Origin of the sequence: Paraburkholderia aspalathi (genome assembly GCF_900116445.1) — a bacterium.
GTDB classification, from domain to species: Bacteria; Pseudomonadota; Gammaproteobacteria; order Burkholderiales; family Burkholderiaceae; genus Paraburkholderia; species Paraburkholderia aspalathi.
In genome coordinates, this window is the sequence record NZ_FPBH01000031.1 from 1 (window position 1) to 115,343 (window position 115,343).

General features: G+C 61.5%; 102 protein-coding genes and 2 riboswitches (1 of these 104 running past the window's edge). Of the genes, 43 read left to right on the plus strand and 59 right to left on the minus strand.

Annotated elements, in window-relative coordinates:
- Positions 1-330: 330 nt before the first annotated feature.
- Positions 331-1,608, plus strand: coding sequence for an acyl-CoA dehydrogenase family protein (locus BM438_RS34840; RefSeq protein WP_093644187.1), 1,278 nt, complete (start codon positions 331-333; stop codon positions 1,606-1,608).
- A gap of 70 nt (positions 1,609-1,678) precedes the next feature.
- Here BM438_RS34840 and BM438_RS34845 read toward each other — a convergent pair whose 3' ends face one another.
- Positions 1,679-2,653 carry an aliphatic sulfonate ABC transporter substrate-binding protein gene (locus BM438_RS34845; RefSeq protein WP_093644189.1) on the minus strand — a complete coding sequence of 325 codons (975 nt, stop codon included), beginning with the start codon at positions 2,651-2,653 and terminating at the stop codon, positions 1,679-1,681.
- Between the two features lie 185 nt (positions 2,654-2,838).
- Here BM438_RS34845 and BM438_RS34850 point away from each other — a divergent pair, with 185 nt between their 5' ends.
- From BM438_RS34850 to BM438_RS34870, 5 genes are all read left to right on the plus strand, one after another.
- A complete protein-coding gene (locus tag BM438_RS34850; RefSeq protein WP_093644191.1) occupies positions 2,839-3,897 on the plus strand; it encodes an LLM class flavin-dependent oxidoreductase in 1,059 nt (352 codons plus the stop codon).
- Between the two features lie 102 nt (positions 3,898-3,999).
- Positions 4,000-4,518, plus strand: coding sequence for an SLATT domain-containing protein (locus BM438_RS34855; protein ID WP_093644370.1), 519 nt, complete (start codon positions 4,000-4,002; stop codon positions 4,516-4,518).
- 280 nt (positions 4,519-4,798) lie between these two features.
- A complete protein-coding gene (locus BM438_RS34860; RefSeq protein WP_093644193.1) occupies positions 4,799-5,569 on the plus strand; it encodes a DUF4118 domain-containing protein in 771 nt (256 codons plus the stop codon).
- A gap of 3 nt (positions 5,570-5,572) precedes the next feature.
- Positions 5,573-6,457: an alpha/beta hydrolase gene (locus BM438_RS34865; RefSeq protein WP_093644195.1), complete on the plus strand. Its 885-nt coding sequence runs from the start codon at positions 5,573-5,575 to the stop codon at positions 6,455-6,457.
- A complete protein-coding gene (locus BM438_RS34870) occupies positions 6,454-7,293 on the plus strand; it encodes a MipA/OmpV family protein (RefSeq protein WP_093644197.1) in 840 nt (279 codons plus the stop codon). Before BM438_RS34865 ends, BM438_RS34870 begins: the two co-directional genes overlap by 4 nt.
- Positions 7,294-7,355: 62 nt before the next feature.
- On the opposite strand, the gene BM438_RS34875 is transcribed toward BM438_RS34870, so the two are convergent.
- Entirely contained in the window at positions 7,356-8,060 is a 705-nt protein-coding gene (locus BM438_RS34875) for a YceH family protein (protein WP_093644199.1), read from the minus strand.
- Between the two features lie 223 nt (positions 8,061-8,283).
- Between BM438_RS34875 and BM438_RS34880 the strand changes: the two genes are divergently transcribed.
- Positions 8,284-8,856, plus strand: coding sequence for a helix-turn-helix domain-containing protein (locus BM438_RS34880; RefSeq protein WP_093644201.1), 573 nt, complete (start codon positions 8,284-8,286; stop codon positions 8,854-8,856).
- Positions 8,857-8,868: 12 nt separating this feature from the next.
- Positions 8,869-9,396, plus strand: coding sequence for a GNAT family N-acetyltransferase (locus BM438_RS34885; protein ID WP_093644203.1), 528 nt, complete (start codon positions 8,869-8,871; stop codon positions 9,394-9,396).
- A 31-nt stretch (positions 9,397-9,427) separates the two neighbouring features.
- Here the strand turns inward: BM438_RS34885 and BM438_RS34890 are convergent, their stop codons facing one another.
- The gene (locus tag BM438_RS34890; protein WP_054035436.1) at positions 9,428-10,060 is read right to left on the minus strand and encodes a LysE family translocator; all 633 of its coding nucleotides are present in this window, start codon (positions 10,058-10,060) and stop codon (positions 9,428-9,430) included.
- Between the two features lie 137 nt (positions 10,061-10,197).
- Positions 10,198-10,291: riboswitch (glycine riboswitch) on the plus strand.
- A gap of 175 nt (positions 10,292-10,466) precedes the next feature.
- On the opposite strand from BM438_RS34890, the gene BM438_RS34895 reads away from it, so the two are divergent.
- Positions 10,467-11,675: a D-amino acid dehydrogenase gene (locus tag BM438_RS34895; RefSeq protein WP_093644205.1), complete on the plus strand. Its 1,209-nt coding sequence runs from the start codon at positions 10,467-10,469 to the stop codon at positions 11,673-11,675.
- Positions 11,676-11,744: 69 nt separating this feature from the next.
- On the opposite strand, the gene BM438_RS34900 is transcribed toward BM438_RS34895, so the two are convergent.
- From BM438_RS34900 to BM438_RS34915, 4 genes are read right to left on the minus strand one after another with little or no spacing between them, the layout of a single operon-like run.
- Entirely contained in the window at positions 11,745-12,575 is an 831-nt protein-coding gene (locus BM438_RS34900; RefSeq protein ID WP_143131814.1) for a hypothetical protein, read from the minus strand.
- Positions 12,553-17,010: a DUF6531 domain-containing protein gene (locus BM438_RS34905; RefSeq protein WP_093644209.1), complete on the minus strand. Its 4,458-nt coding sequence runs from the start codon at positions 17,008-17,010 to the stop codon at positions 12,553-12,555. The genes BM438_RS34900 and BM438_RS34905 overlap by 23 nt, the downstream gene beginning before the upstream one ends.
- Before the next feature lie 13 nt (positions 17,011-17,023).
- Entirely contained in the window at positions 17,024-17,446 is a 423-nt protein-coding gene (locus BM438_RS34910) for a DUF1795 domain-containing protein (RefSeq protein WP_093644211.1), read from the minus strand.
- 41 nt (positions 17,447-17,487) lie between these two features.
- Positions 17,488-19,620 (minus strand): type VI secretion system Vgr family protein, encoded by a 2,133-nt coding sequence (locus tag BM438_RS34915; protein WP_093644213.1) that lies wholly within the window; start codon positions 19,618-19,620, stop codon positions 17,488-17,490.
- Between the two features lie 317 nt (positions 19,621-19,937).
- On the opposite strand from BM438_RS34915, the gene BM438_RS34920 reads away from it, so the two are divergent.
- A complete protein-coding gene (locus BM438_RS34920; RefSeq protein WP_093644215.1) occupies positions 19,938-20,207 on the plus strand; it encodes a BON domain-containing protein in 270 nt (89 codons plus the stop codon).
- A gap of 2 nt (positions 20,208-20,209) precedes the next feature.
- Here the strand turns inward: BM438_RS34920 and BM438_RS34925 are convergent, their stop codons facing one another.
- The 4 genes from BM438_RS34925 to BM438_RS46770 all read right to left on the minus strand — a co-directional run bounded on the left by BM438_RS34925 (position 20,210) and on the right by BM438_RS46770 (position 24,523).
- On the minus strand, positions 20,210-21,382 hold the full coding sequence (locus BM438_RS34925) for an acetate/propionate family kinase (RefSeq protein ID WP_093644217.1): 1,173 nt from the start codon (positions 21,380-21,382) through the stop codon (positions 20,210-20,212).
- Positions 21,383-21,394: 12 nt separating this feature from the next.
- Positions 21,395-23,788 carry a phosphoketolase family protein gene (locus BM438_RS34930; RefSeq protein ID WP_093644219.1) on the minus strand — a complete coding sequence of 798 codons (2,394 nt, stop codon included), beginning with the start codon at positions 23,786-23,788 and terminating at the stop codon, positions 21,395-21,397.
- Between the two features lie 373 nt (positions 23,789-24,161).
- Positions 24,162-24,368: a hypothetical protein gene (locus tag BM438_RS34935; protein WP_093644221.1), complete on the minus strand. Its 207-nt coding sequence runs from the start codon at positions 24,366-24,368 to the stop codon at positions 24,162-24,164.
- A gap of 32 nt (positions 24,369-24,400) precedes the next feature.
- Entirely contained in the window at positions 24,401-24,523 is a 123-nt protein-coding gene (locus tag BM438_RS46770; protein ID WP_266226224.1) for a hypothetical protein, read from the minus strand.
- Between the two features lie 322 nt (positions 24,524-24,845).
- On the opposite strand from BM438_RS46770, the gene BM438_RS46775 reads away from it, so the two are divergent.
- Positions 24,846-24,971 carry a hypothetical protein gene (locus BM438_RS46775; protein WP_266226226.1) on the plus strand — a complete coding sequence of 42 codons (126 nt, stop codon included), beginning with the start codon at positions 24,846-24,848 and terminating at the stop codon, positions 24,969-24,971.
- A gap of 43 nt (positions 24,972-25,014) precedes the next feature.
- On the opposite strand, the gene BM438_RS34940 is transcribed toward BM438_RS46775, so the two are convergent.
- From BM438_RS34940 to BM438_RS34960, 5 genes are all read right to left on the minus strand, one after another.
- Positions 25,015-25,719 (minus strand): HAD family hydrolase, encoded by a 705-nt coding sequence (locus BM438_RS34940; RefSeq protein ID WP_093644223.1) that lies wholly within the window; start codon positions 25,717-25,719, stop codon positions 25,015-25,017.
- Between the two features lie 15 nt (positions 25,720-25,734).
- On the minus strand, positions 25,735-26,772 hold the full coding sequence (gene gnd, locus BM438_RS34945; RefSeq protein WP_093644225.1) for a phosphogluconate dehydrogenase (NAD(+)-dependent, decarboxylating): 1,038 nt from the start codon (positions 26,770-26,772) through the stop codon (positions 25,735-25,737).
- A 404-nt stretch (positions 26,773-27,176) separates the two neighbouring features.
- Complete coding sequence (locus tag BM438_RS34950; RefSeq protein WP_093644227.1) at positions 27,177-28,499, minus strand: sugar efflux transporter; 1,323 nt, start codon at positions 28,497-28,499, stop codon at positions 27,177-27,179.
- Between the two features lie 174 nt (positions 28,500-28,673).
- Positions 28,674-29,207, minus strand: coding sequence for a hypothetical protein (locus BM438_RS34955; protein WP_408313683.1), 534 nt, complete (start codon positions 29,205-29,207; stop codon positions 28,674-28,676).
- Between the two features lie 42 nt (positions 29,208-29,249).
- A complete protein-coding gene (locus tag BM438_RS34960; protein ID WP_093644229.1) occupies positions 29,250-29,630 on the minus strand; it encodes a DUF2628 domain-containing protein in 381 nt (126 codons plus the stop codon).
- Positions 29,631-29,814: 184 nt separating this feature from the next.
- Here BM438_RS34960 and BM438_RS34965 point away from each other — a divergent pair, with 184 nt between their 5' ends.
- From BM438_RS34965 to BM438_RS34980, 4 genes are all read left to right on the plus strand, one after another.
- Positions 29,815-30,231, plus strand: coding sequence for a MarR family winged helix-turn-helix transcriptional regulator (locus BM438_RS34965; RefSeq protein ID WP_054035429.1), 417 nt, complete (start codon positions 29,815-29,817; stop codon positions 30,229-30,231).
- A gap of 58 nt (positions 30,232-30,289) precedes the next feature.
- On the plus strand, positions 30,290-30,589 hold the full coding sequence (locus BM438_RS34970; RefSeq protein ID WP_093644231.1) for a hypothetical protein: 300 nt from the start codon (positions 30,290-30,292) through the stop codon (positions 30,587-30,589).
- A 168-nt stretch (positions 30,590-30,757) separates the two neighbouring features.
- Positions 30,758-31,078, plus strand: a complete 321-nt coding sequence (locus BM438_RS34975) for a thioredoxin family protein (protein WP_093644233.1) — start codon at positions 30,758-30,760, stop codon at positions 31,076-31,078.
- A gap of 41 nt (positions 31,079-31,119) precedes the next feature.
- Positions 31,120-32,139: a class I fructose-bisphosphate aldolase gene (locus BM438_RS34980; RefSeq protein WP_093644235.1), complete on the plus strand. Its 1,020-nt coding sequence runs from the start codon at positions 31,120-31,122 to the stop codon at positions 32,137-32,139.
- A 45-nt stretch (positions 32,140-32,184) separates the two neighbouring features.
- Here the strand turns inward: BM438_RS34980 and BM438_RS34985 are convergent, their stop codons facing one another.
- From BM438_RS34985 to BM438_RS35000, 4 genes are all read right to left on the minus strand, one after another.
- The gene (locus BM438_RS34985; RefSeq protein ID WP_208620740.1) at positions 32,185-34,338 is read right to left on the minus strand and encodes a hybrid sensor histidine kinase/response regulator; all 2,154 of its coding nucleotides are present in this window, start codon (positions 34,336-34,338) and stop codon (positions 32,185-32,187) included.
- A 391-nt stretch (positions 34,339-34,729) separates the two neighbouring features.
- The gene (locus BM438_RS34990) at positions 34,730-34,909 is read right to left on the minus strand and encodes a DUF2934 domain-containing protein (protein ID WP_093644239.1); all 180 of its coding nucleotides are present in this window, start codon (positions 34,907-34,909) and stop codon (positions 34,730-34,732) included.
- 172 nt (positions 34,910-35,081) lie between these two features.
- On the minus strand, positions 35,082-37,298 hold the full coding sequence (gene glgX, locus BM438_RS34995; protein ID WP_093644241.1) for a glycogen debranching protein GlgX: 2,217 nt from the start codon (positions 37,296-37,298) through the stop codon (positions 35,082-35,084).
- 290 nt (positions 37,299-37,588) lie between these two features.
- The gene (locus BM438_RS35000; RefSeq protein ID WP_175051437.1) at positions 37,589-38,047 is read right to left on the minus strand and encodes a response regulator; all 459 of its coding nucleotides are present in this window, start codon (positions 38,045-38,047) and stop codon (positions 37,589-37,591) included.
- Between the two features lie 566 nt (positions 38,048-38,613).
- On the opposite strand from BM438_RS35000, the gene BM438_RS35005 reads away from it, so the two are divergent.
- The 4 genes from BM438_RS35005 to zapE all read left to right on the plus strand — a co-directional run bounded on the left by BM438_RS35005 (position 38,614) and on the right by zapE (position 43,912).
- Positions 38,614-39,516, plus strand: coding sequence for a YihY/virulence factor BrkB family protein (locus tag BM438_RS35005; RefSeq protein WP_093644243.1), 903 nt, complete (start codon positions 38,614-38,616; stop codon positions 39,514-39,516).
- 125 nt (positions 39,517-39,641) lie between these two features.
- Positions 39,642-40,448 carry an alpha/beta fold hydrolase gene (locus tag BM438_RS35010; protein WP_093644245.1) on the plus strand — a complete coding sequence of 269 codons (807 nt, stop codon included), beginning with the start codon at positions 39,642-39,644 and terminating at the stop codon, positions 40,446-40,448.
- A gap of 4 nt (positions 40,449-40,452) precedes the next feature.
- Complete coding sequence (locus tag BM438_RS35015; protein ID WP_093644247.1) at positions 40,453-42,774, plus strand: hybrid sensor histidine kinase/response regulator; 2,322 nt, start codon at positions 40,453-40,455, stop codon at positions 42,772-42,774.
- Positions 42,775-42,793: 19 nt separating this feature from the next.
- Positions 42,794-43,912 carry a cell division protein ZapE gene (zapE, locus tag BM438_RS35020; protein ID WP_093644249.1) on the plus strand — a complete coding sequence of 373 codons (1,119 nt, stop codon included), beginning with the start codon at positions 42,794-42,796 and terminating at the stop codon, positions 43,910-43,912.
- A gap of 32 nt (positions 43,913-43,944) precedes the next feature.
- Here the strand turns inward: zapE and tkt are convergent, their stop codons facing one another.
- The 3 genes from tkt to BM438_RS35035 form a co-directional block, all read right to left on the minus strand.
- A complete protein-coding gene (gene tkt, locus BM438_RS35025) occupies positions 43,945-46,029 on the minus strand; it encodes a transketolase (RefSeq protein ID WP_093644251.1) in 2,085 nt (694 codons plus the stop codon).
- Positions 46,030-46,259: 230 nt separating this feature from the next.
- Entirely contained in the window at positions 46,260-46,505 is a 246-nt protein-coding gene (locus tag BM438_RS35030) for a DUF6723 family protein (protein ID WP_093644253.1), read from the minus strand.
- A 267-nt stretch (positions 46,506-46,772) separates the two neighbouring features.
- Positions 46,773-47,879, minus strand: coding sequence for a porin (locus BM438_RS35035; RefSeq protein ID WP_093644378.1), 1,107 nt, complete (start codon positions 47,877-47,879; stop codon positions 46,773-46,775).
- A gap of 285 nt (positions 47,880-48,164) precedes the next feature.
- On the opposite strand from BM438_RS35035, the gene BM438_RS35040 reads away from it, so the two are divergent.
- A complete protein-coding gene (locus tag BM438_RS35040) occupies positions 48,165-49,391 on the plus strand; it encodes an AAA family ATPase (protein ID WP_093644381.1) in 1,227 nt (408 codons plus the stop codon).
- A 37-nt stretch (positions 49,392-49,428) separates the two neighbouring features.
- Positions 49,429-51,177 (plus strand): cobaltochelatase CobT-related protein, encoded by a 1,749-nt coding sequence (locus BM438_RS35045; protein ID WP_093644255.1) that lies wholly within the window; start codon positions 49,429-49,431, stop codon positions 51,175-51,177.
- A 5-nt stretch (positions 51,178-51,182) separates the two neighbouring features.
- Here BM438_RS35045 and BM438_RS35050 read toward each other — a convergent pair whose 3' ends face one another.
- A complete protein-coding gene (locus BM438_RS35050; protein ID WP_093644257.1) occupies positions 51,183-52,016 on the minus strand; it encodes a class II glutamine amidotransferase in 834 nt (277 codons plus the stop codon).
- A gap of 96 nt (positions 52,017-52,112) precedes the next feature.
- Positions 52,113-52,790 (minus strand): MarC family protein, encoded by a 678-nt coding sequence (locus BM438_RS35055; protein ID WP_093644259.1) that lies wholly within the window; start codon positions 52,788-52,790, stop codon positions 52,113-52,115.
- A gap of 347 nt (positions 52,791-53,137) precedes the next feature.
- Between BM438_RS35055 and BM438_RS35065 the strand changes: the two genes are divergently transcribed.
- The 3 genes from BM438_RS35065 (at position 53,138) to BM438_RS35075 (ending at position 55,605) form a co-directional block, all read left to right on the plus strand.
- Positions 53,138-53,353 carry a DUF3311 domain-containing protein gene (locus BM438_RS35065; protein WP_093644263.1) on the plus strand — a complete coding sequence of 72 codons (216 nt, stop codon included), beginning with the start codon at positions 53,138-53,140 and terminating at the stop codon, positions 53,351-53,353.
- Positions 53,350-54,822: a sodium:solute symporter family protein gene (locus BM438_RS35070; RefSeq protein WP_093644265.1), complete on the plus strand. Its 1,473-nt coding sequence runs from the start codon at positions 53,350-53,352 to the stop codon at positions 54,820-54,822. The genes BM438_RS35065 and BM438_RS35070 overlap by 4 nt, the downstream gene beginning before the upstream one ends.
- A gap of 135 nt (positions 54,823-54,957) precedes the next feature.
- Positions 54,958-55,605, plus strand: coding sequence for a glutathione S-transferase family protein (locus BM438_RS35075; RefSeq protein WP_093644267.1), 648 nt, complete (start codon positions 54,958-54,960; stop codon positions 55,603-55,605).
- Between the two features lie 65 nt (positions 55,606-55,670).
- Here BM438_RS35075 and BM438_RS35080 read toward each other — a convergent pair whose 3' ends face one another.
- Positions 55,671-56,504: a phytochelatin synthase family protein gene (locus tag BM438_RS35080; protein ID WP_093644269.1), complete on the minus strand. Its 834-nt coding sequence runs from the start codon at positions 56,502-56,504 to the stop codon at positions 55,671-55,673.
- 194 nt (positions 56,505-56,698) lie between these two features.
- Between BM438_RS35080 and BM438_RS35085 the strand changes: the two genes are divergently transcribed.
- The 3 genes from BM438_RS35085 to BM438_RS35095 are packed head-to-tail and all read left to right on the plus strand — an operon-like array spanning position 56,699 to position 58,246.
- Positions 56,699-56,974 (plus strand): metal/formaldehyde-sensitive transcriptional repressor, encoded by a 276-nt coding sequence (locus BM438_RS35085; protein WP_054035422.1) that lies wholly within the window; start codon positions 56,699-56,701, stop codon positions 56,972-56,974.
- A gap of 13 nt (positions 56,975-56,987) precedes the next feature.
- Positions 56,988-58,028: a CDF family Co(II)/Ni(II) efflux transporter DmeF gene (dmeF, locus tag BM438_RS35090; RefSeq protein WP_093644271.1), complete on the plus strand. Its 1,041-nt coding sequence runs from the start codon at positions 56,988-56,990 to the stop codon at positions 58,026-58,028.
- 2 nt (positions 58,029-58,030) lie between these two features.
- Positions 58,031-58,246, plus strand: coding sequence for a DUF1289 domain-containing protein (locus tag BM438_RS35095; RefSeq protein WP_093644273.1), 216 nt, complete (start codon positions 58,031-58,033; stop codon positions 58,244-58,246).
- A 9-nt stretch (positions 58,247-58,255) separates the two neighbouring features.
- Here the strand turns inward: BM438_RS35095 and BM438_RS35100 are convergent, their stop codons facing one another.
- The 4 genes from BM438_RS35100 to BM438_RS35115 all read right to left on the minus strand — a co-directional run bounded on the left by BM438_RS35100 (position 58,256) and on the right by BM438_RS35115 (position 61,879).
- Complete coding sequence (locus BM438_RS35100) at positions 58,256-59,401, minus strand: GGDEF domain-containing protein (RefSeq protein ID WP_093644275.1); 1,146 nt, start codon at positions 59,399-59,401, stop codon at positions 58,256-58,258.
- On the minus strand, positions 59,361-60,152 hold the full coding sequence (locus BM438_RS35105) for a hypothetical protein (RefSeq protein ID WP_093644277.1): 792 nt from the start codon (positions 60,150-60,152) through the stop codon (positions 59,361-59,363). The genes BM438_RS35100 and BM438_RS35105 overlap by 41 nt, the downstream gene beginning before the upstream one ends.
- Before the next feature lie 392 nt (positions 60,153-60,544).
- Positions 60,545-60,889 carry a cupredoxin domain-containing protein gene (locus tag BM438_RS35110; RefSeq protein ID WP_093644279.1) on the minus strand — a complete coding sequence of 115 codons (345 nt, stop codon included), beginning with the start codon at positions 60,887-60,889 and terminating at the stop codon, positions 60,545-60,547.
- 33 nt (positions 60,890-60,922) lie between these two features.
- A complete protein-coding gene (locus BM438_RS35115; RefSeq protein ID WP_093644281.1) occupies positions 60,923-61,879 on the minus strand; it encodes a metallophosphoesterase family protein in 957 nt (318 codons plus the stop codon).
- A gap of 585 nt (positions 61,880-62,464) precedes the next feature.
- Between BM438_RS35115 and BM438_RS35125 the strand changes: the two genes are divergently transcribed.
- Positions 62,465-63,157 (plus strand): hypothetical protein, encoded by a 693-nt coding sequence (locus tag BM438_RS35125; protein ID WP_054035479.1) that lies wholly within the window; start codon positions 62,465-62,467, stop codon positions 63,155-63,157.
- A 168-nt stretch (positions 63,158-63,325) separates the two neighbouring features.
- Here the strand turns inward: BM438_RS35125 and BM438_RS35130 are convergent, their stop codons facing one another.
- The 4 genes from BM438_RS35130 to BM438_RS35145 form a co-directional block, all read right to left on the minus strand.
- Positions 63,326-65,500 carry a M1 family metallopeptidase gene (locus tag BM438_RS35130; RefSeq protein WP_093644285.1) on the minus strand — a complete coding sequence of 725 codons (2,175 nt, stop codon included), beginning with the start codon at positions 65,498-65,500 and terminating at the stop codon, positions 63,326-63,328.
- Positions 65,501-66,061: 561 nt separating this feature from the next.
- A complete protein-coding gene (locus BM438_RS35135; protein ID WP_143131816.1) occupies positions 66,062-66,271 on the minus strand; it encodes a hypothetical protein in 210 nt (69 codons plus the stop codon).
- Positions 66,272-66,308: 37 nt separating this feature from the next.
- Complete coding sequence (locus BM438_RS35140) at positions 66,309-66,749, minus strand: SRPBCC family protein (protein ID WP_093644289.1); 441 nt, start codon at positions 66,747-66,749, stop codon at positions 66,309-66,311.
- Positions 66,746-67,081: an ArsR/SmtB family transcription factor gene (locus tag BM438_RS35145; protein ID WP_093644291.1), complete on the minus strand. Its 336-nt coding sequence runs from the start codon at positions 67,079-67,081 to the stop codon at positions 66,746-66,748. Before BM438_RS35145 ends, BM438_RS35140 begins: the two co-directional genes overlap by 4 nt.
- A gap of 136 nt (positions 67,082-67,217) precedes the next feature.
- On the opposite strand from BM438_RS35145, the gene BM438_RS35150 reads away from it, so the two are divergent.
- Positions 67,218-68,123, plus strand: a complete 906-nt coding sequence (locus BM438_RS35150; RefSeq protein WP_093644293.1) for a LysR family transcriptional regulator — start codon at positions 67,218-67,220, stop codon at positions 68,121-68,123.
- Positions 68,124-68,171: 48 nt separating this feature from the next.
- Here BM438_RS35150 and BM438_RS35155 read toward each other — a convergent pair whose 3' ends face one another.
- Positions 68,172-68,795, minus strand: coding sequence for an HAD family hydrolase (locus BM438_RS35155; protein WP_093644295.1), 624 nt, complete (start codon positions 68,793-68,795; stop codon positions 68,172-68,174).
- A 274-nt stretch (positions 68,796-69,069) separates the two neighbouring features.
- On the opposite strand from BM438_RS35155, the gene BM438_RS35160 reads away from it, so the two are divergent.
- Positions 69,070-69,837: a YkgJ family cysteine cluster protein gene (locus BM438_RS35160; protein WP_093644297.1), complete on the plus strand. Its 768-nt coding sequence runs from the start codon at positions 69,070-69,072 to the stop codon at positions 69,835-69,837.
- A 32-nt stretch (positions 69,838-69,869) separates the two neighbouring features.
- On the opposite strand, the gene BM438_RS35165 is transcribed toward BM438_RS35160, so the two are convergent.
- The 3 genes from BM438_RS35165 to BM438_RS46780 form a co-directional block, all read right to left on the minus strand.
- Complete coding sequence (locus BM438_RS35165) at positions 69,870-71,021, minus strand: branched-chain amino acid ABC transporter substrate-binding protein (protein WP_093644299.1); 1,152 nt, start codon at positions 71,019-71,021, stop codon at positions 69,870-69,872.
- A 131-nt stretch (positions 71,022-71,152) separates the two neighbouring features.
- The gene (locus BM438_RS35170; RefSeq protein WP_093644301.1) at positions 71,153-72,382 is read right to left on the minus strand and encodes an NAD(P)/FAD-dependent oxidoreductase; all 1,230 of its coding nucleotides are present in this window, start codon (positions 72,380-72,382) and stop codon (positions 71,153-71,155) included.
- Positions 72,382-72,504 carry a hypothetical protein gene (locus tag BM438_RS46780; RefSeq protein ID WP_279630575.1) on the minus strand — a complete coding sequence of 41 codons (123 nt, stop codon included), beginning with the start codon at positions 72,502-72,504 and terminating at the stop codon, positions 72,382-72,384. Before BM438_RS46780 ends, BM438_RS35170 begins: the two co-directional genes overlap by 1 nt.
- A 306-nt stretch (positions 72,505-72,810) precedes the next feature.
- Here BM438_RS46780 and BM438_RS35175 point away from each other — a divergent pair, with 306 nt between their 5' ends.
- Positions 72,811-74,214, plus strand: coding sequence for an aminotransferase-like domain-containing protein (locus tag BM438_RS35175; protein ID WP_093644303.1), 1,404 nt, complete (start codon positions 72,811-72,813; stop codon positions 74,212-74,214).
- A gap of 98 nt (positions 74,215-74,312) precedes the next feature.
- Entirely contained in the window at positions 74,313-75,398 is a 1,086-nt protein-coding gene (locus BM438_RS35180; protein WP_093644306.1) for a TIGR03118 family protein, read from the plus strand.
- Positions 75,399-75,402: 4 nt separating this feature from the next.
- Here BM438_RS35180 and BM438_RS35185 read toward each other — a convergent pair whose 3' ends face one another.
- From BM438_RS35185 to BM438_RS35210, 6 genes are all read right to left on the minus strand, one after another.
- Positions 75,403-76,377: a hypothetical protein gene (locus BM438_RS35185; RefSeq protein ID WP_093644308.1), complete on the minus strand. Its 975-nt coding sequence runs from the start codon at positions 76,375-76,377 to the stop codon at positions 75,403-75,405.
- Positions 76,378-76,787: 410 nt separating this feature from the next.
- On the minus strand, positions 76,788-78,143 hold the full coding sequence (locus tag BM438_RS35190; protein WP_093644383.1) for a sigma-54 dependent transcriptional regulator: 1,356 nt from the start codon (positions 78,141-78,143) through the stop codon (positions 76,788-76,790).
- 318 nt (positions 78,144-78,461) lie between these two features.
- Complete coding sequence (locus BM438_RS35195) at positions 78,462-79,616, minus strand: epoxide hydrolase family protein (protein WP_093644310.1); 1,155 nt, start codon at positions 79,614-79,616, stop codon at positions 78,462-78,464.
- Positions 79,617-79,879: 263 nt separating this feature from the next.
- A complete protein-coding gene (locus BM438_RS35200; protein ID WP_093644312.1) occupies positions 79,880-81,025 on the minus strand; it encodes a porin in 1,146 nt (381 codons plus the stop codon).
- A 479-nt stretch (positions 81,026-81,504) separates the two neighbouring features.
- On the minus strand, positions 81,505-82,476 hold the full coding sequence (locus BM438_RS35205) for a DUF4148 domain-containing protein (RefSeq protein ID WP_093644314.1): 972 nt from the start codon (positions 82,474-82,476) through the stop codon (positions 81,505-81,507).
- Between the two features lie 327 nt (positions 82,477-82,803).
- Positions 82,804-83,703, minus strand: a complete 900-nt coding sequence (locus BM438_RS35210) for a DMT family transporter (protein ID WP_093644316.1) — start codon at positions 83,701-83,703, stop codon at positions 82,804-82,806.
- Between the two features lie 349 nt (positions 83,704-84,052).
- Here BM438_RS35210 and BM438_RS35215 point away from each other — a divergent pair, with 349 nt between their 5' ends.
- Both BM438_RS35215 and treA read left to right on the plus strand, forming a co-directional pair.
- On the plus strand, positions 84,053-86,368 hold the full coding sequence (locus BM438_RS35215; protein ID WP_244179534.1) for a PA14 domain-containing protein: 2,316 nt from the start codon (positions 84,053-84,055) through the stop codon (positions 86,366-86,368).
- Between the two features lie 214 nt (positions 86,369-86,582).
- The gene (gene treA / locus BM438_RS35220) at positions 86,583-88,250 is read left to right on the plus strand and encodes an alpha,alpha-trehalase TreA (protein WP_093644318.1); all 1,668 of its coding nucleotides are present in this window, start codon (positions 86,583-86,585) and stop codon (positions 88,248-88,250) included.
- 77 nt (positions 88,251-88,327) lie between these two features.
- On the opposite strand, the gene BM438_RS35225 is transcribed toward treA, so the two are convergent.
- The 5 genes from BM438_RS35225 to BM438_RS35245 form a co-directional block, all read right to left on the minus strand.
- Positions 88,328-89,443 carry an alkene reductase gene (locus tag BM438_RS35225; protein WP_093644320.1) on the minus strand — a complete coding sequence of 372 codons (1,116 nt, stop codon included), beginning with the start codon at positions 89,441-89,443 and terminating at the stop codon, positions 88,328-88,330.
- 42 nt (positions 89,444-89,485) lie between these two features.
- Positions 89,486-90,169 (minus strand): type 1 glutamine amidotransferase domain-containing protein, encoded by a 684-nt coding sequence (locus BM438_RS35230; protein WP_093644322.1) that lies wholly within the window; start codon positions 90,167-90,169, stop codon positions 89,486-89,488.
- A gap of 190 nt (positions 90,170-90,359) precedes the next feature.
- Positions 90,360-90,995: a carbonic anhydrase gene (locus tag BM438_RS35235; protein ID WP_093644324.1), complete on the minus strand. Its 636-nt coding sequence runs from the start codon at positions 90,993-90,995 to the stop codon at positions 90,360-90,362.
- A gap of 220 nt (positions 90,996-91,215) precedes the next feature.
- A complete protein-coding gene (locus BM438_RS35240; RefSeq protein WP_234486592.1) occupies positions 91,216-91,719 on the minus strand; it encodes a lipocalin-like domain-containing protein in 504 nt (167 codons plus the stop codon).
- Positions 91,720-91,911: 192 nt separating this feature from the next.
- Entirely contained in the window at positions 91,912-92,172 is a 261-nt protein-coding gene (locus tag BM438_RS35245) for a DUF1488 family protein (RefSeq protein ID WP_054035399.1), read from the minus strand.
- A 236-nt stretch (positions 92,173-92,408) separates the two neighbouring features.
- On the opposite strand from BM438_RS35245, the gene BM438_RS35250 reads away from it, so the two are divergent.
- Complete coding sequence (locus BM438_RS35250) at positions 92,409-93,902, plus strand: MDR family MFS transporter (protein WP_093644327.1); 1,494 nt, start codon at positions 92,409-92,411, stop codon at positions 93,900-93,902.
- Positions 93,903-93,908: 6 nt separating this feature from the next.
- Here BM438_RS35250 and BM438_RS35255 read toward each other — a convergent pair whose 3' ends face one another.
- From BM438_RS35255 to BM438_RS35265, 3 genes are all read right to left on the minus strand, one after another.
- The gene (locus BM438_RS35255) at positions 93,909-95,033 is read right to left on the minus strand and encodes an alpha/beta hydrolase family protein (RefSeq protein ID WP_093644329.1); all 1,125 of its coding nucleotides are present in this window, start codon (positions 95,031-95,033) and stop codon (positions 93,909-93,911) included.
- Between the two features lie 2 nt (positions 95,034-95,035).
- Entirely contained in the window at positions 95,036-95,932 is an 897-nt protein-coding gene (locus tag BM438_RS35260; RefSeq protein WP_425270757.1) for an AraC family transcriptional regulator, read from the minus strand.
- A gap of 82 nt (positions 95,933-96,014) precedes the next feature.
- The gene (locus BM438_RS35265) at positions 96,015-96,902 is read right to left on the minus strand and encodes a LysR substrate-binding domain-containing protein (RefSeq protein WP_093644331.1); all 888 of its coding nucleotides are present in this window, start codon (positions 96,900-96,902) and stop codon (positions 96,015-96,017) included.
- 184 nt (positions 96,903-97,086) lie between these two features.
- Here BM438_RS35265 and speB point away from each other — a divergent pair, with 184 nt between their 5' ends.
- Positions 97,087-98,073, plus strand: a complete 987-nt coding sequence (speB, locus tag BM438_RS35270; RefSeq protein WP_167378509.1) for an agmatinase — start codon at positions 97,087-97,089, stop codon at positions 98,071-98,073.
- Positions 98,074-98,115: 42 nt separating this feature from the next.
- Positions 98,116-99,231: a polyamine ABC transporter substrate-binding protein gene (locus tag BM438_RS35275; protein ID WP_406550511.1), complete on the plus strand. Its 1,116-nt coding sequence runs from the start codon at positions 98,116-98,118 to the stop codon at positions 99,229-99,231.
- 28 nt (positions 99,232-99,259) lie between these two features.
- On the opposite strand, the gene cobM is transcribed toward BM438_RS35275, so the two are convergent.
- Genes cobM through cbiE form a run of 4 tightly spaced genes read right to left on the minus strand, consistent with a single transcriptional unit; the run spans position 99,260 to position 103,112 of the window.
- The gene (gene cobM, locus BM438_RS35280) at positions 99,260-99,988 is read right to left on the minus strand and encodes a precorrin-4 C(11)-methyltransferase (protein WP_093644333.1); all 729 of its coding nucleotides are present in this window, start codon (positions 99,986-99,988) and stop codon (positions 99,260-99,262) included.
- 51 nt (positions 99,989-100,039) lie between these two features.
- Positions 100,040-100,762, minus strand: a complete 723-nt coding sequence (locus BM438_RS35285) for a cobalt-precorrin-6A reductase (protein ID WP_093644335.1) — start codon at positions 100,760-100,762, stop codon at positions 100,040-100,042.
- The gene (locus tag BM438_RS35290) at positions 100,759-101,847 is read right to left on the minus strand and encodes a cobalt-precorrin-5B (C(1))-methyltransferase (RefSeq protein ID WP_093644337.1); all 1,089 of its coding nucleotides are present in this window, start codon (positions 101,845-101,847) and stop codon (positions 100,759-100,761) included. The genes BM438_RS35285 and BM438_RS35290 overlap by 4 nt, the downstream gene beginning before the upstream one ends.
- Positions 101,847-103,112 carry a precorrin-6y C5,15-methyltransferase (decarboxylating) subunit CbiE gene (cbiE, locus tag BM438_RS35295; protein ID WP_093644396.1) on the minus strand — a complete coding sequence of 422 codons (1,266 nt, stop codon included), beginning with the start codon at positions 103,110-103,112 and terminating at the stop codon, positions 101,847-101,849. Before cbiE ends, BM438_RS35290 begins: the two co-directional genes overlap by 1 nt.
- Before the next feature lie 84 nt (positions 103,113-103,196).
- Positions 103,197-103,375, plus strand: a riboswitch (cobalamin riboswitch).
- An 84-nt stretch (positions 103,376-103,459) separates the two neighbouring features.
- Between cbiE and cobG the strand changes: the two genes are divergently transcribed.
- The 4 genes from cobG to cobJ are packed head-to-tail and all read left to right on the plus strand — an operon-like array spanning position 103,460 to position 108,067.
- Positions 103,460-104,938, plus strand: coding sequence for a precorrin-3B synthase (cobG, locus tag BM438_RS35300; protein WP_093644398.1), 1,479 nt, complete (start codon positions 103,460-103,462; stop codon positions 104,936-104,938).
- Positions 104,931-105,557 carry a precorrin-8X methylmutase gene (locus BM438_RS35305; RefSeq protein ID WP_093644339.1) on the plus strand — a complete coding sequence of 209 codons (627 nt, stop codon included), beginning with the start codon at positions 104,931-104,933 and terminating at the stop codon, positions 105,555-105,557. Before cobG ends, BM438_RS35305 begins: the two co-directional genes overlap by 8 nt.
- On the plus strand, positions 105,558-106,289 hold the full coding sequence (locus BM438_RS35310) for a precorrin-2 C(20)-methyltransferase (protein ID WP_093644341.1): 732 nt from the start codon (positions 105,558-105,560) through the stop codon (positions 106,287-106,289). It abuts the gene before it with no gap.
- A complete protein-coding gene (gene cobJ / locus BM438_RS35315) occupies positions 106,277-108,067 on the plus strand; it encodes a precorrin-3B C(17)-methyltransferase (protein WP_093644343.1) in 1,791 nt (596 codons plus the stop codon). The genes BM438_RS35310 and cobJ overlap by 13 nt, the downstream gene beginning before the upstream one ends.
- A 10-nt stretch (positions 108,068-108,077) precedes the next feature.
- Here cobJ and BM438_RS35320 read toward each other — a convergent pair whose 3' ends face one another.
- From BM438_RS35320 to BM438_RS35330, 3 genes are read right to left on the minus strand one after another with little or no spacing between them, the layout of a single operon-like run.
- On the minus strand, positions 108,078-108,905 hold the full coding sequence (locus BM438_RS35320) for an alpha/beta hydrolase (RefSeq protein ID WP_093644345.1): 828 nt from the start codon (positions 108,903-108,905) through the stop codon (positions 108,078-108,080).
- 57 nt (positions 108,906-108,962) lie between these two features.
- Positions 108,963-111,587, minus strand: a complete 2,625-nt coding sequence (locus tag BM438_RS35325; protein WP_093644347.1) for an AAA family ATPase — start codon at positions 111,585-111,587, stop codon at positions 108,963-108,965.
- A complete protein-coding gene (locus tag BM438_RS35330; protein WP_093644349.1) occupies positions 111,584-112,726 on the minus strand; it encodes a metallophosphoesterase family protein in 1,143 nt (380 codons plus the stop codon). The genes BM438_RS35325 and BM438_RS35330 overlap by 4 nt, the downstream gene beginning before the upstream one ends.
- Before the next feature lie 194 nt (positions 112,727-112,920).
- On the opposite strand from BM438_RS35330, the gene BM438_RS35335 reads away from it, so the two are divergent.
- Both BM438_RS35335 and BM438_RS35340 read left to right on the plus strand, forming a co-directional pair.
- Complete coding sequence (locus tag BM438_RS35335; RefSeq protein WP_093644351.1) at positions 112,921-114,201, plus strand: DUF445 domain-containing protein; 1,281 nt, start codon at positions 112,921-112,923, stop codon at positions 114,199-114,201.
- A gap of 136 nt (positions 114,202-114,337) precedes the next feature.
- Positions 114,338-115,343 carry the 5' portion of an AI-2E family transporter gene (locus tag BM438_RS35340; protein ID WP_093644353.1) on the plus strand. The gene runs 947 nt beyond the window's last position, so 1,006 of the gene's 1,953 nt are visible here — the first part of the coding sequence; it begins with the start codon at positions 114,338-114,340; its stop codon lies beyond the right edge, outside the window.

Below are 115,343 nucleotides of genomic sequence, written 5' to 3' on the forward strand. Positions count from 1 at the left end.
CCTTGAATTCTTCGGGTATGTTCCGTCTGCTCATTTCTCACCTCGTTTGGAGAATTATCCCCTTTAGAGGTGTCCATAGTCATTGGACCACTACAGTGCCGCCCCGCACAGGGGCAACGCTAATAGACCACTAACAATGCAAGGAAAGGCACCAAAGCCAGAACAAGGAAAGGCCAAAGCCCCAGGAACACTGACAACAAGCGCCCCGCAGGCACAAAAACCATTTCACTCCCCGTTCTAAGAATCAGCCAAATACTTGGTTGCCCGCCCCCTTCCCGTCCCGTACCGTTCTCAGATTGCGCTCGGCGCCCGGCCCGCTCTGGAGAACTCATGCCAACTTCTGAATTGCACGCATTTCCGAACCTCACAACCGCAGACGCAGCAGACCCGTTCGGCGAAAACGAACTAACCCAACGCTTCGCGCCCGTATTCGCCCGCATCGCCGAAGGCGCAGTAGAACGCGAACAGAATCGGGAACTGGCCTACGCGCCGGTGGAATGGCTGCGCGAAGCCGGCTACACCAAACTGCGCGTACCCAAGCGCTTCGGCGGCGAAGGCATCTCCCTGAAAGCGTTCTTTGCGCTGATCACGCGTCTCGGCGAAGCAGACTCGAACCTTCCGCAAATCCTGCGCGTGCACGGTGGATTTATCGAATCGCTGCTGGAAAACGGCGATGAATCGTTGCGTGACCGATGGTTCACGCGTATCGCACAAGGTGAAATTATCGGCGGCGCCGTTTCCGAACGCACCGGCGTGACCAACAACAGCGTGCGTCTTACCCAAACCAACGGGGCGTGGCATCTCGACGGCGAGAAGTACTACACCACGGGCACGCTCTACGCTGACTGGGTCGACGTTACCGCGCACGACGGCGAAAGCGACGTCCGCGTACTCGTCAAAACCGATACGCCGGGCCTCGCCCGTATCGACGATTGGGATGGGTTCGGGCAGCGTCTGACCGGTAGCGGTACGGCACGTTTCGATCACGTGCCGGTCTCGCTCGACAATCTGTACCGGCGGTATAACGCCTCCGAACCACGCCGTAACAGTCTGCTTACTGCCTACTATCAGGCACTGCATGTCGCGAACCTTGCCGGCATCAGTCGTGCGGCGTTGCGCGATGCGGTGGCGTTCACGCAGGGTAAAACGCGGACCTTCGGTATTCCGGGTGAATCGAGCCCGCGTGACAATCCCTTGGTGCATCGTGTTGTCGGCCGGCTCGCGAGCCTTGCTTACTCGACGCAGAGCATCAGCGCTTCGCTAGCCAACGCGATCGATGAAGTGTCAGTTGCGCGGCAGGAAGGTCGCACTGGTGAACAGACCTATGTGCGTCTCGACATCCAGACTTTCCAGGCGCAGCAGATCGTTATCGAACAAACCCTGCAGGCGGCGACGTTGTTGTTTGAAGTGGGCGGTGCTTCGGCGACCAGTGAAAAGCGTCGCTTCGATCGCTACTGGCGCAATGCTCGCGTGCTGGCGTCGCACAATCCGGCGATCATCCGTGAAGCTGCTATCGGTGATTTCTATCTGAATGGGAATGCGCACAAGGAGAGGTTTGGTGTGGCGCGGAATCAGGAAGTCCTCACCGCGACTGCTGCTCAACTGTAACGACTAAGGCCGCTCGCGCGGCCGTAGAACTTCTTGCCCGGCCGCTGCTAGATGCAGCGGCTCCCCTGAATCACTTCGCCGAGGGCGTCCAGATACGGATGTCCGTCGCTTTCAAAGTAGCGGGAATCAGCCCCGCCGCGCGATACGTGTCGGCGATACGCTGCTGTTCGGCCAATTGATCGCGTTTCACCGGCACGATGTCGTAGCTGCGGCGGCTATTGGCCAACTCAACAGTCGGCCCAGGAATATTGCCCCACACCGGGCCGAGAATCTGTGCGGCTTCCTGAGGATGCGCCTTGACCCACTTGCCGGTCGTGTTCAATTCGTCGAATACGACGCGCAGCACATCCGGATGCTTGTCGGCGAAGGCCGTTGTCGCTGTATAAAACCGGTTGTATTGAGCGACGCCGCCGCTGCCGTCCGCAATCACGCGAACATGCGCCTCACGCTGCTGAGCCGCGAGAAACGGGTCCCAGATTGCCCATGCATCGATATTGCCGCCACGGAATGCGGCGAGCGCGTCGGGCGCTTCCAGATAGCGCACCTGTATATCGTTGATCGTCAGACCCGCCTTCGCCAAAGCGCTCAACAACAGGAAGTTGCAGCCCGATCCTTTGGACACCGCCACGCGTTTGCCCTTCAAGTCCGCAACGGAATGAATCGGCGAATCCGGCGGCACGATGATCGCCTGGGCGGTCGGCGCCGAAGTCTCTTCGGCGTAGTAGGTCAACGGCGCGTTGGCGGCCTGCGTAAAGAGCGCAAAGGCATCCGCCACATCCGCATGCAGATCGACGCTGCCGGCGTTGAGCGACTGCAGCAGGCCCGTCGAGAACTCGTGCCAGCTCACGTCATAGCCGAGCGCGTTGAGCTTCTTCTCGAGCGCGCCAGTTCGTTTCAACAGAATAAATAGCGTCGATGAACGCTGGTAGCTGATCGACACCGTTTCGTTGGCGTATGCCACGTCAGTCGACAGCACGCCGCCGATCAACGTCAGGCATACGCAGAGGCGTCGCAGGCTTCGGGAGCCGGAGAAAGCGAGGGGCATCGATCGAGATCCATGTGGTGGGAGTATGCGGAATCGCTGAATATATAAAAGAACGACGCATGGCCAAAGACTGATTTCATCGATCGATATGGGTAGAAATTGGAACGCGTGGCGGCGGCATCGCTCATCATTCGAGGTTTGATGCGAGTTGAAGCACACGCTTTTACCGTGGAGATTTCTGCTTTATGTCGACACTCCCTCCCCGCTTCGGTATCTGGGCGCTGGTTCATGGCAGCCGCGCAGCGCTGCAGGACCCCGATGAACCGTACGACGCGTCGTGGGCGCGAAACAAAGCCCTCGTTCTCGAAGCCGAGCGGCTTGGCTACGACTCCGTGCTGGTCGCGCAACATACGATCAATCCGCACAATCCCGACTTCGATCAGCTCGAAGCGTGGACCGCCTCGGCTGCGCTCGCGGCACTGACCGAGCGCATCGAGATCATCGCCGCCATCAAGCCATATCTGTATCACCCGGTGGTGCTGGCGAAGATGGCGCAGCAGATCGAACACATCAGTGGCGGGCGTTTTGCGATCAATCTTGTCAACGCGTGGAATCGCCCGGAGCTGGAGCGCGCCGGTATCGGCTTCGCGGAGCACGACGCGCGTTATGCGTACGGACGTGAATGGATCACGGTGGTGGATTCCTTGCTGCGCGGCGAGCGTACGCGCTTTCGCGGCGAGCATTTTAATGTGGATGACTATCTATTGCGTCCCGCGGATCCGTTTCGCAGCCGTCCGCGCATCTATGTGGGCGGCGAATCGGAACCGGCGCGGGAGCTAGTCGCCGACAAGGGCGACGTGTGGTTCATCAACGGCCAACCATTGGATGCCGTCAAAGCGTTGATCGCGGATGTCTCCGGCCGCAAGCGCCCTGCTCCGCATGAGCCGTTACGTTTTGGTTTGTCGGCCTTCGTCATCGCTCGCGAATCCGGCGAAGCCGCCGATCAGCACCTTGCCCATCTGTTCGCACTGGCCGCAAAAGATGCTCCGCTCCGTGAACAACAGAAATCGAACATCGACCCCAAGGCGGTGATGTTCCAGACCTTCGCGCAAACGCCGCGTGTAGGTTCGAACGGCGGTACGGCGGCTGGACTGGTCGGCAGCTATGACACAGTCGCGCAGCGGATCGCCGATTTTCATCGTGCGGGGATCGAGTTGTTCATGTTGCAATTCCAGCCGTTCGAGACTGACATGCGTATTTTTGCCGAGGAAGTGATTCCACGGGTACGTCGCCTGCTCGGCTGATCCGGGCGAGGTGCGCGGCTTTCAGCGCGTCGCACTCATGTGGCACAGTATCGTCAAACGCATGCGCTACGCTTGCGATACTGGACAGCCCCGATGAGCGAGATGAAGAACCTGACTGCGTACGAGCCCCCGGTCGACGAAGACCAGCTTCTGCTGAAGTGGATCCGGCGCGCGCGTGAATCCCAGATGAGCCATTACGACATGGCCGACCTGCTATCAGCGCGAGACCGCAGCGTCGGCTGGCTGGTCACGGCATTGACCGCGTTCGTGGGGACGGCCGTGTTTGCGTCGCTGAATTCGACCGCTGTCTCGCCGGCGCTCAGGATCTTTGTGGGCTTCGTGAGCGTTGCGGCGGCGGTCTCAGCCGCGCTGCAAACCTTCCTCAGATATGCGGAGCGTGCGGAAAAGCATCGCGCGGCGGGGGCCCGCTATGGCGCTGTACGGCGCAGGCTGGAAGCGATCTTCGCCGGTGACGCCGACGCACGCGATGGCCACTATCTCACCGCGATCCGCGACGAACTCGACCGGCTTGCAGAAGATTCACCCAACGTGCCGCCGCGCATTTTCTATCGCACCCAGCGAACCCTGTCCGCCGAACCGCGACGCAGTCGCGATGCCTGAGCGGCCGCGCCACTCATTTGTAAATGGCATCAACTTCAATTTGCGGTCCTTAAGCGTCACTTAAGGACACTGCCTGCACAATCCACGCTGGTGAGAATACCCCTATTCACAGGTATGTTTTTCCGCCACCTATTCGAAACACGATAGCCCCGCCCGGCCTTCCGGTATTTACGTCTTTCCGGGCCTTTGCGTCCGCCCGATTATGGTATCGTCCGACCTGCGCTTAAAAGCGCAGTGCCACACTCAATCGGGAAGCGCAATCGCTCCCTAAAAAAAGATTATGGAAGTCCAAAACGCCCGTCGTTGGGCACCACGGGGAACCCGCGTCTGGCTCACCGCGGCCGCCGCATTGGCGATCGCGAGCGGAGTACGCCTGGTACTCCATCCGCTGCTGGGACCGATCATGCCGGGCACCGCGTTCTGTATCGCGGCGGCCCTGGTCGAGTATTTTTGCGGGCTGGCCCCGGCGCTCACCGTCATGTTTCTCGGCCTCGGTATCGCCGACTATCTGTTCGTCCCGCCCTACGCCACCATCGCCGTATTCGATCGCGCCGACGTGGTCCTGCTGGTCTCGTATCCGTTGGTGACGCTGATTGTCATCGTGCTGATTGAACGCCTGCGCCGCTCGCAGTTTCGTGCCGAACTGATCGCATCGGTTGCGCAATCGCGCTATGAAATGCTGCTGCGTCACGATAACGAACGCATGCTGGCGCGCCGCGGCGTCGACGAAACGCATCGGCTGCTGCGCCACCTATCCCATCACCACAGAACTTTCATTTTCATTCAGGCGCTCGAGCGCAACGCGCTACAGCCCGGCAACGACATCAAATCGCAAGGCATGCTGCCGCGTCTGCCCAACGAGATTGCGCCAGGCCCGCGCTTTACCGACGTCGATCCCGACGACATCCAGCGGCTCAGCAAAGCGCTGTGGCCTGGCAGCCATCGCGTGCACCTGAAAAGCGGCGACGGTCCGTCGAAGCTGACCGAGTGCATGTGCGAGCGGTTCACCACCCACGCCGGCGAGTTTCTCGTCCTACGGATCGGAGCCTGATCCATGAGTCAACCGACGAGTCTCTTCTTACCCGGCGACGATCATGCCGTGCTGATGTTGCACGGCCTGTCGAGTTCGCCGCTCGAATTGCGTTTTCTCGCCCGCTTTCTGAATGCTGAAGGCTTCACTACGTGCGCGCCGGTCCTGCCGGGCTACAGCGCCGGCTCTGAAGAAGAGGCAATGGAGGCATGGCTCGAAGCCGCCGTGCGCGAGTACGACGCTTTGGCCGGGCGCTTTGCCCGCGTCTCAATCTGCGGACTATCGATCGGCGCAGCCTTGGCGCTGGCTCTCGCGCATCGCCGTCCAGGGGCGCAGTCGCTCGTGTTGTTGTCGCTGACGCTCTCATACGACGGTTGGGCGATCCCCTGGTATCGTTTCCTGCTCAACTGGGCGTACTTCACGCCAATGCGCAAACGCTGGCGCTACCGTGAAGAGGCGCCGTTCGGCCTGCGCAATGAAGCGCTACGAGCAAAGATCGCTCGCGCGATGCAGCGCAGCGATTTCAGCGAAGTCGGTCCGTCGACGATTTCATTGCCGGCCTTGCACCAGGCGAGCCGCCTTGCCGCGAGCGTGCGCACGCAGGTACGCGACATCAAGACCGATTGTCTGATTGTCCACGCGATCGACGACGAGACGTCGAGCCCGCGCAATGCCCGCTTTGTCGCCGCGAATATCGGCGCTGCCTTTTTACGCACAATCTGGCTGGATGATTCGTATCACATGATTACGTCGGACAACGAGCGCGAAATCGTCGCGCGTGAAACCGCCCTATTCCTGCGCGAAAGCGAAGCCGTCCATAGCGGCGACGACGGCAAACAACAGGTCGTCTCGAAGGCTTTGGCGCGACGCCTCAGGCAACTTGCGGCGCTTGGCAAGGAGCGCGCATGACGGCGAATACCACGCTGAGGTTCGGCAAGCCCGCACGTATGTCGCTACTGCTCGCCGCGGCGCTCGGCCTTTGCGCTGCACGCGCGGCCTACGCGGACGATGCAAGTCCGAACGCGACAACTGACGCCAGCACCGGCGCGGCCACCAGCAGCAAATGGAAAATCGGCGTGGGTCCTGGCGTGGTGATTACGCCCAAGTACCCGGGGTCCCGCCAGTTGAGCGTATTCCCGTTCCCGGCGCTGGACATCTCATACGACGACCGGATTTTCTCGCAGGGCCCTGACGTGCTCGGCGTGAACGTGCTGCGCGGCCCTGCCTACCACGTGGGCGCTGCGTTGAGCTTCGATTTCCAGATGCGCAAGGAGTCCGACGATCCACGCCTGCATGGACTTGGCAATGTGAATGGCGGGCCGAAACTGAAGCTCTTCGCTGACTACACGTGGTGGGCGTTTACCGGGTCGGTGGCCTTGTACCAGGATATCGCCGGGCATCACCAGGGGACGACGGTCAGCACGGATTTCGTGGCGTCCGCCCCGGTTGGCGGCTGGTTGTTCTCGGTGGGACCAGGTTTCACCTGGGCGAATGGCACTTATACGCGGACGTTTTTCGGCGTGTCTGAGCAGCAGAGCGCGGCGTCAGGATTGCCCACGTACAGCACCAGTGCGGGCGTGCGGGACGTCCATATGAATGCCCAGGTGACTTACGACTTTTCGAAACATTGGAATGGCTCGGTTTCCGCGACCTTCGGGCGACTGGAGCATGACGCCGCGAATAGCCCGATTACCGAAAAGAGATTCGAGCTCAACACGCTCGCTTCGGTGAACTATAAGTTCTAGTTTCTGGTTTCTCGCACGTCCCCACGCTCGCAGCGTGCGAGAAACCAAATGCCAATCGCGGTTCAATCCTCCGTGCGCAGCTCTTCAACTTCAATCCCCAATTCAGCAGCCATCCGGCGCACCACCACCTGAAGCCGGCTCACCTCGTCGGCAAGCCGCTTCTGTTCAGCTTTGACTGCCTCGAAAGCCGACAGCGGCACGACCTCATCGTCTCCACCCGGCTGGGCAAGATCGCTTGCGCTGACTTCGCCGCATAGCAGATGCATCCAGCGATTTTCGCGCTCGCCCGGCGTGCGGGCCAGCTTCGCCACTCGCCGCGGATCGTTGGCAGCCAGTTCGTCGAGAAACGCCTCGACCGAGGAGATGTCGGCAAATCCATGCAGGCGCGCGCTGTTCAAACGCAATTCGGCTGCGGTCTGCGGACCGCGTAACAGCAACGTGGTCAGTAACGCAGCCGACTGGCTCGGCAAGCCCAACACCCGATTCATGTTGTGCTCGAAGCGCGGCACGCGGCTGCTGCTGCCTTCCATCACGAGGCTCAGCCGCTTCAATCCGTCGACGGCGGTCAGCACCTCGGCTTCGGTCGCATTCATCACGGGCGCGCGGCCGGTTTTCTGATTGCAGCCCAAAGTCAGTGCGTTCAGCGAAAGCGGATAACTATCCGGCACGGTGTGCTGCTTTTCGACGAGCACGCCGAGCACGCGACCTTCAAGCAAGGTCAAAGCGCGGATGGAGGGACGGGAAACAGCGTCGGGAGTCGAGTTCATAGAAGATGTCGCGGCATGCGCCGCCGGGTCTCGTGGATGGTGTCCCTCACCGTTGCACAGCCTGGCGGCAGGTTTTAGTTTGTGGCCACTATGATAAACGGCGCGACCGCTCGCAGTGTACGAATCTCCGCAATGGCGAAGCGTGCCCGGAACGCATCCGCACCCGCGTCGGCGCATTTTTGTTTCGTTGACGAATTCCCATATTCGAGATAATTTCCCGAATATGGAAAACGCACTCACCGACGACAACGCCATCGACCGTCGCATCGCCCAGCGTCTGCGCGGATTACGCGCCGAGCGCAACTGGTCGCTCGACGATCTCGCCAAGCTGAGCAACGTCAGCCGCGCCACCCTCTCGCGCCTCGAGAACGCTGCCGTGAGCCCCACGGCGAGCGTGCTGGGCAAGCTCTGCGTCGCTTACGGTTTGCCGATGTCGCGTCTCATGCACATGGTCGAAGAAGATTTCGCGCCGCTCGTGCCGCGCGACGCGCAGTCGGTCTGGGTCGACCCGAGCGTCGGTTTCCGGCGCCGCTCCGTGTCGCCACCCGCCCAGGCGCTGAGCGGCGAGGCGCTGGAGTGCGAGCTCGATGCAGGTGTGCGCATCACCTACGACGCGTCGCCGAGAGCCGGCCTCGAACATCATCTGATCCTGCTTGAAGGGCAATTGCAGATCACCGTCGACGGCCGAAGTCACGATCTGCAACCCGGCGACTGTCTGCGCTACCAGCTGTTCGGTCCCAGCGCGTTCGTCACGCCCTCGCATAGCGCGGCGCGCTACATCCTCTTCATCGTCTGAGTTCGAGCCACCATGAACGCGACCAGCATCACGACCTTTTCCGCCGACGACCTCGTTCGCCATCTGCCCGAACTCGGCGCGCTGCTGCGTGCCTGCGTCCGTGATGGTGCGAGCGTTGGCTTTGTATTGCCGTATAGCGTCGAGGAAAGTGAGGCGTTCTGGCGCGGCAAGGTGCTGCCGTCGCTGCGTGCGGGTGCGCTGGTGCTTTTTGTTGCTCGCCATGGCGAGGCGATTGCCGGCACCGTGCAACTTGATTACGACACGATGCCGAACCAGCGTCATCGCGCCGAGGTGCGCAAGCTGCTGGTCCATCCGTCGTTCCGCCGTCAGGGCATCGCCAAAGCGCTGATGGCGGAACTGGAACAGCGTGCGCACCAGTTGCAGCGCAGCCTGTTGACGCTCGATACGCGCACCGGCGACAAGGCCGAGCCGCTCTATGCCGCGCTCGGTTATCAGACGGCTGGTGTGATCCCGCAGTTTTGCCGCGACACGCTGGAGGAGCGGCTTGATTCGACCACCATCATGTACAAGATGCTGTGAGCGTGACGCAGGCGTGTCTGCGTCGCGTGACTTAACGGCGCGAATCGAGCGCGATCCGTACAGCCAGACCGGCGAGCACGGTGCCCATCAGCCAACGTTGCACCAGCAGCCATACCGGCCGCCCAGCGAGAAACCCGGCGATTGAACCTGCCATGATCGCAATCAACGCGTTGATCGTGACGGAGACGACAATTTGCACGCAACCCAGCGCGATCGACTGCGTGAGCACGCTGCCGTGCTCCGGTGAAATAAATTGCGGCAACAGCGACAGATACATCACCGCGATCTTCGGATTCGCGAGGTTTGTGACGAGCCCCATGGTGAACAGTTTGCGGCGGCTGTCGTGCGGAAGGTCGCGCACCTGGAACGGCGAGCGGCCGCCCGGCTTGACTGCCTGCCACGCCAGATATAGCAGGTAGAGCGCGCCGCCGAAACGCAGCGCGTCGTACGCGTAGGGCACCGTCAACAGCAGTGCGGTGATACCGAACGCCGCGCAAAACATGTAGAACACAAAGCCGAGCGCGACGCCGCCGAGCGACACGAGCCCTGCGCGCCGCCCCTGACAGAGCGATCTGGAGATCAGATAGATCATGTTCGGGCCGGGCGTGAGCACCATGCCGAGCGAGACCAGGGCAAAGGCGAGCAGCGTTGTGGCAGCGGGCACGGCGTTCTCCTGTGGGATTTGAAGTCGGGCAGTGCCGCTAAATATAGCCGATGCCACTGGTACTGTGCCGATGGCGCATTGCATCGAAAGAAACACTTGCGGCGAAATTTATTGCCCGGTATCGTCTAGCCGTTCTGCAATGCAGCGCGGGAGAGATCGTCAGAGGATTGTGACGACGCCGACGGAGCAACCGCCCCGGAAACTCTCAGGCAAAAGGACCGCGCAGCTGGAACATCTGGAGAGCGGCGCCATGCGCGCCCACCGAAGGGGATTCCCTGCATACCGCATGTATCGCGATGCGTATGCTCACAGGAAGAAACTCTCAGGTACATGGACAGATGGGGCATCGACGCCGGTTTCGACACGAAATCGACACCGGTGATGCTCAACTACTCTGGACCATGTCATGTCACGAATCGCCATTATCGGCGCCGGCATTACCGGCGTTACGACTGCGCACGCCCTGGCGCAACGCGGCCACCACGTCACTGTGTTCGAACGTCATCGCTATGCGGCGATGGAGACCTCGTTCGCCAACGGTGGCCAGTTGTCCGCCAGCAATGCCGAAGTCTGGAACAGCGCGGCCACGGTGCTCAAGGGCTTGCGCTGGATGCTCACGCGCGACGCCCCGCTGCTGCTCAATCCGATGCCCACGTGGCACAAGTATTCGTGGATGGGCGAGTTTCTAAGGCAGATTCCTCATTACCGGACGAACACCGTCGAAACGGTGCGGCTCGCGATTGCGGCGCGCGAGCATCTGTTTTCGATAGCCGAGCGCGAAGGGATCGACTTCGATCTGGAGCGGCGCGGCATCTTGCACATCTACAAGACGCGCAAGGAATTCGATGCGGCCAGCAAGGTGAATGAATTGCTGCGCGAAGGCGGGCTGGAGCGGAATCCGGTGACGTCGAGCGAGTTGCACGCGATCGAGCCCACGCTGCATGGTGATTTTTTTGGTGGATTTTTTACGCCATCCGATTCCACTGGCGATATTCACAAGTTCACGCGCGGGTTGGCTGAAGCTTGCGTGCGGCATGGTGTCGAGTTTCACTACGACGCGGAAATTACGGCGATCGAGCAGCCGGCTGAGGGACGCTTTTCGTTGATGGTCAATCTGGAGGGTGAGTCGCAACGGTTTGCTTTCGAGCGGATCGTGGTGTGCGCCGGTGTGAAGAGCCGCGACTTCGCGGCGATGCTTGGCGATCACGTGAACGTCTATCCGGTTAAGGGTTATTCGATCACCGTATGTCTCGATGATGAAGTGAGTCAGCAGAACGCGCCGTGGGTCAGTTTGCTCGACGACAGCGCGAAGATCGTGACGAGCCGGCTTGGCGTGGACCGGTTTCGGGTTGCGGGGACGGCGGAGATCAACGGGTTCAATCGGGATATCCGGTCGGATCGGATTGCGCCTCTGGTCGACTGGACTCGACGGTATTTTCCTGAGGTGTCGACCTCGAAGGTGATTCCGTGGGCGGGGTTGAGGCCGATGTTGCCGAGCATGTTGCCGAAGGTCGGGCGTGGGAAACGGCGAGGTGTTTTTTATAACACCGGGCACGGGCATTTGGGGTGGACGTTGTCGGCGGCTACGGCGCAGGTTTTGGCGGGGGTGATTTAGTAGGCGTTTTTGCGACAGGCCCGGTGCCCGCAAGGACACCGGCAGCACTCTCCACTGTTTCCAGTGCCTTCAAGGCAGTTTTCGACCTGGGCGCGGGACTGCTTGCGGCTTCCATGAAATCAGGATTCCCGCTTCCCCGCATAGCTGATTGATTGAATCCAGGGCGGCTTCTGGCACCAACCAGAGCCAAAGGTCATTCCCTATGGGCTGCAGGGATCCACGATTGTCTTCCGCGACAATCCATTCTTTAAGCTGAATGCCACCAACCACGATGTTAAGGTGACGATCACTTATAACATTGATCGGATACACCATCCTTAGCATGCTTTCTTGATAGCGAGCCGCTCCATAAGATCCGCCTGGCACTTCCTTGCCGAAGGCCGACGGATTCTCAAATGGCTTCAGTTTCGCGAGATTGCTCCCGGCTGCATAGTAAAACGCGGAGGTCATCTTCGGCGCTTCATATGCTATTCCATAAGAGACATTCAGACTCGTGGCTATTCGCTTGATGTAGTCGATAAACTTGTCGGCACTATCCGCAAGTTGAACATCGAGCTGTGCATCAATACCAAAAAAACCGCCAAAGGAAGGCGTGTTGTAGCCGAACGAAGCGCGCCAAGGTATCTGGCCACCTGCGTTGTTGTATATCCGGAAATCGGTTGCGACTCCAGATTCAATCAGGCTCTTGAGCTCGTCGAAAGGAACCTCAACAAGTTCGACGTCCCTCTCGCCAGCGACTTCAATGTAACGTGTATATCCCGCAGTCGTTATGTCGACCGACATTGCTGAAAAGAACTCATGGCCGGCCTTGTATGCTTCAAGCGGACTTATTCGATCTGTCCCATATAGCGCCATTCCTGTGCACATGATCCGCCCACTAAATTCCGGAAATAAGGTCATCCAAAACGCTCTTGATGTCGGACGCGTTGTACGGATGATCGAGAACGATAATTTCGCCGCGATTTGATGCCGGCAGATTGCCCATGGCGGCCCTATTTCGAGCAGTCAACGTTGGAAGCTTGGCCCCCATATCAGTCCTCGACGCGAGCTCTATTGCATGCGTCTGGCCGTTGACATCGACCGCCATGATATCGGGGCGTCTGAGCGACACATCCCCACTGTTCGCGTAATTGTACGAGCGATTCAAATAGATATCAGTGAATTTTCCGCTCATTGCAAGTTTGTTTGCTATGACCTCGGAAAATTGATCGTGACCTGGCGTTCCGTCTTTCTGTCCGGTGCCGTGTATTTTCGCTCCGTTGACTTCTCGAACCGGACAGCTTGCTAACCCGAACGGATCAATCAACATGTCCGGGACCGTCACATAAGCATGGGTACGCAGGCCACCAGCGAGTCCAAGCGGGTCAACTGTCAGGTACTGCCCTGTTTGAGGATCGTAGAATCGGTGCAGGTTGTAGAACAGATCGCTTTCCTCATCGTCCCATTGTCCGGGAAATCGGAGGTTTACTTCTGACGGCTCGTCGGTCCCAACGTGATTGTTGACTCGATCTAACTTGAGATGCCGCCCCCATATCGTGTAGGAAGCGTCCCAGATTTTCGCGCCACGTTCGTCGAACATGGCCTTGGGTAAGCCGGACTGATCCGACAGAATTGGAAAGACACCACTGTCTGTTTCATGAGCTAGCGGGTTGACGTTCTCAGAAAAGTGCCAGCCCCTAACAAACGCACACGTTCCGTCCTTGTCTTGCCACTGCTCCGCGATCTGTCCACAGTCCCAAAGAAAGCGAATCGCTGTTCGCGCACCAACCAGCCTCTTTTCTACGCGCCTGCCGAACGCATCGTACCGATAGATCCAAACCCCTTTCTCCGGTGTACACACCTTCACCAATCGGTCCAACCCGTCCCACGCGTATTGCCAACTCTTCGGCCTGAACCCCGGTTGCTCCACCGTCTTTTCGATCGTCCGCCCGCGCGCATCGTAACGATAGCGCGCGTAGCCGACGCGTTCCGGAAGCCCTCCTGGAAGGTAACAGTGAGCGTCAGTGGGCCCCTGCTGGCCGTGCGCTGCAATGTTGAGGTTCGCGTCATAGCGGTAGTGCTCCGGTGGCTGACGGAGGCTATGCACGGACGCTATCTGTCCACGTAAGTTGCGTTGATACGTCACGCTGTCGGAATCAGTGTCTACACGCTCCAACTGCCCGGCCGCATCGTACGAATACAGTTGACGCGTGAGGTTTTCCAACGCGTGAACCGGGTTCGACTGTATCTCGTCGAACGCCGATCGCGGCCCCGCGACCTGCCGGCGCACACGGCCCAACGCATCGTATTGCCGCTGCATGACGAACTCGCCAGCCTGCCGGCCTGTTTCCCGCCCCTGACTATCGCGCAGGATCGACATCGGGCCGACCTTGGTCAGTGCGCCGAGCTTGTCGTATTCATACAGCGTTTGCCGATGTGGCGTTATTCGCGCACTGCGTCGACCTTCGGCGTCGTACATGTGTTTCAGGAGATCACCGTGCTGGTCCTCTCCAATCAGACGCCCCTTTTCGTCATAGCTGAAGCGCGTTACGTGGGCGGACCCGCCTCGCACTTCGGCCGTAGCGAGCCGACCCGCATCGTCATAGGTGTAGGCCAACCCTACGTCGCCGGCATCGACCGTGGCCAGGCGGCCAGACGGATCGTACCCATAACGCCATTTACCCCCGTCCGGCAGCGTCTTTACAAGTAGACGGCCAATCGCGTCCCGTTCGTAGTGCGTCGTGCGGCCACCCCAGTCGATCTCAGTGATGAGGCGACCTGCGCCATCGTAACGATATTCCCACGTCTCGCGCAGTGCATTAACGACCTTCGTCAGCCTCGTAGCATGGTCGTACTCAAATCGGGTAATGTGGCCGGCAGGGTCAATCGACGCCGTAACAAGGTCAAACGGCCCGTACTCGTGTCGGGTAACGCGGCCGAGTTGATCGCTCTGCTCTACGAGCAGACCTTCGGTGTTGTACCGCGCACAGACAACGGCGCCGTCCGGCTGGATAAGCTTTGCGACCGCGCCACGGGGATTCTCAGCGCCCGCCGAATGGTCATACCGGGTGACGTTACCGTCAGGATCAACTTCTTCGACGAGACGCCCAAGGACATCAAATACCGTACGGAATTCCGCGCCGGTCGGAAGTCGAGTCGTGATCAGCCGCAGCCGCGCGTCGTAGTCGAGCCGCACTTCGCCAACGCCATCGATGGCACGCAAGAGTTCGCCGCGCTCTCCATATCGGTAACGCTTAATCGTCCCGTCGGGCTCCGTGCGAGCTATCAGGCGCTGCAGATGGTCGTATTCAAACTTGATGCGTACTCCAGCGGGCAGCACGACCGCGGTCATCAGCCGAGTGTCGTCATATTCAAACCGTGTCGTGCGGCCAGTTGGTTCCTCGGCAGACACGAGATTGCCCGTATCGTCGTAGAGAAATTGGGTGCGTCGGCCGAGCGCATCCACCTGAGTCAACAGCCGTCCGAGTCTCCACTCCCGTACGGTGGTGTGGCCGAGCGGATTGCTCTCAACAGTGACCAGGCCGTCGGCGTTGTAGTCGTAGACCCATTCGCCGTCGCCGTCGATGACGCGCGTGCGACCGTCCTCGTAGACGAATTGCCCGGTGTGATACCCCTGCCGCGTACCCGTTTCGACCACACGGCCAACCTCGTCGTACAGGTAGTGGACATCGGTCTGATCGGTGTCTCGCCAGGCCGTCATCCATCCATTTTGATCGTACGTGTAATTGAAATGACCGTGCTGGAAGCTCGCGACGCGCGCCAGCATCGCCCCGTCATATCCGTATTCGACGAGTGTGTGCGGCTTGCCCGATACATCGTAAAGGACAATCTGGTCGACCTCGCGCTTCGTACCACGATACAGAATATCAAGCCTGTAGCCGTCCGTATGCACAAGCCCGTCGAGACGGCCATCCGCATCGTACGTAAATGTGCAAGCATTGCCGCTCAGATCCTCGATCCGCTCGAGCCTCGAAGTATGAGCTTCGGCAAGCGGTGCAAATACCAATACCTGTCGTGTCTCGTGATCGAAAATCCGCGGTTCGTCCCGCGTGCCGATCAGGCGATAACGAGGCTCGCGCAGGTTGATGCCGTCGAGACCGACTTCCGGCGCTATAAAGGTGATCGTCTGTCCGCTCGCACTATGGAATCGCACGAGGTGACCATCATCGAACGACAGACACTGCGACCAGTTGTTCGACCACTTCGGCCCGAGAAGGCCTGTGTCTTCCGAACGCGTGCGGTAACGCCGCGTGAACTGCAAGGGCAACACACCTGGAATTGAAATGTCAGTGCGGACGTCGACCACCTCGCCAGTCGCTACATCGACCGGGTCCTCCTTGCACGTGGAGACTTTGTCCTTCTTTCCCGACACCTCAGCAGATTGGGTCGGCTCCCGTTTCGGAAGCGCATCTCCGAGCATGCCACCTAGTTTCGCGCCAAGCAGGCCGCCAAGCAAACCCGCGAAGAACTCTTCACCGGCGGTAAGCTCGGGATTCTTCGGTCCGTACTGCCCAGTCGTTCGGTCAACCCAAACGCTTTTACGACCCGAATTGACCTTAGCACTGCAATGAGTCGAATGGCCGATGCGCACCAGCGGCAGGCTATTGATCGTGATGGTCTTGCTGCCTTCGACCAGTGGCTCCGGGGAGCTCGAATGTTTGGAGCATGACGCAACATCGGTGACGCGAGCGGCGGCTTTTCCCTCAAATGTGACGTTTCCCGATCCGCTCGAGATCTTCCCGCAATTGCTACCCATACTCTGACTCGCCGAGGCAAGTGCGCTGCCCAGGCTCAGCCCACCGGCCATGCAGACGCCAACGATAAGTGCCCCTGCAAGTCCCCCGGTCACCACCGTCGCGGCGACCATTGCTCCAATGGCGATACCCACCGCAAGTCCAGCCATCATTCCGAGGAAGCCGGACGAGTGTGCAATATCGTCGCCAACGCACGCCGGGTGGGGATCACCCCGGCCGATGGTCAGGCCGAGTGCATCGCCAACTTTCGTCACACCCTCGGCGATCGCTCCAGTGACGCCCAACTTACCGAGCGCCCATGACCCTGCGAGAGCAACGACCGCGGGTACCGCAGCAAGCGCTGCGGCGCCCGCCGCCGCAGCCCCGGTCGCGCCGGCCCCAATGACTGCAGAACCTGCAGCGTATGCGCCGTAACCAACGTCGGCGCCGAGCATCCCATAGTTCGCGCCGTCGACCCATTCCATCTGCCGTTGCTTGACGGCCTCGCCATCTTCCAGTGTCTGCAGATGAGCCAGCCGTTCGCTAGCGGTACCAGTTGGTTCGCCGGTGCTAACGGGAATGTCGTTGTCCTGGTCAGCCATGGTCTTGCGGTGTTCAGTTAGGCTCGTTAAGCGAGAAGCTCTGGATCATCGCGTGTACCTGAGTTTTCTGCGTTTCGCTTATCGTGCCCGGAGCAGTAAACGTCAGCATGAGGACCCGCTTGCCATACTCGACCATCGTAAGCAGCTGTTGGATCGGCTTGCCGTTATTGAGCCATCTGAATTCGTGCGTGTACGCAGCGCGGCCTGACACCTCGGACTCCGCACCGGCAACTAGCTCGTAACCCGCGACCTGTTTCGAGAGTTTCTGAATTTCGTTGGCTGTGTACTCATGAAACTTCATCCCCCATGGCAAGCTCTCCCGGGTCACGACAAAGCTCACACCTTCCGTTCCCGTGGCCGCCGACACAAACACGTTTATCGTCTTGTCATGCCAGTCGGCCGGCAACGACAGTGAGCCTTCCTGTATCTGATACATGTTGTTCTTCCAGTGACACGGAGGTTGATATGAGTCGGGAATCAGCCGTTATCGGGATTGATGTGTGTGTTACCGGCCTGAACCTTGATCTGCCCGTCGTCGATATGGATGACCGACGAACCCTTGTAGATTTCAATCGCATCAGCTGTCATGTGAATCTTCGTCCCCCCCTCCCCACCCACCTTGATCCACAACTCCTTCGCCTCGATCGTGTGCACCCCTGCAGGTGTCTGCTGCGTCGTATTCCCCTTCGTGACAGCGTCCTGCAGATTGCCGACTGACACGGTCGTAAAGTGGTCGCCCTTAGCCACGGCAATCGACCGATCGCCCTTCAGCACCTGGGTACTCTGGGCGTTTTCCACCACGGTATTCATGTCCTTCTGCGCATGCATGAAGAACTCCTGCGCGCCGTTCACGTCCGAGAAGCGCAACTCGTTCGAGCCGTCCCCTTTGTGCGTCTGACTTTTAAGGCCCATCGTCTGCCCGCTGCTGCCGTGGTACGGATTGCCTGACTCGCCATTGAACAGACGCCCAACGATGACGGGGTTATCCGGATCGCCCTCGTTGAATGCCACGATCACTTCCTGCCCGATGCGAGGAATCGCCGAGCCGCCCCAACCTTCACCGGCCCACGGCTGCGACACACGGACCCACATCGAATCGGAACCATCCTGTTTACCGCGCCGGTCCCACATGAAGTGAAGCTTCACGCGGCTGCCGTCCGTGTAGATTTCTTCGCCCTTCGGGCCGACCACAATCGCAGCCTGTGTGCCATGCATGTAGGGCTTGGGCGTGCGTCGCTCGGGACGGAACGGCACATCGAGCGGCAAGCACGTGAAGGTGTTGCGGTAGGGCATCTCGGCGTCATGCCGCGAGTAGTCGTTCACCGCCTGGTGCCGCACGTGCAGGATCACGAAATCCTTGTTGTAGGTGGATACCGGGTGGTTCACCAACGTAAAGCGGCCAACCGTGGTCATGCGAGAGGCGTAGCCACTGCCAGTGAACTGGCGGGCCTGCGCCTCTTCGGCCTCCATCGCGTAGCGGGCGTAGCGCTCGCCGTCGTTGCCATGGTCATAGAGCGAGTGATACTCATACCGCTCCGTGCTGCCGATATTCGGATTCTTCAACGTGGCGGTTGGCACTTCGACGTGCATCAACGGCGACGACGGCGCGTTGTAGTTGAAGTCCCGGAAAGTGACTTTCCCTACGCGGAAACTGAATGCTTCGTCCCAGCGGTCGATACCGTTCAACTCGCTGGCCGAGCTATCCGCGTAATAGGGAATCGTCTTCAGATTTTCGATCGGCGCAAACGTCGAATTCGAGTCGCCGATCACGAGCACGTGCTTGTCTTTTTCATAGCGGAAGGTCCAGAACAAGCCCTCCTGCTCCATCAGACGTGCGCAGAAGTTGTAGTACGACTCCTGGTACATCACCACATACTCGAGTTGCGGGCGCTCGCTCTGGATATGGAATTCGAAATCCGAAAATCCCAGCTCCTTGAAGATCGACGTCAGAATGTCCTGCGCGGTCTCGTTCTGGAAAATCCGGCAGTCCGACGAACGGGTGAGAAACCAGAACCACGGCACTACCGTCATTTCGTAACGGGTGACCGTGCCGGAATTGCCAACACGGCTGAACGATGCCGCATATCCATGAAAATACCGGCGACTGCTGTCGGGAGACGCAACGGTCGTTGTCAGAATATTCGTATTGGCGCTCTGCGGATCCAGCGTAATCTTCACGCGCTGGCCGACGATTTTTTCAACCTCGATATTATTCTGGTGGGATAGCAGATCGAGATGAATTTCCGGAAGCTGGCTGACGAATTCATCGGCAACCAGCGCACTGACCAGCAACACGTTGCCGCCAAGCGGCGACTCGATTTTGATAAAGCGGTTTTCCTGCGTCAGCTGGGGCTTTAAACCGGACGCACCGTTGATCGAATCGGCAATCGAGGCCGGCGTTCGCCCGAGCAATGACATGCCCGTCTGGGCAAGCTGCACAGCGCGCGCTGCCCCGCCCATCAAGCCCGCGCCGGGCACGCCGGCGAGCGAACCCGCCTGACCGGCAAGGCCGGCGATCGAGCCGACATCACCCAGCACACCGCCCGCCGCAAGCGATCCGATGGGACTGCCACCGGCGCCGTTACCACTTCCAATTGATGCAAAACTCATGATTTACCCCGCCAGGTTATTGGGGAGCCTTATCGCCAATAAAAGCGATACACAGGAGGTTTCTTTTCAGGAGTTAATCTGACACCGCATGACGGCGGTCACTATATCAAGGCCTTGTGAATTAACGAACGTAATGTCGCAATTTTTAACAATTTCATAATCAATTCACATTGGAGTCACTATTGATTGTGCTATTGCCTGAATACTTGTGGGGATTTTAAGGGCGGTATCAGAAGGCGGTTTCCATAGCTGCGGCCAAAGGCAGAATCGTCTGCATCTGTTAGTGTTCGGTGACTTGGCACCTCGATGGAGTTCGTATGCGTAAATCCCGCCAGGCTGCGCACAGCGCAGGCATTATCGGCAGCTCGCGCCTGAGTGATGGACAGGTTGCGGCTGAAGCCAGAACGCGGCTAGCGTGGGACGCCGCGGTGCCTAAAGACGCGATAAAAGTAAAGGTCTCCCACGGCCGCATCACGCTGCAGGGCGAACTTCACCGTGAGCAGCAAAGAACCGCCGCACTCGAAGATGTCACCCGTCTGTTCGGTGTAACCGGCGTCTCGGACCGCACCACGATCAAAAACGAATAACCTCAGCCGGAACCGGCCTGCAACAGCCTCCGGCAATGCCTCGCAATCTGCTTCTCCTCCTCGGTATGAATGGCCCTCACCCTCCCCGCTGAATCCCCTTCGGATAGCCCCAAAAACGCAAGCCCCGCGCACACCCGCTTACGAATCTCCTCACTGTGCTCACCGATTCCACCCGTGAACACCAGCAAATCGATCCCGCCTAACAAAGCTGCATAGGCGCCAACCGTCTTGCGCACGGCCGTAGCAAACGCATCCAGCGCCAGCAATGCATTCACTTCGCCCGCCGCGGCGCGCTTTTCAAGCGCCTGCATATCGCTCTCGCCATCGGCGTAACCGGCGAGACCGCTCTGACGATTCAACAGCGTCTCCAGCGCATCGGCATCGAGCTTCTCTACGCGCATCAGATACAGCAGCACACCCGGATCGAGGTCGCCGCTGCGCGTGCCCATCGGCACGCCACCGGTCGGCGTGAGACCCATCGACGTATCGACGGATTTGCCGTCCTGCAAGGCACATAAACTCGACCCATTGCCCAAATGGGCGAACACCGCTCGCGGCGGCAAATCAGCGCCGAGCCGAGTCACCAACGATTCATACGACAGCCCGTGAAAGCCGTAGCGAATCACGCCCGCCTCCGCGTAACGGCGCGGCAACGCAAGCTGTGCCGCACGCGCCGGCAGTGTGGAATGAAACGCCGTATCGAAGCAGGCGAAATGCTCCGCGTCGCCGAAAATCTTCGTTGCCTCGTCGATCAATGCCAGCGCCGGTGGAATGTGCAAGGGCGCAAAGTGCACAGCGTCCTGCAAGCGCTGCCGGACTTCAGGTGTCAAGCGTTGATGCGTTCGCAGATGCGGCCCGCCATGCACCACGCGATGCCCCACCGCAGCGGGACGCCCGTGCTTCTGTTCAGCAAGAACGCGCGCGAGCTTCTGCAACGCGTCGGTCTGCGACTCCAGCACATCCTTCTCCTGCACCAGCACGCGACCGTCAGGCGACTTGATACGCAAGCTTCCGTCGCCGCGCCCAATACCTTCAGCACTCCCTTCCAGCAACAATGTTTCATCGCCGCCAGCGTGCGCGGAGCGCGTAAACAGCCCGAATTTCAGCGACGACGAACCGCTGTTCAACACCAGAATCGTCGGAGCCGGGTCGTCGGTCTTCTCATGAGTCGCCATGGCACGCTCCGCTCAGCCCTTCCACGTCCAGTTGCGGATCTCTTCCTTGTCGATGCCCTCGGCATGCGCATAAGCAAGATGCTCGATGATCTGCCCACGCAGCCACTCTTTCGCGTGGTCGCCAACGCCGCGCAGCGCCGGCACGCGATCGATCACGTCGATAGCCAACGAGAAACGGTCGACCTGATTGATGATCGCCAGCTCGAGCGGCGTATTGATGTTGCCTTTCTCGTGGTAGCCATGCACATGCAGATTGCCGTGATTGGTGCGGTTGTACGTGAGCTTATGCACCAGCGACGCATACGAATGGAAGTTAAAAATCACCGGCGTGCTGGTGGTGAACAACGAATCGAAATCGCGATCAGACAGACCGTGTGGATGCGCATGTTCGGGCATCAGGCGAAACAGATCGACCACGTTGACAAAGCGGATCTTCAACTCGGGAAAGCGCTCCTTCAGAATCTGCACGGCGGCAAGCGCTTCCATGGTCGCGATGTCGCCCGCGCAGGCCATCACCACGTCCGGCTCGACGCCCTGATCCGTCGACGCCCAATCCCAGATGCCGATGCCCTTGGTGCAATGCGTGACGGCCGAATCCATGTCGAGATACTGCAGATGCGGCTGCTTGTCGGCCACGATCACGTTGACGTAGTCACGCGAACGCAAACAATGATCGGCGACGCTCAGCAAACAGTTCGCGTCCGGCGGCAGATAAATACGCACCACGTCCGGGCTCTTGTTGGTCACGACATCGAGAAACCCCGGGTCCTGGTGCGTGAAGCCATTGTGATCCTGACGCCATACCAGCGACGTGATCAGCAGGTTGATCGACGGCACCGGTTGCCGCCAGCCGAGATCGCGCTTCGCTTTCTCCAGCCACTTGGCGTGCTGGTTGAACATCGAATCGATCACGTGGACGAACGCTTCATAGGTGGCGAACAGCCCATGGCGTCCGGTCAGCACGTAACCTTCGAACCAGCCTTCGAGCGTATGCTCGCTCAGCATCTCCATCACACGGCCGTCCACCGAGAGTTCACCGCCGTCAGCGTCGCTTGCCATGGTTTCGGCGAGCCAGGTTTTCTCGGATGCCTCGTAGATGGCCGTCAGCTTGTTGCTGGCGGTTTCGTCGGGGCCGAACACGCGGAAGTTCGTCATGTTGTTGCGCATCACGTCGCGCAGAAACGTGCCAAGCACCTCGGTAGGCGACGTGTACGAGCCGGCGGGCTTTTTCACCGCTACCGCGTAATCGCAAAACGCCGGCAGGTCGAGCGTTTTGCACAGCATGCCGCCATTCGCATGCGGATTGGCGCTGATGCGGCGCGTGCCTTCGGGCGCGAGTTCGCGCAGTTCTTCGACCAGACGCCCTGCTTTGTCGAACAAGGATTCCGGTTCATAACTGCGCAGCCAGCTCTCGACGAGCTTCAGGCTCTTGCTATTCGTGACCGGATCGAGCACCGGCACCTGGTGCGCGCGCCACGAGCCTTCTACCTGATGGCCGTCGACTTCCTTCGGCCCGGTCCAGCCTTTCGGCGAACGCAGCACGATCATCGGCCAGCGCGGGCGCGTCGCATCATTCGCTTCGCGTGCATGCTGCTGGATCGCGCGAATTTCGCCGACGCATTGTTCGAGCGTTGCGGCCATCTGTTGATGCATGGTGTCCGGATCGTCGCCTTCGACGAAATACGGCTTGTGGCCATAGCCGGTCAGCAAGGCTTCGAGTTCCTCGCGAGGAATGCGCGCGAGGATCGTCGGATTGGCGATCTTGTAGCCGTTCAGATGCAGAACCGGCAGCACCGCGCCATCGCGAATCGGGTTGAGGAATTTGTTCGAGTGCCATGAGGTGGCAAGCGGACCGGTTTCAGCCTCGCCGTCACCGATCATCACCGTGACAATCAGATCGGGGTTATCGAACGCAGCGCCGTAGCCGTGCGACAGGCTATAGCCGAGTTCACCGCCTTCGTGAATCGAACCCGGCGTTTCGGGCGTGCAATGCGAGCCGATGCCGCCGGGAAACGAAAACTGGCGAAAGAAGCGCCGCATGCCGGCTTCGTCCTCACTGCGGTCGGGATAGATTTCCGAGTAATGGCCTTCGAGGTAGCAATGGGCCAGCGTGGCAGGCGCGCCGTGGCCCGGGCCGGCGATATAGATCACGTTCAGATCGAGCTTTTTGATCAGCCGGTTCAGATGCACCAGCAGGAAGCTTTGCCCTGGGTCCGAGCCCCAATGGCCCAGCAGACGATTCTTGATGTGTTCGGGTTTGAGCGGTTCACGCAACAGCGGGTTGTCGCGCAGGTAGATCATGCCGGCCGAGAGGTAGTTGCAGGCGCGCCAGTAGCGATCCATCTTGCGTAACGTTTCGGGCTCCAATGTTTTCGGCGGGGTCGGACGGGAGGTTGCTTCGGCCATGGCGCCACTCCTTGAAAAGGACTGTCAGGCTGGTTAGCGGGTGCTGCTGCGATTGTTCGCGACGCGATCAGTGAAGGAAAACCGGCAATGACTGTCGCGTTGTCATGCGCATGACATAACGCAAGCGTAGGACAAAGGTCCGTTGTGCAAGGCTCTTGAGGGCGGGCCGGTGATCGTCAGGGGTGTGACAGGAAGCGCGCGTCATGGTTCGGCGCGATCGTCCAAAGCTTGATCTTGCGACACGTGTACGTCGCTTTCGTGTGGGCGCGGGAAGCGCCGATAGGGAGATGGCCGATCCGATTGCCGACCCGAACGTTGGCTAGCGCCCGTTCGATTGTGTGTTCGTTCTTTCGCGGGTGTTCAGTTGCAGTCCTTACACCGGCTCTTTCTCTTTCCGCTGTGGTGGCTGGTAGCGCCATTTGCTGGCATTGGGATCGTTGCGCGTGTCGTCGCGTTCGCGTTGCTCGGCACGCGCTTCGTCGGCGCGGCCGAGTTCTGCGCGCCGGTCGCGCACGGCGCCAGGCGAATCGGACTGACGTAACGGCGACGGCGAACGTCGCGGAGCAGGTACTGGTGACATGGTGCCTCCCTTTTTCGAGGATGTGGGACGAATCAACGTTTCTTGCCAGTCCAACGGGGGTCCGGGCGGTGCAGGAGACGGAGCTGACGCAGGTACATCGAAGCGCCGACCATCAGCGCCATGCCTGCTACGATGCCCCAGATTGCGGATGTCATGATTTTTCCTTGGCCCGCCGGCCGCACTGCGTTTGAGCGCCTGCGACGTGAAAGTGGGCATCCGATTGAGCGCGCGGCCGATTTTGAGGAAATCGGCTCACGACGCGCGCCAAGCAAGGATCATGCGCTCAATTGGCCGCCGTGTCTGTACGGTGTTGGACCGTTCGGCTGACAGGCCGTTGGCGCGGCAGAGGCTGCCGGTCTTGCGCCGGACTTTAAGTGAGCATTAAGTGAATGCGATTAAGCTCTTCATGCTAAATGCGCGACGGCGGGCCGCATCTGGCGCGCTCTCTGCTGCTCGCCCTCTATCTGAACAGCCATCATGTCGACTCCCAGCCGCCTCAAAGGGCCTCTGATTCTCCTTCTCACGCTTGTGCTGTTGTGCGCCGGCGTCGCCGTGCTGGTGGGCGTGTTCGGCTTGCTGGTCAAACTGCTGGGCCTTGGCTAGCAAGCCACTGAAGCCGCCGGGTGAGCGCTGAAAGGCAGAAAGTCTAGGCGCCCCCTACCGTCCCGCCGCTTAGAAGCATATCGACGTCGATATCAGCCAGCTCCCCAATCCGCTCGATGGTCACATCCGCGGGCGGATTGCTGGAAATCTCCTTGGGATCGAAGGCGTAGTGCCCCTGGCGAGGAAAAACCGTAGTCAGCGTCTCTCCCCAAGCCTTCTTCATGGCGGTCAAAATCCGTAATTTGTCGTCCACCATCACATAGTGCCGGGCCGGATAGCATTCCATCACCTGATCGAGCATCAGCTCCTTGTGGATGTAAATCAGAACCCGTCCCCCGACCTCTTCCCATAGGCCCGAGCGGGCGATCTTGCGCGGCTGGAACACTACATCGCCGTCGGACAGAATCACTGCAGGCCCCCACTGCGACACATGTTTGATCGCATCCAATGCGCCCGGATACAGCCGGTTCGCAAACGGATAATCGATCAGAAACGCCGACATCAACAACAGGCGCGTGTCCCGAGGGTTCTCCAGTCGATACCGCTGCAACGCACCGAGGTAATCGGCGTAGCCAAGCTCTGCACGCAGCTCCTCGAAAATTTCCCAGTACCGCGCACAGTTCTGCTCGCCGAATTCCCGTTTCATCTGCGCGCGTAAATCCGCCAGCACATGATCGTTGTCCAGCAACGTGTTATCGCAATCGAATAGAAAGACGACGTCGTGAGGGGTGGTATTGGAGGCTGGCATCGCGGCTCCCCTGAATTAGCTCTTGTGTCCATCGGCCGGCGTGGCCGCTTTCTCGACGTGACCGCCGAAGTCGTGCCGCATGGCCGACAACACCCGGTTCGCGAAATCTGCCTCGCCTCGCGAACTGAAACGCGCGAATAGCGCCGCGCTCAGAACCGGCGTGGGCACGCCTTCGTCGATCGCTGCCGCCACCGTCCAGCGCCCTTCGCCGGAATCCGATACGCGCCCGGCGTAGCTTTGCAGATCGGCGTCGCTGACAAGCGATCCTGCTATCAGGTCGAGCAGCCACGAGCCGATCACGCTGCCGCGCCGCCATACCTCGGTGACCTCGGCAAGATTCAGTTCGTATTGGTAAAGCTCAGGACGGCGCAGCGGCGACGTTTCGGCATCGGCTTCGCGCGCATGTTTGCCGGCATCGGCGTGACGCAGAATGTTCAGGCCTTCGGCATACGCGGCCATCATGCCGTATTCGATACCGTTGTGGACCATCTTCACGAAGTGCCCCGCGCCCTGCGGGCCGCAATGTAAGAAGCCCTGATCGGCCGTGCTGCTGCCGGCTGCGCGTCCCGGCGTGGCTGGCGCTGCGCCCACACCTGGCGCAAGCGTAGAGAAAATCGGTTCGAGCCGCTTCACCACTTCAGGCTCGCCGCCGATCATCAGACAGTAGCCGCGCTCACGTCCCGCAACGCCGCCGCTCGTGCCGACGTCCACATAGTGAAGCCCGCGCTTCGCCAACTCGGCGCTGCGGCGTATGTCGTCGTGGTAATAGGAGTTGCCGCCGTCGATCACAATGTCGCCAGGCTCCAGCAAAGGCACGAGGTTCTCGAGCGTTTTGTCGACCACCGCGGCGGGCACCATCAGCCACACCGCGCGCGGCTTTTGCAATTGCGCGACCAGGTCTTCCAGCGATGCGGCACCCGCGACGCCGTCCTGTTTCAGTTTTTCCACCGCTGCCGGTTGCACGTCGTAAGCGATGCATTGCTGACCGCCCTTCGTCAGGCGCCGCACCATGTCCGCGCCCATGCGTCCCAATCCAATCATGCCTAGCTGCATATCTCGCTCCGGAAAGTGTCTCGTTGCGCTGCTCGGTCTGGCTCGGTGTGCTGCGGCCATGCCGTGCGCTTTGCATGCGGCAAGTGGCTCTCCTAACTGTAGTTGCGTTTCGCGTGGTCCGACGGACACACGGTAGCAGGCTCGCACCGTTCATGCATTGAATCGCGCATCCCCGTCTGCATCGAACGACGATACGCTTCTTTGCAGAGGTTTTGCGCAGCCGGAAGTTCCGGACGTGCGTCGGTGCACGCTGTAGTTAGCGCGAAGGCTTCGATTTAGCTAACTGCCTTCTTACACTTCTTGCACAGGATAAAGCGCGACGCTTTCGCGGGCGCCGCCGCATGTGGGCATGGACCGGATCGGTTTGAACGCGCGAAGGGCGTGGCACGTGCGAACGGCAAGCCCTATCGCCGCCGCGCCTGGACCTTCTCGTATTGCGCGAGTGCAATACGTCGCACCGCGCGCCACATGATCGGATAACGATAACCCGGCACCGCAAACAGCACCAGCGCGCAAAGCGCCAGCAATCCGCAGAACAGGAACGTGCCACGATAGCTGAATGCCTGGACCAGCAAACCCGACAACACGCCTGAGAGAATCGAGCCGACCCGCGCAGCGTTGAAGAACAACGCCGTCGCGCGGCCCGGTGCGTGGGGCATCAGATCCTGCACGTAGACCATGCCGAGGCACGAAGTCACCGCAACGACGAACGCGTTGAGTATCTGCATCGGAATCAGCACGTGGACGCTCCCCGCCATCGACATCGCGACGAAATACAGCGCGTGAACCGCTGCGCAGGCGGCCAGCCAGTTCGGCTTGTGCAGCGTCGACGACTTCGCGCCGAGCGCGAGCATCATCGGAATTTCCGTCAAGGCGCCGAGCCCGAGCATCACCGACACGTCGAGATGCGTGCCGTTCAGGCCGTGCACGATATAGAGCGGCAGCACGATCATGGTGGCGTTCGCGGCGAGACCCAGCAAGGTCAGCGCGGCCACGGCACGACGGATGTCGTTCTGCGAGGCGACGCCCGGCAAGTCCTCGTGCGCCTCTTCGCCGGGTGCGGTCAGCGGCGGCACGGTGATCGAGGCCGATGGTTCCGAGGCCGTGTCTTCCACCGTGTGATCGCCCAGATGGCCTTGCGGCTCCCGCATGCGCCAGACGATGGTCGCGCAGGCCGCAAAACTTGCCGCCGCGAACAGGAAGAGCCCATAGAAGCCGGCACCGGCGAGCACCAGCGCGCCCACCGACGGCCCGAACACCCACGCCGCCGAGAGGATGGTCCGCAAGGTGGCGCTGGCAAAGGCGCGCTCCGCGGGGTCCGGCACCGGCAGCGCCGCGCGGCTGAAGGAGAACACCATCGAGATGGCCGAGCCGCCCGCGCCGATGAAGACAATGCCGACCGCCAGCAGCAGCCGGTAGTCACGCACTACGCATAGACAGAGATAACCGAGCGCGGCGGCCACCAGCGCCGCCAGCAGCAACGGCCGATGCCGTCCGCTCGCGTCGCTCCAGCGGCCGGCGAAGGTGCTGGCGAGCACCCCGCTCGCCGCGATCAGCGTCATGAAGATGCCGAGCTTGAGCGGCGTCATGCCGGCGCGCTCTACGCCGAACAGCGACAGATACGGAGCGGTGAAGGACATGGCCACACCGAGCATGAGCGTGGCGGCGGCCAGCGGCTTGAAGCCAGGGATGTGCAGCAGGTCGAAAAAACGGGAGGTTTTCAACACGGGTGGCGGTGGGTCAGGGAAAGCGAGTCTGCGACGCACGATGCGCGGCGCAGACTTCGTGGCCGGAACAACCGGGGCATTATCAGCCTAGCTTGTGGACGCGTAAACCTGCGCCCCCTGCATCCCAAATCCATGTTGCGCGCCGTTGCGGACACGCTGACGGCATGGACGACGCTACTTGCCGTCCGTTGAACGCATTTGCTGCGCTTGCGACTTGTAATCGTAGGTCGGATAAAACTCGGTGCGATAGCCGCCCCACGCCGTCGTCTCGATGGCCCGGTTGACTTCACGCAGACGGCTCGCCGGCACGCGCAGCGTGACGACCTGGCCGATGCCCATCATCACGTACCACGACACGACCTCGATGCCGGGCGGCGGAAAGGTTTTGAAAAATCCTTGCGCGCGCAACTGATCGTTGATTTTCGGCAGCGGTTTGGATTCGTCGTGACGCAGGAAGATGGTGAGCAGAAAGGTGTCGTCGGGCGACGTAGCCGACGCTGCGGCTGGCATGGCGGCTTGCGCGCCTGGCGCGGCCGGTGCGCCAGGGCCAGGCGTTGGCGCGACGGCCGGATCGGCGCTGTACGCAAGCGGCGCCGCACTGAGCGAGGAGATAAGCGCCGCGCATAACAGGCTGCGGCGGAACATGGCGCGAGGCGTGGCAAACGAGTCAAACGGGGCGGAGGTCCTTACGGTAATTCCAATCGGCATCGAATATCTCCATGACGGCGTGAGAAGACGTGGCGGCCTGCTTCAGGGGATCTGCTCAGGGGGACGTGCATGAGCGGCTCGAGCTTGAGCGCTATCCGCTCCCACCGAACTGCCCTCGCCCGCCGGACGCACCACAACGTATCCGCGCTGCTCGAGCGTCCAACGGTGCCACTGGTTGCCATAAACACCACAGGCAACGCCGAACAGCACCGACAGCACCAGCCCGATCGTGCCGATCGTTTCGCCCCACAAGCCCGAGAAAAACAGCAACGTGTTGACCGCCAGCATGATGAAAGTGGCAAACCACATTCTCTTCGACATGGCCCAGACGAAGCCCAATAGCAACGCGCCCCAGCTGAAACCGGTGGCGACCGCGACGGTTTCATCCTTGCCGGGGTGCCGAAGGTAGATCTTTTCTGCCATGTCCTTTCCTGAACGCGATGGTGCCTTGAGAGCGAATCATGACGTTTAACATGTCACGCTTGCAAGAATATGCGTTTGTGTGAAATTTGCGCGACGATGCACCCGCTGGTGGCTCCCAAACAGTGAGATGCATCCCGGCAAATTTTAGTTGCCTTGCTAACCATATTGAGTTTCAATAGCGCTCATGTTCGATCATTGCCTTTACTTCAATTCATCCGCATTGGCGCGGCTTGCCGAGCGCGAATGGGGTCTCGTGTACGCCGAATTCGGGCTGACGCCGCCCCAGGGTTTCGTGCTGCGCGTCGTGCTGGCCACGCCCGGTTGCCTGAGCAGCCAGGTGGCGGATCTGCTGGGCATCGCCCGCCCCACTGCCACGCGGCTGATCGATAACCTGAGCGACAAGGGCTTGATCGAGCGTCGTCAGGGCGAAACCGACGGCCGCGAATGGCGCGTGTATGCCACGCGGGCCGGCAAGGCGTTGGACCGGCCGATCAACGAGGCCAGCGCGCAAATTGCAAAAAATCTGCGAGCGAAGATTGGGCCCGAGTTGTTTGAAGCAGCCGTTACCTCAATGCACGGCGTGCGAAAAGCGCTTGGATAAGGTAAAGCGCTTTTTTTTAACCAAATGGTTGTCTTGCTAACTATAACGAGAGGCGTAAATGGATGATCTGGCGAGTCAGCACTGCACAGCGATCCGCAAGGGTGCAAGGTTTTCTGCCGGCCATGTGCGGTGGTCTGCGAACTGGATTTTTGGCGGCGTGATCGGGATTGCGCTTTGTGTCCTGCTTTGCGTCCTGCTTGGTATCGCGATTGCCTGCGCGCCCGCTGCCGTACGCAGCAACAACGAGCGTTGTTTGCAGGCGCTGGCCGAGGAACAGCACGTTAGCGTCGAGGACTTTTTCCAGAACCCCGCGGGTCAGGATGCTTTGGCTCAGGCGGTCACGCAATGCACGAGGTAGCAGGTTTTGCGCCTCAGGCGGCGTTGTGGGTTTGCCTGCGCACAGACAAAGCCACCCGCACTGACGATCCTGACCATAGCTGCTACTCTTACAAAAATCGACGGGCAGCGAGACTCCGCGACAGTGGAAAACCCTGCCGGCACAGGTAAAAAAAGCACCGGAGCACTCATGGCAACCCGAACCGCCTATTCCCCCAAAGCACCCGCACGAGCCGAAATCGACGCCTTCCCGGGCGTTACGGTCATAGAATTCGGCACCGACTGGTGCGGCTACTGCCAGGGCGCACAAGCATCGATTGCAAAAGCTTTCGAACCGCATGCCGGCATCAGACATCTGAAAATCGAGGACGGTCCTGGCCGCCCGCTGGGCCGGTCCTTCAAGGTGAAACTCTGGCCCACGCTGATCTTCATGCGCGACGGCGCCGAAATCGCACGCATTGTGCGCCCGGCTAACGCCACCGAGATAGCAGAGGCTTTCGCGTCGGTCTGACAAGACTTCATCCGCTAACCGGATTACTGGGAGCACACTTCATGGACACCCGTAGCGAGCTGCAAGCCACCATCGATGCGATGGCCCAACCCGGCAAAGGTCTTCTCGCGGCCGACGAAAGCGGCCCGACCATCGCCAAACGCTTCAAGACGATCGGCCTCGAATCCAGCGAGGAAAACCGCCGCGCCTATCGCAACCTGCTGCTGACCACGCCGGGTCTCGGCGAATTCGTGAGCGGCGTGATCCTTTACGAAGAAACGCTCGGCCAGAAAGCGGACGACGGCACGCCTTTCCCGCAACTCTCCGCGAGGAACGGCATCGTGCCCGGTATCAAGGTGGACCTCGGCAAGATTCCGCTCGCGCTCGCCCCGGGTGACGAAATCACCGAAGGCCTCGACGGCCTCGCTAGACGTTTCGTCGATTACAAGCGGCAAGGTGCACGCTTTGCGAAATGGCGCGCGGTCTACAACATCACGGCGAGCTTGCCGAGCCGCCTCGCCATCGAAGCAAATGCCGACTCCCTCGCGCGTTACGCGGCGATCTCGCAGGAAGCGGGCATCGTGCCGATCGTCGAACCGGAGGTATTGATGGACGGCGATCACGCCATCGGACGCAGCGCGGAAGTGACCGAGGCCGTGTTGCACGAAGTCTTCAACGCCTTGCACCGGCATCGCGTGGTGCTCGAACACATTCTGCTGAAGCCGAGCATGGTGCTGGCGGGCTCTGAACACGCGCAGCAATCATCGACCGCGGACATCGCGGCGCACACGGTGCGGATACTCAAGCGCACGGTGCCGTCGGCGGTGCCGGGAATCGTATTCCTGTCCGGCGGCCAATCCCCGGAAGAGGCAACGGCCAACCTCGATGCAATGAATCGCCTCGGGCCGCTGCCGTGGAATCTGAGCTTCTCGTATGGCCGCGCGTTGCAGGAACCGCCGCTGCAAGCATGGAAAGGACAAGCGAGTAACGTCAAGGAAGCCCAGGCGGCGTTGCTCAAGCGCGCCCGTTTGAACAGCGCGGCGGCGCTTGGCAAGTACGAAGCTTCTCAGGAAAAGAGTTAGTCCCACGACGGGCGGTTCGTGCGTGCCGCCCTTGCCAGGGCGGCCTTACGGTTCGCAAACAACCAGTGCGTGCAGCTCGTCGATATTGAAGGGTTTGGCGAGTATCGCTATGCCGAGCCGGCGCGCCCGATCGAGTTCGTCGGCGTAGCCGGTCATCAGCGCGATCTTCTGTGCCGGCCACGCACTGCGTACTTTCTCCGCGAGGTCGATGCCGTTGAGCTTGCCCGGCATCTGAATGTCGGACAGCACGAGTTCGAACTTTGCACCGCCGCTCAGCACGTCGAGCGCCTGGTCGGCGGTCGGTTCGTGCCGCACCTCGCAGCCGAAGGTTTCCAGCACGGCGGCTACGCCGGCCGCTACATCCTCGTTGTCTTCCACCAGCAACACGACGCCCATTGGCTCCGGTGCCGGCTGCTGCGCCGTTTCTACGTCAGGCACTGTCGCCTTCTGCCGCTCGCGATAGCGCGGCAAATATAGTCTGACCGTTGTGCCACTGCCCGGCACGCTGTCGATTTTGGCCGTGCCGCCGGCTTGCTCGCACATGGCGAGGACCTGGGCGAGGCCGAGGCCGGAGCCCGAGCCGCGCAGCTTGGTGGTGAACAGCGGCTCGAACGCGCGACGGGCGACAGCTTCGGGCATGCCTTCGCCGTCGTCGGAACAGGCAATCAGCACGTATTCGCCGTCAGGCAGCAAGGTGTCGCTGCCCACCAGACGGTTGTTCTGGCAACGGATCACAAAACGGCCACCGCGCGGCATCGCATCGCGTGCGTTGACCGCCAGATTCATGATCGCGAATTCGAGGTCGGTCGGGTCCGCCAGCACCTGCCAGACGTTTTCGACCATGTTCAAGGCCATTTCGATGTTGTCGCCGAGCGCGGCGTCGATGAGTGGCGCGGCGCTCGGCAACCATGTGGCGAGGTTGACCGGCTCCTGCTTGAGCGGCTGTTTTTTCGCCACGCTCAAGAGCCGCCGCGTTAACGATTCCGCCGTGGCGGTGGCGCGCTCGACAGCTTGCACTTCTTTTTCCAGGTTGTTATAGCGCTTCAAACGCGCGAGTTCGGTGTTGGCCGATACGACCATCAGCAGATTGTTGAAATCGTGCGCGACATTGGCGACGAGATTGCCGAGCGCACCCATGCGCTGTAATTGCCGGCTCGAAGCCTCGGCCGAAAGACGCATCGCCACTTCGCCTTGCCAGCGCTCCCACGCGCGGCGCTCGTCGGCAAGTTGGCGCAATGAGAAAAACACCAGCAACCAGATCGCGACGCAAGGCACAGCCGTGATCGCCGCGATCGCCATGAAGTGCTCGCGCCACGCCGCGCCGATCGAGCCGGCTTCATAGGCGCTCATCACATAGAGCGGATAGTCGCCGACGCGGCGAAACGCCAGCAGCCGTTCGACGCCATCGACCGTTGACGTCAGACGGATGTGGCCGAATAGCTGTTTGTCGCGCAATGCCGCGGTGAACGCGCTCTGCTGGGTAGGCTTGGCGCCGCTCGGCCACGCCGGATAACGCACCAGCAAGCTGCCGTCCTGGCGGTACAGACCTAGCGAGAGCGACGTATCGCCATTCGTCAGCTCACGGTAGAAGCGCGAAAAGTAATCCGTGCGCAACGCTACGGACACCACGCCCAGGAATTGCCCATTCTCGCCCGAGCGGCCGGTCGCGGTGTTGAACACATTGGTTTGCGACAGCGGCCCGAATAAGGGCAATGAGAAATAGGGTTGCGGCCGCATCGCCTTGGCGGCAGTAAAGTCTTCACGTTGACTATTCGACATGACCGGCGCCGGATAAGCGCGGCTCGACACAAGCAACTTTCCATCCGCACCGAGCAGGTAAATCGACCCGACCTGCGGAAAGTCGCCGCCGATTTGCCGCAGACGGTCGTGCAAGCCGGCTTCCTGCGCGCGAATCTGCGCGTCATTGTCGTTGCCGAGCAAGTCGACGATGCGCGAGGCCATCTGCTGGTTGAGGTCCAGGACCTTGACGGCCTGTTCCTCGGTGACGCGCGCGAGCCGGTCGATCATGTCATTCGAATCGGCAATCCGGCGCTGGTAATCGAAATACCCATAACCCGCGAGGCATGCCAAAGGAAACACAATCGAAACCACGAGCACGATCAGAAGCACACGCCGCGTCGCCGCGAAATTGCGCGACGGCATGGGGAAATCGACTGCGACACGTTCGGCACGTTGCACGGTCACGATCTCCATGAAAGATGGGTACGGGTCGGGGTAGTCATACACAACGACAACGCGCCCCGCGTTGTTCGTGCGCTATTTCCGCTCCCCGGAATTTACCGCACTTCCGCCGTTCTCCATAGCGTGGCTCGTGCCGAAAGTGACGCGCTTAGGGTTGCGGAGAGTCGGCACACGCATTGCTCTCGCGGGGCGTTCATTAATAGGTCGTTCACCGTGTTGCAGCGCGGCGAAGATGGGGTAGGTCCTATTTAGTCAGACGTAGTGGGCGTAACGGGTCAGTGAGCGGCACACGTCGACGGCCGCTGGCCGTCGACGATGCAACTCGCTTCTGCACCTCATCTGTGTGTTTCGATGGCGCCTGCGCGTCGACGTGTGGACCGGCGCATTGTCACTTCTTCGGCGCCCCAGCCACCGGGCCGCTCTCTGTCGGCGGCGCTTCCTTCTCGACCTCATCGCGTGCCTGCTCCCAATACTCGTCAGGCGTGCCCTTCGGATCGCTCGCCTGTTGCCAAAGGTAGTAAGCGCGTGTGCGAATCTGCTCTTCCTTAGACATTGCTTCCTGTTCCATTTGTGTTTCCTGTTCCATTTGATCACCCCTCGGTTGGAGCTGACGAAGACCGATATCGGCTGTACCGCGCGTCTGTCGATGAAAACTCAAGGCAAACGACGGGCGCGCAGCTATCCGGAATCGAGCAAGCGCTATACCTGGCTGCCAGCACTCGCGCGAGGCTCCAGCCTCGTCACGTTCCGGCCGGAGGTTCGTTTTCGTCAGTGGTAAGTTGTTCTTCCAGGCGATCAAACACGCGTTGGGTTGCGCGGCTCGGCGCTTCGAGTGCGAACAGCAGCAATGAACGGCCGGTCACCTGATACGCGTCGCCGGCGCTGAATTGCGGCAACTCGGCGCGCACCGGCATATTCGTATCCAGCAGACAGGTCCACTGATCGCCCTCGGGAACATCGGGCAGCGTGAAATTGACCACGTCGTGATGCGCGTTCAGCACCAGCAGCAAGGTCGCATCCGACGCGGGCCGTCGAATGCCGCTCGCCTGAGCACGTCCGTCGATCACGAGGCCGAAGCAGCGCATCGACGGATCGTCCCATTGTTCCTGCGAAAGATCAGTGCCGTCTGGTGAAAGCCAACGCGCGTCGGTCACGTCGAGCGCCTCGTTATATTCGCCGCTGAGAAAACGCCCACGACGCAGTACCGGCAGACGATGACGCAGGGTGGTCAGGTTCTTGACGAATTCGATTAGCGCACGGCCGTCGTCGTCGACGCCTTCCCAATCGACCCAGCTGATTTCATTGTCCTGGCAATACGCGTTGTTATTGCCCTTCTGCGTGCGGCCGAATTCGTCGCCCGCGAGGATCATCGGCGTGCCTTGCGAGAGCAGCAGCGTGGCCAGCAGATTGCGTTTCTGGCGCTCACGTTGCTGCCGGAACTCAGGATCGTCCGTTGGTCCTTCAACGCCCATGTTCCATGACTTGTTGTCGGAGTGGCCGTCCTTGTTGTCTTCGCCGTTGGCCTCGTTGTGCTTGTCGTTGTACGAGACCATATCGTTGAGCGTGAAGCCATCGTGCGCGGCGACGAAGTTGACGCTGGCCCACGGGCGGCGCCCGCGATGGTTGAACTTGTCGCCCGAACCGGTCAGGCGTTTGGCGAGATCGGGGACCTCGCCTTCGTCGCCCTTCCAATAGCCGCGCACCGTATCGCGAAAGCGATCGTTCCATTCGGCCCAGCCGGGCGGAAAGCCGCCTACCTGATAGCCGCCGGGGCCACAGTCCCACGGCTCGGCGACCAACCGCACAGCGGAGAGCACCGGGTCCTGCCTGCAACTGTCGAGGAAGCCGCCGCCTTCGTCGAACCCATGCGTTTCACGGCCGAGAATCGTGGCGAGGTCGAAACGGAAACCATCGATCTTCATTTCCGTCACCCAGTAGCGCAGGCTGTCAGTGACCATCTGCAGCACACGCGGATGCGACAGATTGAGCGTGTTACCGGTGCCGGTATCGTTGATGTAATAGCGCGGCTCGTCAGGCATCAGGCGATAGTAAGACGCGTTGTCGATGCCTTTGAAGGAGATCGTCGGACCGCGCTCGTTGCCTTCCGCGGTGTGGTTGTAGACCACGTCGAGAATGACTTCGAGGTTGGCGTTGTGAAAGCGATCCACCATCTCTTTGAATTCTCCAACCGAGTCGATCGACGACGCGAAGAAGCGCGGGTCGGCCGCGAAGAAGCCGATCGTGTTGTAGCCCCAGTAATTGGTGAGGCCTTTATCGAGCAGATGGCTGTCGTTGACGAAGGTCTGGATCGGCATCAATTCGACCGACGTGACACCGAGACTCCTGATGTAATCGAGCACCACCTGCTGGCCGAGCCCTGCGAAGGTGCCGCGCAAATTCTCCGGGACTTCGGGATGACGTTTGGTAAAACCGCGCACGTGAGTTTCATAGAAAATCACGCGCTCCCAAGGCAGCGCGTTGCGTTCCGGATGACTCCACGAAAAGTTGGCGTCGACCACCTTGCACTTCGGTACAAAGGGCGCGCTGTCGCGCTCGTCGAATGACAAATCGCCCTCTTCCGAATCGAGCGTATAGCCGAAAATTTCCGGCGCCCATTTGAGCTCGCCGATATGCGCTTTGGCGTAGGGGTCGAGCAGGAGTTTGTTCGGATTGAAGCGATGTCCGTTTTCCGGTTCATAGGGGCCATGGACCCGATAGCCGTACACCGCGCCTGGCTTCAGATTCGGCACGAACACGTGCCAGACCTCGTCGGTGTACTCCGGAAGTTCGATGCGTTCGATTTCCGTCTCGCCGGTTTCGTCGAACAGACAGAGTTCGACGCCGGTTGCATGCGCTGAGAACAGCGCGAAGTTCACGCCGCTTCCGTTCCACGTCGCACCAAGCGGGAAAGGCGTGCCTTCCGCGATGCGCGTCGAATAGCTGGCTTGGAATGACATAGGGATTCCTGTAAAAGCTGAGGGCGCTCGCAGACGTGTTTTGAATGTGCAAGCTTGCTGCGTCAGCAAATTATGGACCTGAGCGTTGCGCAACTGGAACGCAACGGAACAAGGCGTCCTTCAGGCAACTACGGAAAAACGCATCGTATGCAGTGCAAGCACTGCATACGATGCGTTCGCCGCGCATGAATGGAGACAGGAATGACGCGGACTAAAGAGCGTCCGCAGAACCGGCTAACCGGTGGGAACTTCGAAGAGAAATTAACGCAACGGGCATGATTACGCCGTCTTTACTGCGGTCCCACAGTATGCAACGCGGCGGCAGACTCGAGCACGCGCAAGAGCCGCTCCGGTGTCAGGGGTTTGGCACAATGCGCGTCGAAACCGGCGGCCTTGGCCCGCACCTTGTCTTCGCGCGAAGCAAACGCCGTACAGGCCACCAGCAACATGTCCGAAGTCAACGGATTGGCCCGCAGGCGACGAGCCAGCTCAAGGCCATCGAGGCCGGGCATCTTGATGTCAAGCAAAACCGCGAACGGCTGCCACTCGCAGGCCATACCGCAGACTGCAAGCGGATCGCATAGCGCACGGCACTCAAAGCCGTCGGCGTTCAGCAGCATTTGCAACGCTTCGGCCGCTTCGCGGTAATCGTCGACCACCAGTACGCGACGGTTTGATGCCATCGCATACTGAATAGTCCGCCAAACCACGACGTCATCGCTCTCGTCCATTCTGTCGTCGAACGTCACCCTGGTCTCCTGGCTTCTTTCTGGTGCCGCTTCTGGGCATCGAGGAACATGCGAGCAAGATTCGCTCCCACCGCGCGGCAAGCGCTTATCGCTCGCCAGGCATTTGCTTCGGTTTTCGCCACGCCGCGCTCGATCCACCGCTGCACATGCGCCACATCCTCACCATAGCGCAACGGGCGAACTGCCGCTTCCTGATTTATGCTGTCTTGACGCCTCGCGACACATCGTGCGCAAGCACGGGATATTGCGCTGAAATACAGATGAAACGCACTTCCGCCGTGCATGCCGCCCTTGCTGCGTGCATTGCGCATAGCTTCGTATTCACCATGGCATCATCGGCCCGTTGTATACGAACGAATATAGTCGCGACGAGTTGGGGAAAACACCCAAACGTCGGTTGGAGAAATGCGCGAAATTTTGTCGGAAAACGGCGTCGCATCGATAACGCTGCCTGCGGGTTATCCCGCACGGTCGCCGGGTTGGCTGCGTTCTTGCTACGAATTTACGGTAGGTGCTGAAACGGATTGCCTTTCTATCAGGCCCGAAGACGCACACCGTGAGGAGCCATGCCAACCATCATCGATGAGCACGCGCTGTATGTGGCGAAACATCCCGGCACGTTTGTGCTGCAGACGTTGAAAGCCTTCCGCGCGAACCAGGGTTTGCTGCTCGCGGGGGCGGTCGCTTATTACGCGCTATTGTCGATTGTGCCGCTCATGATTCTTATCGTGATCGTGTTGTCACGCCTCGTGCCGCAGCACGTTCTGCTGGCAGCGCTGGGACATCTGTTGCAGTGGCTGGTGCCTGGTCAGTCCACTGCGCTGGTACGAGAGCTGGCCAACTTTCTGGCGCATCGCGCGGTGATTGGCTGGGTTCTATTGCTGACCATGATTTTTTTCAGCTCGCTCGCATTCACGGTGCTCGAGAACGCGATGTCGTTAATTTTCGTACACCGGGTGGTGGTGCGGCGCCGACACTTTTTGCTCTCTGCGCTGCTGCCCTATTGCTACATCCTCTTTCTCGGCATTGGATTATTGATCGTGACGTTTGTGTCGAGCGGCCTGGAGGCCGTCGGGGCCGAGGGTGTCGAACTATTCGGCCTGCATGTTTCATTGCAGGGATTGTCGCGCGCGGTGTTATATCTGCTCGGCCTCGCGGGCGAGGTTTTTGTGTTGACGTCGATTTATATGGTCATGCCCGTTGGGCGACCTTCCCTCAAACACGCGCTCTTCGGCGGAATCGTTGCCGCCGTGCTGTGGGAGATCACGCGGCATGTGCTGGTCTGGTATTTTGCAACGCTGTCGCAGGTCAGTGTGGTGTATGGGTCGCTGACCATGGCCATCGTGATCCTGTTCAGTCTGGAGTGGCTAGCTACCTTGCTTCTGTTCGGCGCGCAGGTGATTTCGCAATACGAACGATTCGGGCTCGAGCCGGCTGAAGCTCCGCCGCAGGAAATAAAAACAGCGTGAGGGATATCGCACCCTTGCGGCTGCACATCGGGCACGGCCTCACGGCAAGACTGCGGTAACATTGCCTCATAACATGCCGGGCCTGGCGTTCCGCCACTTAGGCCCGCAGGCCTCAGGAATCGGTAATGAGCATCAGCAAGCGCAATAACGTGAAAGTTTCCGGTTCCGGCCAACGAACCATGGTGATGGCGCACGGCTTCGGCTGCGATCAGAGCATGTGGCGTTACCTCGCGCCGTCGTTCCATGGCGAATACAGAACCGTGATGTTCGACCTCGTCGGCAGCGGCTCTTCTGATCTGTCGGCCTATGACTTCGACAAGTACGGCTCGCTGAACGGCTATGCGGCCGACCTGATCGAGATCGTCAATGATGTTGGCGCCGAGGGGCCGGTGGTGTTCGTCGGCCACTCGGTCAGCGCAATGATCGGCTTGATCGCCGGTCTCGAAGTGCCAGATCTCTTTGCCGCGCACATCATGGTAGGTCCGTCGCCATGCTATGTGAATGACGGCGACTATGTCGGCGGCTTTTCGCGCGAGGATATCGAGGACCTGTTACGCACGCTCGAAAGCAATTACCTCGGCTGGTCGAGCACCATGGCGCCGGCCATCATGGGCGCGCCCGAGCAGCCCGAACTCGGCATCGAACTGACCAACAGCTTCTGTCGCACCGACCCCGAGATCGCGCGGCACTTCGCCCGCGTCACGTTTCTCTCCGATCACCGCGCGCTGCTCCCGCGCATCGTCACGCCTGCGCTGATCCTGCAATGTAGCGACGACATCATCGCGCCGCGCTCGGTTGGCGAATATATGAAGAGAATGATGCCCGCCAGCACGCTGCACGTCATCGAGAACGTCGGCCATTGTCCGCATCTGAGTTCTCCCAGCGCGAGCGCCGCGGCCATGCGCGCCTTCCTCGAGCCGATGAGTCTGTAAGACAATGCAAAGCACGGACCGTCCGCTGCCGTCTGCCGATGTGTTGTTCGAGCACGCCGCCTGCGGCCTGCTCGTGACCGACACCGACGGCGGCATCCTGCGCGTGAACGCGACCTTCTGCGGTTGGCTCGGCTATCAAGCGCTTGAGCTCGCCACCACGAAGCGCATTCAGGACCTGCTGACCACCGGCGGCAAAGTGTTCTACCAGACACATTGGGCGCCGCTTCTGCAGATGCAAGGCTCGGTGGCCGAGGTCAAACTGAACATGATGCATCGCGAAGGCCACGTGGTGCCGATGCTGCTCAACGCCGTACGCCGTCGTCATGGCGAAGTCACCTATGTCGAAGTGGCGGTACTGATCGTCGCGGATCGCCATAAGTACGAGCAGGAATTGCTGCTCGCGCGCCGTAATGCGGAGGCGTCGGTCGCCGCGCATCAACTCGCACAGAAAGAGTTACAGGAAAGCCGCGATGTGCTGAGCCTCGCCATGCGCGGTGCGCGTATGGGTGCGTGGTCGCACGAACCGAAGTCGGGCAAGTTCTGGTGGAGCCGCGAACTCGAAGCGCTCGCGGGCTACGCCGAGGGACGGTTTGCGAAAATACCCGGTGGCTTTTTCGAACTGATTCATCCCGGCGACCTGATTGCGCTCAACGAGGCAGTCGATCATGCGGTGAAAAGCGGTGACGACTACGTCGCCGAATTCCGCTTCCTGCATGCAAGCGGCGACTGGTGCTGGATGGAAGGCCGCGGCCGCGCCACTTATAACAGCCACGGCGAGCCGCTGACGATCTACGGCCTCGGTATCGACGTTACCGAGCGCAAGGAAGCACAGACCGTGCTGCTGCGCCAGGCGGCGATTTTCGAGCATCTGAGCGACGCGATCGTGATCACCGATCTCCGTGGGAACATCACCGATTTCAACGTCGGCGGAGAACGCATGCTGGGTTATCGCATGCGTGAGATTCTCGGCAAACCGATTTCGATGTTCCATCCGCCGGAAGATGCGCTACGCATCCGCCGCGAAGCGTTCGCCGGCCTCGCTGCAGATGGCACGTGGCGCAGCGAACTGACCTTCATGCGCCGCGACGGCTCACGTGGCGTGTGCGAAACGGTGGTCAAGCCGCTGGCGAATGCGCGCGGCGACATCTATGGCGCGGTCAGCGTGAGCCGCGACATCACCGGGCGCAGGCGTGCCGAACAGCAATTGCAGCGTCTGAATCTGGAGCTCTCAAAAGCCGATCGCCGCAAGGACGAATTTCTCGCCACGCTCGCGCATGAGCTGCGCAATCCTCTCGCGCCGATGCGCAATGTGCTCGAAATCCTGCGTCTGAAGGAATTCGCCGATCCGCAATTGAGCTGGTCTCGCGACGTGTTCGACCGGCAATTGCAACACATGACGCATCTGGTCGACGACCTGCTGGAAGTGTCGCGCATCACGCAGGGCAAACTCGAATTGCGCAAGCAGCGGCTCGAACTCGCGCGTGCGATGCAATCCGCCATGGAAGCGGCGCAGCCCACCGTGCAGGCGTCGGCGCATCATCTGAGCATGACGTTACCGCGCGAGCCGCTCTATCTCGATGCCGATCCCACACGCCTGTCGCAGATGATCCTGAACCTGCTGAACAACGCGGCCAAGTACACGCCGCCGGGCGGCAGCATCTCGCTCGCCGCGGAGCGCGAAGGCGATGAAGCGGTGATCGTCGTACGTGACTCCGGCATCGGCATTCCGCGCGAGCATCTGGACAGCGTGTTCGAAATGTTCTCGCAACTCGCCCCGGCGCTGGAGCGCTCGCAAGGCGGCCTCGGTATCGGTCTCGCGCTGGTGCGCGGCCTCGCCGAACTGCACGGCGGCACGGTCGCCGCATTCAGCAGCGGTCCTGGCAGCGGCAGCGAGTTCGTGATCCGCCTGCCCTTATCGAAAGCGACCCCGCAGCAGTCGGAGAATGCGCCGGCCGAAATGCCGCGCACGGCGGGCTTGCGCGTCGTGATCGTCGACGACAATGCAGACGCCGCCGATAGCCTCGCCATGGTGCTCGAACTCGAGGGCCACGAGGTGCGCACTGCCGGCGACGGCATCGCCGGCTTGGAACTGATCGGCGAATTCGCACCGCAGGCGGTGATTCTCGATATCGGTTTGCCGCGCCTGAACGGCTATGAATTGGCGCGGCGCATTCGCCATGATCATCATGACGCAGGCATTCTGCTGATCGCCGTTACCGGCTGGGGCCAGCAGCAGGACAAGCAGACCGCTGAAGAAGCGGGCTTCGACCACCATTTCACCAAGCCTGTCGATCCGCGAGAATTACAGCGCGTATTGAACCGCTAACAGACGGAACCTCCAGCCTATGCTTGATGAAGCTCAAGTAGTCAGCGCCCTCGCCGCGCGCGACATCGTTCCCGATGCAACCCAACGCGATGCCATCGCGGCGCTCGTCACGTTACTGGGCGTAAGCGGAACAAGCGGGTCAAACGGGCGCCGCGCAAAGTCCGGCTCCACGTCCACGCATCAGGGCGTCTACTGCCACGGCTTACCCGGTCGTGGCAAAAGCCTGGTAGTCGACACGGTGTTCGAGTTGGCAAGCTGCCGGAAGCGGCGCCTGCATTTCCACGAATTCCTGCGCGAGATGAACCGGCGCCTGGTGAATGAGCCGAGCGGCGACGACCGGCTGGGGTCAGTCTCGCGACAATGGCTCGACGGCGTGGAGTTGCTGTGCTTCGACGAATTTCACGTGCACGATATCGCCGACGCGTTCCTGATGGGCCGGTTTCTCGATACCGCGATCGGTTTGGGCACACGCATCGTGCTGACCTCGAACTACGCACCAGACGCCTTGCTGTCCGACCCGGAGTTTCACGAGCGCTTCCTGCCCACGATCGAACAGATCAAACGTTGCTTCACGCTGATTCATTTCGACGGCGCACGTGATTACCGTTTCGGCGGCGAAGAAGCCGCGCTGTCGCACTTTTTTGCGCCGCTCGACGCGGCCACCGGCGACGCACTCCTGCAAATTTTCGAGCGCTATGAAGGCAACGAGACACTGGAGCCTGCCACCGTCAGCGCGGCAGGCCGGCCGCTCGCCGCGCACGCCGCGGGAGCCGCTTTGCTATGGGCGGACTTCGAAAACCTGTGCGTGGCAAGCCGTTCGCACCTTGACTACCTGGACCTCGCCGAGCATTGGCACGGCCTGATTCTCGATCAGGTGCGCACTGAGTGGCTTGCCCAGGCGCATACGCTGCAGCGGCTCATATGGCTTGTCGATATCTTCTACGACCGCAAATGCGCGCTGTTCATCGCGTCCGATCAGCCGATCGAGGCAGCGCTGAGCGGACTCGAAGGCGCGCACGATCTGTCGAGAACGCTCAGCAGGCTCGCCGAAATGCAATCGCGCGGCTATCGCAGCACGCTCGACAACGCTGCCGGCAGGATCGAGAGCGCCGCAGCGCAAACGGTCGCCCAGCCGTGACAACGGCGTGAACGACCCTCTGCAGACACACCCTACGCCTTGCCGCTCTTCCCCTTCACTCGCGCAATCTGCTGCTTCGCCGCGTCATACACATGGTCTGGCGTGAAGCCGAACTTCTTCTTCAGATCGGCGAGCGGCGCCGACGCGCCGAACGTATGCATCACCACCTGCGCGCCGAGCCGGCCGACATAGCGGTCCCAACCCAACGTTCCCGCCTGCTCGACGGCCACGCGCGCATCCACATCGGGCGGCAGCACGGAATCCTGATAGGCCTCGTCCTGTAGCTCGAAGAGGTCCCACGACGGCATCGACACCACCCGCGCCGCGATCCCTTCACTCTTGAGCTTCTCGTAGACGTCGGCACATAGCGACAATTCGCTGCCCGTGGCGAGCAGAATCACTTCAGGCTTCTGCCCGTCAGGCGCATCGGCGAGCACATAAGCGCCCTTCTGCACGCCTTTCGCCGACGCATAGCGCGTGCGGTCCAGCGTCGGCAAGGCCTGACGCGACACGATGATGCACGACGGCCGCTGTGAATGCGACATCGCCACGCGCCACGCTTCGGCGACCTCATTCGCGTCGCCCGGACGCAGCACGGTCAGTCCCGGCACGCCACGCAGCGAAGCCAGTTGTTCGATCGGCTGATGGGTCGGACCATCCTCGCCGACGCCGATCGAATCGTGCGTGAACACGTAGATCGCCGGCACTTCCATGATTGCGGAAAGACGAATCGGCGGCTTCATGTAGTCGCTGAAAATCAGGAAGGTCGAACCGAACGGCCGCATATTCGACAACGCGAGCCCGTTCACCGCCGCGCCCATGCCGTGCTCGCGAATCCCGAAGTGCAGGTTGCACCCGCCATAGTCGTCGGCTTCGAAACTGCCGGCGCCTTCGAATTTCAGATTCGTCTTGGTGGACGGCGCGAGATCGGCTGCACCGCCGATCATCCAGGGCACGCGCGCGGCAATCGCGTTGAGCACCTTGCCTGAAGAATCACGTGAGGCGATGCCCTTCGGATCGGCATCGAAGGTGGGGATGCCACTGTCCCAGCCCTCCGGCAATTCGTGCGCTTCCATCTGCGCGAATTCGCGTGACAGTTCCGGGTATTGCTTGTTGTACGCATCGTACTTCGCCTGCCATGTCTCGCGCGCCGCCTTGCCGCGCGCGCCGATACCCTGCGCGAAACGTTCATGCACGCCGTCCGGCACGTAGAAGAACTTGTCTTCGGGCCAGCCATAGAATTTCTTGGTCAGCGCCACTTCTTCGACACCCAGCGCCTCGCCATGCGCGGCGGACGTGTCCTGCTTGTGCGGCGCACCCCAGCCGATGATGCTATGGACCACGATCAGCGTCGGCCTGTCCGTGATGCTTTTCGCTTCAACAAACGCGGCTTCGAGCGCCGCGGCGTCGTTGGCATCGTTCACATGCAGCGTGTGCCAGTTGTAGCCACGGAAACGGCTCTCCACGTCGTCGCTATAAGCGAGGTCGGTGTGGCCCTCAATGGTGATGCGGTTGCTGTCGTAGATCCAGATCAGATTCGACAACTTCAGATGCCCTGCCAGCGACGCCGCTTCGTGCGAGATGCCTTCCATCATGTCGCCGTCTCCGCATAGCGCGTAGACGCGGTAATCGAACAGCGGCGCATCGGGCTTGTTGAAGTGGCTTTCGTGCCAGCGTGCCGCCATCGCCATGCCGACGCTATTGCCCAGCCCCTGGCCGAGCGGACCGGTGGTCGTCTCCACACCGGTGGTCATTCGGTATTCAGGGTGGCCAGGCGTGTTGCTGTCGAGTTGGCGGAAATGTTCGATGTCGTCGAGCGAGACGGCGGGCGACCCGGTCGGCTTGCCGTCGTGGTCCACCGCCTTGACGTTCGCCAGATGCAACAGCGAGTACAACAGCATCGACGCGTGCCCAACTGAGAGCACGAAACGGTCGCGATTCGGCCACAGCGGCTCGTCCGGATCATAAACAAGGTGGTTTTGCCACAGATGGTAGGCGACCGGCGCCAGGGCCATCGGTGTGCCGGGGTGACCGGAATTGGCCTTTTGCACAGCGTCCATCGACAGCGTGCGAATCGTGTTGATGCACAACTGATCGAGGGCGGGATCGTTTTGCATGGGGACACTCCTTGTTCGGCGGTTGGAGACATCGCCGGGACGCGCATTGAATCGGCGTGGTCGGCGACCGGTGTTCATTTGGAAGAACGTGGAAGAACGCTTGAGGACCACAAGGCTCATCGATGATGCGCCGATGCGCGTAAATCTGCACGGCGCGTTACATCCTGTGCCGCGTTGTGCTGATGATTGGAGGTAGTTCTTTCAAACGGCTTGCGGCTTTACCAGGCGCGTTACTTCTCGGGGGCCGCACGGTCGGCGGCCACAATCTCGCGGCCGTAGTCGATCGCCGCGCGGCGCGCCTCGTCGGCGGTCGCGTACGGGCCGATCTCGGGTGCGCCATCGAATGGAAACAGAATCCGCCGGTCGGCTTTTCTGACGACCTTCAATCCACCTATGTAACGGCCGTCGCCTGTTCCGTGATAGCTGGCGTAAATCTCGAAGTCGTCGTCAACCACGTCGGCCTTATGTCGCGCCATGTTTATATCCCTTATCCCTGCACCTCTGGTCCGGTGCGCCAATTCCAATGGCAGCAAGCTGCGTACCGGCGTCCGGCAATACCCGTTCCACCCGAAGCGGAATGGGCTCAGCGCGAAATTGGGAGGGAAGTAAAACAGCGCGCACTGGAAATCCGTTGAACCCGGTTCGAGTGCGCCTGGGCAAATCGACATGAGGTTGTTGCAGCCGCAACGGGTTGCGGCTGCCGTCGTATGGACGGCCGTTACGAACGTGCCGCGAAAGCTACCTTAAAACTGATGCAGCATCCCGACATACGCGCCGGTTTGCGATTCGCCCGCAAGCGGACTCGTGTTATTGGTGGCATCGCGCGGCGACGCTTCAAGCGAAAAATTCGAGTTGCTGCCGTTGCGTACGTAGCCCACCGTGCCGTACACGAAGGTCCGCTTCGAGAGGTTATAGGTGGTGCCGAGCACGTACATCATCGCGTGGCCGGACGGGTCGTGCGCGGCATCGCTGCCGCCGTCGCCGACCTTGATGTAATAGCCGCCCGCCGTCACCGCCCAGCGCGACTGGATGTTGTACGTCGCGCCGAGCCAGTAGTGATCGGCAGTGTCGGCCACGCCCACCGGGGAATCCGGCGCCGAGTAATGCGTATAGGCGCCCTGGATTTTCCACGCATCGAAATGCACGTTCGCACCGGCGAAGTATTCGCGCGAGGCCTGGAAGATGTTGGTGAAGCGGCCGTTGCTGTCACGCAGTTCGTCGTAGATGCCACGCACGTCGAAGAGCGGCGAATGATACGTCAGCATAATGCCGTCGGAGCGGCCAAACTCGCCTGATGCACCGCTGTTGAATGCGCCCGCCTGATTGCCGAAAGCGTATTGCGCCTGTACGTCGAAGCCCCAGAACACCGGGCTGTGATACTCGACGTTGTTGCTGGTCTGCTGCCAGTTGCGTCCGCGCACGAGCGATGCCGACGAAAACGCCTCCTGCACGAACGGGTCGAATTCCCACACGCCATCGCTATCGATAAACAGATTGCGCCCGGCCTGCAGCGTGCCCCACTGGTCGCTCTTCAGGCCGACGAAGGCACGCCGTGACCACAGCCGTCCGCCGCCGGTGGTGCCGTTCATGATTTGCAGACCGGTTTCGAGGTTGAAGATCGCATTCAACCCGCCGCCCAGATCTTCATTGCCTTTGAGGCCCAGCATACTGGTGCCCCAATCGCCGCCTTCAGCGCTCCAACGGGTCGAACTGCCGCCCGAGCCATTATTGATGTGATTCAGGTATTCCAGGCCGCCGTCGAGACGGCCATATAACGACACGCTGGTTTGACCATATGCCAGCGGACTGATCACCGCCAGAGCGGCCACTAATTTTGTATGTAGTCTCATCATTGTTTTGCCGTGAGTTTCTTCTGTCGAGAATAGAATGTTGTAAAACTACACGTTTCGCGCACGAACTATAGGTGATCGGTGCTTGCTGGCCTATCCGTTTGACGCAATAAGCTTTTGCGGACTGCGCGCTCGGCATTGAAAATCCGCAGTGGAGTCGGCGTGCCTCAAAAGAAATCCCCATCGGTGAGATCGAAAGGTACTCACGATAAGATAGTCGCTCATTCGGCATCAGCCAAATAGAAACGCGCTAATCGTTTGTCCATTCATCCATTTCCACTCGCCATGAACGTGCCTGAACTGACCGAAGACGAAAACCTTGGCCTTTACCAACGTGCGACAGAGAACGGCGCGGAATGGTGGCGCGTCAGCGTGGCGGACCGGCCGGAAAACTACCGGCTCGAACATGGGGTCGATGACGGCAACGGCGCCGGATCGGTCGATATCGATCTGGTGGTCGACGCGGAAAACCTGCGCGCGAAACTGAAGAAATGGCGCCGCGAGGGCTTTGCAATCGATACGCCCGATGCCGCGGACGAAGCAGGCGCCGCAGAACGCGTGGCCTTCATGCCGGAGCTGCAGCGCGTTGCGGCGCTGGCCTCGGCGGCGAAGCGCCATCTGCAAGTAGAGGGTGCGGGTGAAACGGTGCGCATCGGTCGTGTCGACGTGCCCTGCGGCGTGGACAACCCGCTCGTGCCGCGCGTCAATCCGGCCTATCTGTTTTCCGAACGCTTTAACGACATCGTCGAAGATATCGTGGAGAACCGGCGCGTCATGCTGATCGGCCACACCGGCGCCGGCAAGACCAGCCTGATCGAGCAGGTCGCCGCGCGCTCGCATCACGGCGTGTTGCGCTCGAACATGAACGGGCAAACCACTGTCGGCGATTTTGTCGGCTTCTGGACGGTCAAGGGTGGCGAGACGATCTGGGTGGACGGCGTATTGCCCACGGCGATGCGCGAGGGCCTTTGGCTTATCGTCGATGAAATCGATTTCGCCGAACCGTCGATTCTCGCCGCTCTCACCGCCGTGCTCGAACCGCACGGGCGTCTCGTGCTGAAAGAAAAAGGCAACGAGATCGTCGCACCGCATCCCGCGTTCCGGCTGTTCGCGACGGCCAATGCAGTTGGCGCGATGAGCCAGTTCCGTCATCTGTATCAGGGCGCGAATCTGATGAACGAGGCGTTTCTCGATCGCTGGCGCGTCTATATGCTGGATTATCTGACGCCCGCCGAAGAAGCCGACGTGCTGATGCGCACCCTCGCCCCGCATATGACACGCGCGCTCGCCACCACCCTCGCCGCCATTGCCGCCGACTGCCGCGCGGCGTTCGCTCGCGAAGACTTGTCGAGCGCATTCTCCACGCGGCGCCTGCTCGACTGGGCCGAGTTGATGCTGCGCACCGGCGACCCCGAACGCGCCGCCGGTCCCGCGATCTATGCGAAGGTCAGTCCCGAGGACGCGGCCCTGATTCGCGGCATCGTTCGCCATCACATTGCGCCGGCCGCCTGACGCTAAGTGACCACAGCACACTGACCACGACACGCAAATGAACGCCATGCACGCAATGCGCGACACGCGAGGCTTCGCGTTTGAATCGACGCTGAGCAAAGTGGCGCGCGTGCTGACCGGGCAATACGGCGTGACGGTCGCCTTCAGCCCGGATGGGCCGCGTGTGGAACCCGGCCGCATCGTGATTCCCGACTACGAGCTGAGCGGCGGCGTCGAGCGCGACGTGCTGATCGGCTATCTGGATCTGCTGGTGGCACGCGCCAAACATTCGTCGCTCGCGCAGATGGACGCGCTGCCGCCGGGCGTGGCGGCGAATCTCGCGCAGGTGATCGAGGATCGCCGCGTCTGCGTACAACTACTCGACGAGTATCCGGGCGCGCGCTGGTTCATCGGCAAACTGCGTGTGCATGCCGCCGAGCAGGCGCGGCTGCGCTGGCCGAAGCTGCATTGGCGCGACCGGCTGGTCTGGCTAGTGGAGCGCGCGCTGTGGGACGAACAGCCGACCCGGACCGAAGCGAGCCATTCCCTGCTGGCCGCGCTGCACGCCGCGCAGGATCTGCTGGACGAGTCGCGCAGAAGCCGTTCGACCGCGCAAAGCATCGCGGCCGCGCAGGCGTTGGTGGCGCGCGTGCGGGCTTTATCGGCGGGCGATGTCAACAGCATGGTGTTCACCGCGGATCCGGTTGAAGACATCGACACGGAAACCGCCACGTCGTCCTCGGCGCCACTCAACGACGACACCACCCTGCCCGACCAGGACAACGCAGCCTCACCGCCGTCCGATAAAAGCGGTGGCGCACAAGCGGAAAACGCGGTGGGCATGGGGCAATCGCTAGCCGATGCGCAGCAAGCGTCGGCACGTTCCGAAGACGAAGCCGGCGTGGTGCCAGACACCACCCGCGCGCGACTATCGATTCCTCTCGCCACCGAATTCGACGAGATCACCGACGTCACCGGTCAAGGCGACAGCGCGACATGGCGCGAGCTTCGCGCGCAGGCCCGAGCGGACACCGCGCCGCTCAAGGAGAAACTCGAGCGTGCGCTGAGCGCCGACGAACGCACCCGTTGGCGCCGCGAACAGGAACGCGGCGAGATCGACCGCACCGCGCTCGCCAAACTGGCGACCTCGCCCGGTTACCGCACGCCGTTTCGCACGCAGCGGGCAGCCAAAGGGCGCGACGTCGCCGTGAGCTTGCTGATCGATCGCAGCGGTTCAATGGCCGGGCGCAAGATCGAGCTAGCGCGTCTGTGCGCGACCGCGCTGTGCGATGCGCTGACGCAGTTATCGTTCGACTGCGAAGTGCTTGGTTATTGCTCGCTCGAGTCCGCGCCGATGAAGCAACTGTATGAGCGGCAACTCGCGGCGGGCGCGGATTTGCAGCGCTATAACCGCTTTGTCGAGCGGCTCGATCTGAAAGTCTACAAACGTTTTGGCTCGATCGATCCAAGCGGGATCGCCACGATCGATTGCGGTCACGAGAATCCGGACGGCGAGGCGCTCGCCTGGGCGGCAACGCGGCTTGCGGATCATCAAGCCGAGCGGCGCATCCTGATTGTGTTCTCCGACGGCTATCCGTCGACCGGCGATGGCGACCCGCAGGTATTGCGCCACGATCTGCGCGAACGCGTCGCGGCGATCCAGAAACGCGGCATCGAACTGCTGGGGATCGGCGTATTGACCGACGCGGTCGAGGACTTCTATCCGCACAACGTGGTGGTGAGCCGCCTGGCCGAATTGCCGTCGACGGTCTTCTCGGTGTTGAGTTCGATGCTGCTGACGCGCTAGCGCGCTTACGCCAGTTGCGGCCTGAACGGATACTGATCGATCTCCCCGCCCCGCGCGACCACGGCCGTGCTCTCCGGAATCTCTTCCCACCAGCCAGGCAAATCCGACAGCGGCTCCGACAAGACCAGGAAGGCGTCTTCACCCGCTGTCGCGATGCGCGGGTCGTCCGGATACAGATCGTGCAGATGCCGGAACGAGGTGCTGTGGAAGAGCGAGCGCGACTGCCCTTCGCTCGAATAGCGAACCGCGACGATCTGCTCGCCGTCGGTGGCGCATACGGTCATGTTCAGCGGCTCATCGACACCGTGTTTGCGCCCGATGTCCTCGACAAAACCCACCATCCGCTCGAGCGCGGTAACCGGCGCGAGTTCGAGACCGAAAGTCAGCGCGAGAAAAAACAGCACCTCGGAATCCGTCGAACCTTCGATTGACGGGAAAAACTCGGGATCGATCGCCAGCATCAGATCGCGGCGTACCAGCGGAAAGTTACGCACCAGCCCGTTATGCATGAAGAGCCACCGCCCGTACCGAAACGGATGACAATTGGTTTCCTGCGAGGGCGTACCGGTGGCCGCACGAATGTGCGCGACGAACAGCGGCGCGCGGATCGCCCGCGCGGCCTCGCGCAGATTGCGGTCGCTCCACGCGGGGTGGATGCAGCGATAGCGAAACGGGATGTCGGTGGGATGACCGTACCAGCCGATGCCGAAGCCATCGCCGTTGGTGGTGGTCTGGCCGAGCCGCGAATGCAGACTCTGGTCGATCAGGGAGTGTTTGGCGTTGAACAGCACCGTTTCGAGTTGCAGCGCGTTACCGGTATAAGCGAGCCAGCGGCACATGAGTTCCCCTCCGGTTGCGACGTAATGCGATGAATTGCGACGAGATGTCTGACGAAACTCGCGCGAGCCTCGATCAGGCTCACGTGCCGCCGACCGCTATTTGACCACGGGTTGCAGTTGAGCGATCGGTGTCAGGAACTCCGAAAAACCGGTCAGGATAATCTGCACGCCAATGCACAGCAGCAGAAACGACGAGACGCGCATGGCGACCTTGGTGCCGTCCACGCCGAGATACTTGGCGAACACCACCGCGCGGCTGTAGATCAGATACACGGTGGCCGCCACCAGAATCGAGATCACCACCGAAGCGATGCTCGACAGCACGAACGCCGAGAGCTTATGCGTGCGGTTCGCGGTCAGCGCGACCGCGGTAGCGATCGAACCCGGCCCGGTGGTGAGTGGAATGGTGAGTGGGAAGAACGCCTTCGACATGGCGTTATCCGCGTCCACGCGCTTGACCGCGGGTTGCTCGGCCGGTTGCGTGTCGGGCGCGTTGAGCATCTGCCAACCGCCGACCGCGACCGCGAGGCCCCCGCCGATGCGCAATGCCTCCATGGAAATGCCGAAGAAATGAAGAATCGGGGTGCCGACAAAGAAGGCGACAAGCAGCACGCACATGACGTTGAAGGCGATCTTCTTCGCGAGCGCCGTGCGGTCTTCCGTGGTGAGCGATGCGGTCCGGTCGAGAAAGACGAATGCCATGCCGATTGGGTTGATGATGCTGATCAGCCCGGTAAAGCCAAAGAGAATGTCCGAGATCAGACTTTCGACCATATGCGATCCGTTTCGGGCAGCGGCGCGGGCGGGCCGATCGACTGACCGCCCACCAGCGCGCCACGCCAGGTTGAAGTGCCGGACGCCTTCGGGCGGTCCAGATTGCTGCTCGCGTTGCGTGGCTCAGATGATATCGCGGCGCGGCACGCAAATTGGCGAAAAACGGGGCGATGCACACAGCGCGCGGCGCTGCACCGCAGCAGACGGGCGTAGAAAGATGCGCGCACAACTTTCGAAAAGCCTACACTTTTTTGACTTACTTTACGTAACTGAAGCATCAGGCATACAGTCCCCAGCGAAGCCGCACTTTCAACGAGACGTACTTACCGGTTCGAGGAGTCGCCCCTATGTTGCTTCGTGTACTCGCTGCGCTGCCGTTCATCGGCATTCTGCTCGGCGTCCCGTTTGTGAATCGTGTCGAGCCGCTGGTGCTCGGTATGCCGTTCGTGCTGGCCTGGATCGTCATGTGGGTGGTGCTGAGTTCGATCATCATGGCGATCATCTACCGTCTGGACCCGAGCAACCGGCAGCTTGCCACGGATGCCGAGGAGGTCCGACCATGAGCGCACTCGTCATCATTGCGGCCATTACGCTGTTTGCGCTGTACCTGGGCGTGCGCGCGCGGCGCGGCCACGACATGAGTCTCGAACAGTGGACCGTGGGCGGCCGCAGCTTCGGCACCGCGTTCGTGTTCCTGCTGATGGCGGGCGAGATCTACACCACCTTCACCTTCCTCGGCGGCAGTGGTTTTGCTTATGGCAAGGGCGCGCCGGTCTACTACATTCTTGCCTACGGCACGCTCGCGTACATCCTCTCGTACTGGATGCTGCCGCCCATCTGGCGCTATGCGAAGAATCACCATCTCGTCTCGCAGCCGCACTTCTTCACGCGCAAGTACGACAGCCCGGCGCTCGGCACCCTCGTTGCCCTGGTTGGTGTGGCCGCGCTGATTCCGTACCTCGTGCTGCAACTCAAGGGACTCGGCATCATCGTGGCAACGGCCTCGTATGGCGCGATTTCGTCGACGGCGGCCATCTGGATCGGCGCCGCGGTGGTGACGGCTTACGTGATCGTCTCCGGCGTGCGCGGTTCCGCGTGGAATTCGGTGGTGAAGGATCTGCTGATTCTGGCGATCGTGCTCTTCCTCGGGATTTATCTGCCGCTGCACTACTACGGTGGCTTCGGCGAGATGTTCCACGCCATCGACGCGGCGCGCCCGGGCTTCCTGACCTTCCCGGCCAAGGGCTCGAGCGTGACCTGGTTCCAGTCGACCGTGCTCCTGACCGCGCTGGGCTTCTTCATGTGGCCGCACACGTTCGGCTCGATTTTCACGGCGAAGGACGAGCGTATTTTCCGCCGCAACGCGATGGTGCTGCCGCTGTATCAGTTGATTCTGCTGTTCGTATTCTTCGTGGGCTTTGCAGCGACGCTGAAGGTACCGGGCCTGAAGGGCGGCGACATCGACCTCTCATTGTTCCGTTTGTCCTTGCAGACTTTCGATCCATGGTTCGTCGGCGTGATCGGTGCGGCCGGGATTCTGACGGCGCTGGTGCCGGGTTCGATGATCCTGACGTCGGCGTCCACGCTGCTTGCCAACGACGTGTATCGCGGCATGGTGAGCCGCAATGCCTCGGACGCGACGGTGGCCAACCTCGCACGCATCCTGGTGCCGGTGGTGGCGCTGGTGGCGGTGGGCTTTACGCTGCATGGCGGTGAGACGATCGTGGCGTTGCTGCTGATGGGCTACAGCTTCGTGACCCAGCTGTTTCCGGCGGTGATCTGCAGTTTGCTGCCGCACAACCGGGCGACCAAGTACGGCGCGTTTTGCGGGATTCTTGCGGGCGTTGCGGTCGTCACGGTGACGACGACCATGCATCTGAGTATCGGGCAGCTGATGCCGTTTTTGCCTGACGCCCTGAAGGACATCAATATCGGCTTCCTGGCATTGGCTGTGAACGTGATTGTTTTTGCCTTGGTGAGCGCTGTGACGCAGCCGCGCTCGGTCGAGCAGACTCACGCGCCGGTGCATTGAGGTTTTCTTCGTATCTTTTGTATGGCAGTTGAAGGGGCTGGTCGCTTTGCGCGCCAGCCCCTTTTTTTCACGAATCGCGCTAGACTTCGCCCGAATTGAAGTCGACCGAATCGAATGAGTATGCGGAGCGAATGAATGGACTATCGTCTTTACTACTCGCCGGGCGCGGCAAGCATGGCCGTTCACTGGATGTTGATTGAAATGGGCATCCCGTTCGATGCCCAGCTTGTCGATATCGACGCCGGCAATCAGCGAAATCCGGACTATCTGCGGCTGAATCCCGCAGGCCGCGTTCCCACGCTGGTAGTCGACGGAACGCCGCGCCACGAGTCAGCCGCGTTGCTGATGCTGCTGGCCGAGCGGCATCCGGAAGCCGCCCTCGCGCCGGCGCCGGGTTCCGCCGACCGTGCCGCGTGGCTGGAACGGATGATCTATCTGGCTAACACGCTGCTGCCCGCCATGCGCGACTGGTTTTACGCGGACGTCGACGGCGAGCCTGCCGGCGCCGCAGCAGTTCAAGCACTCGCGCGGCGCCGCATCGAAGAAGCCTGTGACCAGCTCAACGCCGATCTCGCCGATGGACGTGACTATCTGGTCGGCGGCAAGCTCAGCGCGGTCGATTTCCTCGCGGTCGTCGTGATGCGCTGGACACGCAACATGCCGCGCCCCGCTCTCGGCTGGCCGCATCTCGCCCGCTATATCCGCGGGCTGCGGGCGCTGCCCTCGTTCATCGAATTGAATGCGCGAGAAGGGCTTACCGAATGGCGCAATCAGGATGATTGATGCGCGTGCAACTAATTTTCGCTCGTCGTCGGTTAGCGTGACCGCGTAACTATGAAAAACGTCAGTTAGTTCGAGTTCGCTCGCGTGCCGACGATCACGATGCCGCGTGAAAGCCCGCTCACGTTGTCGACCGCTTGCGCCCCTGCGTACAGTTGCGTAACCGGTACCCAGACTGCTGGATACTTGTAGCGCGCTACGTCCAGAAGCAGCGCGCTGTCGCTCGCCGCGTCGTAGGCGGCGAGGGGTGACCAGTGACCGCCCCCTGCTTCGCCTATCTCCACCCGCCTGAAGTTCAATAAGGCAAAGCGGTCGCTGTGACCCGTCGTGTCACGAATCAGATCGCGAAACTGACCGAGCGTCAGGTCGCCGGCATGGAATTTCCTCACCTCGACAGGAAACGCGCTTAGGGCCGTGCTGAGCTGGTCGAGCGTCATGCCCTCCCTCGATACTCGCGCGGCGTTGGCCACCTGCGGATCGACGCTGCGAAAAAAATCCTCTTGCGAGAAGTATGGGAAATCCGGGTACAGCGTCGACTCGGGACGGCGAATGCCCAATGCATTGAGCGCCATCACCGAAGTCGCGACCGAACAGTAGGCTTCGTTGCGCTGCGTTTCGAAGTACTGCGACAGCGGCCAGTACGACTGGTTGTGGGCAGCGTCCATCAAGCGCTTCTGGCCAGCCGGCTGTGTCAGCGCGATCAGGTTCGGCGGGACGGGCAGCGGCCCGTCGGCTGCGCGCGCCGTGCCCGCTGCGGGGGCTTGATGCGCGGTTTGATCCGAGGCTTGATTTGCAGCCGGCGGCAGCGGCGCGCAGGCCGTCAGTGTTGCCGTCAGCACAACAACAATCAACTCAGGCCGGCTTACGCGCTCAATGGCGCGCATCAACGAATGTCTGGACATTAACCCTTCCGCTGCGGATGACTTCGGAACGACTTCGGCCGTGCCGATGCGTTTTTCATCCCGCATCGGCAAGCCCCGATTTTTTAACACGAAACGGATCGGCGCGTGAGTTCGCGGCCCAGAAGCAGTCGAACTGAATCGCCTCTGTTCGATCTGATAATATATACCCCCCTAGGGTATTTTCGAGAGCATTCATGGGCCACACGATTCGGGAAAAACAGAAGCTTCTCAACCGCGTTCGCCGCATCAAGGGGCAGATCGAGGCCATTGAACGCGCGCTCGAAGACGAACGCGGCTGCGCCGATGTCCTTCAGCAGATCACCAGTTGCCGCGGCGCGATGAATGGTCTGTTGGCGGTCGTGCTCGAGGACCACATCAGAAACCACCTGGTGGATGCGCATACTGACGAAGACCCTGCTGGCAGCGCCACCGAACAACTCATCGAAGTCGTTCACAGCTATTTCAAGTAAACCGGAGCAGGACATGAGTGACTTTAGAAACGCTGCCTTCGGCGCGGGACACGATCATATTTTTCTGGGCGCCGCCCATGAAAAGAACGAACGCAGAACATGGGCGGTGATCGCTTTGTGTGCCGTGATGATGGTTGCCGAAATCGTCGGCGGCAGCCTGTTCGGTTCGCTGGCGCTCGTGGCGGATGGCCTGCACATGTCGACGCACGCGGGGGCGATGCTGATCGCGGCGCTCGCTTATACGTATGCGCGCAAGCACGCGAGCGACTCACGCTTTGTATTCGGCACCGGCAAGCTAGGCGACCTCGCGGGATTCACGAGCGCCATTGCGCTGGCCATGATTGCGCTGCTGATCGGTTATGAAGCTGTGTCGCGCTTTCTCTCGCCGGTACCCATTCATTTCGGTGAAGCGATTCCGATTGCCGTGGCCGGGCTGCTGGTGAATCTGGCGAGCGTGTGGCTGCTGCGTGGCGATCATCACGGGCACAGCCATGGACATGGACATGGGCACGGACATCACGCCCATGGGCATGAGGATCACGATCACGCGGAGGGTCACGCTCATGACAATCGCGGCAACCACGCTCACACAGCCCATCACGATGCCGAAAGCGCGGCCCAGCGGGACCACAACATCCGCTCGGCCTACATTCACGTGATCGCGGATGCCGCAGTGTCGGTACTGGCCATCATCGGCCTCGTTCTCGCACGTGAATTCGGCTGGCTCTGGATGGACCCGCTCGCCGGCATCATCGGCGCGCTGGTGATCGCAAACTGGTCATACGGGTTGATGCGCGACACGGGTGCGATCCTGCTCGATATCAACCCCGACCAGCGCATGACGGAGAACGTGCGCCACGCCATCGAAGACAACGGCGACAAGGTGCTCGACTTACACGTGTGGCGCGTGGGGCCTGGTCATATGAGTGCGGTAATATCCGTCGCGACCCAGGAAACGCGCCATGACTCGCGTTTCTATCATGCGTTGCTGAAACGCTTTAACGGACTCTCGCACGTCACCGTCGAAGTCAACCCAACGGAACAAATCGCCTGAAGATGGCAATTCAATCACCCTGCATCGACATTTGCAAAATCGACGGAAAAACGGGCTTCTGCATCGGATGCCTGCGTACCCGTGACGAGATTCGCGAGTGGAAAAACATGACCGACTACCGGCGCCATCAGGTTATCAATGACGCTTTGCGCCGCAAGGCCAAGGTGAAACCGGCGGTGCCTGAGATACCGGAAACGCCGGAGACGCAAACGCCGTAAAGACGCCAGTCAGTTCGCCTGATCCGCGAACGCATAACTGTTCTTGCCATTGCGTTTGACCCGGTACATAGCCTCGTCGGCCGCGGCCACGAGGCGATGGTAATCGCCGACGGAATCCGGAAAACTGGCGATACCGATGCTGGCGCGGACCATCCCGACCCCCATCGCCAGGTCCGTCTGAACCACGCAGGCAATCAGCCGCCGGGCGATTTCGCCGAGCTCTGCATTCGTCGAAAATTCGCGAACCAGGACGGCGAATTCATCGCCGCCGATCCGGGCGACGACATCGACTTTACGCACCGACTCACGAAAGCGTTTCGAAACCGCGATCAGAAATTCATCGCCGACACGGTGACCGAGCGAGTCGTTGACCTGCTTGAATCCATCCAGATCGATATACAGCACGGCAATTTTGGAAGGCGCGGCGCGCGCGGACAATTTCGTCGCCGCCGCTTCGAGCGTGGCAAACAGCTTGCGCCGGTTCGGCAAGCCGGTCATCGCATCGTGCAGCGCCGCCCATTCAAATTCGTGCGACTGCCCTGCCAGCAGACGATTCCGTTTGGCGTACATCCCCAGCGCGGTGATCAGCATACAGAACAGCAATGCCGCCGACGCGATCAGCGTGCGCGCAACGTGGGCAATCCTCACGCGCACGTCGGCGCTATCGGCGTCGCGCTGCGCCCGCCACCAGGCCGACACGTTACCCAGCATGGCGTCCGTGTCGCGCAGATCGGCGGCGGGTGTGAGTGAAGCTGGCGGCAGACGCGGCGCCGCTGACGGACTCTCGTTTACCAGCGCCGCGAGCGACGCGAGACGATGGGCGAGTTCGGTTCGTGCCTGCCGATACCCGGCGGCCTTGGCTTCCGTGGCGTCGGGCAACTGTTGCCAGACGCCGACCAGATTCCGGGCGCCTTCCGCCCGATCGACCGCTTCGAGAACGAGCCCCGCATATTCCTGCTTCAACTGATCGGAAAAGATCGTCCGGATTTGCAGCGCCAGATACAGAAGGCCGATCAGCAGACAAACCAACGCGGCGGCGGCGATCGCAGCCGGGCCCGGCCTGAAGCGGATCGCGAGCGCGCCTCTGCGAGCGGCGCGGGGGGGACGCGTCCGCTCAGGGATGGGAATAGATGTCTTGCCGGTTTCCGGTGTCATGCTGGCGGTAACTTACGCGACGAAAGAACGAACCCATCCGGGCAAAAAGACTGCCTTTGTGCCTGGCATTTGCCGCCGAAGTAGCGCGACGATCCTGCTGCGCGAGACGCGCATCCCTGCCGGGCCGGCCGGACGCCAACTGCTGAGGCGCAGGATTGGACGGCGCCGCAGCAGGGGCGGACGACGCGGTCGGGGCGGGTTTTGCATCGGCCACGACGGTTTCGCTAACCGTCGGCGCCGGGAGTCGCGTGACTGGACCGGACCAGGAGGCCAGTTTTCCGCCCTCTTCGCCGTCCGACGCTGCCGTTGCTGCCTGCGTTTGTGCTGTTGCCGGCGGATCTGCCGTTGCCTGCGTGCCCGTGGTCGCCGACGCAACTGCCGTTGCCTGCGTGCCCGTTGTCACCGGTTTAACTGCGGGCGCCGGCATACCACCCGCTGCCGCGAAAGTTGCCGGTCGTGGCGTCACAATCGATTTCACCAACGCCGGTGCTGCAGCCGCTGACGCAGCCGTGCCGAGCGCCTGCCGCGCATGCGCCATCGCCTCGGCATACGCTTGTTGATCGTGGTTGAACCAGACACCGTAAGCGACCGTACCCACTACGCCCAAAGCCAGCGCGCTTGCCGTCGCGACACACAGCGCAAGACGTCCGAATCGCACAGGCGGCGCCGCAGCCGGCGGTTCAGCGCCAGAATCGAAGCCAGTATCCGGGCTTTCTACGGCAGATTTTGAAAATTCGGTATCGTTGAGCATCGCAATACTCTCCGGAATCCTCACATGTCTGACCCGTTGGCAGACATTGTTCACACGATTCGGCGGGGTCGATCTGGCGTTGTTGGAAGAATTTTTCCCGCTCGCCGGGTAGCGACAACACAGCAATGCTGCGCTTTAAACGCGAGCTTTGCGAGTCCGCTTTGCGTCGATGAGACAGGTAAAAGATTCAACACCGCGTATATCCACAGGCTGGCCCGCGAGCGTTTGCAGGCCACTTCCAGGTGGGGGCTGGAGCCGGCGATGGAGGCATGCACGGCAGCTCTGCATCATGCAATAAACACGCCTGTCTGGAACGTGCTCATCGGCAGCGACTGCTTAAAACGCCATGCATGCTCAGTGGGGCGCAGGACGCCCCACACCCGATCCGTCACCTATTGCACGGTGATCGTCTCTTTCATATTCGGGTGGATACCGCAAAACACCTTGTAGACGCCAGGCTTGTCGAACTTGAACTGGAACGTGTCGTTCTGATCGAGCGCGGCGGAACGGAACATGCCCGCGTCGTTCACGACCGTATGCGGCTCGCCGTCAAGATTTTTCCACGTCACCGTCGAGCCGGCTTTGACCGTGATTGCCATCGGCGAGAACATGAAATTCTTGATGACCACGGCGTTCGGCGTTTCTGCCCGCGCAACGGAAAGTCCGGCCGACGCGGCGATCAGCGTCGAACTCCCGAGCAACACGAAAAACGTGCGACAAATAGTTTTAGTTTGCATAACTGATCTCCTGCGAAAGAAAAAATTCTGAAATCAAACAAGTGTCGTATCGGCAAGCGTCGCCTTGAGCGGATGACGCACGATCTTGATGCTGGTCACGCCGAGCATCTTCGGGAGCTCATCGCTCGCTACCGTGAGCGGACCGGGGCCGGGACCGTTGCCGGCGGTCGGCTGCGGATAGGCTGTCGAGCGGGCCGTGTGGAAAGTGATATTGCCTTCCACCTTCGACACGATCTGGTGAATATGGCCGTTGAGCACGGTCACCGAGCCGAAGCGCTTCAGATAGCTCATGGCCTGACCGGCATCGCCTGTGCCCCAACCCCACGGTTCGTAGATCGTCCACATCGGCATGTGGGCAAAAACGACGATCGGCGTGCTGGACGAGCGGCCCTTCAGGTCGTTTTCGAGCCAGGCGAGTTGCTCGTCGCCGAGACCACCGAGGCCGTTAGGCTTGAAATGCATCACGTTGACGAGTGCCACGAAGTGCACGCCGTTGTGATCGAAGCTGTAATAGCCTTTGTTGTCCGAAGCCTTGCCGAAGCGGCTGAAGTATTCGGTTCCGGGGCCGTCCGTCACGTCATGCTCGCCGGGCACGGTGTGGAGTTCGGTGATATTCAGACCGGACATCAACTGCGCCGCGAGATCGAACTCGGCCGGCTTGGAAAGATGGGTGATGTCGCCCGTGTGGATGGTCAGCGCGGGCTTGACCGGCATGGCATTGACGTAGTCGATCGTCTGTTTGAGCGTGCCCGCGACGTCCGGGTTGGCTTCTTTATTGAAGCCGATATGCGAATCGCTGATCTGGAGGAAAAGCGGCACGCCCATGGACGTCGCGGACGATTTCGCGTCGGCCGCGAGAGCCAGCTCCACCGGCGTAAGAATGCCGCCGGCAAGAACGAACACTGTACCTACGCCGCCGAAAGCGAGACATTTCAGGGCGCCACGGCGTGAAGGGTTAAAGGCAGGATCGGATGAATGATGTGACGACATGTTGACCTCACGATAAGGACTCGCAGGCAAACCGCGGGATCATCCGGCGGGCCACACGACTCGGTTCATCTGGAAGACTGGCGTGCCGCCGGTTTTATTCCCGGGACAGAAAATTAGTGCTGGACGGCCAATCCAACCGCGCAGGCTGATATGGCGCATGCCAGGGTAAGTATGGGAATAGCCGCGCCGCGGCGGCGGTCATGCAGGTGAGAGAACCTGAAAGGAGTAGCTATCATGGACATCATCGACATGGCCCGTGCCTCGGGCATGGCAGTCACCCTCGAGGGCAGGATTGGCCGCGAGGAATACCAGAGCGTGTGCGGTTCGCTATCCGCATTGCAGCGATTTGCCGAAGCGGTGCGTCAGGGCGTTGTTCAACAGAGCGGACATCAGACACGCGCCGTCGCTCCTCACTCGCAGAGCGTGAGGAGCGTAAGGAGCTTGAGAAGGCCGGCTCGCCCACATGCCCGACGCGATTCGAGTGCGGCCTCCCCTGCCGCTTCCGAGCATACAAACTGAAAGGAGAATAATGTGCGACCGGAATTGTGGCCCGTTCTGCGCCGCCTGCAACTCGGATCGGGCGTGATGCTGCTTATTTATCTGTTTTTGCACCTGGTCAATCACGCGCTCGGAATCTGGTCGCTCGACCTTGCCGGGCGCGGACTGACGTTCGCCCTGTGGATCTGGCATAGCGTGCCCGGCACGATCCTGCTGTACGGCGCGGCTCTCGTCCATTTCGCGTTAGCCGTGCGCACGATTTACGGACGTCGTCACTGGGTGCTTCCACCCGCTGAATGGATCCGGTTGTGGGCAGGACTCAGCCTGCCATTGCTGCTCATCCGGCATGCGGTAGCAACGCGCCTCGCGACGTCGCTGTATGGCTTCGAGCCTAACTACGAGCGGATCGTGATATCGCTGATCACGAGCGGCACGCAGGGTCTGCAACTTGCGCTGCTCGCGCCAGGCTGGATCCATGGCTGCCTGGGCGTGTGGTTCCGGTTGCGTCACTACCCGGCGATGCAACGCGCGAGGCCCGCCCTGCTGGCCCTGCTCGTTGGTTTGCCATTGCTATCCGCCGTCGGCTTTCTGCGGATGAAGCAAGCCGTCGTGGCAATGCATGTGGTTCTCCCCGCGCCTGATTCGAAACTGGTGATGCACCAGCTTGCACTCGATACGTGGCGCCACAGTCTCGTCTCGCTTTACCTCGCCGTGATCGTCAGCGCGCTTTTAGCGGGTCTGTTGCGGAATTGGCTGGAGCGCCGCCCGAGTTCGGCCTGAGCGAAACCGGCATTCGCCCGCTTATCTACGCGGATGCGGATGTCAAAGCACGGTTGAAAAAGCGGCGCTCGCCCGATGCTGCAGACGTGCCGTGGCCCGCATCGCATGAGGATGCGGGCCACGGCCCTGCCCTTTACTACGGCCCGTAAAGCTACGGGCTTTCCAGGCTTATTGCCCTTGCTGCGCTTGCGGCTTCAGCTTGAACTTGCCCTGATAGCGGATCGTCGGACGCAGCGACTGGGTCGTCGGCGCGGTCATCAGCAACTGACGCGCAAGCGGCGTAGCCGTCGGGCTAAGCGAGCCGATACTGGTTGCCCGCGACGGATCCGCCAGACCGTTCTTCACCAGCAGCTTGGCTTCGAGTTGCAGGCTGGTCAGCAAAACCGGATCCTTCAGCGCGTTCCCCTGCGCCAGCAACTGACTCCACGCGTTGTTGCTGTAGTTCGTCACGTAGTAGTCGAGACCGCTCGGATCCGCGAGCACCGCGGAACAGCCGTTCAGGCGCACCTGCATTTGCGTGTCCTTCATCGCAACCGTCTTGCGCGATGTCAGTCCGTCACCGTAGGCGAGCGTCAACGGAATGGTCCATTGCGTGCCGGGATACTGATTCTGGTTCGGGAATGGCTGCTGCTTGAGCGTGACCACGGTCTGATTGGTCGTCAGATCGCACTGGGTGTCGAGCGACAGCAAAGGCACGCCGGTTTGCCGCACGAAACTGTCGCCGATCGCGACCATCGGCTCGCCGCTCGCCTTGGCCAGTTCGTCCCACAAACGCTTCGGCGTGCCGTTGCCGAGCGCATAGTCGGCCAGATACGACTGCAGCCCCTTGCGCAACACGTCCTCACCGAGATAGTTCTCCAGCATCTTCAGCACATGGCCGCCCTTGTCGTACGTAAAGGCGCTTGCGCTCAGCACGAAGTCGTTCGAGGCCCAACCGTTGAAGTTCGGCTGCACCGGGAACGCAGTGGATTTCAGATCGGCGTTGATCACCGCATACTTGTTCTTCACGTCGTCGACCCAGCTGAAGCGGTCCGGGAAGAAACGCACCTTGGTCTTGTTCTCGAAGAACGTCGCGAACGATTCGTTCAGCCACACGTCGTCCCACCAGTCGAGCGTGACCAGATCGCCGAACCATTGGTGCGCGGCTTCGTGCGTCAAAACCGTTACCCCGTAATCGGACATCGTGGTGCCGGGCGCCGGCAGAATGTCGTCGGCGAATTCGAGAATCGCGCCCCAGTTCTCCATCCCGCCGAAGTTCAGATCCTTCTGCTCCTTGAACGCGTCGTTAGCGGCGATCGTGTCGAACTTGGTGAGCGGCAACGGAATGCCGGTGTAGCGATAGTAGTAATCGAGTGCCTGCTTGGTCTGCTGCATGGCCGGTTTCGCCCAATCGCGCATGCCGGGTGGCGTGAAGATGCGCAAATGCAGACCCTTGTGATCAGGCAGCGGGCTCGAGAAGTCGTCTTCGAGAATGTCGAACTGGCCGCCACCGAAGAAAAGCAGATACGAAGGCATCGGCGGCGTCTTTTCGAACGACACCAGCTTGTAGCCGCTGTCCACATTCACAGCCGGCTTTTCCGCCGCGTTCGAGACGACGTTCCAGTTCTGCGGGACTTCCGCACTCACCTCGTAGGTGGGCCGGAAAGCCGGTTCGTCCCAACCCGGGAACCATTGGCGCGCGAGGTTCGACTCGCCTTGCGTGAGAATCGCGCCGCTCGTCGTGCCATCGGTCGACTTCAGGTCGACGCGGAACACGCCCTCCGCCGCGGAGCAACCCGGATAGGGATCGTCGCCGCAACTGCCGCCGGTCTTGGCGACCGGGTCGTCATAGGTCTTGAAGTTGATGATGCCGCTCCACTCCATGTGCAGCGAGTAGTTGCCGGCGGCGATCTGCCCGCTCACTGGCCGAAGCTGATAGAAATCGCCGTCATCCTGCGGCGTAGCGATCAGCTGGATGTTGCCTGGCTGCAGCGTGATCGTGCCGTTCGTGAACTTGATGCGATGCCCGGCAATCGTGATCGCGTTGACAGCCTTCAGCACCTTGATCTGGACATCCGCGCGGCCATCGAATGAAGAGAGCGCCGGGTTCGGCCGGAACCACAGCTTGTAGTTGATCGGGGTGACCGTATCGGGCAATTCGACCGGCGGTACGCTCTTGTTGATCGATGCGTCCGCAACGATCGGCGCAGTGGGCGGCGCAAGTGCCACCTCGGAGGCGGCGGCAGGCGTCTGGGCGGACTTGCTCGAGAGCGTCGACGAGCTGTCTGAACCGCCGCAGCCCGCCAGGACCATTATTCCGGCTAAGGCCAGGCACTGTATCTGCAATCGGAAATTTATACGCATAGTTAATCCTCGACTGACAAAATCGGCATAAAGAAAGTGCGATGAGTGCTTAAGCTGTGTTTCTCTGTTTTTTCAGCACAAAAGGTCTCCCGCACTAGCGCCGGATTGCTAGCGAGAATATATGGACGTGTTACTGCCTCAGCACTTGTGGCTGATTTTCGAATTACGCTTCCTGATTATTACAATACTTTCAAAAAGACGACGTGAGCCGTCTTTCTGCAGTTTCATGCGATCGCCTGACTGACGGACAAAACGGTGGCTTACCTGCGTCTCCGAGCAGGTGGACAGGAACCGGGTCAGTTTTTAGCGACAGTGCGTAGCCTAGATTGGCAAACGTTCTCGTGTCAACTTCCTTTCACAATCTTTCCGAAATGAGTGCGCGGCGTATGCAGATCGAATGGATGTGGTAATAGGCAGAGTTAATCCTCTAAAGGCGGGATACGCGCACATTTCTACGAGAAACTTTATTTTATTGCAGTGCGGAGTGTGCTATTAGACGTGGCGACAGCCAATGTTTTTAAAATTAACTAGCTGTTGAGTTCACGAGAGAAAATAAACCCATTAGCGAATAAAGCGACCGCAAATCGGCATCGCACTCAGGCGCGCATAGAACGACGACTGGCTGCCGCGGACGTCGGCGAATTGATCGGCCGCCAACGCGGAGCCGGCGGCGGCGCCGATCGCAATCAACACGATCGCGATTCGGCGCAGACGGCCGGCACGACCGATCAACGTACCCGACACGCTACGCCAACTAGCGAGCAAGGTCATGGCGAGTGCAACGATTGCGCAGCACATGGTCGTGTCTTCAGTCCAGTTGAGCCACGAATGCGTCGAGCTTGTCCAGTGCGGGGCTCCAGCCGTTCTGATGAGCGTCGCGTTCGAACTCGTCGAAGAACTGCGCATGCGTGAGAGTGAGCTCGGTGCCGTCTTCAATGGGGCGCAGCCTGATGGTGACGAGCGATCGTTGCTCGGGCGCGGTGACCCACTCCCACGTGAAGACGAGCTTGCGATCCGTTTCGACTTCCAGGTATCCGCCGCGGCAGTCGTGCGTTTTGCCGTCCAGTGTCTGGAACACCACGCGAAAGTGGCCGCCCACGCGCGGATCGGCTTCGGCGCTGAGCACCGGCCCCGCGTCAGGCCCCCACCAGCGCGCCATCAGTTCGGGTCTTGTCCACGCGGCATAAACTCGGGCTGGCGGGGCTTTGATGCGCCGCACGATAGTCAGGCTCGGCTTTTCCTGGGTCATTCCTCGTGTCCCTCCACAAAATCGGCAAGCCGGTCGAGGCTCGCGGACCAGAAGCGCTCATAGCGCCTCAACCATGCCATCGCCTCCTCCATCGGGCCTGGAACCAGATCGACCGAAACAGTCCGCCCGTTCTTGCTACGCGCCACCAGACCCGCGTCGCTCAGCACGTCGAGGTGCTTCATGACCGCCGGAAGCTTGAGCGGCAGCGGCCGCGCGATCTCCGTAATCGACAGGCCGGGCTCCCGCTCGAGGCGAGCGAGGATGGCCCGGCGTGTGGGGTCCACAAGGGCGGAAAACGTACGATCGAGTTGACTGACTGGAGACTTTGCCATATGGTGAACTATAGGCAGTGAACGAACAGTGTCAAGATTTTTTGTGAGCGAGCCACGGCGCACGCACTCCCGTTTGCGGGCCATCACCAGTCCGTTCTAGACTGCGGGTCGGCCACATTCGAGGGGGCAAGCCGGTATGGACATTCTTCAAGGCATGGCAGTGTTCAAGCGCGTCGTCGATGCATCGAGCTTCTCGAAGGCGGCTGATTCGCTGGAGATACCGCGCGCGTCGGTGTCGACCCTCGTGCAGAATCTGGAGAGCCATCTGGGGGTGCGCCTGCTGAATCGCACCACGCGCAGCGTGCAGGTTACGGAGGACGGCGCGCTCTACTACGAGTACTGCTCGCGCATTCTGGCCGAGGTCTCCGACGCGGAGTCCGCGTTATCGAACAAGCGGCTCAACCCACGCGGCACGATTCGCGTCGACACGTCGGCCACGTTCGCGGCCAACGTGCTGCTGCCCGTCATGCCTGATTTCAATGCGCGCTACCCCGACATCACCGTGAAGCTGGGGCTGGCCGATCGCAACGTCGACCTCATTCAGGAAGGTGTCGATTGCGTGATACGGATCGGTGTTCTCGACGACTCGAACCTCGTCGCGCGACCGATCGGCAGCGTCCGCACGACCATCTGCGCGGCGCCGGCGTATCTCGATCAAATGGGCGAACCCACCACCCCCGACGACCTCGACCGTCATCGTGCCGTTAATTATTTTTCCGCGCGCACCGGACGCATCTATCCATTCGAGTTTGAAGTGGATGGAACGCGAATCAGAAAAACGGTGAACGGCATCATCGCGGTCAACGAGGGGCTGGTGTATGTCATGTCCGCGACCGCAGGTTTGGGGATCATTCAGGTTCCGCGTTTCATGGTCGCCAAGGCGATTGAAGCCGGCGCATTGCGCGAACTCTTTAGCGCCTACCAATGTCCGTCCTTGCCGCTTTCCTTGCTGTATCCGCACCGTCGGCTGAGCATGTGCGTGCGGGTATTCAGCGAGTGGATTCACGAACTCGCGCAGAATAATCCGGACCTCAACGGTTAGCCGCGCGCTTAATCGCGTATCTCGCATCGCGCCCGCGCCACGGTCACATCACGTCGACTCGATCAATCCGCAACGCTCCAGCTCCGCCGACAACGCTTCTGCACTGACAAACCGATATCCCTGCAGACCGGCGTGGCGTGCGCCGGCTACGTTGGCATCCGTATCGTCGATGAAGAGCGTTTCGGCCGCAGGAACACCCAGTTGCTCCACACAACGAAGATAGGTTTGAGCGGCTGGCTTCGCTGCGCCGAACGCAGCGGACGCATACACGTGAACACCGAACAGTTGCGCGACGGGTGGATTGAGAAAGCCGATATGGTCGGTGAGCAGACGGCAGTTGTTGGTGAGCACGGCGATCCGGTGATATTCGGCGACGCGTTCGGCGAGCGCGAGCACTTCTTTATTCGGCGTGATCGATGCGTGGCGCGCGCTCAGCCAGTCTTCCCGGCTGACGGGATAGCTCAGCAGTTCGCCGAGCGCGGCCAGATAGTCGTCCTCGCTGATCTGCCCAGCGTCGGCACGAGCTTCGAGCCCGGATCCCCAGATCGCGTCCCGCACAGCCTCCGGCGTCTGCCCGGAAATTGCCGCGAGACGATCGACCCGCGCCGAACGATCGTAGTGGGACAGAACACCCTCCATGTCGAACAGGACCAGCGTGATGGATGCAGTCATGCTGTCGGCCTCGCATCGAAAGCTTCTAGAAATGAACATGCCATCCGACTGTAGGCCATCGGACGACGATCTTTTTCTATTGTGCCTCGGCTAGCCGGCGACGCCATGCGCCGCATGAACGAAAAGAGATCAAGCATACAGACGCAATCCGCCGCCAGGCGGAGACCTTGGGCAGCGCGCCGAGTTCACAGCAAAAATTTATCGAATTCGCAGTCAGAATTTTTACTCTGCCTCGACTAAAGCACGCGTAGACTTTTGCGGCGAGGGATTTAGCGTGAACGATATCAATTTCGAATGCACTGCGTGCGGCAAATGCTGCCACGATTTGCGCCTGGCGCTGACAATTGCCGAGGCTATCGCCTGGCTGGAGCGCGGCGGGCACATGGAACTCATCTGCGAGGCCATACCGTGGCCCGTCGAGCCCGAGCCGGGCAATGCACAAGCCGAGTACAAACGGGCGCGTTCTTCGCCTGCAATGAGCGGAAGCCTGCCGGTCCGTATCTCGATCGTTCTCGCCGCGGCGTTCGATGGAGCCTGCCCCAACCTGGGCGCCGACATGCGTTGCGGCATCTACGAAGAAAGACCGCTGGTATGCCGGATCTATCCCGCTGAAATCAATCCTTTCGTCGTGCTGACACCGGAAAACAAGGCGTGTCCTTCAGATGCGTGGCAGAAGACGCCGCTGCAAAGGCAGGGAATCCTTGTCGATGCTGCGACCGTCGAACGGGTCGAGCAGTCGCGTCGCGCGAATCAGCTCGAGGCGCCGCTGCGCATGCAGGTATGCCTCGAATTGGGACTGAACCATGCCGCGCTCGCGAACGAAGGCTTTGTCATGATTTCGCCGGATAGCGAAGCGCTGTTGACTTCCCTGCGCCATGTTCGCGCGGCGCCGGAATCGCAAGACGCAGCCGCGCAATGGACGTTTGTGTCGAATCGGGCGGGGACCCTGGAAACGCTTCTGTCGGTGGGCGCCATCGGTCACTTCGCTGAGCCCACCGCTGCCGGCAATTCCCGGTATCACGGATTTTTCCCGCCCTCATAAACGCAGAATCATCCGCAACTTCCCGCGAAGAACTAGGCGCCGCTCCCGCCCACCGTCTTGATGCTCTTCCATTGTCCCTGCTGGACCTGAAACAGCGTGTACGGCGGCTTGATCAGATCGCCATACGGGTCGAAGGTGATGTTGCCGGTCACACCGGTAACTTTCACTTTCGACAGGCTGTCGACGATCTTCGCGCGATCGAGCGAGTCGGCGCCGTGAATCGCCTTGATCATGGCGAGCGCGGCGTCGTAGGCAAATGGTGCGTACAGTTCGACATCCTGATTGAAGCGCGCCTTGTAGCGCTTGCCGAACTCCTGCGCGGCAGGCAGCTTGTCGAGCGCGGGACCAGGCTCGAGATCCTGCGTGCCGTCACCCGCCGTGCCGGCAATCTGCAGGAATGCATTGCTCTTCAGCGCGCCCGCGCCGAACAGTTGCGCCTGCATGCCGAGCGAACGCATCTGCTTGACCAGCATCGCGCCCTGTTCATCCAGACCACCGAAGAAAATCAGATCGACGTTCTTGCTCTTGAGCGTCGTCAGAATGGCGCGAAAATCCACTGCCTTGTCATTCGTGAACTCACGATCGACGATATTGCCGTTCGCTTCCTTTGCACCTTTTTCGAACGCATCGGCGAGCCCTTGCCCGAATGCCGTACGGTCATCGATGATGCCGATACGCTTCGCCTTCATCTGCTCCACCACGAAATGCCCCGCCACGACACCGCCAATGCCGTCGTGACCCATGGTGCGGAACACGTTCTTGTAGCCTTGCTTGGTGAGTTGCGGATTGGTCGAGCCCGGGGTGATCATCGCAACGTTCGCCTGGTGATAGACCGTCGAAGCAGGAATGCTGCACCCCGAGTTGTAGTGACCGATCACGCCAACTACGCCGTCGTCGACCAGTTTCTGCGCGACCTGAATCGCCACGCGCGGGTCCGCCTGATCGTCCTGCACGTCGAGCTCGAACTTGACCGGCTTTCCGCCAATCATTGGATGCTTCGCGTTCTCTTCATCGAGCGCGAGTTGCGCGCCGTACTGCAAGTCTTTACCGACTCGCGCGACCGGCCCGGTCAACGGTCCGACGAAACCGATCTTGACGACTTCAGGATCGGCCGCCCACGCAGACGGTAGATATGTGACGAGTGCGCAAACTGTGGCACTCAACAGCCAATTGCGGCGATTCATGATGCGCTCCTTGCGAGATGTAACGTCGCGCGATGTGTAGGTTGGCCGATCCGATGCGCGACGCGTCGAATCTGTCCTGCGGTGCTAGTGGTGAAACAAAAAAATCGGTGCGCTCAAAAACTCAATGAAAATCAGAAACGCGTTGCCGAGTAAGGCGCGAGATCGAGCGGCGGCGCACGCTGCGCAATCAGATCGGCGACGATGCGTCCGCTCACCCCGGCTAACGTCAGTCCGAGATGCTGGTGGCCGAATGCGTAGATCACCCGTTTGCTCGCGCGCGAGCGTCCAAGCACCGGCACGCCATCCGGCAACGTCGGACGGAACCCGAGCCAGCTGCTATCCGGTGTATCGAGCGCGGGTAACGCGCGCTTCGAAGAAAACGTGAGCAGATCGATCAGTGAGCGGTTGCGCGTGTCGCCAAAACCCGCCAGTTCGACCGTGCCGGCGACGCGCAGGCCGTCGCTCATCGGCGTCATGTAAAAGCCGCGCTCGGCCCAGCCGACCGGTCGCGAGACCAGTTGTTGGGCGCCTGGAAAGCGGACGTGATAGCCGCGCTCCGTGTCGAGCGGAACCGGATCGCCGCATTGTTTGGCGAATTGGGCGGAGCGCGCACCGGTGGCGATCACGACGTGATTGAAGCGGCGCGTGGCGCCTCCAATCGTCACACTCGCGCCGTCAGCCGCAGGCTGCACCGCGTCGACGGTCGAGCGCTGCAGTGTCAGGCCCTGGTCGGCAAGCTGTAGATAAAGTGTCTGCAGAAAGCCTTGCGGATTAGAGAAATGCCAACTGTTACTGAACAACACACCGCGCTCGAAGATCGGGGCGAGCGACGGTTCGAGCGCACGGATGTCGCTGCCGCCCAGCACGTCGAAGGCAACGCCTAACTGCCGGCGCAGATCGAGTGCAGGACGCGCGGCATCGAATGAAGCCGAATTCGAATACAGATAGAGGCATTCGCGGGGCCGGACGAAACGCGCCAGTTCCGCGTCTGCCAGCAGCGGCGCATAGCCGTCGTGCGCGCGATCGAGCAACGCCGCGAGTGCCGTGGCGCTCGCCTCATAACGCCGCGGCAGCGAGCTCATCATGAACCGCGCAAGCCACGGGGCGAGGTGCGGCAGGTAGCCCCAACGCAGTCTGAACGGGCTCTCGTTCGATAGCAGAAAGCGCGGCAAATCGCGAAACACGGACGGGTTGTTGACCGGGATGCACGCATAGTGCGCGAAGGTTCCCGCATTGCCGAAGGACGCGCCCTGCCCCACGCCGGCCGGATCGAACAGCGTGACTCGATGGCCGTCGCGCATCAGCGCCGCAGCGCTCGCGAGGCCGATGAATCCCGCTCCGATGATGGCAATCTCCGGCATCACTTGCGTCCTTGCATGTCGCAGCCGTCGCCGAAGAGCGCGTGCATCGTGGCATGCCGCTCGCCCGCCAGCGCGCCGGGTTTCGGCGCGCATGGGGCTTGAGGAGACTGCGGAAAACTCATCGGGAAACTCCTGGGGACAGAATCCGGACACTGTCCGGTGACACCTTGGCGCACTCGCCACCAGACAAACTCTGGCAATCAGAATCACACAATATTTTTTTGTGTGCAATTAAAACTCACATTGTGTGGCCCTAGCATTTTCCCTGGATGGTCTATGGCGCAGTCCTTGCAAACACGGGCGCACCGGACGCGAACCGTTCTGGCACGCCGTTTTTAGGCGTTGCGGCGGTGCTTGTCTGGTATAGAATCGGCAAAATTCCGCACAATCGCGGACAAAGTCGATTTTGTATGGAGACACCAGTTCTTATGGCTTCTGGCAAAGACACAGCGCGTGGGACCAACGGCGCGCCGGCGCAGGCGAAGCGTTCCACGTATGTCGAGGTGTCCAGTTCGATCGAGAACGAGATTCGCAGCGGCGTCTATCCGCCGGGCAGCCGCCTGCCGCCGCAGCGGCAACTGGCCACCGAACTGGGCATCAATGTGTCGACGGTGTCTCGCGCGTACAAGGAATTGCAGTTACGCGGATTGGTGATCGGCAGCAAACGGCGCGGCTCGCTCGTGACCGGCGGCGCCATGCCGAGCGTCGAACCGGCCCAGCCGGCCAGCAACGCGGCGATCGACCTGACCGTCAACCGGCCGGCCACCGGCGAATTCCTGAACTGCCTCGCGCGCACGCTGGCGGAATTGCCGCGCGATCCGCGGTACCCGCAATTGCAGGAGTACCAGCCGCCGCAAGGCCCCGTCTGGGCGCGCGCCGCCGGCGCACGCTGGATGGCCGCGCCAGGCTTCACACCGGCGCCCGACCACGTGGTGGTCACGAGCGGTGCGCAGCACGGCTTGTATGCGGTGCTGAACAGCCTGATCGGCACCGACGGTGTGATCCTTGCCGATCAACTCACCTACTACGGGTTGAAAGCACTGGCTCCCGTGTTTCAGTTCGAGATCGTCGGTATTCCGAGCGACCGCGACGGCTTGCTGACCGACGAGGTGGAGCGTGCCTGCCGCCGTATGCCGGTGAAGGCGATCTTCACCGTACCGAATCTGCAGAACCCGACCGTTACGACGATGAGTCTCGAACGCCGCATGGCGCTCGTCGACATTGCACGGCGGCATGGCGTGGCAATCATCGAAGACGACGTTTATGGGCCGCTGGTTTCGCAGCGACTGCCGACCATTGCTAGCCTGTGCCCGGAACTGACGTTCCACCTGGCGGCAACCTCGAAGATTCTCGCGCCCGGTTTGCGGCTCGGCTACCTGTTGAGTCCGCCGGACAGTTCCGCGCTGTGTGCGGAGGCGGTGCGCACCACCGCGTGGATGCCCGCGCCGATGTCGATGCTGATTGCTTCGATCTGGATCGAGGACGGCACCGCGCGCCACATCATGGACGCGCAGCTTGCTGAAATTCGCGCGCGGCAGGATCTGGCGCGCGAGCTGTTGCCACAGGAATTGCTGCAGACCGACCCGGCGTGCATGTTCGTGTGGCTCAAGCTGCCGCCGCCGTGGCGTGCCGACGACTTTGCGGCGAATGCGAAGGCGCGCGGCGTCGTGGTGATGCCGTCGTCTGCATTTGCGGTGGACAGGTCGGAGATCGAGCACGGCGTGCGGATCAATCTCGCTTGCGCGACGAGCCGCGATCAACTCGTGAGCGCGTTGCGGCTGTTGACGGGCACGCTGAAGGATCGCCCCCGGGCACTGTTCGGCACGATCTGATAAATCAAATCAAAATTGTTCAACCACCAAAGGAATAAACCCACCACCTGCCTCGTTCAATAACCGCAACGAACATCGGTCTTGAGAGAGGTGCGGTCATGAAGTCTGTGCTTACAGTGTTCAGCGCCGTGGTGAGCGCCGCGGCTTTGACGAGTCTTGTCGCGTGCGGCGGCAGTTCCGGATCTATCAATTCGCAGTCGTTTACCTCGTCAGTGCTGGTCTCCGACGGCGCGGTCTCCGCGCCGCACACCGACCCCAATCTGAAAAATGGATGGGGTGTCGCGTTCAATCCAAAGGGTTTCGTCTGGGTCGCGGACAACGGGACCTCAGTCGCCACACTCTACGATGGCAACGGCGTGCCGCAGTCCCTGGTCGTCAGCATTCCGAACGGAACCAGCGGCACGGCGAATCCGACCGGCATCGTATTCAACGGCACGACCGATTTTACGGTCACACAGGGCGGCAAGTCCGGCGTAGGCGCCTTTATCTTCTCCGGCGAAGGCGGCACGATCACCGCATGGGCGCCGGCGGTCGCGCCCACGAACGCGATCGTCATGTTCGATGGCGGCAGTGCCGGCGCGGTCTACAAGGGGCTCGCGCTCGCCAGCAATGGCACGGCGAACTTCCTCTATGCCACCGATTTCCACAACAACAGGATCGACGTATTCGACACGAACTTCGCGAAAGTCGCGATGCCAGGCAAGTTTCAGGACGCAACGCTGCCGGCAGGCTTTGCGCCGTTCGGTATTCAGGCGATTGGCTCAAAACTCTTCGTGACCTACGCCAAACAGGACGCAGCCGCACATGACAATGTCGACGGTTCCGGCCTGGGTTTCGTCGACGTATTCGATACGTCCGGCAACCTGTTGCAGCACTTTGCGTCAGCAGGTCCGCTCAACGCGCCGTGGGGCGTCGCACAGGCGCCTGGCAACTTCGGCCGCTTCAGTGGCGACATACTGATCGGCAATTTCGGCGATGGCACGATCAACGCGTTCGATCCGGCAAGCGGGCAATCCCTCGGCACCATCAACCTGTCGAACGGAACTACATTCGTGCAGCCTGGGCTCTGGGGTATCGCGTTCGGTAACGGACTCGATAATCAGCCGACCAACACGCTGTTTTTTGCTGCGGGGCCTAACGACGAAGCCAATGGCGTTTATGGCCGCATCGACGTGAAGATGTGAGCGCCTAGCTCTTTACGCTGCGCAAGGCGTAAGCAGACAGCGTCGCGAGGCGTTCGACACTGAGCAACCGGGCGAGCCGTTTCAACGCGTGACGTACACGGCCGCGCAGATGCGCCATGCGCATCTGGCGCCAGAAACGGTCCGGTGCGAACTCAGAAAAACGCGCCTCGCGTTCCAGCAACGCCTTACCGCCTGGCAAGTGAACGAACGAACAGCAGCGAAACCAGCGCAGATCGCGATAATTATTGCCGGGCCAATGACGGCCAACGGCCTGATAAGCACCCACCTCGATCAGGCCCTGCCCTTCGTCGACCAGTACGTTGAGTGCCGCGGAAATAAACGCTTCGTCGCCGTGATGTCTCACGCGACCGATTTCGGTGACGTAGCGAGCGTAACTGGCACGCGCGCACGGAACCAGCCGGCGTAATGCGGCGGGCGTCGCCAGAAGAAACTCGCCGCCGTACCAGCGCGGATTTCTGAGCCGCCTGTCCGCCACGATCTCGAGATCCGCAACAACACAGTCGCTGCCGTACGGCGGAAATACCTGATCCGAAATATCGAATGCGCCGAGTCCTGCTTCAGCGCAGCGCTCGATCAGATTACGTTCGAGCGCACGCAACGCGACCATGTCGGCGTCGAGCAGCAACAGCATCGTGTCGGCCGGCAGCGAATCGGCCATCTGATCCATCAGGTCCAGTTTGAAATGCGCGGCATAGAACGGCGTGTTCTTCGGCAACTCGATTGTCGCCTTCAACGTCATCAGTGCCGGCCGGTGCTCCTTTGCCATGCCTTCGAGCCGTTGCGCGACCACCGCCGGCGCGTTGGTCATGATGGTCAGCTTCGGCATGCCGGCTCGCCGCAAGCTGTTGTTCAGGCAGATCGCCTGACTCACATACGCCAGCGGATCGCGATTCGTCGAGTTGGGACCCGGACTCACGTCCACATCCACATAAACCAGCGTGCAAGGAAAAAGATTCACGTTGCTCCTCACCAGGCGTGAGAGACGGTTCGCTTTTTTCCAGCGTGGCCGCTATCGTTCGCGGATTGATCCGCCTCTCCTTTCATGGGCTAAGTCAGAAGTCCGCGCAAGGTGCACAGCCATGCGCAGCCATCGTGCCGCGGCTCGCGCCTTTATGGCGTCACGCTCGAGCCGGGTGATCTGATCTGCGGCGATGGAGTCGGATGAACCGGGGCGCAGGCATCAGGTATGAACTATCGTTTCACGTCCCTGCGTTGCCTTTCCGCCAAAAGTCAGCAAGAGTCAGCAAGACGCAACGCGGGTGCCGTCAATCGGCTTTCAGCCGGTCGAAAGTACGCCAAAATATCTGGCGCCTTAACATTCGAGTGAACAAGTTACCTGCCTGCCATACGCAATCTTTGCGTCGGGTGTCACATTTCGGCGGCGCTGTCTCCCCCGTATCGCATGCCATGCGCGCCGAGCAAACGGTACAGCGTCGCGCGTGAAATGCTGAGCTCGCGCGCGGCGTCGCCGGGGCGTCCACGGTGGCGCAGCAATGCGAGTTCGATGGCCTGCCGCTCCGCTGTCTCGCGTGCCTGTGCAAGCGTCAGGGGCGCGGTCGCGACGTAACTCGCCAGTTCGAGATCGTCAGCGGTAATCGTCCGCCCCTCCGACATCACAATGGCGCGACGAACCCGGTTGATCAGTTCCCGCACGTTGCCGGGCCAGTCGTATTGATGCATCGCCGTGATCGCGTCGGGAGAAAAACCGTATAGCCGACGGCTCGCATCTTTCCTGTAGCGATCCAGCGTGTACAGCGCGAGCAGTTCGATGTCCTTGCCGCGCGCGCGAAGCGGCGGCTCGTCGATTCTCAGTACGCACAAACGGTGATACAGGTCAGTACGGAAGCGCCCGTCTTCGATCGCGGCCTCCATATTGACGTGCGTGGCGGAGATGATGCGCACGTCGACATCGATCGAACCGTTACCGCCCAGGCGGTCGATGGTGCTTTCCTGCAGGAAGCGCAGCAGGCTCGCCTGACTCTCGAACGGCAGATCGCCGATCTCATCGAGAAACACGGTACCGCCGTGAGCGGCTTCGACGCGCCCTATTCTGCGCTGATTCGCCCCTGTGAAGGCGCCACGCTCGTAGCCGAACAACTCCGACTGCAGCAGGTGCGGCGGAATCGCGCCACAGTTGATGGCGACAAACGGCGCGTTGCGACGCGCCGAATGCGCGTGAATCGCCGCCGCCGTCAGCTCCTTGCCCGTACCCGATTCACCGGAGACAAAAACGGGTGCATCGTTTGCGGCCACTTTGCGGATCGAGCGGAACAACGCGAGCATGGCATCGCAGGTGCCGATCATCTCGTCTTCTGCCGTGGACGTATCCACAAACACTGGCTCACCGAGCGAGATCATGCCGCAGGCATGGCCTACCGTATCGATCACTCTGGCGTCCGCGGTGGGCAGCGTCACGTAATCGAAGCAGTAGTCGCGCACCAGCCTGCGTATGGCGGCGTCATCGAGTTCCGGCGCCGCGGTCATCGCGACCCAGCCGATGTTCGGCATCGCGAGGCAAGCTTCCAGCGCGGCAATATCACCGGGATCGAACACGCTCGACAGATCGGCCAGCCCGGCCGCCAGCGAGCCGTCATCCACGGCCTCGCGCACGTCACGAACCGAGCCGATGACGTCAACCTGCCAATCGCGCTCCTCGAAGCTCGCCAATAGCGCCGGCGAAGGATCGCGCGTGAAGTAGATGACACGCCGCTTGATGGCCTTCATTTTCTGCATTGTTTTTTGTTTTCTCGCCGGGCCTGCTCTGAAACCTGGTGTGGCCAGGCCCCTCGCACGACATTGCTCTTGTTGCTCCATGGCCGCGGATGCCTGTCCTCGTGAATCAGGCGCGTACCGGGAGCTGCCATTTCATGGTGCATCGGGTTTCGGCGAGCCGGCGGCGCTGCGAACGTCGGCTAACGAAAAACCGGATGCGACAACGACCGTCGATCATACGCGGCTGTGCGGTCGCCGTGGTGGGTCCTGACCTTATTTGAAGATTAAGTCCGCAAGCGCACCGCGCCGTGCACCAGAGTTGCTATCGGACTAGCGCCTCAACTTCCTGAAAAACTTGCGAATCTCGGCAGCGAGCAGATCGGGCTTTTCCATCGCAGCGAAATGGCCACCGCTCGGCATGTCGGTCCATTGCACGACGTCGAAGGTCCGTTCGAGCCATGTGCGCGGCGGATGGTTGATCTCCTTCGGGAAACAGGCGAAGCCCACCGGCGGCACGACGCGTTGCCCCTCAGCGAAGCGCATCGGCTGCAGCCGGTTCTCCCAATACATCTGCATCGCCGTGCCAATACTCTGCGTGTACCAGTAGAGCGAAATGTTGGTAAGCAACTCGTCTTTCGAAAACACCCGCTCGATGTCGCCGTCGCAATCGCTCCACGCGCGAAACTTTTCGCCGATCCACGCCGCGAGGCCCACCGGCGAGTCGTTCAGCGACGCCGCCGCGGTTTGCGGTTTCGTCGCATGCATATGGGCGTAGCCGCCCTCCAGGGCGACCCATTCGTTCTTCTCCCGCAGATAGGCTTCCTCCTCGGGCGTAAGCGGTGTTTGCGCAGCACCGCTCGCGGGCTCGTATGAACTCGGCAGGAAGTTGAGATGAATGCCGTCGACATGCTCATGATGCCGTGCCGCGAGCGCGATCGAGACGCCGGCGCCCAGATCGCCGCCCTGGGCCCCAAAGTGCACATAACCGAGGCCACGCATCAGCGAAGCCCACAAATCCGCCACCTGAAACGCGGAAGTACCGGGTTCTACCGGTGCCTGCGAGAAACCAAAACCGGGCAGTGATGGAACGACGACGTCGAACGCATCGGCGGGATCGCAGCCGAATGCGGCCGGGTCGCATAAGCGGTCGAGCAACGCGTGGAACTCGAAAAACGATCCCGGCCAGCCATGCGTGATCACGAGCGGATAAGTCGTCGGGCCGACGCCACGCCGATGCACGAAGTGCACGCGCTGACCGTCGATCTCGGCGAGGAATTGCGGCTGCAGATTCAACCTGCGCTCGGCCTCGCGCCAATCGAAACGCTCGGCCCAGTACTGCGCGAGCTCGCGCAGCCAGGCGGAGTCGGCGCCCTGTTGCCAGCCAGGCGACGGCGTCGCCGGTGCCCAACGGGTCGCGTGAATCCGCCGGTGAAGATCGGCTATGTCGGCATCAGGCACGGCAATCTGAAACGGCTCTATCTGCATGTCAGTTCATCCGGCACAGGGTGTGGGAATAACAGGCGCTTCGGATTCGATAGCGCTGTTCACGGCAATCCAGCAGGGGCCAAAGTGCGAAGCGAGCTTGATGCGCACTGAGCGCGCGGAGCAATCTGCATGGTACACAATGAACGCGATTCTCGTTTGGCGCGGCGGAGGCCTTCATGGTTGCAGCGCTTACGGCTCTATTGGAAACAAGAAAGCCCGCGAAATGCGGGCTTTTTTTACAGCTTACTGCCTACACCATCAGCTTAGAAGCGATGGCGGATACCCACCGTGCCAACCACCTGCGAATCGGTTGACGAACGGCTCACACCGACGATATCCGCCGTGACGCCCGAATCACCCACGCTGCCGACGTGCTGGTATGCCGCTTCAACATACACGTCGGTACGCTTGGACAAGGCGTAGTCGGTCTGCAACGTCAGCTGTTGATACTTCGGGCTCGCGCCGTTCAGACGTGCGTCGGTGAACGTGTACGCGCCCGATACCGTCCATGCCGGCGTGAATGCGTAACGTGCGTTCACTTCATAGTTCGTGAAGCGCGCGCTGCCGCCGGTCAGCGCGAATCCGCTCGTCGTGCCCGACGCCGACGATCCGATCGACGTTGCGTTGTGCAGTTGCGTCTGCGTGAACACGAGGCCGACGTTGGCCGCGCCGAACGCATAGTTCACACCGGCACCATAGGTGCGCTGAAGGCCTGCGTTGAACGTGGAGTCGCCGCTCGCCACAGCGCCGCTCGTGTTGGTCGTCGAGCCGGCGCCGTTCAGTTGCAGGTAGCCCGCAGCGAACTTCAGGCCGCCGAATGCATACGATGCGCCGACGCTGTAGGCGCGGCTGTCCGCGAAGCTGCCCGCTGCGTTCGAGAAGCCGTACAACGCGCCGAACTTGAAGCCGCCGTAGTTGACACTCTGGAACTTGACCGAGTTGTTGATACGCACCGAGTTGTTCAGGTTGTCGTTGTCGTACGGGTGTGCCGAGAGCGTGCCGCCGTATTGCGTGCCGTTCAGCGCGAGCGGAGCGAGATAGTCGACCAGGCTGTCGTACTGGCGACCCAGCGTGACCGAGCCGAACTGGTCGCTCGACAGACCGACGAAGGCCTGACGCCCGAACTCACGGCTGTTCTGCCCCAGCTTGCCGTTCGACAGATTGAAGCCGTTTTCCAGCACGAAGATCGCCTTCAGGCCGTTGCCCAGATCTTCCGAACCGCGCAGGCCCCAGCGGTTGCCGTTCAGCATGCCGCTGGCTTGCTGAAAGTTGCTGCTGCCGCCCGAATTGCTGGTGTAGGTCAGGCCCGTATCGATCAAACCGTACAGCGTGACCGAGCTTTGTGCGTGGGCGGCACCCGCGGCGCCGATGAGTGCGAGCGAGAGGCCCGACAATACGAATTTATTCATGGATTTCTCTCCTGATTCGGATAGCGGATGCTATCGAGCGGCCGAGAATATCCCACTAATCGAAATACTGTTTTTCAGTTAATTACGACGTTGTGTATATACGACGCCACTGATTTTTTAGATTGCCGATCATTTCACGTAACAGCCAGTCTGCTGCCGAAAATGAAATGGGGCGCACCCCTCTCGCGAGTGCGCCCCAAGTACCTGATTTAATGCTGCTCTCGGAGAATCAAGCCAACGCAGAATAGCATGGCAAATATCTGTCAACAACGAATTAAGGCCGATTTATAATTCCAATTAATTCCAATTGAAATTAATTGGAATATCTTGGCAGATAAATAAACCAATTCAATCCATTATTGCGGAAATTGAAAATAGTTATTGTTAGTTTTAAAAGCCGCGCAGAAATCACATTGCAAGGAGAAACCCAGTTCTGCACGGATCGCTGCGTCGCTGCACTAACTGCGGACTGAGCAGCTTCACGGACGCGGCGCACCCGTCATGCTCGGTGCGCCGCCGGGGCCCGCGGGGTCCGGATTGCCGAACGTGGGCAGGCTGCCGTCGGCGCGGGCGCGGGCGATCTCCGCGCGTACCTGTGCGCGGGTTTTTGGCCCGCTCCCGGATTTCAACAACGCGCTGGCGGCGGGCGCGAGTTGAGGTGTCGATGGCGCCGGTATGGCTTGCGGGCTTAGCTGGGCTTGCGAGCCTGGCGGCGCTGATATCGGTTCTGTTGGCTCTGTTGGCTGTATCAGTCGTATCGGCGTTGACACGGCAGGCGCGCTGGTTACGCCGGAGAGTGCCTTCGCCTCGGCCGGAACAGAGGATGACGAACTCGCACCAGCAGGTGTGCCAACGCCACTCGCTCTCCCGTTCGAGAGGCTACCCGCACTAACATCGGCTACCGCGGTTTCGAGAGCATGCCGGGTCTTCGAGTAACTGGAGGACGCACGGTTCGAGCGTTCGCGCGTCGCTACGTAGCTTTCGTGCGTGCGGCCTGTTTTCCCGGAAGACGTCGCCGAAGATCGCGCCGATTTCGCCCCTCGCTGCGTCGGCTTGTCCCCATGCACAACGGCCAGCGCGTGCTGCGTCTGCTTCGCACGCGCCTCGACTTCTCTTTGCAACGCAAGAACCTGATCGTCGTTCCGATGTACTGAACGCACCGCGTCCAGTTGCGCCTGCGCGGAAACAAGATCGTTGCGCTGCAGACTGTTGCGCGCCGCCTGCAGATCCCCGGCAATAGCCGCCGCTGAATCGCTGCGTGCAACGACCGGCCCGGAACTCACTGAGCCCGTTATCGTATCGCCGCGTGTGGCGTGAGATCCATTGTCGCGCTCCAGGCCGAGTTCGTCCGTCGGCAGCCAGCCTTTGCCCGACTGCGAAATATAAGCCGCGATCGCAAGCGCGCCGACAAAGAGGCTCGTGAGAACTATCTTCCTGGGTTCGACAACCATGACGTCTCCCTCTCAAATCGTGGACATGCGCGTTTGCCGTATCGCAAACGGGCCCGAATTCATCAGAGGGTTCGCAGCGAATCAATCGATGCCGCCGCAACGACCGCGAATTCGGGCCGGCGCAGTCACGTACGAATAAGAGTGCAAACTGGATGCGTGCTATCCATCATTTATAGTCGCCAAACGTCGATTCGTCCGCGCACGCAGGGAGTGTTGTCCGAAAACGCCAGCTTACTGACCACGCTTTCCTAGGACGATTGTTTGAACTGCGAAGCAATGAAGGCAGGTTTTAATCCGCCGTTTGAATTCGACGAGGGCAGCGCACGCCTACACAAGCGGACCTTCAGTCTGTTTGCCGCGCACGGCAACCGCGATCGAGCTGCCGACAATCAACGCAATGCCGAACAACGACATGCTGCCGATCGTCTCGCCCCACACGATGTAACCGAACAGTGCAGCCCACACGATGCTCGTGTAGTTATACGGCGCGAGCGCGCCGGCATCGGCCTGTCGAAATGCCATCGTCATCAGCAACTGCCCTGCCGTGGCGAACCCGCCGAGCAGGGCCATCACCGCGAGCGCTTCGATCGACGGTGTGCGCCACGCGAAATAGAGCGATGCCCCGGTGACGATCGTACCGATCACCGTGAAGTACAGCACCGTGGTGCCCGAATCGTCGGTGGCGCGAATCCGCTTGATCTGAATGATCGACAAAGCACCGAAAAACGCGCTCGAAATCAGCAGGACCGGACCGAGCCAATTCGAATGCGAACCATCCGGACGCACCACGAACAGCACGCCGATAAAACCGACCGCGGCGGCAAGCGCATCGCGCGGCTTGAGCGTTTCCTTCAGAAGCAGCGGTGCAAGCACGATCACCAGCAAGGTCTCCGAGTAGACGATCGCCACCGCTTCGCTGAGCGGCACATAGGGCAGCCCGGCAAAGAACAGCCCCGACGCACCGAGCAACGTCAGCGCGCGCAAAGTCTGTCCACGCACATCCAACTGCCTGAAACGCTCGATGAGCGGCTTGCCGCGCAGGCAAACCGCCACCGCAGGCACCAAGCCGAACAGCATCCGGAAGAACGTCACTTCATTGGCCGGATAGGCGAGCGCGACGGATTTCGCCAAAGCGTCGACCACGGCGAAGCAGAACATCGAAACGAGAATCAGCGCGACGCTACGCAGCGGCACGCCTGCACTCCGGACGGCGGTGATGGGCGGCATGAGTTTTCCTGGGAACGCGCGAAGCTGCGCGTCGCTTAGGTTTCGCCTCCGGTGAAAGGAAGGCGTAATCGGAAAACGGATTATGCCTGCGGTGCCGCGCGCGATCGACTGGAAAAACTGCCCTCACCCATTCCGCATCCGCGCCACCAGACAAGCCCGCGTGCCCCCACCTGACAAGCTGCCTCTTGTTTGCACCATTCCGGGTAAGTACCGATACAGCTCTCGCTAACTAATAATATTATTCATAGCGATTTCCGCATCCATGAGGATTGGACACACTGTCTACGGCCCCATGCAAATTTAATAATAATTATGACCATCAATTAAGCGGGGACATCAGGAGATACAGGTGCGCAATTACTTTGTGCTGGCGGCGCTCGCCATGTTGGGCGCTTGCGGCGGCAATGACGGTTCACCGGGCGGGACTGCGTCAGCAAACAAGCAGATCGCGGCAGTCGATTCCGCAGCGGCATCGGCAGCGTCGGCGGCCTCCGCAGCGGCTCTCGCGGACACCGCCAACGTCGAAGCCGAATTCAGGGCCGCGAAGACCATTCCATTGGGGATGAAAACGACGACACCCCCGCTTGTGATCGCTGACCCCACCCTCAACCTTCCGCCGTACACCCCGCCACCGCCGCCCACTCCGGTTTCCACCACGACCCTCAACTTCGGCGACTTCACGAGCTACCTCGCGCCCGGATCGACACAAGGCTGGCAACCCGGCACGAGCAGTTCGACCATCACGATTGCCCCACCGGCCACCAACGGCACAGGCGCCGGCGACAAAACCGTTGCGCTCGCAAGCACCTATGCCACGGCGTCCTACGAAGCGGATGTGACGGTGAGCGCGCCCGTGGGTAACGGCGCCGCTAACGCGGGCTTTATCGTGCGCACGACCAACCCCACAGCCGGCGGCCCCGATAGCCTGACCGGCTACTACATCGGCCTCGATACCGGTTCGCACGTATTGCAGGTCGGCCGCGAAAACAACAACTGGACGAACTTCATCGCGTATCCGATGAGCTCGATCGTGGGCGGCAGCACGCATCACCTGAAGGTCACGACGAGCGGCACGGCCATCACCGTCGATTTCGACCAGCAGCGCGTGATCAGCGTCAACGACGCCACCAACGCCCTCCCCGCGGCCTTCCAGTCGGGCAGCTTCGGGCTGCGGCGCTTCGGCGTCGGCGCGACCTTCAGCAACATCACAATCCACACGTATCCGACCGTTACGTCACCCAGCTTCGATTTCTCCGAGGTTGTCGGTGCGGTCTACACGCCGTCCAACGCGGTGAATGCGATCGACTTCTGGGAGAACTACGACCCCGAGATCGTCAACCGCGAGCTGACGTACGCGCAAACGTACGGCATGAACACGATTGCCGTGTATCTGCACTACCTCGTGTGGGCGAACGACCGCGTCGCATTCCTGAGCAAGTTCGAGAACCTGCTGAAGATCGCCGCGCGGCATGGCATCAAGGTCTCGCCGATCTTCTACGACGACTGCTGGAACCCGACGCCCGCGTATGGTCCGCAGCCCGCGCCGGTCTGGGGCGTGCATAACAGCCAGTGGGTGCAGTCGCCGGGCACACCGGTCGAGCAGGCGTATTTCCAGCCGACAGCGGCCAATGCCAGCATCACGTACAAAGCCAGTCTCGCGAGCTACATCACCGACTTCGTCGCGCCGCACCGCAACGACCCGCGCATTATTTTCTGGGAGCCGATGAACGAACCGGGTTGTAGCGGCAATGGCTCGTTGCAGCAAACGCGCGCCGTGATGATGAACGATGCGCGCATCGCGATTCTGAATGCGGGTGCGACGCAGCCGATCAATTCGCCGCAAGTGCAGGAGGATGAAGGCACGTATTTCTCGGACTTCTATGCGTTCCATCCGTACAACAACCCGTACACGGGTCCGGTGAACGGCAGCAATGTCAGCGCGCTGAATTCCGAAACGCTGCAGCGTGGCTTCCCTGGCACGACGGGCCAGACGATGCCGGGCATTGTGTCGAACTACGGCGGCACGACGGGCTTCATCGTATGGGAACTGATGATCGGCCGCACCAATACGCGCTTCCACTGGGGCCAGGTGCCGAGCGCGCCTGCCACCGTCGAACCTGCCACGCCGTTCCAGGGAACGATCTATCCGGACGGTCACCCGTGGCAAACGTCGGAGACTCAGGCCTTGACGGGTGGATTCGATGTGAAGCTGCCGGTGCTGCAGGTCGGCTACTACAACGATCCGACCTTCAACAGCGCGCCGGTCAAGACATCGATCGCGCCGCTGATCGACTTCGACCTGAACACCGAGCGCGGCACCGATTCGCCGGATGCCTCAGCGGGCGTCAACGCGACGGGTTATGGCGTGCGGTGGACCGGTGCGATAGAGGCCGCCAGAACCGGGCTCTACACGTTCTCGATCAATAGCGACAACGTAGCGCACCTGTGGATCAACGGGGTGCGGGTTATCAACAAGAAGACCTCGACGCAAGGCACCGTGAGCGGTACGACCTGGCTGAACGCGAAGCAGCGCGCGTCGATCAAGGTGGAGTATGTGCACGGTACGGGCCCGGCCAGCATGCACCTGTCATGGTCGAGCCCCGAGGCGCAGAGCCCCGGGGCACTGAGGATCGTGCCGTCGGATTCGCTCGTGACATCGAACTGAAGGAAGGCTTAATTAACAGCCCGGCAGCGCGCAAGCTGCCGGGCTGTTGGTAGCCGCCGTTAGCCATCGGCTTGCTCAGCGCACCTCTGCGCATTCCTCCCGCATAGTTTGAACCGCCCTCCGTTTTGTGCGATGCTAGCCGCGCCCCGGCAATCACGAGAAGAACACGGGCGTGAGGCAGACCAATCCTGTTGTCCATTCCTCAGGAGGAGACATGATTGTGTCATCGCAGTTGCGCCGCATCGGCCTCGCCCGTCGCCTGACATTCGCCCCGCCGCTGGGCGCTGCCAGATTAAGAAAAGCCACCACCGTTTCCAGCTTCGTTTTCCTCACCGGTCTCAGCGGCGTCTGTCACGCCGACACCCAGGTCGGCGGCACGCTTCCTCCCGCTCCCGACAAGCTATACGGCGATCTTTTCGTGGCCGTGCAAACCGCGCAGATCTATCCGGATCAGAAGACTTTCGTCGACGCAACGCCGAACGCCGATCCTGCCGCGATCGTGCAACTGTACGAACAGCAGAAGAACAATCCCGGCTTTTCGCTGGCGAACTTCGTCAACCAGTACTTCACGCCGCCGAGCGAACCCGTCATCACGCCGCCCGCGAATCAGACGCTGCGTGAGCACATCAACTGGCTGTGGCCTGCCCTCACCCGCACCACCACGAGCGCACCGGCAAACAGTTCGCTGATCCCATTGCCGAAGCCGTACGTGGTGCCAGGCGGCCGCTTCCGCGAGGGCTACTACTGGGACACGTACTTCACGATGCTAGGCTTGCAGGAGTCGGGGCATGAAGATCTCGTCGACAACATGCTCGACAACTTCGCCTATGAGATCGATACGTTCGGCCACATCCCGAACGGCAATCGCACCTACTACCTCGACCGGTCCCAGCCGCCGTTCTTCTCGTACATGGTCGCACTGGCGGAGAAGGTCGAAGGCCGCGGCGTCTATCAGAAGTATTTGCCTGCCCTGCGCAAGGAGTACGCCTACTGGATGCAGGGAGAAAGCTCGACGCAGCCGGGCCAGGCCACCCGCAACGTCGTCGTGATGCCGGATCGCACGGTGCTCAACCGTTACTGGGATGAACTCGACACGCCGCGTGACGAGTCTTATCTGGAGGACATTCAGACCGCCCAGCAGGCAACGGGCCGCAATCCGAACGACGTCTACCGCGAGTTGCGGGCGACTGCCGAGAGCGGCTGGGATTTCAGCTCCCGCTGGTTCGGTGACAACATGACACTCGCGACGGTGCGCACCACGTCGATCATCCCGGTCGATTTGAACAGCCTCATGTTCCACCTTGAAATCACCATCGCGAAAGGCTGCGGCGAGACGCGCGATTTCCGTTGTGTCGGCGAGTTCGCCGAGCGCGCCGCCAAACGGGCGCTCGGTATCAACCGGTACTTGTGGAACGCCAAGGGCTACTACGGCGATTACGACTGGACGCTTGCGAAGCCGCGCGACAACAAGACTGCGGCGATGGTGTTTCCGCTGTGGGTCGGTGCGGCGTGGCCGGATCGCGCGCAAAAGACGGCTCAGCAGGTGCAGTCCGTCCTTCTGCAACCGGGCGGGCTTGCGACCACCACCTACAACACCACGCAGCAATGGGATGCGCCGAACGGCTGGGCGCCCTTGCACTGGGTCGCGATCGAAGGCCTGAAGCGCTATGGCCAGGATGCGCTTGCGCAGCAGATCGGCACGCGCTTTCTGACTGACGTGAAAGGGGTTTACGCGTCGGAGAACAAGCTGGTTGAAAAGTACGTGGTGGAAGGCGCCGGCACCGGAGGCGGCGGCGGTGGCGAATATCCGCTGCAGGACGGCTTTGGATGGACCAACGGGGTGACGCTCAAGCTACTCGATCTGTATAGCCCGGGCGACTAATCCAACCGCACGGTGAAGCAATGCAAGGAGGCGCACACGTCGCTCATAGCGGCGTGTGCACGGAAGCGCAGGTCCACTCAGCGCTTCGCGTCCTCGTCCAGCGTCGGGTAATCGGTGTAGCCTTCCGCACCGCCGCCATACATCGTGCTCTGATCCGGCTCGTTCAGCGCTGCGCCAACCCGAAGCCGCTCGACCAGATCCGGGTTCGAAATAAAAGGTCGGCCAAACGCAATCAGGTCTGCCCGTTTTGCCTTGAGCGTCTTCTGCGCGAGCTCCCGGTCATAGCCATTGTTCGCCATGAACAATCCATCGAATGCCTGGCGCAACACCTGCAGATCGAAGCCGCCTTCGACGTCACGCGTGCCGCCGGTGTCGCCTTCTATAACGTGCAAGTAGACAAGCTTGCGGGCATTGAGCTGCTTCACCACATAGGTGAAAAGCGGTTCGGGATCGCTGTCGGCGATATCGCCGAAGCTGCTGAGCGGAGAAATACGCACGCCGACGCGCTCGCCACCCCACACGGCCGTCACGGCATCGGCCACTTCCAGCAACAGGCGCGCGCGATTTTCAATCGAGCCGCCATATTGATCGGTTCGTTGATTGGTCCTGTCGCGCAGAAACTGATCGAGCAGATAGCCGTTTGCCGCGTGGATTTCCACGCCATCGAAACCAGCGGCCTTCGCGTTTTGCGCGGCCAGACGATATTGCTCGACGATACCCGGCATTTCCGACGTTTCAAGTGCGCGCGGCGTGACGAGCGGCACGAAGCCCTCGTCGGTATAGGCCTGACCTTCGGGTTTGATCGCCGAAGGCGCTACGGGCAACGCATTACCCGGCTGCAGCGACGGATGAGAGATACGGCCCACGTGCCACAACTGCAGGTACATATGGCCGCCTTTCGCATGCACAGCATCGGTAATATGTTTCCACGCCTGCACCTGGGCGTCGTCATATATGCCAGGCGTGAACACATAGCCCTTTCCTTGCTGCGAAATCTGCGTCGCCTCGGCGATGATGAGACCGGCCGTTGCACGTTGCGCGTAATACTCGATGGCCAGTTCGCTCGGCACGTCGGCCTCCTTCGCGCGACTGCGCGTCAGCGGCGCCATCACGATGCGATTGGGCAACTGCAGCGGCCCGAGCGCGACCGGTTCGAACAGGTAACTATCAACGTGCGCGGATTCCGTAGACATGGCGGCTCCTTGAAAAAGATTCAATCGAGTTTCACCGGTTTTTCAGGTCACGCCGAGTTTCGCGAGCAACGCTTTGGCCGCGGCTTCGGACGACGCCGGGTTCTGCCCCGTAATCAGATTGCCCGCGACCACGACATGCGACTGCCAATCCGGCCCCTTCGAATACCGGCCGCCGTTCTTCTTCAACATGTCTTCGACGAGGAAAGGCACGACGTCGGTGAGACCCACGGCTGCTTCTTCGGAATTGGTAAAGCCGGTGACCGGCTTGTCGCGCACGAGTGGTGTCTCGTCAGGCCCCTTTGCATGGCGTAGCACACCCGGCGCATGGCATACCGCGGCAACGGGCTTTCCGGCGGCATAGAGCGCTTCGATCAGGGCAATGGAATGCGTGTCTTCGGCGAGGTCCCATAGTGGGCCGTGGCCCCCCGGATAGAACACCGCGTCATAGTCTGCGGCCGACACGGTTGAAAGCTTCACGGTACTCGCCAGCACGGCTTGCGCGTCCGGATCCTTTTTGAATCGGCGGGTCGCGTCGGTCTGCGCATCGGGGTCATCGCTTTTCGGGTCGAGCGGCGGCTGGCCGCCTTTGGGCGAAGCGAGCGTCATCTCGACGCCTGCATCCTTGAACACGTAATAAGGCGCGGCAAACTCTTCGAGCCAGAAGCCGGTTTTCCGGCCCGTATTGCCGAGCTGGTCATGTGAAGTCAGTACCACCAGAATCTTCATGGCAACCTCGCGAATGGATTCGATTCGCGTTGCACCAGGCCATCGAGCGGCGTCATCGGCGCGTGTTGCAACACACGCTGGAGCGATGCCGCCGGCTCCAGGCGCTCTGGCAGTATAGGCGGCTATCCGGAACGCCGAAGAGGTTTTCCGGTTTTACCGCATGTGCTTTTCGTGGGGCTGCGGTCCGAAGCTAGACTGCATAAATTTCAGGGTTGTCCACCAACGGCAAAAACTCTCCTGTGCGCCCATCGAGTGCGAGCATGGCGCCGCTTTCGATATTGAAGATCCAGCCGTGCAGTCGCAACGATTTGTTTGTGAGGCCCACAGCCACTGACGGATGCGTGCGAATGTTCGCGAGTTGCGCCATCACGTTATCTTTGACGAGAGCGTCGAGCCGCTCCGCATCTGACGCATAAGTTCGCGATGCGTTAATCGCTTTCGCCGCATCGGCGTGACGGAGCCAACCCGCCACGGCCGGCAGATGGTCGAGGTTCGTGCACGTGCAGATCGCCGTCATCGCCCCGCAATTGGAGTGACCGCAAATCACGATATCCCGCACGCCCAATACCGCCACCGCGTATTCAACAGTGGCCGATACGCCGCCCGGTTCCGGGCCGTAAGACGGCACGATGTTGCCCGCGTTGCGGATCACGAACAGCGCGCCGGGCTCCACCTGGGTCAATAGCTCAGGAACGACACGGCTGTCCGAGCAGGTCACGAACAGTGTGCGTGGATTTTGCGCAATCGATAAGCGCTTGAACAACGCGCTTTGCTGCGGGAAGACTTCGCGTTGAAAGCGGATGAATCCTTCTATGATTTCCTGCACGACGTTCTCCGGATAGTCAATACCTCGGCCTGCCAGGCACGCGGCAAAGGTCCAAGGCGTATTTGCGATCGGTTGGCGCGACTATACCGCAGCACATAAAAAAGCCGAAACTCACGTTCATGTACTTGACGGCGTTGCAATTGATCGTGTCGGGACTCGTTGGCATCGCTCATGCGCATCGGGCAGTTCAGATTATCCCTGTGATTGCAGGCGAAGCGCGCTATTTGATTCGTTGCCACACGACTTTCGACGATCCATAGCCGAAGGCGCCAGGCGTGATGTACGTCAGCCGGTCACCGTCGAGCGTAAATGGGCGGCGCTGAACATCCGCGTCCCAATTCGGAAACGAACTCTTTTGAATGTGAAAGACGATAATCCGCGCCGCGGGGTCCACGGTATACGTGCCGAAATGCGCGACACTGCCGCGAGCGATCTTCGCGTTTTCTTCCGCCGTGCCTTGCTGCCTTTCCCCTGAAGTGAACTTCGGCAGATCGGAACTCAGCACGAGCAGCACGTAGCGCCCGTCATTGCCGAAGATGAGTTGCCCCTGCGGATGCGGACCGAGCAATTCCACTTCGTTGCCGCTCTTCGCCACCGTCAGCGAAACGAGCGACCACGACCCCACGAGGCTGTCCGCGGTTTGAGCAAAAGCGCTTCGCACGGGCGCGCACCATACCGCGAACGCGACCACGATGGCGGCGAAGACCTTGGGCATTGGTTTCATGACGCTCTCCACGCGCGCGAGGACGTGAGACGTGAGGTCAGACGAATCCATCGCGCTTCGCTAGTGCGGATTGGGCTCGAGGGTTCGAGTGCTTTGAAGCGTAGGTGGTTTGCGAGTGAAAAGCTATCGGAGCAGGCCCGGCGGATAGATGCCGGACCGCCCTCCCAGGTCAAGGCCCGGAACGTTGAGACCTCAGTTGAAATCCCCGGTTTCGAGCTCCACGGATCGTCCCCCGTTTTTCTCGAGGACTCGCCGCGTAGCATTTTCAATCCGCGCGCGATTGGCCTCGAAGGTACCGACCAGATTGTGGGCCGACGGACCCTCGTTGCCGAAATGGTCGTTCAGCGCATCCAGCGACACGCTGCACCAGACGTCAGCCCCATCGACATTAGCTTCGAAGGCTACGCGCGCCGCTGCCACCACTTCACGGCGTCCGGTGAATTCGATCCTCATAATGACCCTCCATTTAGCGAAAGTAGCGATGAGCGCGCAAAGGCTGTGCCAGGCTGATGCTTTGAAGCCGAATCAAAGCCGCTTGAGCCTGGCCATTGCTGGGCGCTCAGCACACATTCTCCGCAAGGTGCATACTCGACATCGGCCGCCTTCGTGCGGCCGCGCTTTTGCGTCGCGGCGTGCGTGCCACCTTTCACGCCGTCAGACGCTTCCAACATCCTAATACTACCCGCCCCATGTCCCGCAGCCCGCAATCGTCGCGTCCCTTAGTCATTGCCGCAGTCATGGCATCAATGGCGATGGTCGCCATCGAAGCCACCATCGTTTCCACCGCCATGCCGCAGATCGTCGCCCAACTCGGCGATCTGCATCTGTATAGCTGGGTCTTTTCGTCGTTCCTGCTGACGCAAACGGCGATGACCGTGGTGTTCGGCAAGCTTGCCGATCTCTATGGGCGCAAGCCGGTCATACTCGCCGGCATCGCCATCTTTCTGCTTGGCTCGGTACTGGCCGGCTTCGCCTGGTCTATGCCCGCCATGATCGTGTTCCGCCTGATTCAGGGTGTCGGCGCGGGCGCGATCCAGCCGGTCACGCTGACCGTCGTCGCCGATCTCTATCCGGCGCGCGAACGCGGCAAGGTGCAAGGCTATCTCGCCAGCGTGTGGGCCATTTCAGCAGTGGTCGGCCCGATGGTGGGCGGCTTCATCATTCACAACATGTCGTGGGCGTGGATCTTCTGGATGAACGTGCCGATCGGTCTTGCCTCAGCGGCGGGCTTCATCGCGTTCCTGCGCGAATCGGAACGGCATGCGCGTCCGTCGATCGACTTCGCGGGCGCGGCGCTATTCATGGCGGCGATCGCGGCACTGATGATGGCGCTGACCTATGCTGGCGACGACGACATCGCCAAGGCATCGCTCGCGGGTGGCGCGTTCATGCTGTGCCTGCTGTTCTTCGTGTTCCAGGAACGCCGCGCAACCGAGCCGATGATCTCGTTCGCGCTCTGGAGCCGTCGGCCGATTGCCGCGTGCAATGCAGCAACCGTGCTGTCCGGCATGATCCTGATGGGCTCCACCACCTTCCTACCGATGTATGTTCAGGGCGTGCTGCACCGCTCGCCGGTGGTTGCCGGTCTTGCGCTCACGATGATGATGGTGGGCTGGCCCGCGGGCGCGACACTCGCGGCGAAGACGTTTCACCGTATCGGCTTGCGGCGCATTCTGATCGGCGGCAGCGCGTTCATCCCGATTGGCGCGGTGCTGTTGCTGTTCCTGCAGCCTGGCGGCTCGCCGCTTATCGCGGCGTTCGGTTCGCTCATCATGGGCTTCGGCATGGGCACCTCGAGCGTCAGTTCGCTGGTGCTGATTCAGGAGATCGTCAAGATGGACGAGCGCGGCAGCGCCACCGCATCGAATCTCTTTTCGCGCAATCTCGGCAGCACGCTCGGCGCGACGCTGTTCGGTGCGGTGCTCAACTTCGGACTCAGTCACTCGAAGGACGTCGCCGTGGTGACGTCCGATCAGTTGAAGGCGCTGCTGCAGAATCAGGTAGCGAGTCTTGTCGATAGCGACATGATCCGCATGGTGTTGCATCAGTCGCTGCACCTGACCTTCATCTCGATCTTCGCGATTGCGATTTTTGTGGTCGTGCTGCTGGGCTTCGTGCCGGCGATCAACATCGGGCCGGCGAAGCAGGTGCCGCTTGAAGCGCTCTCGCCGCTTGAGGACTGAGCTTTGCTACTCGCCGCCCGCAGGCAACGTGGCGGCGAAAAAATCGATTGCCCGTTGGGCCGTCTGCGCATGGATCGCATCGCGATCGACGCCCGGATTGTCCATGCACATGCTCGCAAGGTGTTCGACGCCTGCGGGCAAGCAGGTATCGAGAAAGGTATAGTGCGACGCGCCCGGCACCGTCGTGACGGTTGCCTTCGGCATAAAGCCCGCGATGCGGTGAATGTTGGTGTCCACCGGTGCGGTCACGTCGGCTTCGCCCGCAAGCAGCGACACGGGAATCACGACATCCGCGAACGAGGTGCTGTCGAATGCCTCGCCCAGTGCCGGCGCGATTGCAAAGACCGCCTTGATGCGCGGGTCGCGATACGAGTCGCCGGCGCGCGCTCGCGACTCCTTCGTCTCAGGCGAAAGCGTGGCGAACGTCAAGGCAGGCGCGGCGGGGTCCTCGTGAATTCTGGACGCTTCCGGCGGATGACAGATCGCATCGGCCTGCGGTGACGAGCAGAAATGCTCGAACGCCGCCAAATCGGTGCGCGCGCCCGCCAGTTCAAGAACCGTATACCCACCAAGTGAGAAGCCCACCGCGCCGATCCGCTCCCTGTCGACATGCGGCCCCAGCATCGGATCGGCAAGCACGCCGTCGAGCACCTCGCTTGCGTCCGTGGCGCGTTCCCACCAGAGCATGAAGCCGTCGCGGGTCATCGGCTCGACTGCGTTGTTACCCGGATGGTTGGTACCGGCGACGATATAGCCTGCGGCGGCCAGCGCCGATGCCAGCCAGTCGAGACTGTCCGCGGTGCCGCCAGTGCCGTGCGAGAGCACGAGCAGCGGATATTTTGCGCGAGCGATGGACACAGGCGCATCCACGACAGCGGGATGCCCGTGGAAAAACGGACGACCGTGCGCGCCAATGTCATGCGCGACTTCCGAGAGTGTCAGATCAGCGGGATACCAAATGCTCGTCACCAGCGCCTGCGTCTGCGCCCCACGCCAATGACGAGCCGCAGCAGGATGAAAGACACGCGTCGCCTCGCCCACATGCCAGGCGGCCTGATCTCCCGGCGCGGCGGCCGCCGCCGACCACAACGCCGCCGCGCATGCGAAGGCGGCACAGTAACGACGAAACATGTTCAGTCCTTGCGAATGGGGATCATCAGGTCCGTGACGCAGGCGTGCTGCAAACCGGCAACCATCAGGTTCCGGTACACCTCAAGGCCCGGACGGTCGTCGTGCGCATAGCCGCTTTGCGGCAGCCAGCCGCCGTAGAGCGCCCGGAAGGTCGGCGCGATCAACGCATATGGACCGATCAGCCGATGGACCGCATACAGGCCGCCCTCCACGCGCACCGCCTCGAGTGCCTCGCCCTCCACCGCTCGCGGCACGCGAGGAGGCGTGGCGACGATGCCGGCGTAGTACTGGAAGCGACCGCTCAGCGCGGGATCGTGCATACAGATGCCGACGCGTTGACCCTTCGTCGAATTCCCTTCGCTGCGCAGTATGTCCATCAGCGAGCGGTAGGTCTGCCCGATCGTCGCGATGGGTCCATCGTGGCGAAGGCACATGAGATCGATCGGTGCGATCTCGGCGAGTTCGACCGACGGCAAAACCGACATCTGGCTTTCAGTCGCGGCGGCCTCGCATGGCTCGCTTGTGCGGCGCGCTTTCGACGGTGCGGCGAGGCGTTTCTGCCGCGCCTTGAATTCGCTCGGCGTGACCCCGGTGAAACCACGAAACGCGCGCGCAAAAGCTTGCGGACTGTTGTAGCCAGCATCGTGCGCGACCGTTGTGACCAAAGCAGAGGCATCGGTCAGCCGTTGCGCGGCCTGGGCGAGCCGCAGCCGTTGCACGGTCTCGACCACACTCTCGCCGATCAATGCGCGATAGATGCGATGGAAGTGATAGGGCGAGAGATGCGCCACTGCGGCAAGGCTTTCGAGCGTGTGTGGCGCGCCTGGCTCCACCAGGATTGCCTCGATTACGCGGGCAATCCGTCGACGGTAATCGCGTTCGGTGCTGGGCTTCATCATCGCGCTAGGATAGCCGCGTCATGGCCGGAAAATGGTGCAGAGCTTGCGAAATTTTCCGGGCGCGGCGCGCATGGGTCACGCCTCAACCACCGTCCCGGCAGAGCCTCACCATCCACGCATAAACCGCGTCCACGGCAGCGGAACGCGCCGGTTGGGCGGAGCGCATCAGCCAGAGCGGCGCGAGTGGGAAGCCCGGGACCTGCGGCAAGACCTCGACGCGCCCGCTCGTCAATGCATCCCCGGCGGTGAGCCGCGACACCATCGCTATGCCCGCTTCCTGCTCGGCTGCCGCCACAAGGATGCGGGGGTCGTCGACCGTCATCGCACGCCGCGTGCGCAAACCACCGCGCCTCAACTCAGGCAACCACGGGGCCCACTCCGGACGCTGCTCGAGCACCAGCAAAGGCGCCTGCGTCAACACCTCGGGAAAGGACGTCGAATGCAGACGGCGCGCGGTCACGGGTCCGCAGATAGCGACCGCCTCCTCGTCGAGCAAAGGCTCGCAGATCACTTCGGACGTGCGGATCTCCTTCGCGGAAACGATCAGGTCGACATCGACACGATCGATCTCGTTGACCTCGTCCCCGGTAACGAGCCATATCTCGATGTTCGGCATGGCCGCCGTAAATGCCGGCATGCGCGGCATGATCCAGCCCGTCGCGAACTGCGGCGCGCAATAGATGATCACGGAATCGGGGTTGCCATAGGGCTCGATGCGATCGCGCCCATCCGCGAGGGTCGTCATGGCAGACGTTACGGTCTGCGCAAATAGCAGACCGGCCGCCGTCAGCGCGACGCCGCGTCCAATCCGCCGGAACAGCGGCACCCCGGCCCACTCCTCGAGTTGCTGTATCTGATGGCTGATCGCCGACTGGGTCAGCGCGAGTTCTTGCGCCGCGCGCGTGAAGCTGCCGAGGCGCGCGGCGGCGTCGAAAGCGAGCAAGGCCTGCAGAGGGGGAAGTCTACGCATCGGATCGCCACGGTCAGGGAAGGTATTAGAAATATCGATACTTCCAGCAAGATTCTTCGCTTTTCGCCGGAATATTGCCTCGCAATCATAGCGCCAGTTGCCCTTCACACGCCTCGTGCCGTTTCTGCAGACATGAGAAATATTTGTGTGACGGCGCTCATTGAAACTGACCGGATTGACGTGTATGACCCTGAACCTGAACGCTTTGCACCCCGCCTCGACCGCTCCTGCCGCAGGCGCCGACGCGGCCGGCCAACCTCATCCGCCCACCTACGCCGGCGTGCTGTCTTTCATGCGCCGGCCCTACACGCGCGATCTCACCGGCGTCGACGTCGCCGTATCGGGCATTCCGCTCGATCTCGCCACGACCTTCCGCCCCGGCACACGCTTCGGCCCGGCGGGCATGCGCGCCGCCTCCGTGCAACTGGCCGAACTGGGCGCGTTTCCGTGGGGCGTCGACCCGTTCGATCATTTAAACGTGGTCGACTACGGCGACTGCTGGTTCGACGCCCACAACCCGCTCGGCATTCGCGACGCGATCATCGCCCACGCCCGCGAGATCCTCGCCACGGGCACCCACATGCTGACGCTCGGCGGCGACCACTACATCACCTACCCGCTGCTGATCGCTCACGCTGAAAAGTACGGCAAGCCGTTGAGCCTGATCCACTTCGACGCGCATTGCGACACGTGGCCGGACGACAACCCCGATTCGCTCAATCACGGCACGATGTTCTACAAGGCGATCCGTGAAGGGCTGATCGATCCGGCGCGCTCGGTGCAGATCGGCATTCGCACCTGGAACGAAGACTTCATGGGCGTGCGCATTCTCGACGCGCCGTGGGTCCATCGCAACGGCACGCAGGCAACCATCGACGAAGTGCTGTCGATTGTCGGCGATGCGCCCACGTACCTCACGTTCGACATCGACTGTCTCGATCCTGCCTTCGCGCCCGGTACGGGCACGCCGGTGGCAGGTGGCCTGAGCTCGGCACAGGCGCTGGAAATCGTTCGCGCGCTGGGCGCCGTGAATCTGGTCGGTGCGGACGTGGTGGAGGTGTCGCCGCCCTACGACCACAGCGACGTTACCGCGCTCGCCGCGGCCCACCTTGCCGCCGACATGTTGTGCCTGATGCGCAATCAGAAACTGCAACGACATCAGCGTATGTAAGGCCGCGACCGCTCTCTGTTGAACCCTCTCTGGACGACAACCATGCCCCACACCTTCATGAAGCCGAGGCCGAGCGCATCGCTGCTGGCAGCGCTGTTGTTCTGCGCATTCGGCACTGCCGCGCACGCCGACGAAAAGCAGCTCAATCTGTACAACTGGGCCGACTACATCGCGAAAGACACGGTGCCGAACTTCGAGAAAGAGTCCGGCATTCATGTGCAATACGATGTCTACGACGGCGACGAAACCTTGCAGGCGAAACTGCTGACGGGTTCTACGGGGTACGACGTCGTGGTGCCGACCTCGAACTTTCTCGCCAAGCAGATCGAAGCCGGCATCTACCAGAAACTCGACAAATCGAAGCTGCCGAACCTGGTGAACCTCGACCACAATCTGCTCAAGCTGGTCGCCGATGCGGACCCCGGCAATCAGTACGCGGTGCCGTGGGCATGGGGCACCACGGGGCTCGGCTATAACGTTACACGGGTCAAGAAAATTCTCGGCAACGATGCGCCGCTTGATAGCTGGGACATCCTTTTCAAGCCTGAATATCTGAGCAAGCTGAAGACTTGCGGCGTGTCCATACTCGACGCGCCGACCGATGTATTCGCGGTAACGTTGCACTATCTCGGGCGCGATCCGAGCAGCGTGAATCCGGCCGACTACCAGGCCGCGTACGACGCACTGAAGAAAATCCGTCCGTACATCACGCAGTTCAACGCGACGAGCTATATCAACGATCTCGCGGGCGACGACATCTGTTTTGCTTTGAGCTGGTCGGGTGACGTGTCGATGGCGAGCCATCGCGCGCGCGAAGCCGGCAAGAGTTACGAGGTCAAATACTTCATTCCTCAAGGCGGTGCGCCGATCTGGTTCGATATGATGGCGATCCCCAAAGATGCGCCGCATCCGGAGGCAGCGCTCAACTGGATCAACTACATCGAGCGCCCGGAGGTTCATGCCGGGATCACCAATGAGGTGTTCTATCCGAATGCGGACGCCGCCGCGCGCAAATTCGTGCGGCCGGAAATTCTCAACGATCCGACCGTGTACCCGCCTGAATCCGTGCTGAAAACACTGTTTCTGCTCAAGCCCTTGCCCGCCCAGATCAAACGTCTGGAAAGCAGGCTCTGGGCACAGTTGAAGTCAGGGGGATAAGGAATCGGCTGAGCCGGTGGTGTAGGGGTCAGCCGCCTTTCGCGTACAACGTCGACTCCGCGAATCCTTCGGCCGCCAGCACCTGTCCCACCAGGATCAGCGCAGTCCGCTCGATGTTGGTGGACTGCACTTTGCCGACGATATCGTCGAGCGTGCCGGTGATCTTTTCTTCATCCGGCCAGCTGGCGCGATAGATCACCGCGATCGGACACGCGCCGCCGTAATGCGGCCGTAGTTCATCGACGATGCGTGCAAGATGGCGCACGCCAAGGTGAATCGCCATCGTCGCGCGATGTCTCGCGAGATCGGCGAGTTGCTCGCCTTCCGGCATGGTCGTTTTGCTTGCGAAGCGCGTGAGGATCAGCGTCTGCGAAATATTGGGCAAGGTGAGTTCGCAACCGAGTGTTGCTGCGCATGCCGCGGTTGCTGTGACGCCGGGCACGATCTCGTAGGGAATGTCGAGCTCACGAAGTCTGCGAATCTGCTCGCCGATCGCGCCGTACAAGGACGGGTCGCCGGAATGCACGCGCGCCACGTCCTGGCCTTTGTCGTGTGCGGCCTTGAGTAAGGCGACGATCTGATCGAGGTCGAGCTCGGCGGTGTTCACGACCTGCTCCGCGCTATGCCCCTCGAGCACAGCGGCCGGCACCAGCGAGCCGGCATACAGGATCACCGGGCAGGTGCGCACAAGGCGTTGCCCTTTCACCGTGATCAGTTCCGGGTCGCCGGGACCCGCGCCGATAAAAAACACCGTCATTCACTACTCCATGATTCGTTTGGCCGGCATGTCATGCATGACATGCGCCACTTAACCTGAGACTTGCAATGCTTCCAGCAAGTCGGCCACGTTTGCAAACTCGCGATCGACTGCAGGCAATGCAGGACGCCGCAGCATGACCACCGGCAGGCTACGTTCGCGCGCGACTTCGAGTTTCGCTTCAGTGGCGCTGCCGCCGCTGTTTTTGCTGACGACGACATCGAATGCTTCGGCGCTGAACAGTGCGCGCTCGCCTTCGAGCGTAAACGGGCCACGTGTCGCCAGAATTCGCGCACGCGGATTGGTTTCGTTTGCGTCGAGGCAGCGTACCGTCCAGAACTGGTGCTGCGGGATTTCGTCGAGATGCGCGAGCGGTTCGCGGCCGAGTGTGAACAGTGGCCGCTTGAATGAAGCGAGCGCGATCGTGAGTTCCGTCCAATCGTCGACCATGCGCCAGTCGTCGCCGGCTTGCGGCTGCCATCCCGCGCGACGCAGCGCCCAGCACGGTACGCGCGCCGCACTGCTCGCTTTCGCGGCATTGGCGCTGATCTGCGCGGCGTACGGATGTGTCGCGTCGATCACGAGACTAATGCGTTGGTCCTCGATATAACGCGCCAACCCTTCACTGCCGCCGAAGCCGCCCACGCGCACCTCGCATGACAGATCGTCCGGCACCTTGCCGAGGCCCGCGAGACTATACACATGCTCAGGGCCGAGTTGCCTCGCGATACGCAAGGCGTCGCCGGTTCCGCCGAGCAGCAGAATCCTTGTCATTGCGCGACCCCGATCAGATTGCCCTGGCGGTCAATCGCGAACATTTCGACCGCGACCTGCGGCGGCACGATATCGCGCGCTACGGCGAGCGCATGCTGGCAGACAATGTTGCCGAGCGGCACGTGTTGCGCATGCGCCAACGCGACCGCCTGCTGGCTCGTATTGGCGGCGAGGATCGCCGCCTGTAACGCGTCGTCGGCGCCAAATTCGGCGGCCCAGCTTGCAAGCCGTTCCAGATCGATGTTCGAATTGCGGCTATGCAGATCGAGGTGCCCGGCTGCCAGTTTACTGAGCTTGCCGAAGCCACCGCACACACTCAGGCGCTCGACCGGCGCGCGCTTCATATGCTTGAGCACCGCGCCGACGAAGTCGCCCATTTCGATCAGTGCGATGTCCGGCAGACCATAATGCGCGCGCATCGCGTCTTCACTTGCGTTGCCGGTGCATGCCGCGAGATGCAGGTAACCGTTCGCACGCGCGACGTCGATGCCCTGATGAATCGAGGCGATATAGGCCGAGCACGAAAACGGCCGCACGATGCCGGTGGTGCCGAGAATCGACAGGCCGCCGAGAATGCCGAGGCGCGGGTTCATCGTTTTCAGTGCGAGTGCTTCGCCGCCTTCGACGCCAATCGTTACTTCGAAGCCGCCTGCATATCCATGTTCCGCGGCGAGCTCGGTCAGATGTTCGGTCATCATCTTGCGCGGGATGGGATTGATCGCTGGTTCGCCGACTGGCAGCGTGAGGCCGGCGCGAGTCACCGTGCCAACGCCTGGCCCCGCGCGGAAGATCACACCCGGTTCGGCAAGCAAACGCACGCGGGCGAATACGATCGCGCCGTGTGTCACGTCGGGGTCGTCGCCTGCGTCTTTTACGGTGCCGGCTTCCGCGCCATCGGCGGTCAGGCGGCAGAACACCAGTGGCATCGGCACGAGCTGGCCCTTCGGCAACACGATCTCCGCGACCTCGCTGACGATACCCGCGAGCAACAGACGCGCGGCTGCGAGCGACGTCGCGGTGGCGCAACTGCCGGTCGTGTAGCCGCTACGCAGCGGCGCGGGTTGTTCGGGCGTTTCTTCGCGCATTACGGATGGAATGGTGAGTCGGTTGAACCGGTGGACGTGCTGCATGTGGCGCTCGCGCTGCTGGCCAGCTTCGTCACCTCCAGCAGCGTAATCGGCAACGCCTGGCGCCACGTATCGAAGCCGCCGAGCGGCTGCGCGTCAGCCAGCGCGATGCGAGTCAACGTGCCGCCGTGTTGCTCACGCCACGCCGCCAGCGCTGCCTCGCCTTGCAAGGTCACGGCATTGGCCACCAGACGTCCGCCGTCGCGCAGACGCGCCCAGCAGGCGTCAAGCACACCCGGCACCGTCACGCCACCGCCGATGAACACGGCATCCGGCACAGCCAAACCTTCCAACGCATCAGGCGCCCGGCCGGCCACCAGTTGCAAACCCGGCACGCCCAACGCATCGCGATTGTGTTCGATGAAGCGCTGCCGCTCCGCGTGCCCTTCGATCGCGATCGCGCGGCAAGTCGGGTGTGCACGCATCCATTCGATGCCGATCGAGCCGCTGCCCGCGCCCACGTCCCATAGCAATTCGCCGGGCGTCGGCGCGAGGCGCGCCAGTGTGATCGCGCGAACGTCGCGCTTCGTCAACTGACCGTCGTGGCGAAAGGCATTGTCGGGCAAACCGACGGTCAGCGGCAAACGCGGGGCGCCTTCCGTTGCACGGCATTCAAGCGCGATCAGGTTCAGCGCCGCCACTTCGCCAGCGGACCACTGATCCGCACGGCCATCGATACACCGCTCCAGATCGCCACCCAAATGCTCCAGCACGGTCATCCGGGTCGCGCCGAAGCCGCGTGCATTCAGCAGTTCGGCCAGCGCGGCGGGCGTGCGCCCGTCTGCACTCAGCACGAAGACGCGCGCGCCGTCGTGCAAATGAGCATTCAGCGTCGGCAACGGCCGTCCCACCAGCGAAACCGTGGCGACGTCCTGCAACGGCCAGCCAAGCCGCGCGGCCGCCAGCGACAACGACGAGGGCGCGGGCAGCACCCGCAAATCACCCGCTGGCAACTGCCGCGCGAGAGTCGCGCCGACACCGAACAGCATCGGATCCCCGCTCGCCAGCACACACACGGGCCCTGTACGCTCCGCCAGCAAAGGCGCGAGATCGAACGGCTTCGGCCATGCCGCGCGGCGCGCGGCGAGGCGCGCGGGCAGCATCGCCAGATGCCGTTCGCCGCCATAAACCACCGACGCTTCCAGCAAAGCACGCCGCGCGGGCTTCCCCAAGCCGGCGAAGCCGTCATCGCCTATGCCCACCACGGTCAGCCACGCCGGCATGCATCCATCCTCTTTCTGTATCTTCAAATAATGCGCTGTGCCACGCCGATCAAAGCGTCCAGCCTCGTTGTGCTGTTCGAAAAAAGGCATAATACAGCCGCCGGTGCCCTTCGGGGCCGAAGAGGGAACACAGTGTCGCTGTGGCTGCCCCCGCAACTGTATGCAGCGAGTCCGCCTGCGCTCCGCGCCACTGGTTCGACCGGGAAGGCCGCGGCGGACCATGACCTGCCAGCCAGGAGACCTGCCGGCCAGACTGTTCGTGCCAGCCTACATCGGGCGGGGTGTACCGATGCCGTAGCAACGGCCGCTTTGCGGCTTGCTCGGGCCGTCGCGCGACGCTCAACCCGGTGTCCGTCTTGAATCAAGCTTCGCCCTCCACTGCTTTGCCTGACGCGGCTCTCGTGCTGCGGCCTTCGGCGTGTCCGGGGCTGCTGCGCATCGTTGCCGCGCGCGATGGGGGGATCTGCCGGATCAAATTGCCCGGCGGCGAGTTGAGTGCGGCGCAGGCTGCGGTGATTGCTGATGTCAGCGAGCGGTATGGGGCGGGCGTGGTCGAGCTGACCAATCGCGCGAATCTGCAGGTGCGTGGCGTGCGAAGCGGGCATGAGGCGGCGTTGATCGCGGCGCTGGTCGATGCGGGGCTTGGGCCGATTCCGACGGGCGGTGCGGTGGATGCTTCCGGCGTGCTGCTCGCGACCTCGGCGGACGATGTTCGCAATGTGATGGTGAGCCCGACTGCCGGACGCGATCCGTTTGCGCTGTTCGATACAAGGCCGCTTTGCGTTGAACTGCTCACCTTGCTGCAATCCGAAGCGCGTTTCGCGGCGCTATCGCCGAAATTCGCGCTTCTGCTCGATGGTGGTGAGCGTCTTGCCAGACTGGATCATCCGCATGATGTCTGGCTCGCGGCGACGCAGGCCGAAGACGATGTGCGATTTGTGTTTGGATTGGCGGGTTGTCCGCCAGCTTTGGCGAATGCCGATGCATTCCAACACATCGCGCATAGCGCCGTTGACCATCCTCATCCGAATTACGCCGGCGCTCTCGCCGCCGTGCTGCCTTCGCAAGTCACAGACCTCGTCTGCGCGCTGCTGCACACGTTCCTCGATCTGGCCGCTCCAGATGACACGCGCATGCGTCACCTGCTCGCCGCGCATTCCATCGACGCCGTATTGCAGCACGCTCAAACGTACGTCGATTTCCCGCTGTCACGCGACACATCGCTTGCAAACTGGCAACGCCCCACACCTGCCGATGCCACGCTCCGACTCGGCGCGCACGCACAGCGAGTTGTGGGAATGCTGCACGTAGGCGGCCAACCGCCGCTCGGACGCCTCGACGCCACGACCTTGCGCGGCCTCGCCACGCTCTCGCAACAGCAAGGCAACGGCACGCTGCGCATGACGCCCTGGCAAAGCGTATTACTGCCCGATATCGCTGCCGATGCCGCGCCCGCCGTGCTCGCTGAAATGAATGCGCTGGGGCTCGCCTGCGATCCCGCACAACCCATTACGCACTTAATCGCCTGCGCCGGTTCCACAGGCTGCGCGAAAAGCCTCGCTAACACCAAAGCCGACGCGTTACTTCTAGCGGATCGCCTGCCCGACGGCGTCGACGTCCATCTGAGCGGCTGTCCGCGCTCATGCGCCGCCGCACATTGCGCGCCGTACACGCTGCTGGCCGCGGCGCCCGGCACCTACGACCTTTATCGCCGCGACGGCCAGCCGGGTTTCGGCTCGTGCGTCGCGCACCAACTCACGATCGAACAGGCCGCCGATATGCTCGACCCATTGGCACACCCGGCCCGGAGCCCCTCAGATGCTTGATTACATTCGCGACGGTCAGGAGATCTATCGCCAATCCTTCGCGACGATACGTGCGGAGGCCGACTTATCGCGTATCCCTGCCGACCTCGAGAAACTCGCGGTGCGCGTGATCCACGCCTGCGGCATGATCGACGTCGTTGAAGATCTTCAGTTTTCCGAAGGCGCAGGCGCCGCGGGCCGTACGGCGCTCGCGCAAGGCGCGCCGATTCTGTGCGACGCCGGCATGGTGGCGCAAGGCATCACGCGCGCTCGACTGCCCGCGAACAACAACGTGATCTGCACGCTCACGCATCAGGACGTGCCTGCGCTCGCGCGCGAACTCGGCAATACGCGCTCGGCCGCCGCGCTCGAATTGTGGCGGCCGCATCTGGCCGGCAGCGTCGTCGTGATCGGCAATGCGCCGACCGCCCTCTTTCATCTGCTCGATATGCTCGATGCAGGCGCGCCAAAGCCCGCGCTGATCCTCGGCTTTCCGGTCGGTTTTGTCGGCGCGGCCGAATCGAAAGCGATGCTGACCGAAGACAGCCGCGGCGTGCCCTTCGTCGTGGTTCACGGACGACGCGGCGGCAGCGCCATGGCCGCCGCTGCCGTGAACGCACTGGCGACGGAGGTCGAGTAAATGACCGTGCAAGGACGTTTATTCGGACTCGGCGTCGGCCCCGGCGACCCGGAACTCATCACGCTGAAAGCGCTGCGTTTGCTGAAAGCGGCACCCGTGGTCGCGTATTTCGTCGCGAAGGGTAAGAAGGGCAACGCCTTCAGCATCATCGAGGCGCATTTGCATGACGCTCAACAGCATCTGCCGCTCGTCTATCCCGTCACGACCGAAGCGCTCGAACCACCGCTTTCGTACGAGGCGATCATCGCCGACTTCTACGACACCGCTGCGGAGGTCGTCGCCGGCCATCTCGATGCGGGTCGCGACGTCGCGGTGATTTGCGAAGGCGATCCGTTTTTCTACGGCTCGTATATGTATTTGCACGACCGCCTCGCAGCCCGGTTCGAGGCTGAAGTCGTGCCCGGTGTGTGCTCGATGCTCGGCGGCGCAGCGGTACTTGGCTCGCCGCTGGTGTATCGCAATCAGAGTCTGTCGGTGCTCTCCGGCGTGTTGCCAGAAGACGAACTACGCCGACGTCTGGCCGATGCGGACGCAGCCGTCATTATGAAACTGGGCCGCAATTTCGATAAGGTGCGGCGCGTGCTCGGCGAACTGGGGCTCGCGCATCGTGCGCTTTACGTCGAACGCGCCACCATGGGCAATCAGCGCATCGTGCCGCTCGACGAAGTCGATCCGATGGCCTCGCCGTACTTTTCGCTACTCGTGGTGCCGGGGGAAAAATGGCAAGGTTGACGCCACCCGCGATCGTGATTCTCGGTGCGGGCGCGTTGGAGACCGCACGGCGTATCCGGATGCTGTATGCCGGATGCCAGGTTCATGCCTTGCAGGGCCGAGTCGAGGCTGACGTCTCGTACACGGAACTCCGCGCGCATCTGTGTGATCTGTATGCGCGCGGTACGCCAATCATCGCGCTGTGCGCTGCTGGGATCGTGATCCGTTGCGTGGCGCCCTTGCTGTCGAATAAAGGCGTCGAGCCTCCGGTGCTGACCGTTGCAGAAGACGGCAGTGCGGTCGTGCCCTTGCTCGGCGGCCTTGCAGGCGTTAACGTGATGGCTCGCGAGATCGCGGCTGCGTTGAACGTGTCGCCAGCGATCACGACGAGTGGCGAATTGCGCTTCGGAACATGTGTGCTCAATCCGCCTGAGGGCTATGCGCTTGCCGATATAGCGCAAGGTAAGCGCTTCGTGTCGGATCTTCTGGCTGGTGAAAGCACGCGCATTGAGGGTGAAGCGCCGTGGCTCGATGATGCGCAACTGCCTCGCTCGGAATCGGCACGTCTCGTGATTCGAGTGACGCCGCGTGCGTGGGATGGGCGAGATGATGAGTTGGTGATTCATCCGCGGAGTGTGGTGGCGGCGGTGGCCGTTCCGAGTCCGGGTGCGTCTTCCAACACCGATACAGACCTCGCTACCAATTCTGATCCTGATACGCAGACGACTTCCGGCGAGCGAATCGCCGCGCTCGTACATGAGGCATTGAACGCGCACGGTCTTGCACCGCTTTCGCTCGCAGCATTGCTGATTCCTTCCGAACACATGGCGAACCCGGCGCTCGCCGATGCCGCGGCGAGCCTGAACGTGCCGCTGCGTTTTGCCCAGGCGGGCCCGGAGGACGGCGAGCCGCCGAGCAATTTGCTGCACGCCGCGCTGCGCGTCCCTTATCAAACCTTGCATGACGACGCGGAAGCAGGAGTCGCGCTCGCGCTAGCAGCGCTGGCAATCGACCCGGACACAATTGGCCGTACGCGCGGCCGCTTGACCGTGATCGGCCTCGGCCCCGGTAGCGCGGAGCTGATGGTGCCCGCCGCTCGAACAGCGTTGAACGAAGCCACCGATATTCTCGGCTACGAAACCTACGTGAAAATGGCCGGCCCCTTGCGTGCCGACCAACGCGTACACGGCACGGACAATCGCGAAGAGATGCAGCGGGCGCGCCATGCGTTCGAACTGGCGAGCACGGGACGGTCAGTGGTAATGGTGTCGTCGGGTGACCCTGGCGTGTTTGCGATGGCGGCCGCGGTGCTTGAAGCGCTCGAAGAAGGCGCTTCGACGAACGCCGACTGGCGGGCGGTCCAACTCGCCATCGTGCCGGGGGTATCAGCTGCGATGGCAACCGCAGCGCAAGCCGGCGCGCCGTTGGGCCATGACTTCTGCATGCTGTCGTTGTCCGACAATCTGAAACCGTGGAGCATCATCGAAAAACGCCTTCGGCATGCGGCCGAAGCGGATCTGGTGATGGCGTTCTACAACCCGATCTCCCGAGCACGGCCGTGGCAATTGGATAAAGCGCTGGACATCGTGCGGGAATATCGCACTGCCGCAACGAAAGTCGTGCTTGGTCGCGATATCGGCAGAGCGGGCAGCACACTGCGCACGATCACGCTCGGTGAACTGCGTTCCTCCGATGTGGACATGCGCACGATGGTGATCGTCGGGTCGTCGACGACACGCGCGTTTGCTAACGGTATCGATGGCGATGAATGGGTTTACACGCCGCGGTGGTATCAGTGAGCACAGTGGGTCACCTGCGCCCCGTTCCCTTCACCAACGCCTCCATTTGCACCCCATCGGCCCGCGCAAGGTCTTCAAGGATAGTAAAGTGATTACACCCGGCGAGCGGCACGAACTCCACCTGCTCACCCGCTTGCCGACACGCCGCCACGTACTCCTCTGAATGCCGAACCAGTTCCGGCAACTCGGCCGTGCCGACGCTGACAGTCATCGACACACCTTTGCCGATATGCCGCATCGGGCTATACGCATCGATCTCCGCCGGCGTTAGCTGCAGCTTCTCGTTGAGCCATGACATCGCAATCGGCTCCAGGTCCACCAGTGCGCTGATCGGCATGGCGTGCACGACAGACTCATGCGTGCGATAAAGCGCACTCAACTGGCCGCCTGCAGAATGCCCTGCAAGGCACACGGGACCACGCGTGCCCAGCCCATCACGATCAGCCGCCAGCGCCGCCAGCAGCGCATCCATTTCGCCGACGATCTGCGTCATCGACGCGTCCGGCGCCAACGTATATTCCGCGAGCACAGCATTGAAGCCACGCCCAAGCGGCCCACTGGCGACGAACGCAAAATCTTCCTTGCTGCGCGCCTGCCAGTAGCCGCCGTGTATGAACACGAAAATCGGCGCGTCAGGCTTCCCGCACGGAAACCAGTCGAAACGTTGCCGGGGCCGTGGACCGTACGCCACGTCACGTCGGCACGGCACAGTGGCATACAGCGCCGCACTGCGCTCCTGAAAGCCGAGCATGCGCTCAGCGACGTCGGCCACCGCCGCCACGTTGTCGTAGGCCGCACGCAGTGCCGCCGGATCCATGCCGCGATAAAGTTGAGTCATGACGTTCCCGGGTCATTCAACGAAACATTCAACGAAACCAAGGCGTCCCAAGACGCCCTATGCCGCCACTTTCAAATCCTCAATCGCCCGCTGCCTGACGCCCAGATCGTCCCAAAGCTCCGGATGGCACGTGAACACCAGAATCTGATGCCGCGTAGCCGCATCGATCAGCGCGCGCTTGATCGCATCGCGCCGCGTCGCGTCGGTATGCACGGCTGCGTCGTCGAGCATTAGCAAGGTGGGCCTACCCGACGCCTTCAATAGATCCGCATACGCGAGCCGCGTCAGAATGCCGAGTTGCTCCCGTGTCCCGAAGCTCAACGCATCGAGCGTATCCGCGCGGCCATAACGATCTAGCGTCGCCGGACTCAGATCGTCGCCGAGCGCAATTGTCGACTGCGGGAAAATCCGCTTCAAGTAGTGCCCGAGACGCTCGGTCAACGGCGCGCGCAGTTGCGCCACCGCCGCATCGCGTTCGTCGACAAGCACTTCGTCGAGCAGACTCAAAGCGCTTGCCCGCAAGCTGAGTTCTTCCTTACGCCGCGTGGCCTGCTCGACTGAGGCGTTCACTGTTGCGAGACGCTCGCCGAGCCCGGACGCGCCGACTGTCTCAAGTTGACTGCGCAACTCAGCGATCCGCAATTGCCGCGTGTGCTGCTCGTTGCGCGCAAGTTCCGCCGACGCCCGATAGCGCTTCGCTTCAGCGGCCGGGTCGTCGAGACGCGCAGCTTCCAACTCACGCTCGCGACCTTCGAGCTGTTTCTTCAACGCCTCGACCTGCACGCGCTGCTCGACGATTTTCGTCTGCCACTGCGCGCGGTTGCGGCGGAACGCTTCGTCAGCCAGTTGCGCTTCCTTGCGCTGGAGCTGCGCTGCAAGCGATTCCGTCGTGGCCGTAGCCGTCGACCGCTTTTCCGCCGCTTGCTCCAATGCTTTTCTGGCGGCTTCCAGCGCATCACGCGCGATGTCGGCGTTGCGGCGAGCCTCGTCGAGCGGTGGCGCGGCGGAGACATCGGGCAACGCCGCAAGCCGTCCGTTAGCCGTTTGCAATCGCGCATCCGCCGAAGCCAACGCTGCCCGCAGTGCGTCGATACCCTGCGGCGCATGCACCTCAAGAATCTTCGCCTGGCTTTTCTGCTGCGCGACCAGCGTCTTCCACTGCTCGAGCCTGGCCTCGGCCTCACCCAACGACGCCACGCCCAGCGCCTGCAACAACTGCGCATGCTGGGCTTCGAGCGACGCCAACTCGGACAAGCGCGCCGACAGATCGGAAACGCCCGGAATCACCCGCAATTCGCCGAGTTCGCCAAGACCGATCAGTTTCTCCTCGTCGATCCGCAGCACGCCCTCGCCGCTTACCTTCGCATCACCGACTGTGATCGTCCCATTCAACCGGTATTCGATCCGCGTCATCGCCGCTTCGGTCCGCGCACGCAGCACTGTCAATTCCGCATCGAGCGATTGGAGCCGCTTCAATTGTGCTCCGTCGATTTCGAGCGCGGCCGCTGCGCGCGTTGCTTCCAGTACGGCCTCGTTCGCCTCGCCGGCAGCCGCGATCGATGCTTCGAGCCGTTCGCTTTCTGTGCGGTGCAACGCAATCTGACTGCGCAAATCGCCCGCGGTCACCGCGGCGTTCGCCAGTTCGTACGCACGGTTGGCATCGGCAGACGCCTGCTCAAATTTCGCCACGCTCGCCTGAGCCTGCGCATGCTCGTTCTGAACCGTCGAGACATTGGCTCGTGCGGCGTCGAGTTGCTGCCGCTCGCGTGCAACGGCGGTTTCGAGTTCAGTCGCCGCCTGTTCCTGTTGCAACGAAAGCGCTAACTCCGCGTCCTTCAATTGCAGCGATTGCGCCAAGCCCTGAAGACTCCGTTCGAGTTCGGCCGCGGCATCAGCGCGCTGTTGCGCCTGCACGGCCTTCTGCTCATGAAGCTCCCATGGGCGCTTGCGTTGCGCGTCGTCGAAGGCTTCCTGCTGCGTGGCAAGCCGCACGATGTTCTCGTCGAACTGCTGACGCTGCTGCTCCAGCTCGTCGCGCTCTTCGATCAGCGCTGCCAACGCCTGTTCGGCCTCAGCCAATGGCCCGGTGGACTTCTGCGTACGCGCCGTGAGCAGATGCCGGAGCTCGCGCTGCACCGCCGCAATCAGCGCATCCTCACCCGCCGATTCATGGCCGCCCGAGAGTTGCGACAACGCATCGCGCAGATACTGCGCAGCATGTCCCGTGGAATCGCGAACCTCCTGCGTGCCGCCTTGTTGCACCCACAACAATCCGGGAACGCCGGCGTTCTCCGCCTTTAGCGGCCCACGCGCTGCACGCGAAAAACCGAGGAGCACGGCGAGCTTGTCTTCCGCTTCGTCCTCGCCGAACACCGTCTGACCGATCTTCAATTCGCAGCGCTGCCGGGTGACGAACTGCTTCGACAACCTGCACGCCGTGCCGTCCATATCGAACGTCACTTCAACCGAGGGCTGCCCGCTCGCCTTGCCCCACGGCAGGAGGTCTTTCAGATGCGAAGCCTTATAGCGTTCGAGGAACACGGCCCGCACGGCTTCGGCGATCGTGCTCTTGCCGGCCTCGTTCGGGCCGGTGAACAGATTGAGTCCGGGCTGCAGATCGTCGATAACGAGCCGTCCGGTGAACTGCTTGAACTCCTGAATCGCGATGCTTTCCAGCTTCATGCGGACCTCGCTTCGCGCGGCAGTTCACGTTGAAAACGCGCCAGAAGCAATAACGCCTCGGCCGCGCGTTTGACCTGTTGCGGGTCGGACTGCGGGTCTTCCTGCAAGCCTCGCAGACGCGCCACCACCTTCGCGAGGTAGCCGCTCTGCGCGCCGAGTTCGGCGAGGTCGTCGGCGGTGGGCAGCACCTGCAGACCACTCAGATCGACACGTAGCGCACGCACGCGCGCACGGGTTTCTTCCATCGCGACGTGAATCGCTTCGGCTTCGGCCAGTGCGGTCGAGCCGCTTACGGTCACGCGCAGCACGTCGTGACTGCCTAACGCGCTGAGGCGCAGCTTGAGCGAATCGACGTCGGTCGGCACGGAGATCGTCTCTTCCCAACGATGCCATTGATATTTACCGACCCGCACCGCTTCAACGACCGGCACGGCGCCTGGCTCAGTCAGCGTGACGTCGAGCATGAAGCCCGGATCATTGGCGCGGAAACGGTCCTGCTCGTGGGTACCGGCATACCAGGTGCGTTCGTCGACGCGCAAATGACCGTGCCAGTCGCCAAGCGCGAGATAGTCCAGACGCGCACTCGCGGCACGCGTCGGCGCAATCGGGTTCGAAGAATCAATGCCCTCCTGCAGAATCCCGCTCACGCTGCCATGCGCGAGACCGATGCGGTGATAGCCGGGCGGCGTCTCCGTCGTGTCGAAGAAGCCAGTCGTGTCGTCGTAAGTGATGCGTTGCGTGAGCGGCGCGCAGAGCAACGCGCACTGGCAGGCATCGAGCGTCACCACGCCGGGTTCGAGCACGAGCTGTACGTTCGGCACCACGCAGTTCAGGCGTTGCGCACGGGTCCAGACGCTCTCGACCAGCGCCGCATCGTGATTGCCCGGCAACATGATCCACGGCCCCGAGAACGCCTGCAGCGCGCCGAATAAGCGGCGGATCACCGTGTCCGAGACGGTCTGCAGGTCGAATACGTCGCCGGCGACCAGCACGGCGTCGACCTTGCGCGCCGCCGCTTCCTCAGCGATCCGGCGCACGATCTCGAAGCGCGCTTCCGCGAGATGCGCGGCTTCGTCCGGCTCGAACTGGCCGAATTGCGTGCCTATCTGCCAGTCCGCGGTGTGCAGAAACCTGATCACTGTGCCTCCATTCCGTTCAATTGCGTCGTCGCTCGATGTTCATTCGGCGCTCATGTTACCGCGCCTGCGGTCAAAAACTGTCCCAAGCCGGCTCCACACGGCCGGAACAGCGGCGCTACACTCCCGTTTCTGGACCAGCGTCCCGATCGCACCGCACCATTCCAATCGAATAAAACCTCGTTGCTCTGCTGCCGATGAACAAAGAAACCGAATTGAAGAAGGCCAAGCGCACCCCGCTACTGCTGCTGGCGGCCGCAGCCTGCGTTTTCCTTGTGACAGCCTTCATGCCACGCGGCCTCTGGGTGGACGGCATCAAGGCGATAGCCGAGGCCGCCATGGTCGGCGCGCTCGCCGACTGGTTCGCTGTGGTCGCACTGTTTCGCCGCGTGCCGATCCCGATCGTCTCTGCGCACACGGCGATCATTCCGAAGAACAAGCACAAGATCGCCGACAACCTCGCGGTGTTCGTGCAGGACAAATTTCTGGACGTGCCGTCGCTGGTCGGACTGATCCAGAAACACGACCCGGCGCAAAGCATCACCGGCTGGCTGACGAAACCGGCCAATACCGCGCGGCTGGGCGACTACGTGGTCAAACTGACGGGCGGCATTCTCGAACTGACCGACGACGTGCGCATCCAGGTCTTCATCAAGGACGCCTTACGCGACGTGCTGGCCAAAGTCGATCTGTCGCAATCCATGGGCTCGATTCTCGACACGCTCACCAAGGACGGCCGTCATCAGGAACTGCTCGACGCCGGCATCGAACAGGTCGTGACGCTGCTGCGCGAACCGCAGGCGCGCGAGTTTATCGCTGAGCGCATCGTCGAATGGGTGAAGAGCGAATATCCGAAGATGGAGATGATCCTGCCCTCGGCGTGGCTTGGGGAAAAAGGCGCCGAGGCGATCGCCAATGCGGTGAACCGGATGCTCGAGCAGATCAGTGAGAACCCTGCTCATCAGTTGCGCCAGAAATTCGACGACGCCGCCCAGAAACTGATCGTCAAACTCAAGACCGATCCGGCATTCCTGCAGAAAGGCGAGGAATTGAAGCGTTATCTGGTGGAAGGCGAAGCGCTCAGCACGTATGTGAAGGACATGTGGGGCGAATTGCGCGCATGGCTCAAACGCGATCTGCAAAGCAGCGATTCGGCCCTGCACGCCCGGGTGATGGCGATGGGCCAGTGGGTAGGCCGCGAACTGGCGCATGACCCCGCGCTGCGCCAGTCGCTGAACGACCATCTGGAAGAAGCGGCGCGCGCCATGGCGCCGGATTTTGCCCAGTTCCTCACGCGCCACATCAGCGATACAGTGAAAAACTGGGACGCACGCGACATGTCACGGCAAATCGAGTTGAACATCGGTAAGGATTTGCAGTACATCCGCATCAACGGGACGATTGTGGGCGGCTTTATCGGCTTGCTACTGTATGCAAGCTCACAGCTGTTCGAGCTGTTGCGTTTGCACATGGGCTAGGGATACGGCCGCCGCACTACAAAGCGCCTACAATCCGGGCATATGAATTGCTCGGGCGCTTTAACCGATCGCCGCCGTTCCAGCCGCGCGAACCCTCAGTAAAAACGTCAGCGCCACAACATCGAGAAGTGTGTCCATGAAAATATCGTTACCGCCAACCGGGCGGCCGAACCGCGTATACCCTCCGGGCACACCCAGTCTGCATGGGTTGGCCTCGGTCATTACCGGCGTCGTGGTGGTCTGCGCGCTGTACTTCGCCCGCGAGGTGCTGATTCCGATCACGCTCTCCGTGCTGCTCAGCTTTCTGCTCGCACCGCTGGTGCAGGCGCTGCGGCGCTTGCACATGGGCCAGTTGCCGTCGATCTTTATCGCGGTGCTGTTCGCCCTCGCCACCCTGCTGGCAGTCGGCGGGCTGATCGGAGCACAACTGGTGCAACTGGCGGGCGATCTGCCGCAGTATCAGGCGGCGATCGAGCAAAAGATCGAGACAGTGCAGGAGAAAACCGTCGGCCGGGCCGATTCGCTGATGAGCCGTGCCGCCGCCACGCTGCAACGCGTCGCGCCGACCAAGCCGAGCCCGCCGCGCCTTACCGGACGTGCAGCGCGCAACGCACCCGCTGTGCCGACGCCCGTCGAAGTGCACGAGCCGTCGCCCACGCCGATGCAACTCGCTCAACGCGCGCTGTCACCCGCCATTGCGCCGATCGAGACCACCTTTATCGTGCTGGTCGTCACGATCTTCATCCTGCTGCAGCGCGAAGACCTGCGCGACCGTTTGATCAGTCTTTTCGGTTCGCGCGATCTGCACCGCACTACCACTGCGATTAACGACGCCGCCGGGAGGTTGAGCCGCTATTTTGTCGCGCAACTGGGCGTGAATCTCAGCGCGGGCGGGATCATTGCCATCGGGCTCGCGATCATCGGCGTGCCGGGTGCGCTGCTGTTCGGCGTGATTGCCGCGTTGCTGCGCTTCGTGCCGTACATCGGCATCTGGATCGCCGCGATTCTGGCGGTGTTTCTCGCTGCCGCCATCCAGCCGCAATGGACCATGGCGGTCTATACGCTGATTCTGTTTATCGTCGTCGATGTAGTAGCCGGGCAGATCGCCGAGCCGCTGCTGTACGGTCATCGCTCGGGGCTAT

Coding starts and splice junctions, on each gene's coding strand:
- BM438_RS34840 (WP_093644187.1), top strand. CDS start 331: ATGCCAACTTCTGAATTGCACGCATTTCCGAACCTCACAACCGCAGAC.
- BM438_RS34845 (WP_093644189.1), bottom strand. CDS start 2,653: ATGCCCCTCGCTTTCTCCGGCTCCCGAAGCCTGCGACGCCTCTGCGTA.
- BM438_RS34850 (WP_093644191.1), top strand. CDS start 2,839: ATGTCGACACTCCCTCCCCGCTTCGGTATCTGGGCGCTGGTTCATGGC.
- BM438_RS34855 (WP_093644370.1), top strand. CDS start 4,000: ATGAAGAACCTGACTGCGTACGAGCCCCCGGTCGACGAAGACCAGCTT.
- BM438_RS34860 (WP_093644193.1), top strand. CDS start 4,799: ATGGAAGTCCAAAACGCCCGTCGTTGGGCACCACGGGGAACCCGCGTC.
- BM438_RS34865 (WP_093644195.1), top strand. CDS start 5,573: ATGAGTCAACCGACGAGTCTCTTCTTACCCGGCGACGATCATGCCGTG.
- BM438_RS34870 (WP_093644197.1), top strand. CDS start 6,454: ATGACGGCGAATACCACGCTGAGGTTCGGCAAGCCCGCACGTATGTCG.
- BM438_RS34875 (WP_093644199.1), bottom strand. CDS start 8,060: ATGAACTCGACTCCCGACGCTGTTTCCCGTCCCTCCATCCGCGCTTTG.
- BM438_RS34880 (WP_093644201.1), top strand. CDS start 8,284: ATGGAAAACGCACTCACCGACGACAACGCCATCGACCGTCGCATCGCC.
- BM438_RS34885 (WP_093644203.1), top strand. CDS start 8,869: ATGAACGCGACCAGCATCACGACCTTTTCCGCCGACGACCTCGTTCGC.
- BM438_RS34895 (WP_093644205.1), top strand. CDS start 10,467: ATGTCACGAATCGCCATTATCGGCGCCGGCATTACCGGCGTTACGACT.
- BM438_RS34900 (WP_143131814.1), bottom strand. CDS start 12,575: ATGACCTTATTTCCGGAATTTAGTGGGCGGATCATGTGCACAGGAATG.
- BM438_RS34905 (WP_093644209.1), bottom strand. CDS start 17,010: ATGGCTGACCAGGACAACGACATTCCCGTTAGCACCGGCGAACCAACT.
- BM438_RS34910 (WP_093644211.1), bottom strand. CDS start 17,446: ATGTATCAGATACAGGAAGGCTCACTGTCGTTGCCGGCCGACTGGCAT.
- BM438_RS34915 (WP_093644213.1), bottom strand. CDS start 19,620: ATGAGTTTTGCATCAATTGGAAGTGGTAACGGCGCCGGTGGCAGTCCC.
- BM438_RS34920 (WP_093644215.1), top strand. CDS start 19,938: ATGCGTAAATCCCGCCAGGCTGCGCACAGCGCAGGCATTATCGGCAGC.
- BM438_RS34925 (WP_093644217.1), bottom strand. CDS start 21,382: ATGGCGACTCATGAGAAGACCGACGACCCGGCTCCGACGATTCTGGTG.
- BM438_RS34930 (WP_093644219.1), bottom strand. CDS start 23,788: ATGGCCGAAGCAACCTCCCGTCCGACCCCGCCGAAAACATTGGAGCCC.
- BM438_RS34935 (WP_093644221.1), bottom strand. CDS start 24,368: ATGTCACCAGTACCTGCTCCGCGACGTTCGCCGTCGCCGTTACGTCAG.
- BM438_RS46770 (WP_266226224.1), bottom strand. CDS start 24,523: ATGACATCCGCAATCTGGGGCATCGTAGCAGGCATGGCGCTGATGGTC.
- BM438_RS46775 (WP_266226226.1), top strand. CDS start 24,846: ATGTCGACTCCCAGCCGCCTCAAAGGGCCTCTGATTCTCCTTCTCACG.
- BM438_RS34940 (WP_093644223.1), bottom strand. CDS start 25,719: ATGCCAGCCTCCAATACCACCCCTCACGACGTCGTCTTTCTATTCGAT.
- gnd (WP_093644225.1), bottom strand. CDS start 26,772: ATGCAGCTAGGCATGATTGGATTGGGACGCATGGGCGCGGACATGGTG.
- BM438_RS34955 (WP_408313683.1), bottom strand. CDS start 29,207: ATGCCGATTGGAATTACCGTAAGGACCTCCGCCCCGTTTGACTCGTTT.
- BM438_RS34960 (WP_093644229.1), bottom strand. CDS start 29,630: ATGGCAGAAAAGATCTACCTTCGGCACCCCGGCAAGGATGAAACCGTC.
- BM438_RS34965 (WP_054035429.1), top strand. CDS start 29,815: ATGTTCGATCATTGCCTTTACTTCAATTCATCCGCATTGGCGCGGCTT.
- BM438_RS34970 (WP_093644231.1), top strand. CDS start 30,290: ATGGATGATCTGGCGAGTCAGCACTGCACAGCGATCCGCAAGGGTGCA.
- BM438_RS34975 (WP_093644233.1), top strand. CDS start 30,758: ATGGCAACCCGAACCGCCTATTCCCCCAAAGCACCCGCACGAGCCGAA.
- BM438_RS34980 (WP_093644235.1), top strand. CDS start 31,120: ATGGACACCCGTAGCGAGCTGCAAGCCACCATCGATGCGATGGCCCAA.
- BM438_RS34990 (WP_093644239.1), bottom strand. CDS start 34,909: ATGGAACAGGAAGCAATGTCTAAGGAAGAGCAGATTCGCACACGCGCT.
- glgX (WP_093644241.1), bottom strand. CDS start 37,298: ATGTCATTCCAAGCCAGCTATTCGACGCGCATCGCGGAAGGCACGCCT.
- BM438_RS35005 (WP_093644243.1), top strand. CDS start 38,614: ATGCCAACCATCATCGATGAGCACGCGCTGTATGTGGCGAAACATCCC.
- BM438_RS35010 (WP_093644245.1), top strand. CDS start 39,642: ATGAGCATCAGCAAGCGCAATAACGTGAAAGTTTCCGGTTCCGGCCAA.
- BM438_RS35015 (WP_093644247.1), top strand. CDS start 40,453: ATGCAAAGCACGGACCGTCCGCTGCCGTCTGCCGATGTGTTGTTCGAG.
- zapE (WP_093644249.1), top strand. CDS start 42,794: ATGCTTGATGAAGCTCAAGTAGTCAGCGCCCTCGCCGCGCGCGACATC.
- tkt (WP_093644251.1), bottom strand. CDS start 46,029: ATGCAAAACGATCCCGCCCTCGATCAGTTGTGCATCAACACGATTCGC.
- BM438_RS35030 (WP_093644253.1), bottom strand. CDS start 46,505: ATGGCGCGACATAAGGCCGACGTGGTTGACGACGACTTCGAGATTTAC.
- BM438_RS35035 (WP_093644378.1), bottom strand. CDS start 47,879: ATGAGACTACATACAAAATTAGTGGCCGCTCTGGCGGTGATCAGTCCG.
- BM438_RS35040 (WP_093644381.1), top strand. CDS start 48,165: ATGAACGTGCCTGAACTGACCGAAGACGAAAACCTTGGCCTTTACCAA.
- BM438_RS35045 (WP_093644255.1), top strand. CDS start 49,429: ATGAACGCCATGCACGCAATGCGCGACACGCGAGGCTTCGCGTTTGAA.
- BM438_RS35050 (WP_093644257.1), bottom strand. CDS start 52,016: ATGTGCCGCTGGCTCGCTTATACCGGTAACGCGCTGCAACTCGAAACG.
- BM438_RS35055 (WP_093644259.1), bottom strand. CDS start 52,790: ATGGTCGAAAGTCTGATCTCGGACATTCTCTTTGGCTTTACCGGGCTG.
- BM438_RS35065 (WP_093644263.1), top strand. CDS start 53,138: ATGTTGCTTCGTGTACTCGCTGCGCTGCCGTTCATCGGCATTCTGCTC.
- BM438_RS35070 (WP_093644265.1), top strand. CDS start 53,350: ATGAGCGCACTCGTCATCATTGCGGCCATTACGCTGTTTGCGCTGTAC.
- BM438_RS35075 (WP_093644267.1), top strand. CDS start 54,958: ATGGACTATCGTCTTTACTACTCGCCGGGCGCGGCAAGCATGGCCGTT.
- BM438_RS35080 (WP_093644269.1), bottom strand. CDS start 56,504: ATGTCCAGACATTCGTTGATGCGCGCCATTGAGCGCGTAAGCCGGCCT.
- BM438_RS35085 (WP_054035422.1), top strand. CDS start 56,699: ATGGGCCACACGATTCGGGAAAAACAGAAGCTTCTCAACCGCGTTCGC.
- dmeF (WP_093644271.1), top strand. CDS start 56,988: ATGAGTGACTTTAGAAACGCTGCCTTCGGCGCGGGACACGATCATATT.
- BM438_RS35095 (WP_093644273.1), top strand. CDS start 58,031: ATGGCAATTCAATCACCCTGCATCGACATTTGCAAAATCGACGGAAAA.
- BM438_RS35100 (WP_093644275.1), bottom strand. CDS start 59,401: ATGACACCGGAAACCGGCAAGACATCTATTCCCATCCCTGAGCGGACG.
- BM438_RS35105 (WP_093644277.1), bottom strand. CDS start 60,152: ATGCTCAACGATACCGAATTTTCAAAATCTGCCGTAGAAAGCCCGGAT.
- BM438_RS35110 (WP_093644279.1), bottom strand. CDS start 60,889: ATGCAAACTAAAACTATTTGTCGCACGTTTTTCGTGTTGCTCGGGAGT.
- BM438_RS35115 (WP_093644281.1), bottom strand. CDS start 61,879: ATGTCGTCACATCATTCATCCGATCCTGCCTTTAACCCTTCACGCCGT.
- BM438_RS35125 (WP_054035479.1), top strand. CDS start 62,465: ATGCTGCTTATTTATCTGTTTTTGCACCTGGTCAATCACGCGCTCGGA.
- BM438_RS35130 (WP_093644285.1), bottom strand. CDS start 65,500: ATGCGTATAAATTTCCGATTGCAGATACAGTGCCTGGCCTTAGCCGGA.
- BM438_RS35135 (WP_143131816.1), bottom strand. CDS start 66,271: ATGACCTTGCTCGCTAGTTGGCGTAGCGTGTCGGGTACGTTGATCGGT.
- BM438_RS35140 (WP_093644289.1), bottom strand. CDS start 66,749: ATGACCCAGGAAAAGCCGAGCCTGACTATCGTGCGGCGCATCAAAGCC.
- BM438_RS35145 (WP_093644291.1), bottom strand. CDS start 67,081: ATGGCAAAGTCTCCAGTCAGTCAACTCGATCGTACGTTTTCCGCCCTT.
- BM438_RS35150 (WP_093644293.1), top strand. CDS start 67,218: ATGGACATTCTTCAAGGCATGGCAGTGTTCAAGCGCGTCGTCGATGCA.
- BM438_RS35155 (WP_093644295.1), bottom strand. CDS start 68,795: ATGACTGCATCCATCACGCTGGTCCTGTTCGACATGGAGGGTGTTCTG.
- BM438_RS35165 (WP_093644299.1), bottom strand. CDS start 71,021: ATGAATCGCCGCAATTGGCTGTTGAGTGCCACAGTTTGCGCACTCGTC.
- BM438_RS35170 (WP_093644301.1), bottom strand. CDS start 72,382: ATGCCGGAGATTGCCATCATCGGAGCGGGATTCATCGGCCTCGCGAGC.
- BM438_RS46780 (WP_279630575.1), bottom strand. CDS start 72,504: ATGAGTTTTCCGCAGTCTCCTCAAGCCCCATGCGCGCCGAAACCCGGC.
- BM438_RS35175 (WP_093644303.1), top strand. CDS start 72,811: ATGGCTTCTGGCAAAGACACAGCGCGTGGGACCAACGGCGCGCCGGCG.
- BM438_RS35180 (WP_093644306.1), top strand. CDS start 74,313: ATGAAGTCTGTGCTTACAGTGTTCAGCGCCGTGGTGAGCGCCGCGGCT.
- BM438_RS35190 (WP_093644383.1), bottom strand. CDS start 78,143: ATGAAGGCCATCAAGCGGCGTGTCATCTACTTCACGCGCGATCCTTCG.
- BM438_RS35195 (WP_093644310.1), bottom strand. CDS start 79,616: ATGCAGATAGAGCCGTTTCAGATTGCCGTGCCTGATGCCGACATAGCC.
- BM438_RS35200 (WP_093644312.1), bottom strand. CDS start 81,025: ATGAATAAATTCGTATTGTCGGGCCTCTCGCTCGCACTCATCGGCGCC.
- BM438_RS35205 (WP_093644314.1), bottom strand. CDS start 82,476: ATGGTTGTCGAACCCAGGAAGATAGTTCTCACGAGCCTCTTTGTCGGC.
- BM438_RS35210 (WP_093644316.1), bottom strand. CDS start 83,703: ATGCCGCCCATCACCGCCGTCCGGAGTGCAGGCGTGCCGCTGCGTAGC.
- treA (WP_093644318.1), top strand. CDS start 86,583: ATGATTGTGTCATCGCAGTTGCGCCGCATCGGCCTCGCCCGTCGCCTG.
- BM438_RS35225 (WP_093644320.1), bottom strand. CDS start 89,443: ATGTCTACGGAATCCGCGCACGTTGATAGTTACCTGTTCGAACCGGTC.
- BM438_RS35230 (WP_093644322.1), bottom strand. CDS start 90,169: ATGAAGATTCTGGTGGTACTGACTTCACATGACCAGCTCGGCAATACG.
- BM438_RS35240 (WP_234486592.1), bottom strand. CDS start 91,719: ATGAAACCAATGCCCAAGGTCTTCGCCGCCATCGTGGTCGCGTTCGCG.
- BM438_RS35245 (WP_054035399.1), bottom strand. CDS start 92,172: ATGAGGATCGAATTCACCGGACGCCGTGAAGTGGTGGCAGCGGCGCGC.
- BM438_RS35250 (WP_093644327.1), top strand. CDS start 92,409: ATGTCCCGCAGCCCGCAATCGTCGCGTCCCTTAGTCATTGCCGCAGTC.
- BM438_RS35255 (WP_093644329.1), bottom strand. CDS start 95,033: ATGTTTCGTCGTTACTGTGCCGCCTTCGCATGCGCGGCGGCGTTGTGG.
- BM438_RS35260 (WP_425270757.1), bottom strand. CDS start 95,932: ATGATGAAGCCCAGCACCGAACGCGATTACCGTCGACGGATTGCCCGC.
- BM438_RS35265 (WP_093644331.1), bottom strand. CDS start 96,902: ATGCGTAGACTTCCCCCTCTGCAGGCCTTGCTCGCTTTCGACGCCGCC.
- speB (WP_167378509.1), top strand. CDS start 97,087: ATGACCCTGAACCTGAACGCTTTGCACCCCGCCTCGACCGCTCCTGCC.
- BM438_RS35275 (WP_406550511.1), top strand. CDS start 98,116: ATGCCCCACACCTTCATGAAGCCGAGGCCGAGCGCATCGCTGCTGGCA.
- cobM (WP_093644333.1), bottom strand. CDS start 99,988: ATGACGGTGTTTTTTATCGGCGCGGGTCCCGGCGACCCGGAACTGATC.
- BM438_RS35285 (WP_093644335.1), bottom strand. CDS start 100,762: ATGACAAGGATTCTGCTGCTCGGCGGAACCGGCGACGCCTTGCGTATC.
- BM438_RS35290 (WP_093644337.1), bottom strand. CDS start 101,847: ATGCGCGAAGAAACGCCCGAACAACCCGCGCCGCTGCGTAGCGGCTAC.
- cbiE (WP_093644396.1), bottom strand. CDS start 103,112: ATGCCGGCGTGGCTGACCGTGGTGGGCATAGGCGATGACGGCTTCGCC.
- BM438_RS35305 (WP_093644339.1), top strand. CDS start 104,931: ATGCTTGATTACATTCGCGACGGTCAGGAGATCTATCGCCAATCCTTC.
- BM438_RS35310 (WP_093644341.1), top strand. CDS start 105,558: ATGACCGTGCAAGGACGTTTATTCGGACTCGGCGTCGGCCCCGGCGAC.
- cobJ (WP_093644343.1), top strand. CDS start 106,277: ATGGCAAGGTTGACGCCACCCGCGATCGTGATTCTCGGTGCGGGCGCG.
- BM438_RS35320 (WP_093644345.1), bottom strand. CDS start 108,905: ATGACTCAACTTTATCGCGGCATGGATCCGGCGGCACTGCGTGCGGCC.
- BM438_RS35325 (WP_093644347.1), bottom strand. CDS start 111,587: ATGAAGCTGGAAAGCATCGCGATTCAGGAGTTCAAGCAGTTCACCGGA.
- BM438_RS35335 (WP_093644351.1), top strand. CDS start 112,921: ATGAACAAAGAAACCGAATTGAAGAAGGCCAAGCGCACCCCGCTACTG.